This is a genomic window from Ensifer sp. VA4 (assembly GCF_055710065.1).
In genome coordinates this window covers 164,716-248,684 of record NZ_JBVQPO010000013.1, presented here as the reverse complement: position 1 = coordinate 248,684, position 83,969 = coordinate 164,716, and the positions used below count along the sequence as shown (strand labels likewise).

The 83,969-nt window shown below is 64.2% G+C and carries 87 protein-coding genes, 2 tRNA genes and 4 pseudogenes (1 of these 93 running past the window's edge); 51 read left to right on the top strand and 42 right to left on the bottom strand.

Annotation, left to right across the window (positions count from 1 at the left end; all coding sequences use genetic code 11):
• Positions 1–363 precede the first annotated feature (363 nt).
• The 11 genes and pseudogenes from AC0C6X_RS23560 to AC0C6X_RS23510 all read left to right on the top strand — a co-directional run bounded on the left by AC0C6X_RS23560 (position 364) and on the right by AC0C6X_RS23510 (position 11,503).
• A complete protein-coding gene (locus AC0C6X_RS23560) occupies positions 364–1,824 on the top strand; it encodes an MFS transporter (protein ID WP_472955466.1) in 1,461 nt (486 codons plus the stop codon).
• A 519-nt stretch (positions 1,825–2,343) separates the two neighbouring features.
• Positions 2,344–2,532 (top strand): periplasmic nitrate reductase, NapE protein, encoded by a 189-nt coding sequence (napE, locus tag AC0C6X_RS23555; protein WP_173517020.1) that lies wholly within the window; start codon positions 2,344–2,346, stop codon positions 2,530–2,532.
• A gap of 8 nt (positions 2,533–2,540) precedes the next feature.
• Positions 2,541–3,041 carry a ferredoxin-type protein NapF gene (gene napF / locus AC0C6X_RS23550; RefSeq protein ID WP_472955465.1) on the top strand — a complete coding sequence of 167 codons (501 nt, stop codon included), beginning with the start codon at positions 2,541–2,543 and terminating at the stop codon, positions 3,039–3,041.
• Positions 3,034–3,340 (top strand): annotated as a pseudogene (locus tag AC0C6X_RS23545) (chaperone NapD). The gene napF and the pseudogene AC0C6X_RS23545 overlap by 8 nt, the downstream one beginning before the upstream one ends.
• The gene (napA, locus tag AC0C6X_RS23540) at positions 3,315–5,822 is read left to right on the top strand and encodes a periplasmic nitrate reductase subunit alpha (RefSeq protein ID WP_247960235.1); all 2,508 of its coding nucleotides are present in this window, start codon (positions 3,315–3,317) and stop codon (positions 5,820–5,822) included. Before AC0C6X_RS23545 ends, napA begins: the two are co-directional and overlap by 26 nt.
• Before the next feature lie 110 nt (positions 5,823–5,932).
• A complete protein-coding gene (locus AC0C6X_RS23535; RefSeq protein ID WP_173517016.1) occupies positions 5,933–6,388 on the top strand; it encodes a nitrate reductase cytochrome c-type subunit in 456 nt (151 codons plus the stop codon).
• Positions 6,389–6,392: 4 nt separating this feature from the next.
• Positions 6,393–7,091 (top strand): NapC/NirT family cytochrome c, encoded by a 699-nt coding sequence (locus AC0C6X_RS23530; RefSeq protein WP_247960234.1) that lies wholly within the window; start codon positions 6,393–6,395, stop codon positions 7,089–7,091.
• Between the two features lie 292 nt (positions 7,092–7,383).
• The gene (locus AC0C6X_RS23525; protein ID WP_173517014.1) at positions 7,384–7,806 is read left to right on the top strand and encodes a YciI family protein; all 423 of its coding nucleotides are present in this window, start codon (positions 7,384–7,386) and stop codon (positions 7,804–7,806) included.
• A 231-nt stretch (positions 7,807–8,037) separates the two neighbouring features.
• Positions 8,038–8,886, top strand: coding sequence for a hypothetical protein (locus AC0C6X_RS23520; RefSeq protein WP_173517013.1), 849 nt, complete (start codon positions 8,038–8,040; stop codon positions 8,884–8,886).
• Positions 8,887–9,046: 160 nt separating this feature from the next.
• Positions 9,047–10,483 (top strand): DUF1254 domain-containing protein, encoded by a 1,437-nt coding sequence (locus AC0C6X_RS23515; RefSeq protein WP_472955462.1) that lies wholly within the window; start codon positions 9,047–9,049, stop codon positions 10,481–10,483.
• 252 nt (positions 10,484–10,735) lie between these two features.
• On the top strand, positions 10,736–11,503 hold the full coding sequence (locus AC0C6X_RS23510) for an adenylate/guanylate cyclase domain-containing protein (protein WP_472955460.1): 768 nt from the start codon (positions 10,736–10,738) through the stop codon (positions 11,501–11,503).
• Positions 11,504–11,559: 56 nt separating this feature from the next.
• Here the strand turns inward: AC0C6X_RS23510 and AC0C6X_RS23505 are convergent, their stop codons facing one another.
• Positions 11,560–11,961, bottom strand: a complete 402-nt coding sequence (locus AC0C6X_RS23505; RefSeq protein ID WP_173517010.1) for a GFA family protein — start codon at positions 11,959–11,961, stop codon at positions 11,560–11,562.
• 247 nt (positions 11,962–12,208) lie between these two features.
• Here AC0C6X_RS23505 and AC0C6X_RS23500 point away from each other — a divergent pair, with 247 nt between their 5' ends.
• Together AC0C6X_RS23500 and AC0C6X_RS23495 are read left to right on the top strand one after the other, a co-directional pair.
• Entirely contained in the window at positions 12,209–13,768 is a 1,560-nt protein-coding gene (locus AC0C6X_RS23500) for a sensor histidine kinase (RefSeq protein WP_472955458.1), read from the top strand.
• Between the two features lie 318 nt (positions 13,769–14,086).
• On the top strand, positions 14,087–15,277 hold the full coding sequence (locus AC0C6X_RS23495) for a TCR/Tet family MFS transporter (protein WP_472955456.1): 1,191 nt from the start codon (positions 14,087–14,089) through the stop codon (positions 15,275–15,277).
• A gap of 80 nt (positions 15,278–15,357) precedes the next feature.
• Here the strand turns inward: AC0C6X_RS23495 and AC0C6X_RS23490 are convergent, their stop codons facing one another.
• The 6 genes from AC0C6X_RS23490 to AC0C6X_RS23465 form a co-directional block, all read right to left on the bottom strand.
• Positions 15,358–15,804: a GNAT family N-acetyltransferase gene (locus AC0C6X_RS23490; protein ID WP_173517007.1), complete on the bottom strand. Its 447-nt coding sequence runs from the start codon at positions 15,802–15,804 to the stop codon at positions 15,358–15,360.
• Positions 15,737–16,423 carry an RES family NAD+ phosphorylase gene (locus AC0C6X_RS23485; protein WP_472955454.1) on the bottom strand — a complete coding sequence of 229 codons (687 nt, stop codon included), beginning with the start codon at positions 16,421–16,423 and terminating at the stop codon, positions 15,737–15,739. The genes AC0C6X_RS23490 and AC0C6X_RS23485 overlap by 68 nt, the downstream gene beginning before the upstream one ends.
• Entirely contained in the window at positions 16,420–16,824 is a 405-nt protein-coding gene (locus tag AC0C6X_RS23480; protein WP_173517005.1) for an antitoxin Xre-like helix-turn-helix domain-containing protein, read from the bottom strand. Before AC0C6X_RS23480 ends, AC0C6X_RS23485 begins: the two co-directional genes overlap by 4 nt.
• Before the next feature lie 244 nt (positions 16,825–17,068).
• The gene (locus AC0C6X_RS23475; protein ID WP_472955451.1) at positions 17,069–18,826 is read right to left on the bottom strand and encodes an adenylate/guanylate cyclase domain-containing protein; all 1,758 of its coding nucleotides are present in this window, start codon (positions 18,824–18,826) and stop codon (positions 17,069–17,071) included.
• A gap of 248 nt (positions 18,827–19,074) precedes the next feature.
• On the bottom strand, positions 19,075–20,124 hold the full coding sequence (locus tag AC0C6X_RS23470) for an aldo/keto reductase (RefSeq protein WP_472955449.1): 1,050 nt from the start codon (positions 20,122–20,124) through the stop codon (positions 19,075–19,077).
• A 642-nt stretch (positions 20,125–20,766) separates the two neighbouring features.
• Positions 20,767–21,447, bottom strand: a complete 681-nt coding sequence (locus AC0C6X_RS23465; RefSeq protein ID WP_472955447.1) for a glutathione S-transferase family protein — start codon at positions 21,445–21,447, stop codon at positions 20,767–20,769.
• A gap of 359 nt (positions 21,448–21,806) precedes the next feature.
• On the opposite strand from AC0C6X_RS23465, the gene AC0C6X_RS23460 reads away from it, so the two are divergent.
• Positions 21,807–23,765 carry an elongation factor G gene (locus AC0C6X_RS23460; protein WP_472955446.1) on the top strand — a complete coding sequence of 653 codons (1,959 nt, stop codon included), beginning with the start codon at positions 21,807–21,809 and terminating at the stop codon, positions 23,763–23,765.
• A gap of 211 nt (positions 23,766–23,976) precedes the next feature.
• Here AC0C6X_RS23460 and AC0C6X_RS23455 read toward each other — a convergent pair whose 3' ends face one another.
• The 6 genes and pseudogenes from AC0C6X_RS23455 to AC0C6X_RS23430 form a co-directional block, all read right to left on the bottom strand.
• Positions 23,977–25,587, bottom strand: coding sequence for a calcium-binding protein (locus AC0C6X_RS23455; RefSeq protein WP_472955444.1), 1,611 nt, complete (start codon positions 25,585–25,587; stop codon positions 23,977–23,979).
• 439 nt (positions 25,588–26,026) lie between these two features.
• Positions 26,027–26,172 (bottom strand): annotated as a pseudogene (locus AC0C6X_RS23450) (DUF2277 family protein); the annotation flags it as partial.
• 68 nt (positions 26,173–26,240) lie between these two features.
• A complete protein-coding gene (locus tag AC0C6X_RS23445; protein WP_472955442.1) occupies positions 26,241–26,573 on the bottom strand; it encodes a GYD domain-containing protein in 333 nt (110 codons plus the stop codon).
• 172 nt (positions 26,574–26,745) lie between these two features.
• Positions 26,746–27,741, bottom strand: coding sequence for a HupE/UreJ family protein (locus AC0C6X_RS23440; RefSeq protein WP_472955441.1), 996 nt, complete (start codon positions 27,739–27,741; stop codon positions 26,746–26,748).
• Positions 27,738–28,589 (bottom strand): peptidyl-prolyl cis-trans isomerase, encoded by an 852-nt coding sequence (locus AC0C6X_RS23435; RefSeq protein ID WP_472955439.1) that lies wholly within the window; start codon positions 28,587–28,589, stop codon positions 27,738–27,740. Before AC0C6X_RS23435 ends, AC0C6X_RS23440 begins: the two co-directional genes overlap by 4 nt.
• 82 nt (positions 28,590–28,671) lie before the next feature.
• Complete coding sequence (locus AC0C6X_RS23430) at positions 28,672–30,612, bottom strand: DUF3604 domain-containing protein (protein WP_472955437.1); 1,941 nt, start codon at positions 30,610–30,612, stop codon at positions 28,672–28,674.
• A 100-nt stretch (positions 30,613–30,712) separates the two neighbouring features.
• Here AC0C6X_RS23430 and AC0C6X_RS23425 point away from each other — a divergent pair, with 100 nt between their 5' ends.
• Positions 30,713–30,835 (top strand): hypothetical protein, encoded by a 123-nt coding sequence (locus tag AC0C6X_RS23425; RefSeq protein ID WP_282439069.1) that lies wholly within the window; start codon positions 30,713–30,715, stop codon positions 30,833–30,835.
• Between the two features lie 190 nt (positions 30,836–31,025).
• Here the strand turns inward: AC0C6X_RS23425 and AC0C6X_RS23420 are convergent.
• Both AC0C6X_RS23420 and AC0C6X_RS23415 read right to left on the bottom strand, forming a co-directional pair.
• Positions 31,026–31,145, bottom strand: a pseudogene (locus AC0C6X_RS23420) (aldo/keto reductase); the annotation flags it as partial.
• 65 nt (positions 31,146–31,210) lie between these two features.
• Entirely contained in the window at positions 31,211–31,573 is a 363-nt protein-coding gene (locus tag AC0C6X_RS23415) for a hypothetical protein (protein WP_472955435.1), read from the bottom strand.
• Between the two features lie 227 nt (positions 31,574–31,800).
• Here AC0C6X_RS23415 and AC0C6X_RS23410 point away from each other — a divergent pair, with 227 nt between their 5' ends.
• From AC0C6X_RS23410 to AC0C6X_RS23395, 4 genes are all read left to right on the top strand, one after another.
• Positions 31,801–32,439: a glutathione S-transferase family protein gene (locus tag AC0C6X_RS23410; protein ID WP_247960219.1), complete on the top strand. Its 639-nt coding sequence runs from the start codon at positions 31,801–31,803 to the stop codon at positions 32,437–32,439.
• A gap of 261 nt (positions 32,440–32,700) precedes the next feature.
• Positions 32,701–34,173, top strand: a complete 1,473-nt coding sequence (locus AC0C6X_RS23405) for a nucleobase:cation symporter-2 family protein (RefSeq protein WP_472955433.1) — start codon at positions 32,701–32,703, stop codon at positions 34,171–34,173.
• Positions 34,174–34,517: 344 nt separating this feature from the next.
• Positions 34,518–35,123 carry a deaminase gene (locus AC0C6X_RS23400; protein WP_472955431.1) on the top strand — a complete coding sequence of 202 codons (606 nt, stop codon included), beginning with the start codon at positions 34,518–34,520 and terminating at the stop codon, positions 35,121–35,123.
• Between the two features lie 270 nt (positions 35,124–35,393).
• Complete coding sequence (locus AC0C6X_RS23395; RefSeq protein ID WP_472955429.1) at positions 35,394–37,298, top strand: adenylate/guanylate cyclase domain-containing protein; 1,905 nt, start codon at positions 35,394–35,396, stop codon at positions 37,296–37,298.
• Positions 37,299–37,397: 99 nt separating this feature from the next.
• Here the strand turns inward: AC0C6X_RS23395 and AC0C6X_RS23390 are convergent, their stop codons facing one another.
• On the bottom strand, positions 37,398–38,048 hold the full coding sequence (locus AC0C6X_RS23390; RefSeq protein WP_173516989.1) for a pyridoxamine 5'-phosphate oxidase family protein: 651 nt from the start codon (positions 38,046–38,048) through the stop codon (positions 37,398–37,400).
• Positions 38,049–38,359: 311 nt separating this feature from the next.
• Complete coding sequence (locus tag AC0C6X_RS23385; protein ID WP_472955427.1) at positions 38,360–38,950, bottom strand: TetR/AcrR family transcriptional regulator; 591 nt, start codon at positions 38,948–38,950, stop codon at positions 38,360–38,362.
• A gap of 169 nt (positions 38,951–39,119) precedes the next feature.
• On the opposite strand from AC0C6X_RS23385, the gene AC0C6X_RS23380 reads away from it, so the two are divergent.
• The gene (locus tag AC0C6X_RS23380; RefSeq protein WP_472955425.1) at positions 39,120–39,542 is read left to right on the top strand and encodes a RidA family protein; all 423 of its coding nucleotides are present in this window, start codon (positions 39,120–39,122) and stop codon (positions 39,540–39,542) included.
• 299 nt (positions 39,543–39,841) lie between these two features.
• Here the strand turns inward: AC0C6X_RS23380 and AC0C6X_RS23375 are convergent, their stop codons facing one another.
• The 3 genes from AC0C6X_RS23375 to AC0C6X_RS23365 all read right to left on the bottom strand — a co-directional run bounded on the left by AC0C6X_RS23375 (position 39,842) and on the right by AC0C6X_RS23365 (position 41,534).
• Entirely contained in the window at positions 39,842–40,699 is an 858-nt protein-coding gene (locus AC0C6X_RS23375; RefSeq protein WP_247960214.1) for a sigma-70 family RNA polymerase sigma factor, read from the bottom strand.
• Positions 40,699–41,166, bottom strand: a complete 468-nt coding sequence (locus AC0C6X_RS23370; RefSeq protein ID WP_173516985.1) for a carboxymuconolactone decarboxylase family protein — start codon at positions 41,164–41,166, stop codon at positions 40,699–40,701. The genes AC0C6X_RS23375 and AC0C6X_RS23370 overlap by 1 nt, the downstream gene beginning before the upstream one ends.
• Before the next feature lie 104 nt (positions 41,167–41,270).
• A complete protein-coding gene (locus tag AC0C6X_RS23365) occupies positions 41,271–41,534 on the bottom strand; it encodes a hypothetical protein (protein WP_173516984.1) in 264 nt (87 codons plus the stop codon).
• A gap of 174 nt (positions 41,535–41,708) precedes the next feature.
• Here AC0C6X_RS23365 and AC0C6X_RS23360 point away from each other — a divergent pair, with 174 nt between their 5' ends.
• The 7 genes from AC0C6X_RS23360 (at position 41,709) to ftsZ (ending at position 48,551) form a co-directional block, all read left to right on the top strand.
• Entirely contained in the window at positions 41,709–42,689 is a 981-nt protein-coding gene (locus tag AC0C6X_RS23360; protein WP_173516983.1) for an ABC transporter substrate-binding protein, read from the top strand.
• A 78-nt stretch (positions 42,690–42,767) separates the two neighbouring features.
• Positions 42,768–44,474: an ABC transporter permease gene (locus tag AC0C6X_RS23355; protein WP_173518157.1), complete on the top strand. Its 1,707-nt coding sequence runs from the start codon at positions 42,768–42,770 to the stop codon at positions 44,472–44,474.
• Positions 44,462–45,517, top strand: coding sequence for an ABC transporter ATP-binding protein (locus AC0C6X_RS23350; RefSeq protein WP_173516982.1), 1,056 nt, complete (start codon positions 44,462–44,464; stop codon positions 45,515–45,517). The genes AC0C6X_RS23355 and AC0C6X_RS23350 overlap by 13 nt, the downstream gene beginning before the upstream one ends.
• A 103-nt stretch (positions 45,518–45,620) precedes the next feature.
• A complete protein-coding gene (locus AC0C6X_RS23345; RefSeq protein ID WP_173516981.1) occupies positions 45,621–45,872 on the top strand; it encodes a hypothetical protein in 252 nt (83 codons plus the stop codon).
• Between the two features lie 192 nt (positions 45,873–46,064).
• Positions 46,065–46,253, top strand: a complete 189-nt coding sequence (locus AC0C6X_RS23340; RefSeq protein WP_173516980.1) for a hypothetical protein — start codon at positions 46,065–46,067, stop codon at positions 46,251–46,253.
• Positions 46,254–46,444: 191 nt separating this feature from the next.
• Positions 46,445–47,053: a glutathione S-transferase family protein gene (locus tag AC0C6X_RS23335; protein ID WP_173516979.1), complete on the top strand. Its 609-nt coding sequence runs from the start codon at positions 46,445–46,447 to the stop codon at positions 47,051–47,053.
• 463 nt (positions 47,054–47,516) lie between these two features.
• Positions 47,517–48,551, top strand: a complete 1,035-nt coding sequence (ftsZ, locus tag AC0C6X_RS23330; protein WP_173516978.1) for a cell division protein FtsZ — start codon at positions 47,517–47,519, stop codon at positions 48,549–48,551.
• 388 nt (positions 48,552–48,939) lie between these two features.
• On the opposite strand, the gene AC0C6X_RS23325 is transcribed toward ftsZ, so the two are convergent.
• The 4 genes from AC0C6X_RS23325 to AC0C6X_RS23310 all read right to left on the bottom strand — a co-directional run bounded on the left by AC0C6X_RS23325 (position 48,940) and on the right by AC0C6X_RS23310 (position 53,852).
• Positions 48,940–49,977: a hypothetical protein gene (locus AC0C6X_RS23325; RefSeq protein ID WP_173516977.1), complete on the bottom strand. Its 1,038-nt coding sequence runs from the start codon at positions 49,975–49,977 to the stop codon at positions 48,940–48,942.
• A 61-nt stretch (positions 49,978–50,038) separates the two neighbouring features.
• Positions 50,039–50,473: a hypothetical protein gene (locus AC0C6X_RS23320; RefSeq protein WP_173516976.1), complete on the bottom strand. Its 435-nt coding sequence runs from the start codon at positions 50,471–50,473 to the stop codon at positions 50,039–50,041.
• 161 nt (positions 50,474–50,634) lie between these two features.
• Complete coding sequence (locus AC0C6X_RS23315) at positions 50,635–52,905, bottom strand: mechanosensitive ion channel family protein (protein ID WP_472955416.1); 2,271 nt, start codon at positions 52,903–52,905, stop codon at positions 50,635–50,637.
• Between the two features lie 173 nt (positions 52,906–53,078).
• A complete protein-coding gene (locus AC0C6X_RS23310; protein ID WP_472955413.1) occupies positions 53,079–53,852 on the bottom strand; it encodes an SDR family oxidoreductase in 774 nt (257 codons plus the stop codon).
• A 277-nt stretch (positions 53,853–54,129) separates the two neighbouring features.
• Here AC0C6X_RS23310 and AC0C6X_RS23305 point away from each other — a divergent pair, with 277 nt between their 5' ends.
• Positions 54,130–55,032: a LysR family transcriptional regulator gene (locus tag AC0C6X_RS23305; RefSeq protein WP_472955412.1), complete on the top strand. Its 903-nt coding sequence runs from the start codon at positions 54,130–54,132 to the stop codon at positions 55,030–55,032.
• Between the two features lie 301 nt (positions 55,033–55,333).
• Positions 55,334–56,089 (top strand): transporter, encoded by a 756-nt coding sequence (locus tag AC0C6X_RS23300; RefSeq protein WP_472955472.1) that lies wholly within the window; start codon positions 55,334–55,336, stop codon positions 56,087–56,089.
• 76 nt (positions 56,090–56,165) lie between these two features.
• Here AC0C6X_RS23300 and AC0C6X_RS23295 read toward each other — a convergent pair whose 3' ends face one another.
• Positions 56,166–56,873, bottom strand: a complete 708-nt coding sequence (locus AC0C6X_RS23295; protein ID WP_472955410.1) for an SDR family oxidoreductase — start codon at positions 56,871–56,873, stop codon at positions 56,166–56,168.
• Positions 56,874–56,998: 125 nt separating this feature from the next.
• On the opposite strand from AC0C6X_RS23295, the gene gcvA reads away from it, so the two are divergent.
• On the top strand, positions 56,999–57,907 hold the full coding sequence (gene gcvA, locus AC0C6X_RS23290; RefSeq protein ID WP_472955408.1) for a transcriptional regulator GcvA: 909 nt from the start codon (positions 56,999–57,001) through the stop codon (positions 57,905–57,907).
• Between the two features lie 150 nt (positions 57,908–58,057).
• On the opposite strand, the gene AC0C6X_RS23285 is transcribed toward gcvA, so the two are convergent.
• The gene (locus AC0C6X_RS23285; RefSeq protein WP_472955406.1) at positions 58,058–58,465 is read right to left on the bottom strand and encodes a hypothetical protein; all 408 of its coding nucleotides are present in this window, start codon (positions 58,463–58,465) and stop codon (positions 58,058–58,060) included.
• Positions 58,466–58,561: 96 nt separating this feature from the next.
• On the bottom strand, positions 58,562–59,215 hold the full coding sequence (locus AC0C6X_RS23280) for a glutathione S-transferase family protein (RefSeq protein WP_472955404.1): 654 nt from the start codon (positions 59,213–59,215) through the stop codon (positions 58,562–58,564).
• 288 nt (positions 59,216–59,503) lie between these two features.
• Here AC0C6X_RS23280 and greA point away from each other — a divergent pair, with 288 nt between their 5' ends.
• Positions 59,504–59,986: a transcription elongation factor GreA gene (greA, locus tag AC0C6X_RS23275; protein ID WP_173516967.1), complete on the top strand. Its 483-nt coding sequence runs from the start codon at positions 59,504–59,506 to the stop codon at positions 59,984–59,986.
• A 25-nt stretch (positions 59,987–60,011) separates the two neighbouring features.
• Here the strand turns inward: greA and AC0C6X_RS23270 are convergent, their stop codons facing one another.
• On the bottom strand, positions 60,012–60,500 hold the full coding sequence (locus AC0C6X_RS23270; protein WP_173516966.1) for a MarR family winged helix-turn-helix transcriptional regulator: 489 nt from the start codon (positions 60,498–60,500) through the stop codon (positions 60,012–60,014).
• 155 nt (positions 60,501–60,655) lie between these two features.
• On the opposite strand from AC0C6X_RS23270, the gene AC0C6X_RS23265 reads away from it, so the two are divergent.
• From AC0C6X_RS23265 to AC0C6X_RS23245, 5 genes and pseudogenes are all read left to right on the top strand, one after another.
• Entirely contained in the window at positions 60,656–61,051 is a 396-nt protein-coding gene (locus tag AC0C6X_RS23265) for an Ohr family peroxiredoxin (protein WP_173516965.1), read from the top strand.
• Positions 61,052–61,287: 236 nt separating this feature from the next.
• Entirely contained in the window at positions 61,288–61,743 is a 456-nt protein-coding gene (locus AC0C6X_RS23260; protein WP_173516964.1) for a (2Fe-2S)-binding protein, read from the top strand.
• Positions 61,744–61,747: 4 nt separating this feature from the next.
• Positions 61,748–63,901 (top strand): xanthine dehydrogenase family protein molybdopterin-binding subunit, encoded by a 2,154-nt coding sequence (locus tag AC0C6X_RS23255; RefSeq protein WP_472955402.1) that lies wholly within the window; start codon positions 61,748–61,750, stop codon positions 63,899–63,901.
• A 2-nt stretch (positions 63,902–63,903) separates the two neighbouring features.
• Positions 63,904–64,545: an Isoquinoline 1-oxidoreductase subunit gene (locus AC0C6X_RS23250; protein WP_210266439.1), complete on the top strand. Its 642-nt coding sequence runs from the start codon at positions 63,904–63,906 to the stop codon at positions 64,543–64,545.
• A gap of 42 nt (positions 64,546–64,587) precedes the next feature.
• Positions 64,588–64,752, top strand: a pseudogene (locus AC0C6X_RS23245) (4-hydroxy-tetrahydrodipicolinate synthase); the annotation flags it as partial.
• 36 nt (positions 64,753–64,788) lie between these two features.
• Here the strand turns inward: AC0C6X_RS23245 and AC0C6X_RS23240 are convergent.
• A complete protein-coding gene (locus tag AC0C6X_RS23240) occupies positions 64,789–66,240 on the bottom strand; it encodes a CYTH and CHAD domain-containing protein (protein ID WP_472955399.1) in 1,452 nt (483 codons plus the stop codon).
• 262 nt (positions 66,241–66,502) lie between these two features.
• On the opposite strand from AC0C6X_RS23240, the gene AC0C6X_RS23235 reads away from it, so the two are divergent.
• Together AC0C6X_RS23235 and AC0C6X_RS23230 are read left to right on the top strand one after the other, a co-directional pair.
• Positions 66,503–67,609 (top strand): endonuclease/exonuclease/phosphatase family protein, encoded by a 1,107-nt coding sequence (locus AC0C6X_RS23235; protein WP_472955397.1) that lies wholly within the window; start codon positions 66,503–66,505, stop codon positions 67,607–67,609.
• 2 nt (positions 67,610–67,611) lie between these two features.
• Positions 67,612–68,352, top strand: a complete 741-nt coding sequence (locus AC0C6X_RS23230; protein ID WP_247960200.1) for an NUDIX hydrolase — start codon at positions 67,612–67,614, stop codon at positions 68,350–68,352.
• Between the two features lie 51 nt (positions 68,353–68,403).
• Here AC0C6X_RS23230 and AC0C6X_RS23225 read toward each other — a convergent pair whose 3' ends face one another.
• Positions 68,404–69,066: an alpha/beta hydrolase gene (locus AC0C6X_RS23225; RefSeq protein WP_247960199.1), complete on the bottom strand. Its 663-nt coding sequence runs from the start codon at positions 69,064–69,066 to the stop codon at positions 68,404–68,406.
• A gap of 221 nt (positions 69,067–69,287) precedes the next feature.
• Between AC0C6X_RS23225 and AC0C6X_RS23220 the strand changes: the two genes are divergently transcribed.
• Complete coding sequence (locus tag AC0C6X_RS23220) at positions 69,288–70,205, top strand: PhzF family phenazine biosynthesis protein (RefSeq protein ID WP_247960198.1); 918 nt, start codon at positions 69,288–69,290, stop codon at positions 70,203–70,205.
• Positions 70,206–70,283: 78 nt separating this feature from the next.
• On the opposite strand, the gene AC0C6X_RS23215 is transcribed toward AC0C6X_RS23220, so the two are convergent.
• Positions 70,284–70,359, bottom strand: a tRNA-Lys gene (locus AC0C6X_RS23215).
• A 377-nt stretch (positions 70,360–70,736) separates the two neighbouring features.
• Here AC0C6X_RS23215 and AC0C6X_RS23210 point away from each other — a divergent pair.
• Positions 70,737–70,812: transfer RNA gene (locus AC0C6X_RS23210), tRNA-Lys, on the top strand.
• Between the two features lie 48 nt (positions 70,813–70,860).
• Here AC0C6X_RS23210 and AC0C6X_RS23205 read toward each other — a convergent pair.
• Both AC0C6X_RS23205 and AC0C6X_RS23200 read right to left on the bottom strand, forming a co-directional pair.
• Positions 70,861–71,118, bottom strand: coding sequence for a hypothetical protein (locus AC0C6X_RS23205; protein WP_210266438.1), 258 nt, complete (start codon positions 71,116–71,118; stop codon positions 70,861–70,863).
• Positions 71,119–71,165: 47 nt separating this feature from the next.
• Positions 71,166–71,486: a hypothetical protein gene (locus AC0C6X_RS23200; protein ID WP_472955394.1), complete on the bottom strand. Its 321-nt coding sequence runs from the start codon at positions 71,484–71,486 to the stop codon at positions 71,166–71,168.
• 254 nt (positions 71,487–71,740) lie between these two features.
• Here AC0C6X_RS23200 and AC0C6X_RS23195 point away from each other — a divergent pair, with 254 nt between their 5' ends.
• Entirely contained in the window at positions 71,741–72,001 is a 261-nt protein-coding gene (locus AC0C6X_RS23195; protein WP_472955392.1) for a DUF1127 domain-containing protein, read from the top strand.
• Between the two features lie 8 nt (positions 72,002–72,009).
• Here the strand turns inward: AC0C6X_RS23195 and AC0C6X_RS23190 are convergent, their stop codons facing one another.
• The gene (locus tag AC0C6X_RS23190; RefSeq protein ID WP_472955390.1) at positions 72,010–72,264 is read right to left on the bottom strand and encodes a hypothetical protein; all 255 of its coding nucleotides are present in this window, start codon (positions 72,262–72,264) and stop codon (positions 72,010–72,012) included.
• A gap of 61 nt (positions 72,265–72,325) precedes the next feature.
• On the opposite strand from AC0C6X_RS23190, the gene AC0C6X_RS23185 reads away from it, so the two are divergent.
• Positions 72,326–72,544 (top strand): hypothetical protein, encoded by a 219-nt coding sequence (locus tag AC0C6X_RS23185; RefSeq protein WP_247960196.1) that lies wholly within the window; start codon positions 72,326–72,328, stop codon positions 72,542–72,544.
• Between the two features lie 52 nt (positions 72,545–72,596).
• Here the strand turns inward: AC0C6X_RS23185 and AC0C6X_RS23180 are convergent, their stop codons facing one another.
• A complete protein-coding gene (locus AC0C6X_RS23180) occupies positions 72,597–72,848 on the bottom strand; it encodes a dynamin (protein ID WP_173516955.1) in 252 nt (83 codons plus the stop codon).
• A 281-nt stretch (positions 72,849–73,129) separates the two neighbouring features.
• Positions 73,130–74,107, bottom strand: a complete 978-nt coding sequence (locus AC0C6X_RS23175) for a glycosyltransferase family 2 protein (protein WP_173518153.1) — start codon at positions 74,105–74,107, stop codon at positions 73,130–73,132.
• Between the two features lie 269 nt (positions 74,108–74,376).
• On the opposite strand from AC0C6X_RS23175, the gene AC0C6X_RS23170 reads away from it, so the two are divergent.
• From AC0C6X_RS23170 to AC0C6X_RS23160, 3 genes are all read left to right on the top strand, one after another.
• Entirely contained in the window at positions 74,377–75,084 is a 708-nt protein-coding gene (locus AC0C6X_RS23170; RefSeq protein WP_173516954.1) for an FkbM family methyltransferase, read from the top strand.
• Positions 75,085–75,214: 130 nt separating this feature from the next.
• Positions 75,215–75,568, top strand: a complete 354-nt coding sequence (locus AC0C6X_RS23165; RefSeq protein ID WP_173516953.1) for a hypothetical protein — start codon at positions 75,215–75,217, stop codon at positions 75,566–75,568.
• Between the two features lie 244 nt (positions 75,569–75,812).
• Positions 75,813–76,229 (top strand): hypothetical protein, encoded by a 417-nt coding sequence (locus AC0C6X_RS23160; protein WP_173516952.1) that lies wholly within the window; start codon positions 75,813–75,815, stop codon positions 76,227–76,229.
• Positions 76,230–76,681: 452 nt separating this feature from the next.
• On the opposite strand, the gene AC0C6X_RS23155 is transcribed toward AC0C6X_RS23160, so the two are convergent.
• The 3 genes from AC0C6X_RS23155 to AC0C6X_RS23145 form a co-directional block, all read right to left on the bottom strand.
• Positions 76,682–77,086 carry a cbb3-type cytochrome c oxidase subunit I gene (locus AC0C6X_RS23155; RefSeq protein ID WP_247960194.1) on the bottom strand — a complete coding sequence of 135 codons (405 nt, stop codon included), beginning with the start codon at positions 77,084–77,086 and terminating at the stop codon, positions 76,682–76,684.
• Between the two features lie 120 nt (positions 77,087–77,206).
• Positions 77,207–77,416, bottom strand: coding sequence for a hypothetical protein (locus AC0C6X_RS23150; protein ID WP_173516950.1), 210 nt, complete (start codon positions 77,414–77,416; stop codon positions 77,207–77,209).
• Entirely contained in the window at positions 77,413–77,829 is a 417-nt protein-coding gene (locus tag AC0C6X_RS23145; RefSeq protein ID WP_173516949.1) for a hypothetical protein, read from the bottom strand. Before AC0C6X_RS23145 ends, AC0C6X_RS23150 begins: the two co-directional genes overlap by 4 nt.
• A 257-nt stretch (positions 77,830–78,086) precedes the next feature.
• Here AC0C6X_RS23145 and AC0C6X_RS23140 point away from each other — a divergent pair, with 257 nt between their 5' ends.
• Positions 78,087–78,335, top strand: coding sequence for a hypothetical protein (locus AC0C6X_RS23140; protein ID WP_173516948.1), 249 nt, complete (start codon positions 78,087–78,089; stop codon positions 78,333–78,335).
• A 149-nt stretch (positions 78,336–78,484) separates the two neighbouring features.
• The gene (locus AC0C6X_RS23135; protein ID WP_472955386.1) at positions 78,485–79,000 is read left to right on the top strand and encodes an NUDIX hydrolase; all 516 of its coding nucleotides are present in this window, start codon (positions 78,485–78,487) and stop codon (positions 78,998–79,000) included.
• A 218-nt stretch (positions 79,001–79,218) separates the two neighbouring features.
• Here AC0C6X_RS23135 and AC0C6X_RS23130 read toward each other — a convergent pair whose 3' ends face one another.
• A complete protein-coding gene (locus tag AC0C6X_RS23130) occupies positions 79,219–79,869 on the bottom strand; it encodes a S24 family peptidase (protein WP_210266437.1) in 651 nt (216 codons plus the stop codon).
• A gap of 412 nt (positions 79,870–80,281) precedes the next feature.
• Here AC0C6X_RS23130 and AC0C6X_RS23125 point away from each other — a divergent pair, with 412 nt between their 5' ends.
• From AC0C6X_RS23125 to AC0C6X_RS23110, 4 genes are all read left to right on the top strand, one after another.
• The gene (locus AC0C6X_RS23125) at positions 80,282–81,055 is read left to right on the top strand and encodes a hypothetical protein (RefSeq protein ID WP_247960267.1); all 774 of its coding nucleotides are present in this window, start codon (positions 80,282–80,284) and stop codon (positions 81,053–81,055) included.
• A complete protein-coding gene (locus AC0C6X_RS23120) occupies positions 80,976–81,512 on the top strand; it encodes a hypothetical protein (RefSeq protein ID WP_472955382.1) in 537 nt (178 codons plus the stop codon). Before AC0C6X_RS23125 ends, AC0C6X_RS23120 begins: the two co-directional genes overlap by 80 nt.
• A gap of 241 nt (positions 81,513–81,753) precedes the next feature.
• Positions 81,754–82,218 carry a helix-turn-helix domain-containing protein gene (locus AC0C6X_RS23115; RefSeq protein WP_210266553.1) on the top strand — a complete coding sequence of 155 codons (465 nt, stop codon included), beginning with the start codon at positions 81,754–81,756 and terminating at the stop codon, positions 82,216–82,218.
• Positions 82,219–82,295: 77 nt separating this feature from the next.
• On the top strand, positions 82,296–82,901 hold the full coding sequence (locus AC0C6X_RS23110) for a hypothetical protein (RefSeq protein ID WP_173516944.1): 606 nt from the start codon (positions 82,296–82,298) through the stop codon (positions 82,899–82,901).
• 225 nt (positions 82,902–83,126) lie between these two features.
• Here AC0C6X_RS23110 and AC0C6X_RS23105 read toward each other — a convergent pair whose 3' ends face one another.
• The gene (locus AC0C6X_RS23105) at positions 83,127–83,597 is read right to left on the bottom strand and encodes a nucleoside deaminase (RefSeq protein ID WP_173516943.1); all 471 of its coding nucleotides are present in this window, start codon (positions 83,595–83,597) and stop codon (positions 83,127–83,129) included.
• A 323-nt stretch (positions 83,598–83,920) separates the two neighbouring features.
• Positions 83,921–83,969: the final stretch of a cupin domain-containing protein gene (locus AC0C6X_RS23100; protein ID WP_173516942.1), read on the bottom strand. The gene runs 416 nt beyond the window's last position; 49 of the gene's 465 nt are visible here — the last part of the coding sequence; its start codon lies off the right edge, out of view; it ends in the stop codon at positions 83,921–83,923.

Sequence of the window (83,969 nt, the reverse complement as noted above, 5' to 3'; positions counted from 1 at the left end):
TCCGAAAGCAGCACATCGAGGGTCACGAGCAGGTTGAGGTCGGGTCTGGTCATCGCCTCTCATAACACGAGTTCGATCGTGATGTGGCGTCAAACGCACGAATGAAGTGCAAATGCTGCGTCTTCCGCCCCATACGTCGAGACACTAGGTTCGCGGGAAACCGATTTTGGAGGGTTTCCCGATGCTCATACGCCGGCTGGCGCCCGTGGCCTTTGGCCGTTTTTCGATGTCCCTGATCTCCCGGTCCGATGGCAGGAGATTGCCGCACAAACAGAGTCACGAAGTCGCTCTATCCGTTTGTTTTTCCGTGATTTCCTGTGCGGGATTTGCGCGTCGCGACGCCTTGCGCGCGGGAGGTGGCCGATGACCGCGACAGACACGGCGATGGCCCCGGCCACTCCGGCGCCCTCCCTTCGCTGGGTGCTCGCCAGCCTCTCGCTTTCCATGCTGCTTTCCTCGCTCGGCACCAGCAGCGCCAATGTCGCGCTGCCGGCGCTGGCCGACGCCTTCGGTGCGTCCTTTCAGGCGGTGCAGTGGGTGGTGCTTGCCTATCTGCTGGCGATCACCACGTTGATCGTCAGCGTCGGGCGGTTCGGTGACATCGTTGGTCGCCGGCTGCTGCTCGTTGCCGGCATTGCGCTCTTCACCGCCGCCTCGGTCATCTGCGGCCTCACGCCGGGCTTTGCGCTGCTGATCGCGGCGCGGGCGGTGCAGGGCATTGGCGCGGCAATCATGATGGCGCTGACCATGGCCTTTGTCGGCGAGGCGGTGCCGAAGGCGAGGACCGGCAGCGCCATGGGGCTGCTCGGCACCATGTCGGCGGTCGGCACCGCGCTCGGGCCTTCGCTCGGCGGCGCGCTGACTGCCGGCCCGGGCTGGCGGGCGATCTTTCTCGTCAACGTGCCGCTCGGGCTTGCGGCCCTCTTTCTCGCCCATCGGCACCTGCCTGCGGACCGGAAGACCGAGGGCAGGGCGTCCGTCCGGTTCGATGTGCCGGGTACGCTGTTGCTGGCGCTTTCGCTCGGCGCCTATGCGCTGGCGATGACCATGGGGCGCGGCAGTTTCGGCATGCTCAACATCGCGCTGCTGTCGGCCGCCGCCCTCGGGCTTGGGCTCTTCCTGTTGGTCGAGGCAAGGGTAACCTCGCCCCTGATCCGGCTCTCGATGTTTCGCGATCCGGGCTTGAACGCCGGCCTTGCGACCAACGCGCTGGTCTCGACGGTCATGATGGCGACGCTGGTGGTCGGGCCCTTCTATCTCTCCCGCGGGCTCGGGCTCGATGCGGCGCTGGTCGGGCTGGTCATGTCGATAGGCCCGGTCATCTCGGCCTTCGGCGGCGTGGTCGCCGGCCGGATCGTCGATCGGCTGGGGGCGGCCGCAATTGTCGTTGCGGGTCTCGTGGCAATGACGGCTGGCTGCCTTGCGCTGGCCGTTCTGCCTGGCTTGGCCGGCGTCGCCGGCTATATCGCGGCGATCGCGCTGCTGACGCCCGGCTATCAGCTCTTCCAGGCGGCCAACAACACGGCCGTCATGACCGATGTCGCAGCCGACCGGCGCGGCGTCGTTTCGGGCCTGCTGAACCTTTCGCGCAACCTCGGTCTCGTCACCGGCGCCTCGGTGATGGGGGCGGTTTTTGCCTCGGCGACGGCTGCCGCCGATATCGCCACGGCCGCGCCCGCGGCGGTCGCGACGGGCATGCAGGTCACCTTCGCGGTCGCGGGTGTGCTGACCGTCGTCGCGCTTGCGATTGGCGTGGCAGGCGGCAAGCTGGCAAAACGACGAGAGGGCCCCAAGATGGGACGTGATGGCTCATCGCGAGCTTAAATCGGACCAGGCAGGCATCAGTCGACAAACCTGATGCGACGCTGGACCCGTCCCCGAGCTTTGTCGTCTTGCGCCGTTCAGCAGCGTTCCTGCGCTGACGCACCTCAGCGCGTGCGATTTCGCGGCTGATCCATGGAGAGGTGTAAAGCCATAGGTTGCAGGTGAGCAGGGTCTGGTGGTGGCTGGCGGCAAGCGTTGCGGCGCGTCGAAGCCCGCGTTCGGCGATGACTCCCGAGCCTTCGCCGAAATCGCAATCGAGCCCGGATCGCCGGATTTTTGAGCGGAAATTGAACTGGGATCGTAAACTCGACCGATTCTAGCGAGTAAAAAAGGAGCCTGATCCGTAAATCGCCGTCGTTTTTCTTGTTTTTGCGTCTTGTCAATTTGACACAGATCAATGTCCCCGCCTGCCCGGCATTTACGTTGCGGGAAGACGCAGATGTGTCATCCGGAAGTCATGGGATTGATTTTTATTTCGGGTGACGCATCTTACCGCAGATTGTGTTGGGGGACGCTGGAATGTCAGAGATCGTTCAGCAGCAGCCGATTGAAAACCGGCCACGGTCGCGGCGCGCGGAGCTCATCACCTTCCTGGTGCTCGCCTTCGGCATCTGGCCGATCGTCGCCGTCGGCGTGGTCGGCGGCTACGGCTTCCTGGTCTGGATGCTGCAGATCGTCTTCGGCCCACCGGGCCCGCCCGGGCATTGAGACGAGCCATGGGCGCCGAACCTCTCTCACGCCGTGAACTCTTTACCGGCCGCGCTGCGCCGAAGCCGGTGCGCATCCGGCCGCCGGGGGTTTCGGAGGTGAGCCTTCGTGCCTGCACCGGCTGCGGCGCCTGCACTGACCGATGTCCCACCGGCATAATCCGTCTTGCCGACGGCCTTCCTTTCATCGATTTCGCGCGCGGCGAATGCACCTTCTGCGGCGCCTGCGCGGAGGCCTGTCCGGAGCCGGTATTCGCCGAGAAGGACGTGCGGCGCTTCCCCCATGTGGCCGCCATCACCGACACGTGCCTGGCGCGCCGCAATGTCGCCTGCCAGTCCTGCGGCGAAAGCTGTCCCGAGCAGGCCATCCGCTTTCGCCCTGTCATCGGCGGGCCGTTCCTGCCCGAGATCGACGAAGCCAAATGCACCGGCTGCGGCGCCTGCCTCGGCGGCTGTCCGGTCAGCGCGATCGCGGTCAGGGCACCGGAAGCGGAGGTGGCTCATGTCTGAGGCCCCGACGGCACGGGCGGGCACGCCCTATCACATATCGAGCGCCGTCGTCGCGACGATGCCTGACAGCACCGAGGCGGTGATCGCTACGCTTCAGGGAATGGAAAACGTCGAAATCCATGGCCATGGCGGCGGCAAGATCGTCGTCGTCATCGAAGGCGGAAGTACGGGCGCGCTCGGCGAATGCCTGTCGAGGATCTCGCTGCTTGATGGGGTGATCTCGGCCAACATGGTTTTCGAGCATGTCGAAATGGAAGAGGAAAGGCAGGAGCCATGAGCGGAGAACTGACGCGGCGTGACATTCTGAAGGCCCATGCGGCCGGCATCGCCGCCGCTACGGCCGGCATTGCCCTGCCTGCGACCGCCCAGCCGGTGCCGGGCGGTGTTGGCGCGCTGGAGATCAAATGGTCCAAGGCGCCGTGCCGCTTCTGCGGCACGGGCTGCGGCGTGATGGTGGGCGTGAAGGAGGGCCAGGTAGTCGCCACCCATGGCGACATGCAGGCGGAGGTCAACCGCGGCCTCAACTGCATCAAGGGCTATTTCCTCTCCAAGATCATGTATGGCAAGGACCGGCTGACGACGCCGCTTTTGCGCAAGCGCGGAGGCGTCTACGCCAAGGACGGCGAGTTCGAGCCGGTGAGCTGGGACGAGGCCTTCACCGTGATGGCCGAGCAGGCGAAGAAGGTCCTGAAGGAGAAGGGGCCGACGGCTCTCGGCATGTTTGGCTCCGGCCAATGGACGATCTTCGAGGGCTACGCGGCGACCAAGCTGATGCGGGCGGGCTTCCGCTCCAACAACCTCGACCCCAACGCCCGCCACTGCATGGCGTCCGCCGCCGTCGCCTTCATGCGCACCTTCGGCATGGACGAGCCGATGGGCTGCTACGACGATTTCGAGAACGCCGATGCCTTCGTGCTCTGGGGCTCGAACATGGCGGAGATGCACCCGATCCTGTGGACGCGGGTCGCCGACCGGCGCCTCGGCCAGCCGCATGTGCGCGTCGCGGTGCTTTCGACCTTCACCCATCGCAGCATGGACCTCGCCGATATCCCCATCGTCTTCAAGCCGGGCACGGATCTGGCGATCCTCAACTATATTGCCAACCACATCATCGAGAGCGGCAAGGTCAACGAGGACTTCGTCAACAAGCACACCAAGTTTGCCCGCGGCGTGACCGATATCGGCTATGGCCTGAGGCCCGACAATCCGGTCGAGGTCAACGCCGCCAATTCCAAGGATCCGGGCAAGACCGAGCCGATCGACTTCGAGGCGTTCAAGGAATTCGTTTCGGAATACACGCTGGAAAAGACCGTCGAGCTGACCGGCGTCGATCCGGAATTCCTGAAGCAGCTCGCCGAGCTCTATGCCGACCCCAACCGCAAGGTCATGTCGCTCTGGACCATGGGCTTCAACCAGCATGTGCGCGGCGTCTGGGCCAACCAGATGGTCTATAACCTGCATCTGCTGACCGGCAAGATCTCCGAGCCCGGCAACAGCCCGTTCTCGCTGACCGGCCAGCCGTCTGCCTGCGGCACCGCGCGCGAGGTCGGCACCTTCGCGCACCGCCTGCCGGCCGACATGGTGGTCACCAACCCCGAGCACCGCAAGCATGCGGAGGAGATCTGGCGCATTCCGCACGGCATCATCCCGGAAAAGCCCGGCTATCACGCCGTGCAGCAGGACCGGATGCTGAAGGACGGCAAGCTCAATTTCTATTGGGTGCAGGTCAACAACAACGTCCAGGCTGGACCGAACACCTCGAACGAGACCTGGCAGGGCTATCGCAACCCGGACAATTTCATTGTCGTTTCCGATGCCTATCCGACGATCACCGCGATGAGCGCCGACCTGATCCTGCCCGCGGCCATGTGGGTGGAAAAGGAGGGGGCCTACGGCAATGCCGAGCGGCGCACCCATGTCTGGCACCAGCTCGTCCAGGCGCGCGGCGAGGCGCGCTCGGATCTCTGGCAGATGGTGGAGTTCTCCAAGCGCTTCATCACCGACGAGGTGTGGCCGAAGGAAATCCTCGACGCCAATCCTGACTATCGCGGCAAGACGCTGTTCGAGGTTCTGTTCAAGAACGGCGAGGTCGACCGCTTCCCGCTGACCGAGGTCAGCGCCGAATACGACAACAACGAGGCCAAGGAATTCGGCTTCTACATCCAGAAGGGCCTGTTCGAGGAATATGCCACCTTCGGCCGCGGCCACGGCCATGACCTGGCGCCCTACGACACCTATCACGAGGTGCGCGGCCTGCGCTGGCCCGTCGTCAACGGCCAGGAGACGAAGTGGCGCTACCGCGAAGGCTTCGACCCCTATGTGAAGGCGGGCGACGGCGTGAAGTTCTACGGCAACAAGGACGGCAAGGCGGTCATCCTCGCCGTGCCCTACGAGCCGCCGGCCGAGTCCCCGGACGAGGAATACGACACCTGGCTGGTCACCGGCCGCGTGCTCGAACATTGGCATTCGGGCTCGATGACCATGCGGGTGCCGGAGCTCTACAAGGCGTTTCCCGGCGCCCGCGTCTTCATGAATGCGGAGGACGCCCGCAAGCGCGGCATCAACCAGGGCATGGAAGTGCGCATCGTCTCGCGGCGCGGCGAAATTCGCTCGCGCGTCGATATCCGCGGCCGCAACCGCATGCCGCCCGGCGTCGTCTTCGTTCCCTGGTTCGATGCCAGCCAGTTGATCAACAAGGTTACCCTCGACGCCACCGATCCCATCTCCAAACAGACGGATTTCAAAAAATGCGCGGTCAAGATTCTTCCCGTCACCCTCTAGGGTTTTCTCGGCTGAAGCGGATTTGCGGAAACGTCCTGTCTCGTCGTTTCGGGGCCGTTCCAAAACCGCTTCTGACCTCTGCCGGCACCGGCCCGACGCGATCCGTCTGGATGGCGATCGCCGCCGGACTGATGGTGTTCGTCACGACCGCCGCCGTGGCTCAGGTGGCGGAAAAGCTGGTGCCGCAGCTCGAAGGGCCGACGCCGCAGATGGCGACGGAGGCGGCAGCACCGCTGCCGAAATGGGTGGTCGACGACAAGCGCAAGATGCGCGCCTATCCCGACCAGCCGCCGGTCATTCCGCATTCGATCGAGGGCTACGAGCTTTCGGTCAATGCCAACCGCTGCCTTTCCTGCCACAAGCGCGAGTTCACCCAGGACTCCGGCGCGCCGATGATCAGCGTCACCCATTACATGACGCGCGACGGACAGATGATCGCCGACGTTTCGCCGCGGCGCTATTTCTGCACCGCCTGCCACGTGCCGCAGGCGGACACCAGCCCGCTGGTGCCGAGCAACTTCAAGGACATGAGCGAGTTGGGCTTCAAGCCGGCCGGAAGCGAGTGACGACATGATCGCATGGATCAGGAAAGCTATCCTCTGGGCCTGGCGGATCATGGCGACGCCGGCCGGCACGCTGGGCCTGGGCTTCCTCACGCTCGGCGGCTTCATCGGCGGCGTGATGTTCTGGGGCGCGTTCAACACGGCGCTGGAACTCACCAACACCGAGAAGTTCTGCACCTCCTGCCACGAGATGCATGACAACGTCTACCAGGAGTTGACGCGCACCATCCACTTCTCCAACCGCTCCGGCGTGCGCGCCACCTGTCCGGATTGCCACGTGCCGCACCAGTGGACCGACAAGATCGCCCGCAAGATGCAGGCGTCGAAGGAGGTCTGGGGCAAGATCTTCGGCACGATCAACACCAGGCCGAAATTCCTCGAGAAGCGGCTGGAACTGGCGCAGCACGAATGGGCGCGCATGAAGGCCAACGACAGCCTGGAATGCCGCAACTGCCACTCCTCCGTCGCCATGGACCTGCAGAAGCAGACGCAGCGGGCGGCCGAGATCCATACCCGCTACCTGCTTTCCGGCAAGGCCACCTGCATCGACTGCCACAAGGGCATCGCGCACGAACTGCCCAACATGGAAGGCATCGATCCCGGCTGGAAGATGCCGCCGGAACTGGAAGGCAAGAAGATGGCGGGCCAGACGCCGATCGACGATCTCCGGCAGGCACTGGCGGAGGTGCACACACAGACGCAATAGAACGCTGCGGCCGAGGGGTTCGGCGGGCGACAGCGACGAAAGAGGGCCATGCCGGCGCGGCGTGGCCCTACTTCTTCTTTCTTCTGAAAAATTTCGCCACCATTGTCGGCACGGTCATTTGCCGTTCGTCATTTAGCCAGGGAGGCCAATTCGGCTTCCTTCACCGGGGCGGGATAGGAAAAAAGTCCGTGCGGGTCTTTCGCCTGCAACCTGCTCTCACTAGTTGGGTTTCACCACGCCGGCGCCCCAGACCCGCAACGACCGGGACCGGCGTGACAGAGGAGAATGGACGATGCGCGTAGTGGTTTTTGTAAAGGCGACCGAGGACAGCGAAGCGGGCAAGATGCCGACGACCGAGCTTCTCGAAGCCATGGGCAAATACAACGAGGAACTGGTGAATGCCGGCATCATGCAGGCGGGCGAGGGGCTGCAGCCTTCGTCGAAGGGCGCCCGCGTCGCCTTCGACGGGCCGAACCGCGTTGTCATCGACGGTCCCTTCGCCGAGACCAAGGAACTGGTCGCCGGCTTCTGGATCTGGACGGTCAAGGACATGGACGAGGCGATCGCCTGGGTGAAGCGCTGCCCGAACCCGATGCCCGGCCCGAGCGAGATCGAAATCCGTCCGATCTTCGAGGCGGAGGATTTCGGCGAGGCGCTGACGCCGGAACTCGCCGAGCAGGAGGAGCGCCTGCGCGAGAAGATCGCCAAGCAGTGAAAGGCGCCCTTGTTGCGCCGGATTTCGGGTGGGTGGAGCTTGCCCCTCTCCTCAGGTTAAACCCGAGGACTTTGCCCTCTCCCTGCCAAGCGGGGAGAGGGGACTTGTCCGGGCCAGAGGTAACGGAGCAGGCGGATGGCGGTTATCCGCCTGCGCCCTTCAGTCTTCCCGTAGAGATTGTATTAACCATGTTCGCTTACCTATCTCTGGGGTTTCAACCGGAGTGGGGCAATGGTCAGGGCGAGCGGTTTCGTCATTTTTCTTTTTTCGAGTGTTTCGATCGCGGCTGCTGCCGATATCGACGGTCCGCTCGTCGGGACGCAGGACGCCTATGAAGTGCCGGTGGAGCAATCGCTCGGGGGCATTGCCGGCTATATCGAGGGCTCTTATGCGGGCGGCGTCGACACGCCCGGCGACATTGATACCAGCGCCTGGGATTTGCGCGGTGCCGTGAACTTCGACTCCGGCGCCGGCATGAACCTGCAGGTCGATCTCGGCTACACGCGCGCTTCTTATGAGGATGTCGATACGAACAGCTATGACGGCGCGCTGCACGGCTACTACCGCACCGAACTCTATGCGGCCGGCATCTTCGTTCAGGGCGCGCGCCTCGATCCGGGCATCGGTGTCGACCTCAACGATTACATGGGTGGCGTCGAAGGGGCCTATTTCCTCGATACCTGGACGCTGCATGGCGCGTTCGGCTATGGCCAAGCGAGCGTGGAAGACTTCGACGACATCGACGCCGACCACTATATGGGCTCGCTCGGCGCCCGCATTTACGCGACCGACAATCTGCGCTTCGACGTCGACGGCTCGCTCCATCGCCTCAGCGAGGACGACATCGATTACGATCTGCGCAGCCTGAAGCTGACGGCAAACTACCGGCTGGACACCGTCCCGGTCACGCTCTTTGCCGGCTACAAATATACCAACGAGGAGCTTTCGGGCCTGAACGCATCGGTGTCCGGCGACACCAGCACCATCTTCGGCGGCCTGCGCTTCTCCTACGGTTCCGCCACGCTCAAGGAAGAAGAGCGCCTCGGCCCGGTCTGGTCCAGCAACCGCCTGTCGTTCTGACTGGCTGCCACGCAGTCCAAGGCATCCCGGGCTGCCCCGCCATGCGGGGCAGCCGCGCTCGTCCGAAGCCCACGCGAAAGCTGAATCGTACACAATGTCTAGTAGTATTCGCTAGGCCATGCTAACCTCCCTCCGTCATGAGGGTTAAAGGGAGGCAAACATGGATTTGACACGTCGTGCCGTCGCTTTGGGAGGCGCTGGCCTGCTCGCAACGGTTTCACATTTACCCGCAAATGCTCTGGATGCTCCGCTGTTCGATCCGGTCGAAGCGGCCGACGATTTCTGGCTGGCGGTGGACGCCTATATCTACGGCTATCCGCTCGTCACGATGGAAATCACGCGCCGTGTCATCACGAATGTGGAACAGCCCGAAGGCAGCAAGGGGCCGATGGGCCACATCATCAAGCTGCGGGAATATCCCAACGCCTCCTTCAAGGACGTGACGGCGCCGAACGCCGATACGCTCTACACGACCGCCTTCGTCGACGTCGGCAAGGAACCCTGGGTGCTGTCGATCCCGGACATGAAGGATCGCTACTTCCTGTTTCCGATGCTCGACGGCTGGACGACGGTGTTCCAGGTGCCGGGCAGGCGGACGACAGGGGATGGCGCGCAGTCCTATGCGATCACCGGACCCAGCTGGCAGGGCACCCTTCCCGAGGGCGTGACCGAGTACAAGTCGCCGACGAGCATCGTCTGGATCCTCGGGCGCATCTATTGCGACGGGACGCCCGAGGACTATGCGGCGGTCCATGCGCTGCAGGACCAGTGCAAGCTGGTGCCACTCAGCGCCTACGGCAAGGACTGGACGCCGCCGCCCGGCAAGGTCGATCCGGATATCGACATGAAGACGGCGGTGCGCGAACAGGTCAACCGGATGGACGCGGTCGAATATTTCACGCTGCTCTGCGAACAGATGAAGACCAATCCGCCGACGGCTGCGGATGCCGAGGCGGTCGCCAAGTTCGCCGGGATCGGCATCGTGCCCGGCCAGGATTTCGACAAGAGCAAGCTCGATGCCGCTTTCGTCTCGCGCATTCCCGGCATCGCCTTCCATCGCATCATGCTGCATTTCAAGTTCAGCGACGGCGACGTCCAGGATATCAACGGCTGGGGCTTTACCACCAAGACCGGCATCTACGGCACGGGCTATCTCCAGCGCGCGCTGGTCACGGCGATCGGCCTCGGCGCCAATCGCCCCCACGATGCGATCTATCCGACCTCGCTCAAATCGAAAGACGGCCTGTTTGCGCGCGCCTATCACGGGGCGAACAAATACGTCGTCACCTTCCCGAAGGGGCAATTGCCGCCGGTGCGCGGGTTCTGGTCGATCACCATGTATGACGACAAATATTTCTTCGTCGACAATCCGCTCAATCGCTACTCGATCAGCGCCCGGCAGGACCTCAAGACAAACCCGGACGGATCGACGGATATCTACATCCAGAACGAGTCCCCCGGAGCAGACAAGGAGAGCAACTGGCTGCCTGCGCCGAAGGACAAGTTCATCCTGATGATGCGGCTCTATTGGCCCGACGACAGCCCGCCGTCCATTCTCGACGGCTCCTGGGTCATTCCGCCGGTCAAGAAGGCGTGACGACATCTGCGCGCTGCCCGGCGCCTTCGAAGGAAGGCGCCGGGATTACAGCGCCGCGTCTTATCCGACGCGCAAAGGTCGCTGTAACTCGCTGCGGGAGACCATCATCGATGGCCGCGAACCTGTTTTCCGAGTGACGGCGGCGCCGCACGGCGGGCGCCTCGCATTATTCCAGCCGTTGCTAAAGCGCGGCAGATGGCAGAAGCTTCGTCCACGCCCCTCGGGCCATGTGAGCCGGAGCAGATGCAGACCATGACCGAAGCCTCTACCATCCAGTCGGCCCAGCGCGGCGACGCCAGGATCTGCCGGGGATGCTGGGATCAGATGCATGTGCCGATCCCCATTCGCGGGCCGCTGGCGTTGCCGTTTCGCGCCTTCGGCATTACCCGCAGCAAGATGAACCCGAACATCTGTACGATCTGCGAGCGCTCCTTCCGCTACGTCAAGAAGCAGAGCCATGTGGCGGCGAACGCGACAATCCTGTTTGCCGACATCCGCGGCTTCACCCATCTTTCGGGGCAGATCGAGCGGGCCAGGCTGAGCGAGATCGTCAGCCTGTTCCAGGATCGCTGCGCGGAGGCCATCTGGGCGCATGACGGCATCGTCAACAAGCAGATGGGCGATGGCCTGATGGCGATCTTCAACTTTCCGATCGTCAGGAAGGACCACGCGCAAGCCGCGATCCTGGCGGCACGGGAGATCCAGCGTCTGTGCGCGGCAGCACTGGGCAGCCTGCAGCTCGACGCGCTCCAAGGCCAGCCGCTCGGCGTCGGGGTCGGCATCCACAGCGGCGATGTCGAGATCGGCGAATTTTCGAGCTTCCGCAGCGACTTCACCGCAATCGGCGGCACGGTCAACCTGGCCTCCCGGCTCGAATCCCAGGCCGAGGCCGGCGAGATCCTGATTTCGCCCGAGACCGCCGCCGAGGCAGGGGCGCTGACCACGGGCGCGACGACGCGCTTGCTCGTGCTCAAGGGCATCGACCAGCCGGTCGAGGCGAGGGTGCTCGCGACGCATTGATCGGCTGCGCAGTTGGAATCTGGAGTGAGCCTGCTGCCATGGCCGTCGATGGCTCGCTACGCCCAGAGGTCGCGCACGCAGCGGCCGTCGGATGGCAGGTCCTCGAAGGTGTCGAGACCGTCGAAATGGTCGATGGGCAGGTCGGCGACCAGTTCCGGCGGCGCCAGCCTGAGGTTGACGGCCATGCGCCGGCGGCCGCGGTCGTCGAGATGCAGGCTGCGCCAGGCGACGACGCCGGCGCAGGTCGGGCAGAACAGGATTTCCAGCGACGGGTTCTTCGCGTCGGCGCGGACGTAGGAGGTGGTCTTCCCGGCAAGGGTGATCCGTTCGCCTTCGTAGTCATAGGCCCAGAGCGTGCCGTAGCGGCGGCAGAGCGTGCAATTGCAGGCGGTGATCGAGCCGGGGTCGCCTTCCAGTGTCCATTTCGCATTGCCGCAATGACATGTGCCCTCGATCATGGCTGCATCGATCCCGCAATTGACGTGCCGGGATACTGCGCCGATCGGACGGCGCCTGCAATGGTGGCCGGCGCCCGCCGAACAGGGCTTGCCCCTGCACTGACGGCGATCTCCAGGGGGGCGGTCATCCGCGGAGATTCAGGGCGCAACGCTGGAACGATGGCGGCGACAGGACGTTCTCGGTAAGCTGAAACGTCCCGGCACGGCTATCGCCCCGCTCGGGGTGTCGTCGAGAAGGGAGCGCCCGATGACCAGCGCGCACCGTCAAAGCCGGAAACAGATGAAGGCCGAGCTGAAAGACAGCAAACGGCTGCAGGCCATCAGCCTCGAACTGATCAAGGACGGACGACCGCAGGCCATCTACGACACGATATTGGATGGTGCGGCCGCCATCATGCGTTCGCAATTCGCCAGCCTGCAGATGCTGCATGCCGATCGGGGGGACGGCGGAGAGCTGTGCCTGCTTTCCTATCGCGGCTTCAGCGACGAGGCAGCGCAATTCTGGCATTGGGTCAGCGTGGACCAGGCCTCCACCTGTGCGCTCGCGCTTCGCACCGGGCAGCGGGTCGTCGTTTCGGACATCGAGACGGCCGAGTTCCTGCAGGATACGGCGGACCTGGCCTACTACCGGCAGACCGGAATCCGCGCGGTGCAGACCACGCCGCTCCACTCGCGGGTCGGAGCGCTGATCGGAATGTTGTCGACCCATTGGCGACATGTGCACGCCCCGACGCAGCGGGAACTGCGCCTGCTCGACGTGCTGGCACGCCAGGCGGCCGACCTGATCGAGCGCGAGCGGGTGGAGACGGCGCTTCGGACGAGCGAAGAACGGCTGCGGACGGCGGTGGAGGTCGGCGGCCTGGGGCTCTGGGACTGGAACGTTTTGACCGGAGACGTGCATTGGAGCGACGCGCACTTCCGCATGCTGGGTTACGGCGCCGACGAGGTGACGCCCAGCTATGAACGCTGGTCCGCGCGCATTCATCCGGATGACCGCCTGGAGGCGGAGGCCGTGCTGCAGCGCGCGCGGGAGACGCACAGCGAGTTCGTCACGGAGTTTCGCACCCTGCATCCGAACGGAACCGTTCGCTGGCTGCATGGCCGCGGCCGCTTCTTCTACGACGAACAGGGGCAGACTGTGCGAATGGTGGGCGCGATAACCGACACCACCGAGCGGCGGCAATGGGAAGACCGGCAGAAGGTGCTGATCGCCGAACTGCAGCACCGCACGAGAAACCTGATGGCCGTGGTGCGCGCCGTTGCCGAAACCACCGCCCGCAGGAGCAAGGACCTGATGGATTTCAATACGCATTTCGGCAGTCGCCTGTCCGCGCTCGGCAGGGTCCAGGGCCTGTTGTCGCGCCTCACCGACCAGCAGAGGGTCGCCTTCGACGATCTGGTCCGGGCGGAGCTGGCGGCGGTGGATGCGGATATGGGCCGCGTGCGGCTCGACGGCCCCGCCGGCGTGAAGCTGCGTTCGTCGACCGTTCAAACGCTGACGATGGCCCTGCACGAACTGGCGACAAATGCCGTCGAATACGGAGCCTTGGGACAGGCCGGCGCCGCGCTTTCCGTTCGCTGGCATATCGAATCCGGAAAGGATCAGAAACTCTGGCTTCACATCGACTGGCACGAAAACGGAGTGCGCATGCCGCCGTCAGCCGCCGAGAGCGCCGGACATGGGCGCGAACTGATCGAACGGGCGCTGCCCTACCAGCTCGAGGCGAAAACCACGTTCGCCCTCGGGCCGGATGGCCTGCGCTGCACCATCGCCATGCCGGTCTCCGAGCTCAACATGGCACGATGAGGATTGCCTTCCGGGATTGCCGCGGGGACGCGTCCTGACGAACAGCCGTGCAGGCCAGGCAAGGGCAGGTAAGGGCATGGGGCTTGCCGCACCGTGCCGCCTGGTGTTAAGTGCCTGCCATCGCGAAAAGCGACTGCTTCCCTTGATCCGCTGAGTGGCGGACATGCAGTAGGCAGTCAAGCACACGCCATCCCTGCCTCGTTGAGCACGGATCGGCCAGCGTTTCCAGAAAACTCGTCGCCTGCATCGTCAGGTCACCCAATCGCAAGGCATCGGCGCCTGTCGGCGTGCGCGGGCTTGCGTCGATCGGAACGCCTCATGAAGAAATCCCTCATCGTCATTTTCACTGCCATCGTGCTCGATGCCGTGGGCATCGGCCTCATCTTTCCCATCCTGCCTTCGCTGCTGAAGGAGGTGACCCAGGCCGACAACGTGGCGCCCTATATCGGCACGATGACCGCGCTCTACGCGGTCATGCAGTTCCTCTTCGCGCCGGTGCTGGGGGCGCTCAGCGATCGGCTGGGGCGCCGGCCGGTGCTCCTGATTTCGCTGGCAGGTGCGGCCGTCAACTATCTGTTCCTCGCCTTTGCGCCCAATATCTGGATGCTCTTTGCCGGTCGCGCGATCGCCGGGCTGACGAGCGCCAACATGTCGGTCGCAACCGCCTACATCACCGACATCACGCCCGAGGACAGGCGCGCCCGGCGCTTCGGCCTGTTCAATGCGATGTTCGGCATCGGCTTCATCATCGGTCCCGTTCTCGGCGGCGTCGCCGGCGACCACTCTCTGCGGCTGCCCTTTGTCGCCGCGGCGGTGCTGAACGGCTGCAACTTGGCTCTGGCCTATTTCGTGCTGCCGGAGTCGCGCAGGCCGAGCGGCGGAAAGATCGATCTCGCCGCGCTCAACCCGCTCCGGCCGCTGCACTGGGCGTTCTCGGTGAAGCGCGTGCTGCCGATCGTCTTTCTGTTCCTGATCTTCAGCGCCACGGGCGAGGCCTACGGCACCTGCTGGGCGCTCTGGGGCAGCGAGACCTTCCAGTGGAACGGCTTCTGGATCGGCCTTTCGCTCGGCGCCTTCGGCGTCTGCCAGGCACTGGCCCAGGCGCTTCTTCCGGGACCGGCCGTCAGAGTCTTTGGCGAGCGCGGCGCCATCCTGGCAGGTGTCGTCGGGCTGTGCCTTGCCCTGACGGTCATGGCCTTTGCGACCGAGGGCTGGATGATCTTTGCGGTCATGCCGGTCTTTGCGCTCGGCGGCATCGGCGTGCCGGCGCTGCAATCGCTCGCGACTCGGCAGGTCGACGAGAGCCAGCAGGGCCAGTTCCAGGGCGTGCTGGCCTCGGCGGTGAGCCTCGCGTCGATCATCAGTCCGCTCGCCTTTTCGAGCATCTATTTCGCCGTCCGCGAGCAATGGCCGGGCGCGATCTGGCTTTCGGTCGTCGCCGTTCATCTGCTGGGCGGGCTGCTGGTTCTGCGCCTGACGAAGCCGGTGGCGGCCTCCGTCGCGTCGTAGCGCGGCGCGGGGTGGTCACGTGGATGCGGATGGAACCGCAATGGTCCCATCCGCTCCTGAGCGGAACGATGTCCCGCGGGCTATTTCGACGTGCGATCCAGCCGCATCACCTTTTCCTCGCCGAGGATCATGCCGGTCTCGCGGAAGCCGAAGCGGTGATAAAGGGTGTAAGCGCGGGTGTTTTCCGGGTAGACACCGAGATAGATGTCGCCGCATTCGGGGATCGTGGCCATGTGGTCGATGAGGGCCGAAAGCGCCTTGGCGCCATAGCCCTTGCCCTGGTGCCGGGCGTCGATCATCAGGCGGTAGATCCAATGGTTGCCGTCATCCGGATCGAGCGCATACATGGCGAAGCCGACCGGCGCGCCCTCGGCCATCACGGCGAAACCGACGCATTCGGGGCGCTCGGCGAGCTCTTCCAGCGACTCCTCGTTGCTGGCGATGAAATCCATCTGGTTTTCATGCACGTCGAGCTGTCGGATGACATCGGCATCGACGGCGTCGACGGGTAGAAGTGTAATCGTCATTCGTTTCCTCATGTTCGACGTCCGGTGCCCTTGGCGCGGCGCTTGCAGCGCGCCCCGTCATCCACGCGGTGAGGGATTGCCCCTCATCCGCCTGCCGGCACCTTCTCCCCGCCTGCGGGGAGAAGGGACACTGTGGCGCTCGCCCGCATTCATTACCCCAGTTCTCAAGATCCGGCCGTTCGCATCGCAGCCTATGCGGAACGGCGATCAGCTCGCGGTAGCGGCCGATGTCGTGAAAGCTGCCGGCTTCGCGAAGCGCCCGGGTGCGGTGGTAGACGATTTCCGCCTGGCAGGTTTGAAGCGCCCGCGGGCCGAAGGCGCAGTACCAGGCGCCGCGCTCCTCGCCGTTGAAGCGGTTGCCCGGCGGGCGCGCATGGCAGAAGGCGGCATTGATCAGCGACCAGCCATAGCCGAAGGTCTCGTTGAGGAGCTCGGCCGGGTCGACGCCGACGGGAAGCGCAAGCGGGCTCAAGCGTGCCGAGGTCATCGCCTCCAGCCGGTTGAGGATCTCGATCTCGTCGTCATCGTCGGCCAGCGGCTTGACGGCGGGTTCGTCGATATAGGCGGTCGAGATCAGCCGGACGGTCGCCGGCTCGTTGAAATCGATCTCGGCTATCATAGGCCGCCGCGCAGGCCGTCGAGATAACGCCGCACCTTCAGCATCACGGGAATGCCGCCCTCGATCATCAGATCGACGGGCGAGTGGCCATTGAAGAGCGGGCCGGTGTTGACCGCCTTCGGCCATTGATAGGTGAGCGGGCCGTTGAAGTAGAGCCGCAAGCCCTTGAAGATGCCGACGATCAGGCTGGCACGCATGCGCTTGTCCTGGTCGAGCCTGCCCTTGAAGTCACCGGCCTTCATGCGGTTCCAGGTGGCGATCGGCACATCGAAGAGCTGGGCTGCCTCCTTGTTGGTGAGGTTCCAGAGGTCGCAGGCTTTGACCACGGCCTTGACGATCACCGCCTCTTCGTGCCGGGCGGCTTGTCTATCGGGCGCGAATGCCGGTTGTGCGCTGGCCATGTTTGTCTCCTATGGAGTACAAATGCGTATCATATGATATGAAATGGCGATGTTGGGCGGGAAGTCAAGGGGCCTTGCTGGCCGTTGTCCATCCACCATGCCCCTCATCTGCCTGCGGCAAGATGCGGAACCTCAGGTGCCATCTGCGCTGGCGGGGAGGTGAAACACGGACGAGCGCGGCGGGTTTCTTTCTCACCGAAGGCGCGGCGAAGGTGGCCGGCAGGCCGGATGAGGGCGGAACCCATCAATTCAGGCCGGCACGGGCAAGTCCCTCGATCAGGCGCGCCCGATCCTCGGCGCGGACGAAAGAAGATGTTGCTCCGATCGCGTCCCGCGAGATGTCGGGAACGAGCGACTTGAGGCGTCCGAGCAAGTCCGTGGCGGCCTCCCGGTTGTCCAGAAGTCCGGCACAGGCCGTGCCGATGATCAGCGGAACCGCGTGGCCGGACCGCAAACGATGCGCCTCCCGTGCGTACTTCAATCCAAGTTCGTAATCCGCGCCCTGGAAATAGGCCATGGCGTAGTAGAACTGAAAGTCGCCAAGAAAAGCCTCGCGCGGGCTCAGTCTGAGGGCGTAGTCGATGCAAGGAATGGCGTCCGCCGCGCGGCCCCCGTTGGCATGCGCAAGTCCCAACTGGCCGTGCGCAAACGCGGAGTTGGGGTTGATCGCGACCGCCTGGCGGATCGCTGCCATCGCCAGGACATTGTCACGCGTCGCAAAGGCGATCATCGCCTGCGCAAGGTAAGTCCACGGTTCCTTATCGTCGGCGGTAATGGCTTGCTGGACGAGATCCCTGGCAAGGGTCAGGGCGGATCCCATGTCCTCCCACCCCTGGAACGCGCGCCACATGGTAATCCAACCTTTCATGGCGAGCGCCTGGGCATAACCGGGAGCCAGTTCGATTGCCCGATCGAGCAGCGGGAGCATCTTCCCACTGCTCTCCTCAGACAGTTGGGAACACAGGAACACCGACCGCACGACACATTCCCAGGCATCAAGGCCCTGATGCGGCTTGGGGCTTTCGCGGGCATGCTCCGCCGCCAGGAGTTCCGGTCCGATGCGGCCGACGACGCTTGCGGTGATTTCGTCCTGAATGCTGAAGATGTCGCCGAGTTCGCCGTCGTACCTTTCGGCCCAGAGATGGACGTCGGAGGCCGCATCGATGAGCTGCGCGGTGACCCTCATGCGATTGCCGGACTTGCGGACACTCCCCTCGAGAACATAGCGGACCCCGAGTTCGTGCCCGATGGCGCGCACATCCACGGGCTTTCCCTTGTAGGTAAACATCGTGTTGCGGGCGATCACGAAGAAGCCCTTGAGCTTGGATAGCGCGGTGGTGATATCCTCGGTGAGTCCATCGCTGAAGAAGTCCTGCTCCGGGTCGGCGCTCATGGCGCTGAACGGCAGCACGGCAATGGATGGTCGGTCCGGAAGTGCGGGCCTGGGCGATTCCGGTCGTGCGGTCGTCCCTTCCAGAAGGGCGCGGTACAGTCGCACCGGCCTCTCCATGTTCTTGAGCGCGCGTTCGCCGAGGTACTCGTAGTCGCAGTCAAGCTTGCCCTGGAGGTGATCGTAGGCCGTGCCGGAAATGCAAATGCCGCCTGGGTCCGCCAAGGTCTGGAGGCGGGCGGCGATGTTGACGCCATCGCCGTAGAGATCCCCATCAGCTTCGTGGATCACATCACCGAGATTGACGCCGATCCGGAAGATGATGCGCCGCTCCGTCGGGATATCGGCCTGGTTCCCGGCAACCCCCTTCTGGATGGCGACCGCGCATGCGACGGCATCGACGACCGAGCCGAACTCCACGAGCGCACCGTCGCCCATCAGCTTGACAATACGGCCCTGATGCTCGGCCAGCAGCGGATCGATCACCTCCCGGCGCAGAACCTTGAGGGCCGACAACGTCCCAGTCTCGTCATGTTCGACGAGGCGGGAATAGCCGACGACGTCAGCGGCCAGGATCGCGGCCAGCCGCCGCTCTGCTCTTGCAGTTGCCATGGCTGTCTCCCCCTCAGGAGATCCGCCGCATGAAGCCCAGGCGATTGACGCGAGATGCACCATCCGGCTGCCCGACACCGCGATCGTGCGGGTTCATGATACCACTGCGACGGTCACATGGCGACGCTTCACGAGGGGCCGCCACTCTCGATGCACCCTCAGGAGATGGCATCAGCCTTCATCGGAATCGTGTGGCACTTGCTCCATAGGCCGAAGAAGCATTGGCTCGGCGGATGGGGCACCGTCCTCTACAAATGCGGCCCCAGCAGCGACAGGTCGGCCTCGCCGAGCCGGTCCTTGGCGGTCCAGAGCTGGTGCCAATAGGGGTAGATCACCGGCGGCAGGCTGACGGCGTCGAGCAATTCGCGATCCTCGTCGGAGAGCTTCAGTTTGGCGGCGGCGAGGTTATCGCTGAACTGGGCCTCGGTGCGGCCGCCGATGATGACTGAGGTGACGCCCTTGCGGCCGATCAGCCAGGCGAGCGCGACCTGCGCCGGGGAGACGCCGCGTTCGCCTGCAATCGCCACCAGCATGTCGACGATCTTCCACAGCCGCTCCTCGTCGCGGATCGGCGGCTCGTTCCAGCCGGCGAGCTGGCGGGTTCCCTCCGGCGTCTCGCCCCGCCGGTGCTTGCCGGAGAGCAGGCCGCCGGCGAGCGGGCTCCAGACGAGCACCCCGAGCCCCTGGTCGATCGAGATCGGCATCAGTTCGTATTCGGCTTCGCGGGCTTCGAGCGTGTAGTGGATCTGCTGGCTGACGAAGCGCTGCCGGCCTTCGAGCGCGCTGATGCCGAGCGCCTTCATGATGTGCCAGCCGGAATAGTTGGAGCAGCCGATGTAGCGGACCTTGCCGCTGCGAACCAGGCTGTCGAGCGCTTCCATCGTCTCTTCGAGCGGCGTCTCGCCGTCCCATTCGTGCACCTGGTAGAGATCGATGACGTCGGTCTTCAGCCGCTTGAGGCTTGCCTCGCAGGCGGCGATCAGGTGCTGGCGCGAGAGGCCGCCGTCATTCGGTCCCGGGCCCATGGAAAAGCGCGCCTTGGTGGCGATGAGCACGCCGTTCTTGCGCTTGCCGCCGAGGACCTCGCCGATGATCTCCTCGCAATGACCGGTCGAATAGATATCGGCGGTGTCGATCAGGTTGACGCCGACGTCGAGGCAGAGATCGACAAAGCGGCTCGCCTCCTTGAGGCCGACATTGCCGACCTCGGCAAACTTGCCGCGGCCGCCGATCGTCATCGTGCCCATGGTGATAACAGAGATTTTCAGGCCGGAACGGCCGAGCAGCCGGTATTCCATGGTCTCGGGTCCTTTGCTGGTTCGGGCGGAGCGAACGGGGACACAGGCCTCCGTCGTGGATCGAGCCGAAGATGACGGAGCCCGTAAGGTAGCAGCCTGTGGCGGACGGGCAAGGTGTGCAGGGGCCGTCGTGCCTTGCCATCGGGTGTTGCGGCTCTTGAGGCTAATTCGGCGCCAAGAACCGGCGGAGGGTACGGCTGGCCTCGTCTCCGTCGCCTTCCCGATCGGCACGCCGCCGGCGCAGGTGAAGTAGGGCAGGGTCAATTGCTTTGAGGTGGCGCGGCCCCTCATCCGCGCGGTGAGGGGCATGCCTCTCATCCGCGCGGTGAGGATGCCCCTCATCCGCCTGCCGGCACCTTCTCCCCGCAGGCGGGGAGAAGGGAGGCGCGGCGCGCGCTCGCTTCAACAGGAGGCGACCGTCATTTTTCTCCGGCGGCGGCTTCGTTCGACAACGCGGCGGTAGGGTCCGTTCCCTCGCCCCGCCTGCGGGGAGAGGGTTAGTCCTCGGGTTGAACCCGAGGAGAGGGGCAGACGCCACCTGGAGCAAGCGTAATCGACAGCGAACGGAAGGCGGCCGCGTCTTGTCTTTCCGATTCACCAAAGCGATCCATTTCCTTGTAATCGCTTACCTTTCCGCCGTGCCTACATCTCGAAAAACCGTGCCGGCATCAGGTTCTTGTAGGGGAACATGTGGAAATACGGCCGGGCTTCGGCGAGTACGCGGCGCACGGAGGCGCGCTCGAGCAGGCGTTCGAAATAGGCTGCGAGATGCGGATGTTTCTCGTCGAAGGGCTCGACGATGCCGCCGTAGAAGAGCGCAGGCGTGGCGGCGCAATCGGCAAGGCTGAAGGCATCGCCGGCGGCGAAGGTGTTCTCAGTGAAATGCTTGTCGGCCATGCCATAGGCAACGGCAAGGGAGGCGCGGGCGTCGCTGACGCCGCGATGGTCGTTTTCACCGGACGCACGCAGCGTATCGGTGACGATCTTCTGCATCGGCACGTGGATATAGAGATCGAAGAAGCGATCCCAGAGGCGCACCTTCAGCGCCGCGTCGCGATCGTCGGGGATCAGCCGCTGGCGGCCGGGATAGTGGCGATCGAGATACTCGATGATGATGGAGGTCTCGGGCATCACGACGTCACGCGCGCTGTCGGTCAGAACCGGCATCTTGCCGACCGGCCAGAGTGCGGCAAAGCGGGCCGCCTCCTCGGGATCGAGCAGATCGACCAGGCTGCTCGTGAAGGGGGTCTCGTTCTCGTAGAGCGCAATCAGCACCTTGTGGCAGAAGGACGCGAGCGGATGCTGGTAAAGCGTGAGGGACATGCGGACGGTCTCCGGTTCGGACGATTGCAATGGGGCGCTTCGAGAGAACTAGCGCCACGCTATCGGTTGTCTATATACTGATATGAATATTTAACTGGTATAATATTGCAAGCAGACTATGGCGACTGACGGCGTCGCTTGTCAACGCGGTGGGGACAGGAACTGTGCCGAATTTGCGCAGGGCCATTTGAAAGCGCGAAAGCTGCCCTAGAATTAGTAGAGTAAGGGCGTCGCAACGCTCGGCGCCGCTACAGCACCGCGCGTCTTCATCGGACGTGCAAAGGTCGCTGCATGTCTCCTTAAATCGACGTCGATTTAAGGAGACATGCATTGGCAATCGCGACAGGGGAGGATCGCCGATGCGCTGCTTCACGGTACTTGGGCCCTCACAGACCGGAAAAACCACGCTGGTCGAAAAGCTGGCCGGTCTGGAGGGGGCCTCCAGGAAAGCTGTTTCACCCTATGGACTGAATATCACGGAATTCGAGTTTGGCGGCGACCCCTGGTGTGCGCTCGACGCACCCGGCGGAACCGAGGCGCTCGGCCATGCGCAGCATGCGTTGGTCGCCAGCGACGCCTGCGTGCTCTGCGTCTCGCCGGCGCCGGACGAGGCGGTGCTGGCCGCCCCCTATCTCAAGGTGATCGAGGCCTCCGGCACGCCCTGCATTCTCTTCATCAACCGCATGGACGAGCCGCGGGCGCGGCTGCGCGACGTGATCGCGGCCCTCCAGGACTATTCCGGCCACATGCTGCTCCTGCGCCAGGTGCCGATCCGCGAGGGCGACAGGATCGTCGGCACCTGCGACCTGATCTCCGAGCGCGCCTGGCGCTACCGCGAAGGGCAGACCTCGGCGCTGATCGAGATCCCCGATACGGTGATGGAGCGCGAGAAGGAGGCGCGCGCCGAACTGCTGGAACATTTCTCCGAATTCGACGACTGGCTGCTCGAAGAGCTGATCGAGGATCGGGCGCCGGCGAACGACACGATCTACGCGATCTCCACGCGGCTCCTGAAGGAAAACCGGATCATCCCGGTGCTGGTGGGTTCCGCGAGCCATGCCAACGGCATCATGCGGCTGATGAAGGCACTGCGCCACGAGGCGCCTCAGGTCGATGCGCTGCGCACCCGTCTGGCGGCCGCCGGCTCCATCGCCGAGGGCGCGCTTTCGGCCGTCAGCTTCCATGCCTACCACCGCGCCAATGTCGGCAAGACCGTGCTGGTGCGGGCACTGACCTCCGGGATCAAGCAGGGCTCGACGCTCGGCGGCGGCAGCCTCGGCTCGTTGCAGGACCCGGCGACCGGCAAGCCGCTGCCAAACGCCACGCCGGAGGAGGGCGCGATTTTCGCCGCGGTCAAATCCGAGCACCTGCCGGTGCCGGCGCTGCTTGCCGGCAACAGCACGGCCGAGGCCCCGGATTGGACCGTGCCGCCGACGCCGATGCTGGAGCGTATCCTCGTGCCCGACAGCGAGCGCGACGAGACCAAGCTTTCCGGCACGCTCGCAAAACTCGCCGAGACGGACCGCGGGCTCGTGGTCATGCAGGAGGAGGGAACCGGCGCGCAACTGGTCTGCGTGCAGGGGCCGATGCATCTGCGCGATCTCTGCAGGACGCTGGCCGAGGTCTTCCATGTCGGCGTCACCGACAGGCCGCCGAGCCCAACCTATCGCGAGACGGTGCTGAAACCTTCCGACGTGCATTACCGCCACCGCAAGCAGACGGGCGGCGCCGGGCAATTTGCCGACGTCAAGCTCAGCGTGCATCCGAACGAGCGCGGGGCCGGCTTCTCCTTCGCCGAGACGGTGAAGGGCGGTGCGGTGCCGCGCAACTTCATCCCGGCGATCGAGGCCGGCGCGCGCGAAGCGATGGAGAAGGGGCCGCTCGGCTTTCAAGTGATCGATGTCGGCGTGACGCTGACCGACGGCCAGCACCATTCGGTCGACAGCAACGACTTCGCCTTCCGCGCGGCGGCGAAGATGGGCGTGCGCCAGGCGCTGTCGCAGGCGTCCGCCGTGCTGATGCAGCCGGTCATCCGTATCGAGATTCACATCCCCTCGATCTATTCCGGCAGCCTGGTGCCGATCGTCTCCACCTACAAGGGCCAGGTGCTCGGCTTCGACCGGGACGAGACCGCCAAGGGCTGGGACATCTTCCGCGCGCTGGTGCCGGGATCGGCACTCGACGAACTGGCCCGGGCGCTCAGGGCGGCGACCCAAGGGATCGGCTATTTCTCCAAGAGCTTCGACCATTTCGAGGAACTCTACGGCAAGGAGGCCGATGCGGTGATCCACGCGCATGGGGCGCAGCACGCGGGGTGAGAAGCGGTCAACGCAGGCGGGTTGCGTGACAATTGCCGGGCGGCCCCCGTCTGCATGGGCAGCTTCTGCGTCCCCACCGGCAGCACGTGGAAATGTCGCCAACCATCGTGCCAAGGGCAGCATTGCGCCGGGTAGATCGCGGACCCGCCTATCAGTTCGCATGACAGGGCTACCCGCGGCCTGACGTGACCAGATACCCCCGCCCAGCGGGTCAGAACAAAAGGACGTCGTCGGAGCTGAGACTGGAGAGATCCACCCCCTCAAGCAGGATGCCATCCCGGCTCCCGAAGCCATAGGAGACGAAGACGCCACCCTCCGTGTCCGAGGCCAGCGAGAGAAAGCCGTCGAAGTCGCGGATGCCCATCGCCCGCGCGGCGCTTCGGTCGAACCGCAGCACATCGCCGCTCTCCGAATCGAAATCGACCACGTGGTCGATGCCGTTGCCGCTCAAGTCGCCGCGGTTCCAGATGAAGGTATCGGCGTCCACCCCGCCGATTAAATAGTCGGCGCCGCGCCCGCCCCAGATTTGGTCGTTGCCCGCCCCGCCGATCAAACGGTCGGCGCCGCCGCCGCCCCGGATTTCGTCGTCACCAGCCCGACCGTCGATGAGATCGTCGCCGTAATTGCTGGTGAGGACGTCGTTGCCGGCGCCGCCGCGCAGCGTATCGTCATTCTGTTCGTACAAATTCGTGACCACCCGGAAGCTTTCGATCCCGCGGAACACCAGGCTCGGACCCATCATGCCGGCCATCGCGTCGAAGTCGATGGCGCCCATGACATGGTCTGCCGCGATATGCAGCGCGTCGTCGCCGCCGCCGCCTTCGATGACGCCTTCGGGGCGGAAGAGCCGGATCAGATCATTGCCCTCGCCACCGTCGATGAGATCGACACCGCCGCGGCCAATGAGCGTGTCGTCGCCACCGTTGCCGAGCATCACGTCGTCGCCGGAACCGGCATCGAATTGATCCCTGCCGCTGCCGCCGATCAGGACATTGTCACCTTCGCCGGCAAAGACCGAGGCCATCATATGTGACGAGCCGAAGACCACGTCGTCGCCGCTGCCGAGCGTGATGTCGACCTTCTCGAAGCCGCGGAAAACGAGGCCGGTCGAGGCCGTGCCCCGTTCGAGGTCGACGGTGATGTCCTGGGGCTCGCCGTGATGTTGCAAGGAGAGCGTATCGTTGCCGGCGCCGCCGTCGGCCTCCGCTGTGCTGAATGTCGTGATGACGACATCGTTGCCGGTCCCGCCATAGAGGCGGTTGGCGCCGACGCCGTCGCTGATCATGTCGTCGCCGTCGCCGGCATAGACGACGTCGTCACCGAGAGCGATCGGGCCCACGTCGAGCGCCCATGCCGTCCCGATCACATCGTTGCCGGCGCCGGTCGAGATCCAATCGTCGCCCAATGTGCCGGAGATGAAGTCGGCGGCTCTCCCGGTCGTCAGCACCAACCGCTCGATGTTGCTGAAGAAGATATGATCGGTGAACTGAGGCGTGAAGCCGATCATGGCGTGGCCGGAAACACCATTAAACCGCACCGGCTCGGTTCTCGTCGACAGGTCGACGACGAACGTATCGAAGCCCGCGCCGCCCGTCACAGCTCCGCCGACTCCGCGGAGCACGATCGTGTCGTCTCCCTCTCCGCCATCGAGCCTGTCATAGCCGCTTGCACTCGTCAGGAAATCGTCGCCGGCGCCGGCATCGAGGAGGTCGTTGCCTTCACCGCCATCGAGATCGTCATTGCCGACAAGCCCCCACAGCCGGTCGATCTCCGGTCCGCCGCGCAGTCTGTCGTCACCTTTCGTTCCAATGATGTTCGTCATGACCGGCTCCCTCCAATGTCTTGGAGAGAACTTATAGCTTAGTGAGATCACTACAGAACAACTGGCCAAGAGAAAAATCTGATTAATCTTATTAATCTGTAACAGTGTAAAAAGATATATTTCAAAATTACATCTATAATGCAGTAGATATAATTGAATACCCGAATCACCCCTCCATTCAGCCGAGCGTCGAATAGCCTCGACACTGCGCCGATAGACCCGGCTGGCTCGGCTCTCAGGCTTTTTTCTCTGATGCCATCAGGGGGGAGCTACCGGCGCGCGGTCAGTTTTGCGCTGAGCTCCCGCCATGGGCAGAGCCTTGCCGGCGGAGCGTTGTAAAGGAAGGGCAACAACGGGCCGACTGCAGACGATGGCCCAAGGCTGAAATGCGCCAAATTGAGACCTGACCGAGATCTCCTGTGCGTGACGGGCTCTCTTGCGCGAACCGGATCGCCGTTCTCACGCGCGCCTTTGCCGCAACCTCCTCGCGATCGCGAGGAGGTTGAGAGTTCTCCAGCGAATCGAGCTCTCGCGGGCGCATGCCGCGATCGAACCGACCGCGCGCTCGAACGCGGCCTCATTGCGCGCCAACAGATCGTTTCTGGCAGCGGAGGTTCGACCCGCTGCCAGAAACGTTTCAACCGGTGGCCTGCCTATTTTGCCGGTGGCTTGTAGGAAGATGCGATTTTGCTCGCCTTCTCTTGCGCAGCCTTGAATTCCGCGCCCGTGAAGGCTCGCACGGTTTTGACATTCGATACGGCTCCCGATGCGCCAACGACGAGAAGTGCGGGGATCAGGTCAGCACCATCGTCGAATTCCGTGATTGCCATCCAGTCGGTTTCGCCGGTCGTGACGTAGAAAGAATGCAGTTTCCCGCCCGCTGCTTCCATGATGTCACGGGCCGCCATTTCTCGGTTCGATGGATTGTCAACCATTCCCTTCGCTGACGTGGCTGTATAGCACCCTGTGGTTACGAACAGTGGCATAACACATCCTCCCTCGATAATTGGCAGATCAGGTGATCTGCCGAATACTCACTATCTCAAAAAACGTGGCGTTAGACGAGCGTCGGACTGCTCTTGGGCGCGTTGCGTTTCTGGGACAGCCTACGGAAGCGCCCGATGGCTCAAGCCGCCATGCGTGGCGCGAATGCTCGCGTCACGCCGCCAGGCTGGCGATCCTGGGGATGAGCCAAAGCATCGCGCTGGTGCCGATCCCGTAGGCAATTACCCGGCGCGCAAGGGCAGGGCGGAAGCTGACGATTGCGCGCGCCGCCCCGGCAATTGCCAGAGCCGCGGCAACGAAGATGAGCTGCCCTGCCTCGACGCCGAGGTTGAAGGTCAAGAGGCTGAGCGGCACGTCCGATTGCGGCAATCCGATCTCCTTCAGCGCGCCGGAGAAGCCGAAGCCGTGCAGCAGGCCGAAGGCAAAGGCAACGAGCCAGGGATAGGCTTCGGAGAGGCGCAGTTCGTTCGGCTTGGCCTTGAGCAGTTCGCTTGCGACGAAGGCAATGCTGAGGGCGATCGTCGCTTCGACCGGCTTCTGGGGAAGGCTGAAGTAGCCGAGCGATGCGCCGGCGAGCGTGATGCTGTGGGCGACGGTGAAAGCGGTGATCGTCTTGAACAGCATAAGGCGGTCATGGATGAGCAGCATCAGCGCAAGCACGAAGATCAGGTGATCGAAGCCGAGCAGGATGTGCTCGACGCCGAGCAGGAAATAGGTCCGGGCGACTTCGAGGCTGGTCTGCGCGCCGGCCGCCGTGAAGGAGGGCGCCTCGGGCAAGAGACGGCCGACCTCCGTGCCGCCATTCTCGTATTCGATGCGCACCAGCGCTTCGGTCAGTGTCGCCTCGAGCCCGTCGATGACGATCTCGCCCTCCCGCAATCCCCCCGCGCAGTCGACGGTCCAGCGCTCCAGATAGGCACTGCCTTCGAAGGTCCGTGTCGGCGTGGCCCTTTCGACGCATTGTTTCGGCAGATGCGCGTCGAGCGCCAATCGCATCCGGCCCTGTGCCGGCACCTTCCAGAGAACGGTGAAGGCGTCGGGCTCCGTTTCGCGCATGTCGAGATAGGCCGGGCGAACCTCATGGGCCATGGCCGAGGCGCCGACGAGTGGGAGGAGAGGCAGGGCGAGAAGGGCGCCAAGCTTTCTCAAGGGTTGTCTCCCGCGGCCGTGGGGGCTTCGACGCTGACCTCATAGCGCGCCAGCAATTCGCCGAAGCGTTGCTGTTCGAGTTCGCTGCGTCTCGCGTTTTCCCACTCCCTTGCGACCTCGTCGCGGATGTCAGCGAGTTGCGGCACCCGGCCCGGCCTGTGCTCCGTGACCCGGACCAGATGGAGGCCGAAGCTGCTGGTGAGTGGCCCCGTCCACTGGCCGAGCGGCGCCTTTTCGAGCCCGTCGGCGAGCGCGCCGCCAAACATCTGGTCGATCGCCGCCTTGCTCGTGAGCTGGACCGTCGCGGGAAGCAGGGAAGCATCGCCAAGCGAAGCGGGGTCGGCCATGTCGTTACTGCGAAGTTCCGCAAGCAAGGCGACGGCGTCCCTGGCCATCGTGTCGCCGTGCCGGGCCGGATTGAGGAAGACCTGCTCGAATGCCAGCTTCGCATCGGTGGCGAAGGCCGCCGGATTGGCCGCGAGATAAGCCTCCAATTCCGGATCGGTGACCGTTACCGGGACGGCGTCGGCGGCGTTCAGGAACTCGATCTTCTGGCGCAGGCGGCGGCGTACGACCGTGTCGTCCCGGTCGAGCCCGAGTTCCAGCGCCTGGCGCACCAGGACTTCCTCCTTCACATAGTCGTCGATCATGCCCTTCAGCTCGTCCGCCGTCGGCGAGCGCTGCCAGGTCTTGGTGAAGACCGTGGCCATCTGCTCGATCTTCGAGGCGCTGACGACGATTTTATCCGGGTGATCCGCGTCACCGCGCAGAAGCCCGTGCGCGGCGAAAATCAAAAGCGCAAGGGCCAGGAAATGGACCAGCGGCTCTCGTGATAGGCGTTTCAGCATGGCCGTCTCCGCTCGCTCGACGGATGGGGGCGGGCGCACGGTTCTTGTGCGTCCGCCTGCATGCCGTCATCCATCTCCCGGATTATGGCGTGTACCAGATGGGCGAGGTGTAGGCGCGCTCGGTCACGGTCATGCGCGTGCCTTCCAGCGGCTTCGTTCCGAAACGCTTGGCGTCATAGGCCGTCCACCGCGGCGTCGGGATTTCAAGAACGCGGCCGTAGTAGAATGCCTTCTGCTTCGGGTCGAACTGCGGATCCTTCCAGACCGCGATCAGCTCCGGCGCACCGATGGTGTTGGTCCAGGTCGCGTTCGCGACATCGACGGTATCGCCGACGGAAGGCACCTTGCCGTCCGGCCCCGGCTTGCGGTCGCCGCCCCAGGCGACATCATAGACCTGTTCGTGCGTTTCGCCCTTGTCGTCGAGCCAGCCCTTGACGATCTGGTAGCGGTCGAGATTGGCGCCGATCGGGTCGCGGAGCGCGGCGACGAGAAATGTCGGGGTCTTGCCCTCGGGTGCCGCCGTCAGGTCGCCGCCCATCGGCACGCCCTTGGCATAGCCGATGACGCCGGGATTGCGGCCTTCGGCATCGGCCGGTTCGAAGTCCCAGCCGCCGAAGAAGCGCACGAGCATGCGCGGGCCCGTCGTCGCATAGGTCTCCTTGCGCTGCATGGCGTCCCAGATGGATTCGCGGGTATTCTCTTCGGCCCAGACGGCCGCGTAGCCGGAGGCGCCGACTTCCCAGTCCATCACGGTGATATTGGTCTTGGCGTCCTTGACGAAGGTCGCCGTCAGCCGTTCCGGGCTCGGTTCCTGCGGCGTCGTCTTGCCGAAGAAGTTCTCTTCCTCCATGGCCGTCAGGCCGGTATGGGAGTCCGAACTGCCCACCAGCCCGAACTTGTAAGGATTGGTGCCGAGCTGAGCTTCGAGCTTGAGGCCGTTCTTGAAGGCCGAGCGGGCATATTCGAATTCGAGCATGTCAGGCGTCTTGCGCTCGCTGGCATCGAGGTTGCCGAAGTCCCAGATCTCGAAGTTCGCGAACTCGTCATTGGGCGAGAGCGTCGGGTGAGCCTCGCCGGTGCCCTTGGTCTGGGTTGTCTCATAGAGCCTTTCCCAGCGGGCGCGTTGCTCGACATAGTCCTTGTCCACCGGCTTGCCGGTGAAGGATTCGATCATCGGGAACATGCGCCCGTTGGACAGGTTGCCGTTGTGGGCGATCGCCAGCACATTGCCGCCGGTCTTGTCCTCGTAGGCCTGCATCCACTTCCACAGGTCGCGCGGATTGTCGCTGCCGAGCGGCTTCAGCGTCGTATAGGGCACCACTTCGCTCGCCTTGTCGCCATTGTCGCGGAAGATGACGTTGCGGTGCAGGTTGTTGCCCGCCGTGTTCGATGTCCATTCATAGCCGATGAACGCCGTGAAGCGGCCGGGCTCGTTATATTCCTCGGCCGCCTTGATCGTGTCCTGCCAGGCGTTCTTGTAGGGGCGCGTGTCGGGCCCGTAGATCATCGATTTCGGCAAGGTGCCCTTGCCGAAGCTGAAGATGATTTCCAGCGCGGCCTTTCCGCCCTGGCCGGATTTGATCATCTCATACCAGGTCTTGGCCTGCGGGTCGGAGATCACGTCCGGCTTGCCGGCAAAGAGGTCCGGGAACATGCCCATGTTGTCGGAATGGTCGGCGACCACCAGGAAGTCGAGCGGGCGCGACAACTTGGCGGGCTGGCCGCTCGACGCCATGACCTCTTCGCCACGGGCAAAGCGATAGGCATCGCGTGGCGTCAGCCGCGCCCCAAAGGCTCCGGCGTCGAACGAGGCTCCGGTATGAAGATGCGTGTCGCCGAACAGCGGACGGGTCGGAAAATTGCGACCCGCATAGGGCGAATAGAGCGGCTTGGCAGCAAAGGCCTTTTCGGCCTTGGCCGCGTCCAACGTGCCGGTATCGCCGTGGTCCTGCGCGGCTGCCGAAAGCGCCGGACCGAGGCTCAGAATGCTTGCAAGAAGGAATTTCGCAGACTTGTTTCTCATCGCATTCCCCTCCGTGCGGCACGGCCGCTTCGCGAAAGACTGAGCTGCTGCGCGAAGACAATCGCACATTGTAGTCGGGGCATCCTTGACTTAAGTCAAAATGACCAAAGTGATTAGGGCAGCGCAGCCAGCCATCTTCACCGACCGGGTGAAGGCGGCGCATGTGATCCGCCGGGTGCTTCTGCGCCAGATCGCCATCACCAACTATGTCAATCCGTTCTGAACGGGCGAAGCTGCGCAGGTCCCGCCCGCAGGATGACGGACGAGGGGAAGCCGAATGCCTTGCAGCAATGCAATTCCGGGCGGAAAACCGCTTCGCACTTTTCCTGGAATTGCCTGGCTATATGACGCAATTCCGGACGGAAAACCGCTTCACACTTTTCCTGGAATTGCTTAGCCGCCAATCGGTAGGGCGGGCGTCCGGCGAGCGCCTCGCCCATGCGGATCTCGGCAAGGCCGGCGCCGTAAAAAGGGGCGTTGTCGAAATAGCGGATACCGTCGTTCCAGGCGGCTTCGACGGTCGCGAGCGCTTCCTGGGGGCCGCCGGGGCGGGAGCGAAGGTCGCCCCAACCGTCGACGGCAAGCCCCCGAATGCATTTTACCAGTTGTTGTAACCGCGAATCGGGCAACTGGGGTGAAGACCGAAGATGATCGTGCGACGGTGCGACCCTCTAATTTCGATCCATTGATTGGTGGTTCGACCGACTCTGGCGCCCTCCAGGCCCTCGGCCCGCGCTATCGCCAAGGCCCGTTGCCGGGTGCAAATGCGGCGCTGCGCGCGGCGATCGCGATAGTAGCGGTCACGATAGTAGCCGTCGCCGCCATAATCCTCGTCGTAATAGCGTCGGCCATCGTCATATCTCGGCCCATCGCCATCGATATAGAACTCGACGCCCTGAGCCAGTGCTGCGCCCGGTATCAGCGACGCGAGCAGCAGGCTGATCGAAATGATCTTCTTCATGTATGTCACTCCTAAACGGCGGTGCCATTTAGCGCTCGTATTTATGAACGCAGCCAGAACGGAATTGTTCATGCAGCGAAAAATCCGTGCCGATCGCCGGCGTGCTCGCATCGCTATCCGTGAGTCCAGCTCAAATGCGCATGTTTTTTGTGTGATTCACATTTGCCTGTGTCGGCCTCAGCCGCCTTCCTTCGTCCTTGGAACACACGAACAGAGGACCAGGCCGCATGAAGCTCTATTTCAGCCGCAACCCCAATCCTCGGCTCGCAGTCGCCACTGCCCGCTTTCTAAAGGCGGAGGTCGAGCTTGCATTTGCCACGCCGCAGGCTGCGGGTGAGCGGGCGCGCTACGAGGCGCTCAATCCAAATCTGCTTCTGCCGATCCTGGAGCATCCCGGCCGGCCGCTTTGGGAGACGGATGCGATTGCCTGTTACCTTTCCCGCCAGACCGGCTCCAGCTTCTGGCGCAGGGATGACGACGAGCCGGAGATGATCCGTTGGATGAGCTGGGGCAAGGAGAACTTCGTCAGAGCATGCGACATGGTGCATTGGGAGCGGGGCACCAAGCTGCGCTACGGTATCGGCCGTTGCGACGAAGCGATGGTGGAGGAGGGGCTCAAGGCCTTTCACAAGGCGGCCGGGATCCTCGAGGCGGAACTTTCCGGCCGCGCCTGGCTGGTGGGCGACACGGTCTCCTTTGCCGATTTCCGCATGGCGACGTTCCTGCCTTTCAATGATGCCGCGCGGCTGCCGATCGGGGACTATCCGGCGCTCACGCGCTGGGCCGGGCAACTGGACGAGATCGAGGCCTGGCGCGATCCGTTCCGCGGGCTGGTCGCGCCGGAACTGCCGCCGATACCGGGCTGAACGGGCAGTTTGTACATCTTCGAGCCCTGTTGCATGATGGCGCCCACCGGGCGCCAGCCGCGTCCCGTCAAGCGCTGCAATCGGCCGTCCGGCCGGCGTTTGCGGAGAGGAACAGCGGTCAAATGGCGGCTGCACCCATTCCCGGTCGAATCCCGAAAGGTGTTTCGCTTTTTTTAGGAAAGCGGGATTTGCCGTCCTTCAGTACCTTTTTGGTTGTCCCGCGGGAGACGGGGCAATCACAAAGGTATGGAGGAGATACCCTTGGCAAGCATTGCAGAGGAAAACGCACTACCGGAGAATCCCGAAGACGAACGGCTGAGCATCGGCGCCAATCTGGCCTACGGCCTGCAGCACGTCTTGACCATGTATGGCGGCATCGTCGCCGTTCCCCTGATCCTCGGCCAGGCGGCCGGGCTTAATTCCGCCGATGTCGGCCTGCTCGTCACCGCCTCGCTCTTTGCCGGCGGTCTTGCGACCATCCTGCAGACGATCGGCCTGCCGTTCTTCGGCAGCCGCCTGCCGCTGGTGCAGGGCGTCTCGTTCTCGGGTGTGGCGACGATGATCGCGATATCCGGCAATGGCGGCATTCCGGCGGTCCTTGGCGCCGTCATCGCGGCCTCGCTGATCGGCCTCCTGATCACGCCGGTGTTTTCGCGCGTCACGCGCTTCTTTCCGCCGCTGGTGACCGGCATCGTCATCACCACCATCGGCCTCACGCTGATGCCGGTGGCGGCACTCTGGGCCATGGGCGGCAACAAGGCGGCGCCGGACTTCGGCAGCACCGCCAATATCCAGCTTGCGGCGGTAACGCTGATCATCGTGCTGCTCTTGAGCAAGCTCGGCAATGCTGCGATCTCCAGGCTTTCGATCCTGCTGTCGATCGTGATCGGCACCGGCATCGCCTATGTGGCCGGCATGACCGACTTTTCGCAGGTGGCAAACGGCCCGGTCTTCGCGCTGCCGAAGATCTTCCATTTCGGCTATCCGACCTTCGAACTTGCCGCGATCATCTCCATGCTGATCGTCATCATGGTGACGCTGGTCGAAACCTCGGCCGACATTCTTGCCGTCGGTGAGATCGTCGAGACCAAGGTGGATTCGCGCCGGCTCGGCGACGGGCTTCGCGCCGACATGCTGTCGAGCATCCTGGCGCCGATCGTCGGCTCCTTCACCCAGAGCGCCTTTGCCCAGAATGTCGGCCTGGTGGCGGTCACCGGCGTCAAGAGCCGCTATGTGGTGGCAACGGGCGGCCTGTTCCTGGTGACGCTCGGCCTGCTGCCGATCATGGGGCGCGTCGTTGCTTCCGTTCCGACCTCCGTCCTCGGCGGCGCCGGCCTCGTGCTCTTCGGCACGGTTGCGGCCAGCGGCATCCGCACGTTGTCCAAGGTCGAGTATAACAACAACATGAACCTGGTGATCGTCGCCACCTCGATCGGCTTCGGCATGATCCCGATCGCAGCGCCCGGCTTCTACGAGCATTTCCCGGCCTGGGTCGCGACGATTTTCCATTCGGGCATCTCGTCGGCCGCCGTGATGGCGATCCTGCTCAACCTCCTGTTCAACCACCTTACGGCAGGCAATTCCGACCAGCAGTCGGTCTTCGTCGCGGCAACGGAGCGGACGATCCGCTACCAGGACATCGCCCGCCTGCACCACGGCGACTACTTCCTCAACGGCAAGCTCTACGATGCCAAGGGCATCGAGGTGCCGCTGGTTGCCGCGGAGGCGCATTGAACCGGCTCGATCTCTGGAACCCGCAATCCCGGACCGCAAAGCCGGGATTGTTTTTGAAATACGCAATCCCCAGGAAAACCGCTTCGCACTTTTCCTGGGATTGCTTTGAGCCCCGCAATCCCCAGGAAAACCGCTTCGCACTTTTCCTGGGATTGCTCTGAGACCCGCAATCCCCAGGAAAACCGCTTCGCACTTTTCCTGGGATTGCTTTGAGACCCGCAATCCCGGACGGAAAACCGCTTCGCACTTTTCCTGGGATTGCTTTGAAACCCGCCATTCCGGGCAGGAAGCCGCTTCCTGTTTTTCCTGGCGTTGATTGAAAACCCGACAAAAGGACATTGGGAATGACACAAGCAACCGACAACTACCAACTCCTCGACGCGCTGCTCTCCACCATGGAGCGCGGCATCATCCCGGCAACGGAAGCGGGCGTTGCCGCCGGCAACAAGATCTTCGGCGCGGCACTCATGCGCAAATCCGACCTTTCGACCGTGCTCGTCGAGACCAACAACGAGACGGAAAACCCGCTCTGGCACGGCGAAGTGCACACGCTGAAGCGCTTCTACGAGATCGAAGGCAGCGCGCGGCCGGATAGCCGCGACCTCATCTTCCTCTCCACGCACGAGCCCTGCTCGATGTGCCTGTCGGCGATCACCTGGGCGGGCTTCGACAATTTCTATTACTTCTTCAGCCATGAGGATTCCCGCGACTCCTTCTCCATCCCTCACGATCTCAAGATCCTGAAGGAGGTCTTCACGCTGGAGCCCGGCGGCTACAACCGGACGAATGCGTTCTGGAAGGGCCAGTCGATCCACGCCCTGATCGATGGCCTGCCCGAGCCGCAGCGCAACGAACTGAAGTGCCGCGCCGATGCGATCCGCGCCAAATATGACGAACTCTCGGCCGCCTATCAGGCAAGCAAGGACGGCAATGCCATCCCGTTGAACTAGAGCGCCGTGCGTTCTTATGAACGCACTAAGGTCGCTCTAGCACTTTGTTTCTAGAGCATCTTTCCGCTTCCAGTGGTTCCACTTGAGAGCGGATGCTCTAGACCTGAACGGGCGGCGTTTTCCGCTGCGGGTCACCTGCCGAATGCCGGGCCATTTCATTGTCCATGCTATTCAATGAAATGGCCTATTTCTTTGAAAGATTGCGCATTCCTGCCGACGCGGGCAGGTGCTAGGTTCCCCGAAACTCAGTCGCGTTTTTGGGGGAATCGCGTGAACTGGTCCAAACCTCTCAGAGTGCATCTCAGCGTGCTCGTCGTCGCGCTGTTGCTTCTAACGGCGACGCCGATCATCTGGATGGCGTTCAGCCAGGGGCGGCAGGCGGCGATCCTCGCCGGCGAGAAGCACATGCGGGAGATGAGCCTGCGGCTGATCGAAGGATACCGGAACGCGCTGGAGGGCGGCCAGGAGGCGGTTGCGCTTGCGTCCACGGTGCCGCAGCTTGCCGTCGCGCCGCCCGGAGACCTGGAGCCGAAGACACAGTTCTTCCTGGAAGTGCTCAGAAGCGTTTCCAACGCGACGAGCATCTATGCCGGCTATCCCGACGGCTCCTACCTGCAGGTGATCAACACGGAGAGGGACTATGTCCGCCAGAGCCTCCGCGCGCCGGCGGGCACCGCGTTTGCCGTGCGGGTGCTTGCCCATGGGCAGAGCGCTGGCCTCGTGTCGACGCTCCGGTTTCTCGATGGCGAAGCGCGTCCGATCGGCGAGCGCCCGTTCGAGCGGACGAATTTCGATCCGCGGCAGAGCCCCTGGTACCAGGCGGCGCTGCGAAGCGGCGAGCCGGTTTCCGTCGGACCCTATGTCACCGGAACCCTCAAGGTGCCGACCCTGGCTTTGGCAACCCCCTTGAAGGGGGCCAGCAGCATCGTTGTCGGCACCAACATTCACCTGCAGACGGTCAGCCGCCTGCTCGATGCGCGGCAGATTTCGCCGCGGGCAAGGTCCTATGTCATCGGCAGCGATGACAGGCTCGTGGCCCATTCCGACCCGGCGCTCATGAGCACGATTCTCGGCGCCTGGTCGGGCGGCGGTGGGGCCAACATGCTAAGCCTCGATCCGAGCCTCGACGTCGTCGCCCGGCTGCGCAAGGAGGCAGCCTATGCGGGCGGAGGTCTTGCCGAAACCGATCTCGCCGGGGAGCGCTATCTGATCCAGATGGCGCCGGTCAGCGTTTCCGGCCTGTTCAAAGGCAGCTCGGTCGCAATCGTCGTGCCGCTGCAGGACCTTGTGGCCCAGGCGAACCGGCTGCTCATCCGCAACCTCCTGATTGCTGCCAGCCTGCTGGTGGCTGGCGTCGTCGGGTCGGTCCTGCTGTCGCGCGTGATCAGCCGCACGCTCTACCGGCTGGCGGACGAAGCGCGGCGGATCGGCGATCTGAACTTTGCCGGGAAGGGGACGCCGCATTCCTTTATCACCGAGATCAACACGCTGGCTGGCGCACTGGCCGCCAGCCGCCATGCCATTCGCCAGTTTGCGCTCTACGTGCCGCGCGAAGTGGTGCGGCGGATCGTCAATCCACGCGGGGAGGCGGTCGCCAAGGCGGCGCGGCAGGAGGTGACGGTGCTTTTCACCGACATCCGCGACTTTACCACCATATCCGAGCGGCATTCGCCCGAGGACGTGGTGGACATCCTCTCCGCCTATTTCGAGGAGCTGAACGGGATTGCCGAAGCGCATGCCGGAACGGTGGTGCAATATCTCGGCGACTCCCTGTTCGCCATGTGGAACGCACCCGTTGCGGATCCGCGGCATGCGGAAAACGGCTGTCGCTCAGCGCTCGCGATGAAGGCGGCGGTCGAGCGTCTGAACGAGGCCAACCGCCGGAGCGGGCGACCGGAATTGTTCACCCGCTTCGGCCTGCATACCGGCCCGGCCGTCGTCGGCAGCTTCGGCGCGATCTCGCGCCAGCAATACACCGCCATGGGCGACACGATCAACGTCGCCTCGAGGCTCGAAGGATTGAACAAGGAGTTCGGCACAACGATCCTCGTCAGCGGCGCCGTGCGCGACGCCGTTGGCGATGCCTTTGCCTTCCGGGCGATCGGGCTCATACCGGTGAAGGGGCGCCACGAGAAGGTCGACCTCTGGGAGCTCGTGGGTGAGAGGGCCAGCTAGAGCGCGGTGCGTTCATATGAACGCTTTGAGGACACTCTAGAACATTGATTCTAGAGCATCTTTCCGCCTTCAAGTGATTCCACTTGAAAGCAGGACGCTCTAGTAAAGCGTTCTGCGATAATCCTCTTCCAGATCGTCGTCCATTTTGCGCATCTCTTCCTTATCCGTGGGTGCGCCAGTTGTTTCGTCCAGAATGATTTTTACGAGCGACGGCATCTCGGCCCGATCTTGGAAATGATCCGGGCTCCACAAATGAGAGCGCCGGAAGGCCTTGGCGCAGTGCATGAAAACCTCACTCACCCTAACCACGATCGCGAGTTTAGGCGCGCGATCGTTGACAACCATGGTCTTCAGAAGTTCGGGGTCATTTACCAGAGTGGCCTGCCCATTCACGCGTAACGTATCGTCAAACCCCGGGATGATGAACAGCAGCCCGACGCTCGGATTGGCGATGATATTGACCAGGCTGTCGAGGCGGTTGTTGCCCGGACGGTCGGGTATCGCCAGCGTATGCTCATCCAGGATTTTGACAAAACCGACAGGGTCGCCGCGGGGACTGACGTCTGCTTTTCCATCCAGATTTTGTGTGCCGATGCACAAGAAGGGCGAGCGCCTAATAAACTCTTGCGCGTGTTCCCCGAGAGTGTCCTGACATTTCAGTATTGCCAGACCATGTGTCGCATCAAAAAGACTTCTGAGAGATTGTTCATCCGTTATCGTGAATTCTTCATTGAGCTTGAGCCCCTTCATTGTCCTGCCTTTCGAAATTGGCTTGATCAGTCAGTTCCTCGGGATTCCCTAGCCAGCGCCCCAGTTTCTCAACGTTTCCGATGCGCGCTTCATTAATGAGGTACGTACCTCACGAGCAGCAGTATCGTCAAATCTCGATGCGGTCAAGAAGGCCAAGTTTGACCGATTACTGAAGTTGCAGAGCCGATATGGACCGCATTTGTGCAAGCGTCATTCCGGCGCAACGCCGAAAGCCTGTTACGGCTTTCTCGATGAAGGGAGGTCGTGGGGGCGCTGGGTCGAGCGCATCCTGTGCGAGACGCGCGGACGCTTCAGCGTTCGGCCAGAAAGCCGGAAACCATCGACCGGAAGGCGTCGATCGCCTTCGGCAGCACCGCCTTCGGATCGTCGCTGGCAGCCACCCAGAGAGCGGCGTTGAGAGCGGCGCCGCTCAAGAGCCTTGCCGCGGCTTCCGGGTCGACGGGTTTCAGGATGCCCTTTTCGAGCAGGCGCTCGACGGTCTGCCGCGTCGCGAGCAGGCAGCTGTTCTGGCTCGGCCATTTCGAGGGGTCGCCGAGCACCGCCGGTCCATCGAGCAGCACGATCCGCTGGACCTCCGGATCGAGCGCCATCTCGATATAGGCGGTGCCTTCGGCGAGCATCGCCTGCCAGCCGTCTTCCTTGCTGCTGCCGATCTCCTTGGCGCGCGCGGCCATTTCGCTGTCGATCTGGTTGACCACGGCGGCGAGCAGCCCGCGCTTGTCGCCGAAATTGTGGTAGAGCGCGCCGCGCGTCAGGCCGACATCGGCGGTGAGTTCATCCATCGAGGCCGCGGCATAGCCCTTTTCCGCGAAGGCCTTGCGGCCCGCCGCGATCAGCTTGGCGCGGTTTTCTTCCATCGTCTCCTGGCGGCGTCTGGCCATGCGGTCCTCAAATTCATATACGATGCGTATATGAATTTGACATACGCGTCGTATTTGGTTAATTCATATACGCGGCGTATATCAAATGGAGCGGGTTTTGTGAAGTTCTGCCTGATCGGGCGCGCTCGCCCGTTTCTGCGCCCTGGATTTCAAGAAAAGGACCAGACCGATGACTTCACGCGACGCGATCTTTCCCGCAAACCGCCACGCGCTCTACGAGGCGCACGGCTATTCCGCCGCCATCCGCTCCGAGGACCTGCTGTTCGTTTCCGGCCAGGTCGGCAGCCGCGAGGACGGCACGCCCGAGCCGGATTTCGCCCGCCAGGTCGAGCGCGCCTTCGACAATCTCGGGGCAACGCTGCAGGCGGCCGGCTGCAGTTTCGACGACATTGTCGACGTCACGACCTTCCACACCGACCCGGAAAACCAGTTCGAGACGATCATGTCGGTCAAGAACCGGGTCTTCCCCGAAAAACCCTATCCCAACTGGACCGCCATCGGCGTCAACTGGCTCGCCGGCTTCGATTTCGAGATCAAGGTGATCGCGCGGATTCCGGCGAGCGCGGGAATTGAGCGCGAGCGGGCGGCCTAGTTCGCGCGGGATCGCTGGCAGCCTGCTGAGCCGAACATGCCTTCTGGCGAGCGGGAATCCCAATCTCCCTCATCCTCGTCCCTGTGGCGGGGATGTGAGCGACCCGACGTCCGTCGGGTCAAAAGAACCTTTCAGCCCAAAGACTTGGGCTGGTCCGCAGTTCCATCGGAACTGCTAGGGATTCGTGTGACAAGCACAGGAATGATGGAGATCTTGGCTGACGCACCAGCTTCCCTTGCGGGCCTACAAACAATGCTCGCCAGTCTGTCGGCGGCTCAATGCGCCGGCCAATCCCGAACCTAATGCAGATGCGCAAGCTTGTCCGGGTTGCGCACCACGTAGATCGCCACCACCTTGCCGTTCGCGATCTCCAGCGCGGTCGACTGCAGCTCGCCGTCCGCCTCCCTTGTGACGAAGCCGGGCAGGCCGTTGATGAAGCCGGCGCGCACCAGAGTCGAGCCATGCTTGGCGAAGAGGGCGGCGAGTTGTTCGTGCACCTTCATCACCGCGTCGAAGCCGAGGATCGGCCGCATCGCCGCCGGGCGCTTGCCGCCGCCATCGGAATGGATGCTGACATCGGCCGCCAGCATGGCGCCGAGGGTCTTCATGTCGCCGCTGCGGGATGCCGCGAAGAAGGCATTGGCGATTTCGAGGCCGCGCTGCTGCTCGATCCGGAAGCGCGGCCGTTCCTCGCGCACATGGGTGCGGGCCCGGGCCGCAAGCTGGCGGCAGGCGGCCGCGTCGCGCTCGATCGTGGTGGCCACTTCGTCGAAGCTCAGGCCGAAGACGTCGTGCAGCAGGAAGGCGGCGCGCTCCAACGGCGAAAGCCGCTCGAGCGCCAGCATCAGGGGCAGGGTGACATCGTCCTCCGGCTCCTCCTCGACGACGGGATCGGGAAGCCAGGGGCCGACATAGGTCTCGCGCTTCAGGCGGGCGGATTTCAACTGATCGAGGCAGAGCCTGGTCACCGTGCGGCGCAGGAAGGCTTCGGGTTCGCGCACCGCCGTGCGGTCGGCCCCCATCCAGCGGATGAAGGCCTCCTGCACCATGTCCTCCGCATCGGCGACCGAGCCGAGCATGCGGTAGGCGACGCGGATCAGCTTCGGACGCAGCGGGTCGAAAGCCGCCGCTGCGTCCTCGTTGGAACTCGTCGCCATCAGGCGGCGGCCTGCGCGGCCTTGGCTTCCGCCGGCTCGACCCAGAGGCCGAAGCCGACCGCAAGACGGTTCCAGCCATTGATGACGTTGATCATCAGCGTGAGCTTCACCTGTTCCTCCTCGGTGAAATGTTGCTTCAGCGCTTCGTAGGCCTTTTCGTGGGCGTGGCCTTCCGAAAGCCTGGTCAGCGCCTCGGTCCAGCCTAGCGCGGCGCGTTCGCGATCGGAATAGCAGGGGGCCTCGCGCCAGGCCGAAAGCAGATAGAGGCGCTGCTCGGTTTCGCCCTTCTCGCGGGCTTCCTGCGTGTGCATGTTGATGCAGTTGGCGCAGCCGTTGATCTGCGAGGCGCGGATCTTCACGAGCTCGATGATGGTCTGGTCGAGGCTCGCGGCAACGGCGACGGATGTGCCCATCCAGTTCTTCATCAGTGCGGGGGCAGCGGCGAAAAGGTCGATCTTGGCAGTCATGGTTCCGTTTCCTTTCGTTGGTTCCGATACCATGACGAGCGAGCTATGGCCGGTGTGACATCGGCGCGAAATTTTTTACGGAAACCTTTGCGACGGGCTCGCGCCTATTCGGCGGAAGGCTGGCTGCGGTGTTCCAAGATGGACTGAAACAGATCGGCCTGGCGCTCGGTGGCGAGGCGAATTTTCTTGAGCTGTCCGAGCAACGAGCCGAAGGCCGCAAGCGCGATGCCTGCGCCGATGCCAGGCGATGCCGACTGCAGGGCAAGGAGAACGCCCATCCAGCCGAAATACGGCACGGTTGCCTGCAGCGCGAAGGCCAGCGATACGACGACGACCACTGCTCCGGCAATTTTCAGAAAAGTGTCCACGGCAGTCCCTCCACACGCATGCCGTGCAAGCTTTCTCGGCCTGCAAGTTTTGTCAAGGTAGCTTGCGTTTTCCCGGTGAGGGAGCAAGACGGGCCGCATGCGGTTCGGCCTGTCACACCCCTGTAAAAAGGCGGCTCTATCCCTCGGCGCCAGTTTCAACACGAGGGTATATTCATGAAATCGCTCGTTTCCGTCCTTGCCGGCGCGCTTGCCGCAGGTTTGCTTTCGACCGCCGCTTACGCCGAAAACCTGGTGCTCTATACCAGCCAGCCGAACGAGGATGCGCAGGCGACCGTCGACGCATTCCAGGCGGCCAATCCGGGCATCGAGGTGGAATGGGTGCGCGAGGGGACGACGAAGATCATGGCCAAGCTGATGGCCGAGATCGAGGCCGGCAATCCGGTTGCCGACGTGCTCTTGATCGCCGACACGGTGACGATGCAGCGGCTGAAGGAAGCCGGGCATCTGGAAAACTACAAGTCGCCGGAAGCGGCGAGCTACGACGCCTCGCTCTATGATGCCGACGGCGCCTACTACTCCACCAAGATGATCACCACCGGCATCGTCTACAATACGTCCGCCGCGATGAAGCCCGCGGGCTGGCAGGATCTCGCAAAGCCGGAAGCCAAGGGCCTCGTCAGCATGCCGAGCCCGCTGACCTCGGGTGCGGCGCTGATCCATGCGCAGACGCTGACCGGCATCGACGGCCTCGGTTGGGATTACTACAAGGCGCTTGCGGCAAACGGCGCGACGGCCGCCGGCGGCAATGGCGGCGTGCTGAAGGCGGTGGCGACCGGCGAGAAGGCCTATGGCATGCTCGTCGACTTCATGGCGATCCGCGAGAAAGCCAAGGGCGCGCCGGTGGAATTCGTCTTCCCGGCCGAGGGCGTTTCGGCCGTGACCGAGCCGGTCGGCATCCTGAAGACCGCCAAGAATGCCGACGCCGCGAAGAAGTTCGTCGACTTCCTGCTGTCCGAGGAGGGCCAGAAGACGGCGGCGAAGATGGGCTATATTCCGGCCCGCAACGGCGTGGCGCTGCCGGAAGGCTATCCGGCGCGCGAGACGATCAAGGTGCTGCCGGTGAACGCCGCTGAAGCGGTGAAGAATTCCGACGCGGACCTCAAAACCTTCTCCGGCATCTTCGGCACGAACTGATCGGGAATGCTCGAACGCAAAAACCTGCGCAGCCGGTCCCGCTGGCTGCGCTTTCCCTTTCAAGGCCGGGCGACACGCATGCCGCAGGTGCGGGCGAGGGCAGGCGTCAGCCCCGCCGACGAGCCGCGCTGGCTGGCGCCCTTCGTTATCGCCTGCCTGTTTCTGCTCTGCCTGCTGCCGCTGATCAGCCTGGCGAAGGCCGGCTTTGCGGGGCTCGTCTCGGGTCGGTCGATCGGCGTGCTCACCGAGCCTGCAACCTTCGCGGCGATCCGCAATACGCTGATAACGGCGACCGGCGGCATGGTCGTCTCCGTCGTCATCGGCGCGCTCTTTGCCTTCTCGGTGGCGCTGACGGATGTGCGCGGCAAGCTGGCCTTGAGCTTCGCCTTCATGCTGCCGATGATGATCCCGCCGCAGGTGACGGCACTTGCCTGGGTGGAGATGACCGGGCCGGCAAGCCCGCTCTTAAAGACGCTCGGGCTCGCGCCGCCGCTCGGCAGCCCGCAGCCGCTCTATTCGCTGTCAGGTATTTCGTTGCTGCTCGGCGTCCAGCATGCGCCGCTCGTTTTCCTGGCGCTCAAAGCCGGGCTCTCTGCTTCCCCGCGTGACGGGGTGGAGGCGGCGCGGCTTGCGGGCGCCACGCCGTTTCGCGTCTTCCGTGACATCGTTGCGCCGCTCTCGCTGCCGGGGTTGATTGCTGGTGCTGCGATCGCCTTCGTTTCCGGCGTCGGCAATTTCGGCATACCCGCGATCCTCGGCATTCCCGCCGGGATCGAGGTGCTGCCGACCCTGATCTATACGCGGCTTGCGAGCTTCGGCGCCGGCACTTTCGGCGAGATCGCGGTTTTATCCAGCCTGATCGCCGTGATTGCCGCGGCCGGGCTGATCCTGCAGCAGCGGGCGCTTTCCGGCCGGGACTATCGCATCATCGGCCTCTCGGGCGCGAATGCCGCCTTCTCGCTCGGCCGCTTCCGCTCGATCGTCGAGCTGGCGCTGGTGGCGATCCTGTTCTTCGTGCTGGTGGCGCCGCTCGCGGCGCTTGTCGCGAGCTCGCTGGTGCCGGCCTATGGCGTGCCGCTCAATCTTCAGACGGTCTCGCTCAGGGCTTACGAAGAAATCCTCTTCCGCCAGTCGATGACGCTGAAAGCATTCGCCAATTCGATGTTCCTCGCCACCGCTTCGGCGTTCGGCCTGCTCGCCGTTTCGGTGCCTGCGGCCTATCTGATGACCCGGCGCAAGGGGTGGCTTGCCGATGCGCTCGGCATCCTGATCGAAATCCCCTATGCGCTGCCGGGTATCGTGCTGGCCGTCGCCTTCATCCTCACTTTTGCCGCGCCGCTGCCTCTCCTCGACGTCTCGCTCTACGGCACGATCTGGATCATCCTGGTCGCCTATTTCTCCTCGTTCCTGGCCGTCAGCCTCAAGCCCGTGATGAGCGCCTTCCTGCAGATGGACCCTTCGCTCGAAGAGGCCGCACGGCTCTCGGGCGCCGGGTTCCTCAGGCGCATGGGCGACGTGATCCTGCCCCTGGTGGCGCCGGCGGCGGGGGCTGCGATCATCCTCGTCTTCCTGATTGCCGCCAACGAACTGACGGTCTCGGCGCTGCTCTGGTCGGCCGGGACGCAGACGCTCGGTGTCGCCATCTTCAATCTCGACGACAGCGGCTCGTCGGACCTTGCCGCAGCGCTCTCGGTGCTCGTCGTGGTGATGGTCGTTCTCCTGATGGCCGCGCTCGAGGCGCTCGCGAAATATCTTCCGGAGGGCGTGCTGCCGTGGCGCAACTGATCCTCAACCACCTCACCAAGCATTTCGGCGGCGGCCGGCCGGCGGTTTCCGATGTGTCGCTGACGGTGCGGGAAGGCGGCTTCCTGGCGCTGCTCGGGCCATCCGGCTGCGGCAAGACGACGGTGCTCAGGATGATCGCCGGCTTCGAGCGCCCAAGCGACGGCTCGATCGATTTCGGCGAAAGGCGGCTCTCCGACGCGTCGCGGTCGCTTCCGCCGGAGCGGCGCAACATGGCGATGGTGTTCCAGTCCTATGCGCTCTGGCCGCATATGACGGTGGCGGAGAATGTCGGCTATCCCCTGAAGGTGCGCGGTATTTCCGGCGAGACTTGGCGAAAGCGCGTCCGCGAGGCGCTGGCACTGGTGAAACTCACCGATTATGCCGAACGCCGGCCGGCAGCCCTTTCCGGCGGGCAACGGCAGCGCGTGGCGCTCGCCCGCTGCCTGGTGACCTCGCCGGACGTGGTGCTGCTCGACGAGCCGCTCGCCAATCTCGACCAGCATCTGCGCAAGTCGATGGAGGAAACCTTCCGCATCTTCCACGAGCGCTCCGGCGCGACGATGATCTATGTGACGCACGACCAGGCGGAGGCGATGGCGCTCGCGACCGACGTCGCGGTCATGCACGAGGGGCGGCTGATGCAGATGGCGCCACCCGCCGAAATCTACGCAAGGCCCGAAGGCGCCGTCGTCGGCCGCCTGATCGGCCGCGGCTCGGTCCTCAAGCTGGCCGTGCCGGAGGGGGCGCCGAGAGCGCTGGAGTGGTCGATGCTGCGGGCCGCCCTCGGCGGCATCGGCGAGGCGGGTGGGGGCAATGGGGCGCTTCGCGACGTGCCAGTTCGCGACGTGCTCGTGCGGCCGGAACATGTGCGCCGCGACGGCGAGGGGATGGCGTTTCGGGTCATCTCCTGTGTGTTCGAGGGCGAGCGCTTTGCGCTGACGCTGGCGCTGCCCGACGGGCAGGTGCTGAAAGCTTATGGCGACGTGGCGATGAAGCCGGGGGAGACGGCGCGCTTCGTGCTGAGCCGGGGCTGGCGGTTATAGAGGGCGATGGTTGCGCCTCCTTGGAAACGCCACTTCCAAATGCTATATCGTAGCTATGGTCAAGAATGTCAGGAAGACAACGGGAAGAGTTGCTGATGCCGCGATGAAGCGTGAGCTTTACCGCGACAAGGACGGCATTTTTCACGAACGACTAAAGTACAATAGCGAAGTTATTTCTCAATCCGTAGTCGGATCTTCGCGGCCCGCCTCGAACTTGCGGCCACAAACGGTCGTCGTCAAACAGGAACAACCGCGTGTGGCAACGAGCGATGATGAAACCTACGACATCTCGCTGAAAGCGGCCGAAGACGTGTTCGCCCGCTTTGATTGGACGCTCGCCGAACTCGCCGAATGAGGCCAATATCCTTTGATGCCTTGGTGCAGGCGCATGACCTGACCATCAAGCGGCACGGCGGCGTGTCCGGCATCCGAGATGAGGGGGCAATTCGGGGCGCCATCGCTCGTCCGGTCAACATTGCACACTATGAGGACGGGGTCACGGCCGGGAGGCTGGCGGCTGCGGTGTGCGTTGGCATTGCCAAGGCGCATGGCTTTCGACGGCAACAAGCGCGCGGCCCTCTTCGCGCTCGCGATGCAGCTGCTTATTCTTGGCTACAGGCTCGATGCCAGCCAGAAGGACATGCGCGACGTCATTTGGGCCGTCGCCGATGGTCAGATGGGGGAGGCGGAGCTTGCCGATTGGGTGGACGCCCACCTCTTGCCGGCCGGCGACTGATCCCGAACTCTTGAAGCGTTTCGCTTCTACTTTGCCCGCAGCAATGGGAAACTCGACCACAATCAAGATTTCGGCTGTAGCGAAATAAACCATTGAGTTAAATGAAACCGGTTGCTATAAACAATCAGTATTCCGCTTGAAGTGCGGTTGAGGAGAAACGAGGCGGGTGGCCTCATCGACAGGAGGATCAGATGAAGCTCTATCAAGGCATAGGACCGAATTCGTATCGCGTGCGCATCTTCATGGCGGAGAAGGGGATCTCGCTGCCGATGGTGAATGTCGACTTCGCCAAGGGTGAGCACCGGGCGCCGGAGTTCCTGGCGGTCAATTCGCTCGGGCAGATCCCGGTGCTGGAGCTCGACGACGGCACGATCATCACCGAGAGCGTTGCGATCTGCCGCTATCTCGAGGAGACGAAGCGCGAGCCGCAGCTCTTCGGCCATGATGCCGTCAGCCGCGCCAAGGTGGAGATGTGGAACCGGCGCGCCGAGCTGGTGATCCTCGGCACCGTCGGCAATGTGGCGCTGCATTCGGATGCCTTCTTTGCCGAGCGGCTGACGCAGTTTCCGGCCTTTGCCGAGACCGAGCGGCTGGCGGTGCCGAAGAAATGGGGCTGGCTCGACGACGAGCTTTCGGACGGACGGCCGTATCTCGCCGGCGACGACTTCTCGATCGCCGACATCACCGCCGGCGTCACCGCCTGGCTCTGCGATGTCTTCGGCATGGAGATCCCGGCCTCGGCGAAGAATGTCCAGCGCTGGCTGGAGCGGGTGCGCTCGCGACCGAGTTTTGAGGCGTAGATCGCGGCTTGCGGGTGAGGCGGCGCTTTTCGATGTTTGCCATGTCGAGATCCGCCCCTCATCCGGCCTGCCGGCCACCTTCTCCCCGCAGGCGGGGAGAAGGAGATTCGCGGCACCCGCTCGTTCCACGTCGACCGTTCGCAGTCGCTGCGCCTTTGACAAAAGACCGCAGGTCGCGAGACAGCCGTCGTCCTCGTCCCCTCTCCCCGCCTGCGGGGAGAGGGTTAGGGTGAGGGGCAGACGCGGAGACTAAAGCTTTGATTGCTCGGCGGATTTATTCACTCTGCCGCCGAAGTCCGGAGCCTGATTTACCGCCTTTGCGGCCCCGCTAAAATACTTATGTGGATAGGTGTTCCGACCTTTTTTCTTGCCTTCTCCATGGCTTTTTTCAATTCCTAAAATAATAGCTGCCCGATTCGCCCGCCGTCGGCGCCTGCAGGGCGTCGGCTCTAGGAGACAAGCCATGAACGATTTCAAGAAGCCCACGATCACCGAAATGCGCCCGAAGATCACCGTCATCGGGGTCGGCGGCGGTGGCGGCAACGCCATCAACAACATGATCAACGAAGGGCTTCAGGGCGTCGATTTCGTGGTGGCCAACACGGACGCGCAGGCGCTCGCCATGTCGAAGTCGTCGCGCATCATCCAGCTCGGTGCCGCCGTCACCGAGGGCCTCGGCGCCGGTTCGCTGCCGGATGTCGGCCGGGCGGCGGCGGAAGAATCGATCGACGAGATCATGGATCACCTCGGCGGCACGCATATGTGCTTCGTCACCGCCGGCATGGGCGGCGGCACGGGCACGGGTGCGGCCCCGGTGATCGCGGCAGCGGCGCGCAAGGCCGGCATCCTCACCGTCGGCGTCGTCACCAAGCCCTTCAGCTTCGAGGGCAAGCGCCGCATGGAAACGGCCGAGCAGGGCATCGAGCGGCTGCGTGAGGCGGCCGACACCGTGATCGTCATTCCCAACCAGAACCTCTTCCGCATTGCCGACGCCAAGACCACCTTTGCCGATGCCTTCGTGATCGCCGACCGGGTGCTCTATTCCGGCGTCGGCTGCATCACCGACCTGATCGTCAAGGAAGGCCTGATCAACCTCGACTTCGCCGACGTGAAATCGGTGATGAAGGGCATGGGCCGGGCGATGATGGGCACCGGCGAGGCAACCGGCGAGGGCCGGGCGCTGAAGGCGGCGGAAGCGGCGATCGCCAATCCGCTGCTCGACGAAGTGTCGATGCGCGGCGCCAAGGGTGTCTTGATCTCGATCTCCGGCGGCATGGACATGACGCTGTTCGAGGTGGACGAGGCTGCGACCCGCATCCGCGAAGAGGTCTATGACGAGGCCGACATCGTCGTCGGCTCGATCTTCGACCGCACGCTCGACGGCACCTTCCGCGTCTCCGTCGTCGCGACCGGCCTCGACTCCGCCCGTTCGGCCAACAACGCCGCGGGTGCAGCCGCCGGCCAGCCCGCACCGGCCCCGATCCGGACGCTGCAGTAAGGTTCATCGCCTCGAGGGGCGTTGCTTCCAGAACAGGACGCCATGCGCTCATCCGGGTGCATGGCGTTTTTGTTGGGCCCCTCATCCGGCCTGCCGGCCACCTTCTCCCCGTCGTCACGGGGAGAAGGTACACTGTGGCACGCTCACCGGTTCCTTTGCTCGCTTGCAGCCGCAGGATACTTTGAGGGAGCACGCTCGGCGTCTTGTTACCGTTTGCAAGAGGCCGTGGAAAGGAGAGGTGGGAGCTGCGCGCGCCATTCCCTCTCCCCGCAGGCGGGGAGAGGGTCAGGGTGAGGGGCCGCGTTAACCGGGAGCTACCCATCATGGCAGATGCGATATGCCGCGCCGTGCACCAATGCGGGCGGCGGCCGCTCCGCAGTCGGGTCCCTCAATTCGACGCTGCATTCACCCGCGGCGTCAGCCGGTAGATCAGCAGCGTGTCGTCGTCGACGACGCGCTCGGCCGTCCGGTCGAGATGGGCGATCAGGCCCCTGTTGTATTCCAGGAACTTGCGCCGCTGCATGTCGCGGGCGTTTTTGGTGATGCCGAACCAGGTGGCGTTGCGGGCGCGCAGGTCCTCCAGCGCCGCGATCGCCGCGTCGTCCTCCAGCAGCATCGACCATTCGGTCTCGCCGCCGCCGGGCGGGAAGACCCAGCCGCGGTGGCGGCTGTAATAGATCGCGACGGGATCGCCGATCGTCGGCGTTGCGGTGATGACGAGCTCGCCGGGGTGGCTGAGTTCGCTGAGCTTCATGCCGAGCTCTTCGCCGTGGTCGGCATAGGGCGTCTTCATCAGCGTGAGGCCGGGGATGCTGCCGCCGAAGACGACGACGGCGGCGATCGCCGTAAGCCGCAGCGCACGCGTGAGGAACCCGCGTTCGCGGCCAATGCTGACCAGCAGGACCAGCCCGCTGCCGGCAAGGGCCGCGACGGCCACGTTGAAGATATGGAAGTTCCAGGGGTTGGTCTTGATCTCGCGAGCGGCAAGCACATAGACGATGGCCGCACCCAGGAGCCAGACATGGAAGAACCAGGGTGCACGACGGGGCCCCGCCTTCGTCTCCGCATCGCTTGCCGCCGGCGGTGCGGTCAAGAGCGCGATACCTGTCAGCACCACCACCGGCAGGGTGAAGAGCCAGTTGCTGGCGATCTTCCAGGTGGCGGGGATGTAGAAGGCTTCGTCGAGGAACCTCGAAAGCCCGTCGCGCCAGAGGTAGCCGCTGCCGGCGACATGGTAAGGCGGATAGTTGGTGCCGAGATAGTGCGCCCACCAGTAATAGCCGAGGATGAGCGCCCCGGCGGCAAGGGCGACCGGCAGGCTTGCCAGGAGGCGGCCAAGGCCGAGCCTGCCGCGCCGCTGCAGGATGGCGAAGGTCGCGTAGGTCATCGGCACGACAACCGCGATGCCCGGCAGCTTCGCAAGCACGCCTGTCGTGGTGAGGAGCCCGGCCGCGATGAGAAGCGTCAGGCGATCGTTCTGCAGGTCGTTACTGTGTCTGGTAGCGCAACAGCAGCGTGCCGAGCCGCGGGTAGCTGCGCAGCACCAACTCGATTGCGACGCCGCCATAGTCGCGACCCTCGAAGATGTCGACTTCCTCGCAGGGGCCGCAATATGTTCGGCGTTCGCCATAGCCAAGCGAGCAGTCACGCTCGGGGCAGGTGATCTCAATTTCGTTTCTCCGCCTGCTCAGCTTGAAGGTCATCTTGCTTTCGGGGGACGGCGTGAACTCGCACGGTTCCCCGACGACACAGGCGACCTCGCCTGCCACGGGATCCTCACCGTCCAGCATCAGCGCATAGTGCAGCGCGTAGGTGGGCGGTTCGGCGTGGACGGTGGCCAAGGGCAGAAGCGAAAGGGCAAGCGCAGACAGGGCAAAAGCAGATGGGGCAAGAGCAGACGGGGCGAGGCGCATGGATTGCATCAGGCAACATCCTCGGTGGCAGCGGCAACATGGCAGCGTCGGCAGGGTGCTGCAGCGCCTGAGCCTCGTCTGTGCGCTTGAGGTAATCCAACAATGATGTCAAAACTGTAGCGGGTGTTGGCCGTCTGCCGCTCTTTTTACTTGTCGCGCCGGATTGATCGTTACCCTTCCGCGTCTGCTGCTTCCGGTGCCACCGGCTTCTTCGCCAGCGCCAGATTTGCCGCCGCAGCCTCGGCTTCCGCCGCTCCTGCAGCACCGGAGCGCACGGTGACGGCGTTGGAGGCGAGGTCGAGGCCGGCTTCGCGCAACGCCGGGAGCAGTCGCTTCATTGACTCGCGCTGGAGGATGCTGGGGTTGCCGGGGCGCGCGGTGAATTTCAGCCGCACGACGAGTGAGTTTTCGGTGACGTCCTGAATGCCCTGCATCTTCAAGGGCACGAGGAATTCGCCGCCGATCTCCGGATCCTCCAGCATGGTGAGGCCGACCTTCTTGATGGTCTTGCGGATCTTTTCGAGATCGGCGTCGCGCTCGAATTTCAGCTCGAACTTCACCGTGCTCCAGTCGCGGCTGTAATTGGTCACCGCCTGGAGCTGGCCGTAGGGAACCGTGTGGATCTGGCCGTTCTGGTGGCGCAGCCGCAGCGAACGCAGCGAGATGCGCTCGACCGTACCCTTGAGCTTGCCGGTATCGACATATTCGCCGACGCGGAAGGCGTCATCGGCGATGAAGAAGATGCCGGAGACGACGTCCTTCACCAGCGTCTGCGAGCCGAAGGAAAGGGCAAGACCAAGCACGCCGAAACCGGCCAGCAGCGGCGCGATATTGATGCCGAGTGCGGAGAGGATGACGAGGCTGGTGACGGCGAAGATGCCACCGAAGATCAGATTGCGGATCAGCGGCAGGATGGTCGAGAGCCGGCTTGCCTGATGGATCACCGTCTCGTCCTCGCTGTCGCCGGGCAACGCCACGCGGGCTGACGGAGCGAAGGCTTCGAAGCTCCGCCAGAGGAAGCTGCAGATCACCCAGGCAGCCACGACCGCAAGGCTGATGCGCTCGAGAATGACGATCCATCCGACGGCGGCGGACGTGTCGTCCTGGACCATCACCGGGCGCCAGAGCGCGACGATGATGTGCAGGCCGATCAGCCAGGTGGCGCCGGCGAGCGCCGTCTGGATACTGCCTGAGATCGCCGCATGCAGCCTGGAGGAGGCGGGCGTGCGGCGGCGCTCGGCGGCGGCACCGGCGAGCGAATGGATGCCGAAGGCAAGGATCGGCAGCGCAAGCAGGATGATCTGCGTGGTGCCGCCGGCAAAGCTCCAGGCCGCGCTGTTCGGGCTGCCGGCGACGATGACGGTCATCAGCCAGAGCACGATCGCGCTCAGGGCATAAAACTCCGGCACGCCGAAGGCGATGGCGCGGCGCACCGGGCCAGGGTTCTCGCCGGCAAAGAGCGCGCGGATATCACCCGCGCCGCCGATGAACCAGTAGAGCTTGATGAGCGTCAGGATGGTGACGCCGATCAGCAGCCAGCCGTCGGTGGCGGCAAGCTCCAGCCCGCGCTGATGGGCAAAGCGCAGGCTGGCGCCGACGACAGCGCCGAGCGCGCCATAGGCGGCGAGCATGGTGGCGTGGAAGCGTGGATGGGCGATGTCGAGCAGGCGGATCTCGGGTCGCGTCGGCGCAAAGAGGAAGCGGGCGCCGACGGCATAGACGGCCGAGACGACGGCGATGGTGATCAGGGCATGGGCAAGCTCGGCAGAGGCCGTGCCCGGCGTCAGGAACAGGCGAGCAAGGGTATGGGCGACCGTGGCGAAGATCACGAGATAGGCGATATCGAAGCCGAGCCGGATCAAGGAGGCGCGCACGCGATGCAGCAGGTCGACGCATTCGAAAGAGGCGCCGAACAGCCGATGGATGAGAAAGCGGCCGGCGAAGGCGGTGGCAAGCCCGGCGGCGACCGCAAGCACGGCGATAGAAGCAACCGAGACGACCGACCAGCCTTCGGAACGAATGCCTGCCGCAACGTCAGCCATTACGCCGGCGATGCCGGATATGCCCGCAAGGCCCATCTGCAAGCCATTGAGAAACCGGGCGGAAAGGGTGTCGAAGGAATCCTCCGCGTCTGGAGCGGCCCACTCCGGCGTGCCGGCTGCCGGCGTCGCGGCGACAGCCGGTTTCGAGCTGTGGCTGCTGTCAGCGGCGCTGCCCGGCGTTGCGGCCTCATTTGCCGCGTTGCGCCATTCGACCGTGACCGGCCCACCGGCCTTTGCAGCGGCGCGCAGGGTTTCCTCGATCTCGGCGGCGCTTTGGCCGGGCGTGAGAATGACGGTGATCGGCGGTGGCGCCGTCTGGGCAAAAGCGGGCAGGGCGACCGCCAGAAGCAGCGCCAGGCCAATGAGCAGGTGACGGCAGAAAAAGCGGTTATGCGCCATGAACTTCACCCATCGAGACCGTTTACGCGCCATGCGCACATCGGCATCACATTACACAACGGTCTAAAATTCCAATCGTATTTTGAAGGGCGAAGTGGATGAGGCGCGAGCCTCGTTTCCGAAGGCGCGCAGCCTCGGTACCACGTGGACGAGGGGGAAGCGCGCGAGCGGTCCTACTTCGTCGTGTAGCCGCCATTGACCAGGATCGTCTGGCCGGTCATCCACCAGCCGTCGGAGACGAGGAAGCGGATATAGGGGACGATGTCCTCGATGTCGGTAAGGCCGGTCTTGGAGAAGGCCGAGAGCGCGGAAGCGGTCTTGTGGTAGGCGACGGCGTCGGCCCCTTCGGCCGGGTAGAAGAAGGGCGTATCCATCGGGCCGGGGCCGATGGCGGTGACGGAGATGCCGCGTTCGCCGAATTCCTTGGCGGCCGCCCGGGTAAAGTGCTCGACGGGGGCCTTGGTGCCGGCATAGGCCGCGTAGAAGGGCGTGAAGGCGCCGAGCAGCGAGGTGACGAGCGTGCAGATCTTGCCGTTGTCGCTGACGTGCCTGCCGGCCTCGCGCAGGAAGAAGAAGGCGGACTTGGAGTTGACCGCGCTCATCTCGTCGTATTCGGCCTCGGTGATCTCGACGAAGGGCTTCTTCAAGACCTTGCCGACGGTGTTGACGGCGATGTCGATGCCGCCGAGTGCCGCCTTGGCATCGGCGAAGAGCTTTTCGACATTGGCCGCGCTGGTGAGATCGCCCGAGAAGGCGTGGGCTGCGGCCCCGGCCGCCTTGATCGCCGCGACGGTCTCGTCCGCGGAAGATTTGGTGGCGGCGCTGTTGTAATGGATCGCGACGCCGCGCGCACCGTGTTCGGCGAGATCGCGCGCCAAGAGGCCGCCGAGGTTCTTCGCGCCGCCGGCGATGAGAACGGATTTACCTTTGATGCTGTGGTCTGCCATGGGTTTCTCCTGTTGTCGGCCGCCTGCGGGGCCGGTCTTTGAATGGGCGGGATCAGAGCCGAGCGCGGCACTCGCTCACCCTGCTTCTGGTGCCGGCGGCCCATCTCGATGAGGCCGCCCGTGTTTCAGATAGCGCGCGCCTTGTCGCTGCCCATGCGAGAGGGACCGGGGCCGCGACAGGCATCGCAGGGTTGAGAATATCGTCCGTGTCGCTGGTATAAAGGCTCCGTTCGTGACATGACTTGTCAGGATAGGCGAACAATGGGCATGAGCCGGCATGGACAGGATCGAGCTTTTCCGCATCTTCACCCGCGTCGTCGAAAGCGCGAGCTTTACCCGTGCGGCCGACAGACTCGGGCTGCCGCGCTCCTCCGTTTCGGTGGCGGTGCAGACGCTGGAAACCCGGCTCGGCACGAGGCTCTTGCACCGCACGACCCGCAAGGTGGCGCCGACGCAGGATGGTGCCGCCTTCTACGAGCGCTGCCTGCGGCTGATCCAGGACGTGGAGGAGGCGGAGAACCTGTTTCGCAGCGGGACGACCGGTCCGGCGGGGCGGCTGCGCGTCGACCTGCCGAGCCGCATCGGCCGGCTGATCGTGGCGCCGGCGCTGCCGGACTTCCTGGCGCGCTACCCCGGCATCGACATCGACCTCGGCATGACCGACCGGGCGGTGCATCTGATCGAGGAGAGTATCGACTGTGCGCTGCGCGTCGGGCCGCTCGAGGATTCCAGCCTGATCGCCCGGCCGTTCGGCACGCTGCGGCTGATCAATGCCGCAAGCCCGGACTATCTCGCGCGCTATGGCACGCCCAGGACGCCCGCCGATCTCGCCGGTCATTTCGCCGTCAACTACGCCTCGCCCTCAAGCGGCCGGGTGGAGGACTGGGAATGGATCGAAGGCGGCGCGGCGCGCACGGTGAGCGTTGCCGGCCGGGTCAGCGTCAACAGCGCCGAAGGCAGCATCGCCTGCTGCCTCGCCGGCCTCGGCCTGATCCAGATCCCGGCCTTCGACGTGAGCGACCACCTGAGGGAAGGGCGGCTCAAGGAGGTGATGCCCGACCACACCGCCGCGCCGATGCCGATGGCGCTGCTCTACCCGCACCGCCAGCATTTGTCGCGCCGGCTGCAGGTGTTCGCCGACTGGCTGGAGGGGCTGATGCGGGGGGTGATTGCGGCGTGAGCGGTCGCAGCTGTCGACATGACCGGCTTGTGGCTCAACGCAGACCGGAGGCTCGCAAGTCTCTGTGGAATCGAAGTTGGACCGGCAGGCGCTATGCGCTGTTCCAGGTTGGGCCGACGGCTGCCTTAGAGCAAATGCATATTCCCGAATCGGCATTGGTGACGTAGCCTGCGGCCATTCTGCTAAGGCGCTGTCCGATGCAACTCGGACTGGCGGCGGCCGCAGAGGACGTTGCAAGGGGGAATTGCGCGTGGGGCAGGTAGGAGCCAGTATTTGGGTGGCGGTGCTTGTCGCTGCCGCCATGCAGGGGCAGCAGGCGGCGGCCCAGGATGCGGACGAACTCGCAAAGAAGCTCTCGAACCCGGTCGCCGACCTGATCAGCGTGCCGTTCCAGAGCAATTTCGATCTTCGCGCCGGCGCGGAGGAGGATGGCTTCTCCTATACGCTCAACGTCCAGCCGGTCATTCCCATCTCGCTGAACGCGGACTGGAACCTGATCTCGCGCACGATCCTGCCGATCTCCTATCGCGACTACCTGCCGCCGCCCGACGGCAATACGTTCGGGCTCGGCGACATCACCCAGAGCCTTTTCCTGTCGCCGACCAATCCCGGCCCTTCGGGTATCGTCTGGGGTGTCGGTCCGGCCTTTTTGATCCCGACCGCCACCGACGATTTCCTCGGCACCGGCAAGTTCGGCATTGGCCCGACGGCGGTCGTGCTGAAGCAGGAGGGACCGTGGACCGTCGGCGTGCTTGGAAACCACATCTGGAGCGTTGCCGGCGAGGGTGACCGGGCGGATGTGAGTCAGACCTTCCTGCAACCCTTCCTGTCCTACGGCTTCGGCCATGGTGCGACCGTGACACTCAACACGGAGTCGACCTACGACTGGGAGACCGATCAATGGACGGTGCCGATCAACCTCGGCGTCTCGCAGGTCTTCAAGGTGGGCGACCAGATGCTGAGCGCCCAGATCGGCGGGAAATATTATGCCGAGGCGCCGGAGGGCGCGCCGAGCTGGGGCGTGCGCGCGACGCTGACCTTCCTGTTTCCGAAGTAAGCCGCTCGCACCGGCCCTATGTTTCAGTGGCGCCGCGGGCTCACCCACAGCGCCGCCCTGCGACCTCACCAGCCGCTCACACCGAACGCATCAGCCCGCCGTCCACCTTGATGTTCTGGCCGGTGATGTAGCCGGCGCCGTCCGAGGCGAGGAAGGCGATCGTTGCGGCGATTTCGGCGCTGGTGCCGTAGCGCTTCATCGGCACGGCGTCGCGGCGCTCCTCGGTTGCCGGCAGGCTGTCGATCCAGCCGGGCAGCACGTTGTTCATGCGCACGTTGTCGGCGGCGTAGGTGTCGGCGAAGATCTTGGTGTAGGCGGCGAGGCCGGCGCGGAAGACGGCGGAGGTCGGGAACATCGGCGACGGCTCGAAGGCCCAGGCCGTGGAGATGTTGACGATCGAGCCCGCCTTCTGCTTCTGCATGATCGGCGCGACGAGGCGGACCGGGCGGATGACGTTCATCAGGTAGACGTCGAGGCCGGTGTGCCACTGTTCGTCGGTGATTTCGAGGATCTGGGCGCGCGGACCGTGGCCGGCGCTGTTGACCAGCACGTCGATCCGGCCCCACTTTTCCATGGCCGCGTCCACGAGGCGCTTCAGGTCGTCATTCACCTGGTTGGAGCCGGTGACGCCGATGCCGCCGAGCTCGGCGGCGAGCGCCTCGCCCTTGCCGGAGGACGACAGGATCGCGACCTTGAAGCCGTCGGCGGCCAGGCGCCTTGCGCTTTCGGCGCCCATGCCGCTGCCGCCAGCGGTGATAACTGCCACTTTTTCTACTACTGCCATGGTTCCATCCTCTCTCGTCGCATTCAGCCTGGTGCCGATTGTGCTGGTATTGCAATTGAAATACCATCTCTGGGACGTAACGACGAAGCAGTTTCGCTTTCCTTTGCCAGTAGAAAAACTATCGGATGAGTGACGCGCCCGGAAAGCTCCCTTCGCTGAACGGACTGAAAGTGTTCGAGGTGGCCGCGCGCCACCTGAACTTTCGGCTGGCGGCCGAGGAGCTTGGCGTCACGCAAGGGGCGGTCGCGCAGCAGATCCGGGGGCTCGAAGCCGAGATCGGGGTAAAACTCTTCGAACGGCTGCCGCGCATGCTGGCGCTGACGGGCGAGGGGCGCGGCTATATCGCCGATGTCAGGCGCGCGCTCGAGATCATCGCCCGGGCGACGGACGGGCTGAAGCCGCAGCCGGTGCGGCTGACGATCAGCACCACGCCATCCTTCGCCTCGAAATGGCTGATCCCGCGCCTGCCGGATTTCACCGCGCGCCACCCGGATCTCGACCTGCACATTCTCGCGACCGACCGCATGTCGAACTTCCAGGCCGATGGCGTGGACCTGGCGGTGCGTTACGGGCGGCCGCCCTTCGGGCCGGGGCTCGCGGTGGAACTCCTGTTCGAACAGGAGATCGTCGCGGTCTGCAGTCCGATGCTGATGGCCGGGCGCCCGGTACCGGAGACCGCGGACGAGCTTGCCGGCTATACGCTGCTGCACGACGCGCACAACTTCTGGCCGGAATTCATCGAGCGGCATTTCGGCGAGAGCCGCCAGGCCTCGTTCAAGGGCATCAGCTTCAACCAGACCTCGCACGCCATCGAGGCGGCGATCGCCGGCCAGGGGATCGTGCTCGCCAACGGCGATTTCGTGGCGCAGGACATTGCCGAAGGCCGCCTCGTCCGCATTTTCGCGGGGTCGATGTCCGGGCCCTCGGATTTCTATCTCGTCTGGCCGCGCTATCGCAAATCGCCGGCACTCCAGACGGTGATCGCCTGGCTCAGCGAGGAAGCGGGCAAGGGGCGCGCGCGGGCATTGGCGTGATCAACCGCTCCACCGCCGGGGCCGTCATCCCGTGGCGAAGGTCATTTTCGGTGAGCAGGGCAGGGCGATGTCATCGTGCATGATTGAAGATCTTTTGCGGCTGCGGCGGACGGCAACGTCTGGTTCGTGGCGGCGGCACGCGAGGATTTTTTACGAATTGGGAGGCTCCCAGGTGGTTCTCGCCGTGATGACGGTCCTGCCGCAAGGGCCGACAAGCGATGAGAACGACGCGTCGGCAAAGCTGACTTCCACCCGATAAGGGTGCAGGTTGTCGTGCGGATCGGCATCCTTCGGCCGCTGGAAGGACGGCTGCCAGATGGTCCAGAGGCCATCTTCGGCCTTGTATCGGTGCTCGCCGGGGCGAAGGAACCTCTGCAAGTCTTCGACCACGAGGGCCTTGATCTCTTCATCGGGCAGGTCGACATCACAGCCCGGCCCCGGCGGCAGGTAAGGGATCAACGCCATCAAGACGAGTGGGCCGATCGATACCAGCAGGCCATAGAAGGTTAGAAGCACGCAAAGCGCAATCAGCAACCGCCGTTTGATCACTTGTCCCATCGGTTTCCCGGTCCCTGCCGGCGGCTGTTGACGACACCCCGCATCTGGCAACGATGACGAAATCACTTGAAGTCGTACGCCTTTTGCGTCGGAGGTCTAACGTTCCCAGCCCTGCGTGAATGGAAAGCGCTGCGTCCAGAACGTCGCCAGCCGGGGATCGGCGTCGACGCGGCGGACGATGTCCGCGAGCCCCGGGGCGACCTCATAGAAGCGACGCCGCCCGGGCGACCAGCGCGATACGGTCGCCACATAAAGGTCGAGAACCGACAGGTCCTCGCCGAGGAGGTATTTGCCGGGCTGCAACTGTGCCCCCATCTGCTCCCAGCAGCGGGCGATGCGGTCGAACAGGCGCGCCCTGGTGGCCGCGTGGTCCTCTTCCCGTTCGATGACGCGCGCCGGGCTGTCGGCGATCCAATAGAGGGCGTAGATGGCCGAGGACACGAACATCATCCATCGCAGGAACGCCGGCCGTCTTGCGTCGGTCAACGCCGGCGCCAGCCGGGCGTTCGGGTAGGCATCGGCCAGCCAGATCAGGATCGCGGCACTTTCGGTCATCAATTCGCCCGTCGGGAGCGCCAGGGCCGGAACCTGCCGAAGGGGATTGATGTGAGCGAGTCTGTTCGCCGCCTCCTGTCCCTCCCAGGGGGCGGATTCCTCGACGCGATAGGGCAATTCGAGAAGGCTGAGGGCCGCTTCGATCGGAACGGAGCCCGAGCCTGACGCTCCAAAGACAACAAATGGTTCGGCCAAAGATTCTCTCCTCCGCATGTGGCAGCCTGGGCCGAAGCCCGCCCATTCTCGTTCGAGACTCGGGTGAAACTGCTATACCTGTTGCTGTCGCATAGATCTCAGCTTTGGCGATACAATCAAGGGCCTGAGGTGCCAGGGGAGCCTGTTTGCAAATCCCGGTTGCAGGAATTGGGGGCGAGCGGCGGGCGCGCACGGCGGGCGAAAATGCGATAGAGTTGATTGGCTGGCGACGGACCGGTATTGGAGCCGGCGCCGAAAGCGCATTGCAGTCAGACGGAGTTCTTGAGATTGAGCGTTGCCTTCACCAAGGAAGAAAGTGCCGAAACCGCCGCGGAAACGCTGTTGCCGGATCGCCCGATTTCGCCGCATCCGAACCTGGTGACGGAAGCCGGGCTGAAGGCCCTGGAGGCGCAGCTTCGGGAGGCACGCGTGGCCTATGAGGCGGCGGCCGCGGTCGACGACGTCAACGAGAAACGCCGCCAGCAGGCGGGGCCCTTGCGCGATCTGCGCTACCTGAACGAGCGGCTGCGCACCGCCCAGCTCATGCCGGAGCCCAGCTCGGCCGAGATCGTCGCCTTTGGCAGCACGGTTACGTTCAGCCGCGACGATGGCCGGGTGCAGACGTACCGCATTGTCGGCGAGGACGAGGCGGACCCCAAGGCGGGATCGATCTCCTATGTCTCGCCGGTGGCAAGACTCCTCATGGGCAAGGCGGTCGGCGACGTCATGAGCGTCGGCGACCAGGAACTCGAGATCGTCGCGATCGCGTGAACGGAGCCCCGGAATTGGGGCTCGGCTATTCCTTGCGGGGTGCAGGCTGGCCCGAGCGCAGCAGGTTGTCGCGCAGCCTTGCCACCGATTGCTGCACCGTTTCAAACTCGTCTCCGAGGCCGATGGCGTCGATGAGTGCGGAGCCGGGATCCGCATCCACCAGGTCGCGGCCGGCCGGCGTGAGCGTGAGGCGCACCTGCCGCTCGTCGGCGGGATCGCGCCGGCGCTGCAGGTAGCCGTCCGCCTCGAGCTTCTTGAGGATCGGCGTCAGCGTGTTCGATTCCAGGAAGAGCTTTTCGCCGAGCATGCTGACCGTCTGGCCGTCTTCCTCCGAGAGGGCCACCAGGGTCACGTATTGCGTATAGGTCAGGCCCAGCTTGTCGAGCAGGGGCTTGTAGGCACGGCCGAAGGCGAGGTTTGCCGAATAGATCGCAAAGCACAGGAAGGTGGAGAGCTTCTTGCCGCCCTTTGCCGGCGTGGTCTCTGGGGCTTTCGCTGTCTTGGACATAGGCATGGGGTGTCCTCTTTTTTTCTCTTTCCGTCTCTGCACTTAATATAAATCGCATCCGATTAAATCGCAATGGTATTGACGCCGTTTCCGGCTTCATCTATATACATCGCATCCGATTGAAACGGATACGATTAAAAACGAACAGAGAGGAAAACGACATGACCGAGAAGCTCCTTTTCACCGGCACGACCCACAATACCGGCGGCCGCAACGGCGGCACCGTGAGCCGCGACGGCACGCTGGAACTGAAGCTGTCGCAGCCGCATCCGGCCGCGGAAAACCTGTTCGGCGCCGCCTGGTCGGCCTGTTACATCGGCGCGATCGAGCTGGCTGCGCTGCAGCGCAAGGTCAAGCTTCCCGCCGGCCCCGAGGTCGATACCGAGATCGACCTGAACGTCGACGACGGCTCCTACTTCCTGCGCGCCCGGATGAACGTTCGCCTGGAAGGCCTCGACCGCGACGTCGCCCAGGAAATCATCCACGCCGCCCACGAGATCTGCCCTTACTCCAAGGCGACGCGCGGTAACATCGATGTCGAGACCCATCTCGTCTGAGATCGCCTGAAAAATTCTCCTTGATTATCATCGGGATGTGCCGGAGCTGGACCACCAGCCGCGGCGCATCCCGATACCGTTTCAGGGCTCTCGTCCCATGAAACGCGCGACGCGCCGCCGACCGCGGCGGCGGCTTCCCCCCTCGACCTCACAAGAATGTAATTTGGGCGATCGCTGCCCCTGCTGGTACTTTCGCGCCTTCGCATGTACAGGGGACGGCTCCGGCCGATGGACACATGCCTTACAATCTCACGGTCAATGGAAAGAACTATGCCGTCGATGTGGACGGCGACATCCCGCTGCTTTGGGTCCTGCGCGACACGATCGGGCTTACCGGAACCAAGTTCGGCTGCGGCATCGCCATGTGCGGCGCCTGCACGGTGCATGTCGACGGCCAGGCCGTGCGCTCCTGCGTGACGCCGGTTGTCGACGCCGCCGCAAAACAGATCACCACGATCGAGGCCATCGGCGACACGCCCGAGGGCAAGCGGGTGCAGCAGGCCTGGCTCGATATCGACGTCGTCCAGTGCGGCTACTGTCAATCCGGGCAGATCATGTCCGCGGCCGCGCTGCTGGCCGCCAATCCGAAGCCCAGCGACGACGACATCGACGCGGTCATGGCCGGGAACATCTGTCGATGCGGCACCTATCCGCGCATTCGCGCCGCCATCAAGCTGGCAGCACAGGGGTGATGAGATGTCCATTTTCGACAGGGCCAACCTTGCCTTATCGCGCCGCCAGCTTCTGATCGGCGCATCCTTGACGGGGGCCGGACTGGTGATCGGCCTCAGGCCGCAGCCGTCGGCCGCAGCCACGGAACCATTCGCGCCGAACGCCTTCATCCGCATCCCGCTGGAAGGCAAGATCGCCTTCATCATGCCGTCGGTGGAAATGGGGCAGGGCATCTATACCGCTGTCGCCATGATGCTGGCCGAAGAGCTGGAGGTCGGCCTCGACCAGGTGGTGCTGGAGCATGCGCCCGCCGATCCCAAGCAATATGCCAATCCGCTGCTCGGTGACCAGATCACAGGCGGCTCGCTCGCCATTCGCGGCATCTACGAACAGATGCGCAAGGCCGGTGCCACGGCCCGTATCATGCTGGTGAGTGCTGCGGCCACCGACTGGGGGATTTCGCCCGACGCCTGCAAGGCCGAGGCCGGACACGTGATCGAGACCGGCGGCAGCCGGCGGGCCGCCTATGGCAGCCTGATCGCGGCGGCGGCTTCCCAGGCCGTTCCGCAGGAGGTGCCGCTGAAAGCGGCATCGAGCTACCGGGTGATCGGAAAGCCCGTGCGCCGCCTCGACAGCCCGGAAAAGGTCAACGGCACCGCGAAGTTCGGCATCGACGCCCGGCCGCAGGGTGTGTCCTACGCCGCGATCGCGATCTGTCCGCATTTCAACGGCAAGCTGCGCGCGGTCGACGAGGCTCCGGCCATGGCGGTCAAGGGCGTCGCCCAGGTGGTTCGCATCGACGAGGCCCTCGCGGTCGTCGCCAACAATACCGGTGCGGCGCGAAAAGGGCTTGCGGCGCTTTCGATCGAATGGGATCCGGGGCCGAGCGCCACGGTCTCGCAGGCCGAGCTCGAGCGCCGCATGGACGCGGCGATCGACGGCGAGGCCTTGCGGCACATCAACGAGGGCGACGTGGCTAAGGCCGAGGCGGAGCACGGGCCGGTACATGAATTCATCTACCGCATGCCGATCCTCACCCATTCCACCATGGAGCCGATGAACTGTACGGTGCATGTCAGGCCCGATAGTTGCGAGGTCTGGGTGGGAACCCAGGTCATGGGGCGGGCGAGGCAGGTTGCCGCCGACGTCACCGGCCTGCCGGTCGAAAAGGTCGTCGTCCACAACCATCTGCTCGGCGGCGGCTTCGGCCGGCGGCTCGATGTCGATGGCGTCATCCTGGCGACCAAGATCGCCAAGCAGGTCGACGGCCCGGTTAAGGTGACCTGGAGCCGCGAGGAAGATATCCGCCACGACTGTTATCGCTACCTCAACTACAGCAAGGTGACGGCGACGCTTGGTCCCGACGGCATGCCCGTTTCCTGGCGCCACCGGGTCATCGGGCCCTCGGTCATGGCGCGCTGGCTGCCGGCCTTCACCAAGGACGGGATCGACCTCGACCAGATGGCGGGGGCGGAATCGCCCTATCAGATCCCCAACCGCTACACGGACTTCGCCCGCCACGAGGCGCCGGACGGCATGCTGACCGGCAACTGGCGCGGGGTCGGGGCGACGCGCAACATCCCGCCGATCGAAGGCGCCATCGATGAGCTGGCCAATGCTGCGGGCATCGATCCGCTCGACTATCGAAGGCGGCTGCTGCAGCACAAGCCCCGGCTTCTCGCCGTGCTGAACCTCGTCGCCGAAAAGGCCTCCTGGTCGACGGCGCTTCCAGAAGGCAAGGGAAGGGGCATCGCGCTGACGGAGGACTTCGGCAGCTTCGCCGCGACGATCGCCGAGGTCAGCATCGGCGAGGACGGCCGGTTCCGGACGGAGCGGATCGTCTGCGCCATCGATTGCGGCCAGGTGATCAATCCGGACACGGTGGAGGCACAGATCCAGAGCGGCGTCGTCTATGGCCTGAGCGCCGCACTCTACGGCCGCATCACCGTCGAAAACGGCGCGGTGGTCGAGGGCAATTTCGACGATTCCCCCGTCCTGCGCATCCATGAGACGCCGCCGATCGAGGTGCACATCGTGCCGAGCACCGAGGCGCCCGGCGGCATCGGCGAGCTGGGCACGCCGGGTGTGGCGCCGGCGCTCCTCAATGCGATCCATGCCGCGACCGGCAAGCGGCTCCGGACTTTGCCGATCGACCAGACCGATCTCAGGAGGGTGTGACCGTGACCAAGCGAACGCTTACTCTCTCGCTTGTCGCCGCCCTCGCTGCGGCCGGTCTCGTTGCCGCCCTTGCGCCCATCACCGGCTATGCCGAAACATCCGGTGGCGGCGCGTTGAAGGCGGTCTCCGAGTTCTCGTCGATCGCCGATGCCAAGGAACGCTCGAAGGCGATCTTTGCTGAAGCAAGCCGTGTGCTGACTCATCCGCGCTGCATCAACTGCCATCCGGCGACACGCAGCCCGACGCAGGGCGAGGACATGCACCCGCATGTGCCGCTGATGATCGCCGCCGACAGTTCGATGGGACCGGCCGGCCTTGCCTGCAGCAGCTGCCACGGTGCGGAGAACCGCGGGATCGTCGGCAGCCGGCTCAAATCCATTCCCGGCAACGCCCATTGGCAACTGGCGCCCGAAAGCATGGCCTGGCAGGGCCTCACCGTCGGCGAGATCTGCCGGCAGGTGAAGGACACGGAACGCAACGGCAACCGCTCCCATGCCGATCTCGTCAAGCACATGGGCGAGGACCATCTCGTCGGCTGGGCCTGGCATCCGGGCGAGGGCCGCAGCGCGCCGCCCGGGTCTCAGCCGGAGCTGGCCGCGCTGATCGCCGCCTGGGTGCACACGGGCGCGGAATGCCCGGACTGAGCGGCAGCTCATGCCCGGACGCTTTCCGACTGGCAGCGTCTTGCCGATCTGCCCAGGCTGCTGTTTGCCGAGCCGAGCCCGGGACCGATCAAGCACTGGCTCTGGCGTTCAGGACTGATCGACAGCCCGGAAATGCGCCTGCCGATGGTGCCGGTGAGCGACGGGCTGGCAGCACGGCTCGACCAGGCGATGGCGGCGCACCGGTAGGGATAACCACGCCATCGGCCGCGCGCGGGCCGTTCGTCACCGCCAGAAGCGCTTGGCGTCGATCACGTCGTCGAGCGCGTTCTGCGCCTGGTCGATCAGCCTGTCCTTGTCGGCGTGCACGACCAGCGTTCCGGCGTCCGGGTGATCCTTGAGGCCGATCTCGCCGAGCACCCGCGGCCCGGAGACGAGATCGTTCAGCGTGCCGAGCCGGTCCTGCAACCCGGTCATGGCTTCGATGAAGCGCTTGTGGCGCCTCGTGCCCCGCTTGTCGTCAAAGAGCGCGGCAAAGAACTCGGCGGCATAGCGCAGCTTCTTCGCATCCTTGCGGGCCTCGTGCCGCTGCTCGTCGCTCACCTTGGCGAGTGCGCGGCCATGCTTCTTCAGCTTGCGGCGCGCCCGGTCGAGAGCGGCTTCGGCAAAATCGGCCACCGGCCGGTCGCGAAGCTCGGCGGGCGGCGTCGACAGGTAGTCGCCGCAGTGCAGCCATTGCTGGAGATCGAAGAGAAGGGCGCGGCCGCGTGCGCCGTCGAGCGCCTCGAAGACTTCGGCGTAGCGGGCGGCGCGCGCCGACTTCAAATGGTCCCGCAGCTCCGGCTCCGGGTCACGTGTCAGGAGGACGTCGACGTCGCGGGCCTTGCCGAACACGGCGGTCAGCCATCTCAGCTCGTCCTTGATGCGCTGGCTCTCGTCGTCGCCAAGGAGATCCTTGTAGAGCGAGACGGCTGAGCGCAGGCGGCGAAGGGCGACGCGGGCCTGGTGCAGCGCCTCCGGGTTCCGGCGTTCGCGCAGCACATCCTCGTTCAGGCGGTAATGCCTAAGACAGGCAAGCGCAATGGTGCGAAAGCTCTTCGTCACCCGCATCTCGCGGTCGAGCTCGACCGGTTCCGCCTTGAAGACGACCGGCAGGGCGTCGATCAGGCGGAAGCCGCGCTCGGCCTTGGAGAGAACGCCGAAGCGGATGGGAACGATCGCCTCGATGCGGCGGGCGAGGGTGAAAAGCGCCTTCGGGTCGCCGTCCTTCAGCTCGAGTTCGATCTCGCCGACGGCGGTCTGGCGGCTGCCGGCGGTGACCATGCCGCGGTCGAGCACCACTTCGATCCTCGCGCCGTCCTGGTCGACCTCCCAGGTGCTGCGTTCGACCTCGACGGCAAAGTGCGGCTCCAGGTCATCGGGCTCCAGGCCGAACTCGGCGGCAAGCGGGGTGGTGTGATCGACGACCGGCTCGTCGCCGGAAAGCGGCTGCTCCCATTCCGGACGGGCAAAGACCGAGGCGCCGGGGCCGGTCGCCTTGATCGTCTGGATGCGCGCCGTGCCGACCGTGCGGATGCGCAGCGTGAAGCCCGACTGGTAGAGATCGCGGCCGCGGGTATCGAAATAGACGGACCGTTGCTGCTCTATGCGCGCCGGCTCACCGAGGAAGTGGGACTCGGCGAAGCGGGCAAGATCTTCGGCAGAGAGCTCGAGCTTGAGTTCGATTTCCGTTTTCAAACCATCCTCCATGAGCGCAAGGGTATCCAACCCCATTGGAGCACAATGGTTCATGGTTTGAATGACATGGATCATATGGCGCGAATTTTCGGGTCGCCGGGAAATCTCGCTTGCGGAGCCGTGAGCGCGCGGCGAGGGAGTTCGGGCCCACATTTGCGGCCCGACAACTGATTGGAGTGCCGCAATTCCGGACGGAAAACCGCTTCGCACTTTTCCTGAATTTGCTCTAAGCTCCCGGCACTTCATGCCACGGAATCGATAAATGTCGCTTCGCCTTGCCACCTTCAACATCGAAAACCTGTTGAGCCGCTTCGATTTTTCCGGTTTTCGCAACCAGCTCAAGCAGGACCGGGTGCTGAGGCTCTTCGACGTGAAGAGCGAGGCGGAATACCAGCGGCTGGAGGAAGCGCGCACCATCGCGCATACGGATGATACGCGGCAGATGTCGGCCTTGGCGATTGCCGATTGCGATGCGGATATCCTCTGCCTGCAGGAAGCCGACAACATGGCCTCGCTGCAGGCCTTCGAATACAACTATCTGTTCCGCATGGTCGGCAACGGCTACCGGCAGAAATACCTGATCGAGGGCAATGATTCGCGCGGGATCGACGTCGCGGTGCTGATGCGCGAGGAGACGCGCGACGGCCAGCCGATCGAGTGCCTGGACGTGAAGAGCCATGCGGGGCTGACCTATGAGGATCTCGACCTCTTCAACGACCAGATCGCGCTGACCAATCGGCCGGCCGACCGGATCTTCAAGCGCGATTGCCTGGAACTGGATCTCACGATCGGCGGGCGGCCGCTGACGCTCTATGTCGTGCATTTCAAATCGATGGGGCCGGCGCGGGAGGGGCTCGATGGCCGGCAGGCGACGATGCCGCTGCGCGTGGCCGAGGCCAAGGCCGTGCGCCACATCATCGAAAGCCGCTTCGGCCGCGGACGCACCGCCGACAAGATGTTCGCGATCTGCGGCGACATGAACGACTACCAGGAGAAGGTCAACATTCTCGGCGACCGGCGCAACGGCTACGAGTTCGTGCCGCACGAGGAGGAGACGAGCGCGCTCGACATCTTCAGCCATGACGGCTTCGTGGAAAACCCGATGCTGCGCCGGCCGGTGCTCGACCGCTGGACGCTGTTTCACAGCCGCGGGCCGCAGGAGCGCCATCTCTGCCAGCTCGACTATATCTGGCTTTCGCCGGCGCTTGCCAAGCGCAACCACGCCCAGGTGCCCGAGGTCATCCGCGGCGGCCAGCCCTTCCGCACGATCTTTCCGCCGGGACTGGAAGTGGAGCGCTACCCGCGCACCGGCTGGGACCGGCCGAAGGCGTCGGACCATTGCCCCGTGGCCATGACGCTGGATGTGTGACCATGGGCGCTCTTGAAAGCAATACGGCTCACTGGCCGGCCGAAGGCGTCATCATCCCGATCGACGACGTCGAGATCCGCGTCAACGGCGCGGCGCATCCGTTTCATCTCGGCGAGGCCGAGCGCGCGCAGCAGAACTGGCAACGCGAAATCGCGGCCAACCCGCATCTCTTCGATGGCCGCATGGTGCTGCAGCGGGCGCTGAGGATCGAGGACGGGCGCATCCGCGGCGAGGGGCATGTCGTGCCCTATTCGACCTTTCTCTGGTGGCGGAAGACGCGGGCCGAGGGCGCCTTCCATCTCTTCGCCATGCCGGCGATCCTGTCTTCCGACGGTGCCTTGATCCTGGTGCGCATGGGCCCGCACACGGCCAATCCGGCCCGCGTCTACAGCCCTTCCGGTTCGCTGGAGCCCGAGGATATCGTCGAGGGGCGCTGCGACATCGCCGGCAACATCCGCCGCGAGGCGCTGGAAGAAACGGGCATCGATCTCGCGCTTGCGACAGCCGAGCCCGGCTATCACCTCCTGCACATGGACCGCGCCGTGACCGTCATCCGCGTCTACCGCTACCCGGAAACGGCGGCGGCGCTGGTTGCGCGCGTGGCGGCGCACATTGCCGCCGATCCCGAGCCGGAGATCGACGAGGCGATCGCGATTTTCGGTCCGGACCCGGGCGCCTACAACTATCCGCCGTTCATTCCACCCATTCTGGAGTGGCTGTTCGGGCGAGAAGCGTCGCTCTGATTTTGAGTCAACAGAGCGCTTCAACCTATTGACTTTGCGGAGCTGCGGCCTTCATCCGAAACGGTTGAACCATGCCTTGGCGAGCGCCCCGTCGCGCCCGGTCGGATCCCAGCCGTGCCCGGTATTGAGCAGATGCAGTTCGACCTCGGCGCCGGCCGAGCGAAGCTGAAGGGCGAGTGTTTCGGCGGCATCGGGCGTGCGGCGGGTGTCATGCCGCCCGGCCAGAACCAGCACCGGCAGGCCCGAAAGCGCAAGGCACGGCGGATCGAGAAAAGGCGGTTGCGGGCGGAGCAGGACGGCACCGGCAATGGCGGCAGGGTGGCGCTGGAGTACGGCAGCGGCGATCGTCGCGCCGCTCGAATAGCCCATGAGCAGCGGTGGCGCCGGACTGCAGCCTGCTGCATGTCTGCTTGATCGGGCTCGATTTGAGGAGGAAGACATGCGGCAGTTCAAACTGTTGCCGCGGCCAATGTGCGCCTGATCAGACGCGCAGCGCTGCAGCGCCGCGATGTCGGTCACGAGCCGGTCCGCACGGCTCGCCATCTCCTCGGGATCCAGACCACCATCGGCGCGCTTTGCAAAGAAGGTATAGCCGCCGTTCACGGAGATATCGCCTTGCAGGCAGTGGATTTCCATCGTCGGTGCAACGTGCCCCGGAAATCTGCCCCAGTCTGCCGGCGTTCCGCCGCACCCATGCAGGCAAATCAGCATCACCTATGTCGCGCTCCCTGGCACCCGCCGCGTTCTCTCATGGGCGGCCCCGGCGGCAATAGAGATGCCGATCGTTACGAACCTATGACGCCTCCGGCGTGCGGTGGCGCGAAGTGGCCTAAAGAAATCGTGATCCGCGCCGAACTGTGTACCGGTGCTCTTAAGCCTTGCCGCACGCGTCACGACGTTGCAAAGTTTCGAGGTATATTCACAAGGGGACATGAATGGCGCTGAGCTACGCGATCTATGACGTCTTCACCGACAGGCGACTCGAAGGCAATCCACTGGCTGTGGTCTTCGGTGCCGACCGGCTGGACGACGAGGCGATGCAGGCGATCGCGCAGGAATTCAACCTGTCGGAAACGGTGTTCATCCGCAGGCCCGGCGGTGCCGCGCACACGGCGAAGCTCAGGATCTTTACCCCCGGCCAGGAACTGCCCTTTGCCGGACATCCGACGGTTGGCGCGGCGATCGCCATTGCCGAGGCGCAGCACGGCACGATCGAGGAGGGGATCGACCTCGTGCAGGTGCTGGAGGAGAAGGTGGGTCCGGTGCGCTGCGCCGTTCGCCTCAAGCCCGGAGTTGCGAGCTTTGCCGAGTTCGACCTGCCGCGCAAATCGGTGCGGCTCGATGCCCGCTTCGACCGGCAGTCGATCGCCGATGCACTGAGCCTGAAACTCTCGCAGATCGGCTTCGAGAACCACGTACCTTCATTCTGGAGTGCCGGCGCCCCCTTCGTGATGGTGCCGGTGCACGACGTCGCGACGGTTTCCTCGATCGAGTTCGATTCGCTGCGCTGGGAACAACTGACGCCGATGGCCGAGGGGCGGCTGGCATCGGCTTACGTCTATTGCCGCGGCGGCGTGAACCACATGGCGCGCTTCCACGCCCGCAAGTTCGGGCCCGGCGCCGGCAGCCTCGAGGACCCGGCGACCGGATCGGCCGTGGCCGCTCTCTCCGGCGCCATCCATTATTTCGACCAGTTCGTTGACGGCCATCATCCCGTGCTGGTCGAGCAGGGGGTGGAAATGGGACGGCCGTCCTTCATCCACCTGCATCTCGACATCACCGGCGGGGAGATCACCAACGCCCGCATCGGCGGCCAGGCGGTGAAGATCGCCGCGGGCGAACTCTACGTCTGAGGCGTGGAATCGCGCCATCTGAGGCGTGAAGTCGTTCGTCTCGGAAATGTCAGCTTAATCAGCGCTTTAGGAGAAATCTGGTGGGTGATCACGGGCTCGAACCGTGGACCCGCTGATTAAGAGTCAGCTGCTCTACCAACTGAGCTAATCACCCATCCGCGACCGCTTCGGTCAAGTCCCGTCGCTGTCGTGAGGGGGCGTATAAAGGCGTTCGATTGGCTTGTCCAGCGCCTTTGTGAAAATCTTTTGAAAAAAATTCGCCGGGCTGACGTGGCTCTGAGGAGAAGCTGTTATCTACCATCAGCGCGCGCATTCCCTTGGGGATCGGCACCTCTTCTGCCGCTCACGCAGGGAAGACGCAATGCACTGGGACACGCTCCGGAAACCGGGAGCTCAAAGCGCGAGCACTCAAAGAGGGCCGCCGATTTCGACCGCTCCGGGAGTTTTGGAAACGCGCTGTAATTTAAATGGCGATAGACAAGATTACCCCTTGAGAGTCATCGGGCCGTGCGCTAAAGCGACGCCACGGATGGGTGATTAGCTCAGTTGGTAGAGCAGCTGACTCTTAATCAGCGGGTCCACGGTTCGAGCCCGTGATCACCCACCAAAAACTTCTCCTAAAGCGCTGATTAAATTGCCTTCGTTGCGAAGTTCGTCAATTGACGAAGCGCGGGCTGATATTGCTGAGAAGCATCACCACCTTGTCTTCTATCGCCTGGCAGTTGCTTTCATAGACGGCTGTCAAAGGCTCATCCGACATCGCGTGCTCTCTCAGTTCGTCGCGCGTGATCACGGCGACGCCATAGGCCGCCATCAGGCTGTTGAGCGCCAGGAACCTCAGCTCTGAAATCTGTTTCCGATGCCTTGGTAGTCGTACCATGAGCCGTGCCCGGCCTATCTTCTCGAAGTCCATCATTCCACCTCGAATGTCCCGTGAGGTGCAGTGTCCTCCACAATCAGTCAGGTGGCAACAAACTGCGGCCATGTTTCTTCTGCGCCGGGCGCGATGCCCTTTGGTGGCGAGGCTCGTTGCGAACCAGGCTGGGAAGCCGAGGCGCCAGGGCCGCCGAAGCCGTTGCCGGTGGATTTGACGATGTCGAAGATCGAAGCCCGGCTCGACGTGCGGAAGAGCGGCAGCCCGGATAGTCCTGATTTCGGCGCGTGACGCATGGATGGACCGGCAAGCACCACCTGTTGCCTCCGTGCAACAGGCGTTTTGTCATTCCTGCAGTCTGCGATTGTCCTCTTGCCCGGAAAGTAAGCTTGTGTAATTTTCGCCAAATCGGAGCTCAAACCAGAGGAGGCATACGATGATTCATAATTTTGTGCAGATGCTCGCCTCTGGTGGAATGGTCTGCTCGTCACGACGAGTGCGCCATAATTCTACGAGTTACTTCGGCGCCTAAGCGCAACGCGAGCTCCGCCTTTCGTATATTCCATTTTGACTTGATGTGACCGGTTCCCGGAACGCGATTCCGTGTCCGCGCGCATCCATAATCTAGAGGACCCGGCCGCTCGCGGCGGCGGGATCGATCATGCACGAATTGCAACTTACCTCCGCCGGCGGCTTGCCGGCGATCATGGACGACCTGTTTCGAACCTTCGGCTTCCGGCGGACGGTCGGGGCTTTCCTTGGTGCTGCCTGGAGGCGTCGCCGGACGCTCAACCAGCTCAGCCATCTCTCCGATCGCATGCTCCGCGATATCGGCGCGGAGGAAGCGGTGAAGAAGCCCGAGATCGCCGACATTTCGCTTTGGCAAATGCCGGTCGGCTATCCGGTTACCAGGCACAACTGAGACCCGCCCTACAGCGCCGTGCGTCTTGCAGGACGCACGGCGCTGTAGCTCGGCAGGGCCATCGCCGGTTGCCGTTCGGCGGCAAGCTTGGCGGCGCAGTCATGCCTTATCATCGCCGCGGCGAGGTTCGCCCGGCCGGTGCCGGTCGCTTTGGCCTTCGCTGCCGCCATGTCCCTGCACCAGTTTGCGTCGAGAACCTCCTGCGGGATGCGCGGCATGCAGGACGACAGAAGCAGCAGCGAACAGAGGAAGACGGCGCGCATTCGGGGCTCCATTGGCGGGAGCCGGATTCATAACATCGGCAAGCCGGAAGGGAACAGGGCGGTGACGCTGTCGGATATTTTTCGAGCGGCGGGCTCTGTTTCAGCCTGCCAGCGCGACACCTGGGAAGAAAGCCTGAAAGAATTGCGCAAGCGCTTTTTGGGGGAGTACGGACCCCGTCGATCCGATGAGGCACGGAACCTTTGGCGGCTTGCCAACATGCGGCCGGCACATGGCTGCTCGGCCGCGATAACGTCGCAGCGTCTGGCCTGTCTTGTCTGATGCGACCACCCGCTGTCCGCCCGTGCGACAGGGGTGGTCGCGTTTTAGGCCGTTACTGGCTCGTAGACGGCTGCGTTGTTGACGGCTGGGTCGTCGACGGCTGAGTGGTCGAGGGCTGAGTCGTCGACTGGTCAGGCGTTGCCGGCTGTTGCGTCGCTGGCTGCTGCTCGGTCGTCGAGGGCTGTGTCGTCGTCGTTGCCGGCGGGGTCTCGGTCGCTTGCTCGCCCCCCGGTCTCAGGTACACGACGCCAAGAATGATGAGCACGATCACAACCACGATGCCGATGACTGTGTTTCGATTCATGCAGGCTTCTCCTCAGGTTAAGTGCCTCAGAGCTGTAAATGGAGCGGTCGGTCGAATTATCAACGGCCAAGCTCGCGGGTCGGTTGAAAATCCGACGATGCGGTTGCGCGGCGACCGGGGCGCGCCGTTTATCGCGCGGGCAGAGGCATTGCCGGATGCGGCGCGGGCCTCAGCGCTTGCCGCCGGCGGCGCGCTACAGCGCCGCGCGTCTTATGAGACGCGCAAAGGTCGCTGTAGCACTTTGATTTGCTGCATGTCCTCGTCCTTAAATCGAGGTCGATTTAAGGAGACATGCAGTAGGGCACGGGGGTGATGAAACCGAGCCGCAGCAACTGCTTCGAGCCGTCGAACTTCACCGAGGATTGGGAAAAGAGCTGCAGCGCGCCGGTGTCGGCGAGCGCTTGCGTCATCTTTGCGTAAGCCGCCGAGCCATCGAAATATTGTCCGTCGGCAACCGCGTCCTCGAAGACCTTCTCGTAGTCGGCGAAGAACTTGAAATGCAGGAGAGCGCCGAGCACCGAGGCGAAATTGCGCTCATAGGGCAGCGGCTGATGGATGCTGGCGCCGAAGCAACAGTCCTCGTCCCAGAAGATCAGCGGATACTTGATCAGTTCCAGGTCCGCCTCGAACTCGCGGTGGCGCGCGCCGCCCTTGACGGTGATGGCGCGCCGGGTCGTCGCCAGCGAATAGCCGCCGCTGTCGAAATGGTCGGCGATTTCCCAGGGCGCGCGGGTCTGGAGCTGACTGACGTCCGCGGCGTCGAGATCGACCGGATACATGTCCAGCATCGGCGCCGGCAGCCGCGAAATCTGCAGATCCTCCAGCGCATGGATGACCGACCACAGGGTGCGGTTCTCGCAATCGTCGTAGACCAGGAATTCATCGGAATCGACGTTCACATACCAGCGGTCGCCGCCATAGAGGGCAAACAGCGCCTCCCGCCAGAGGCGGCCGCGCCGGGCCTCCTTGTAGCGCAGCGCCGACGCCCACAGGTCGACGTCCGGCTGGTCCAGCAGATATTCGCGCGTGCCGTCGGTCGAGGCATCGTCGACGCCGATGAAGCGGGTAACGCCCAACGACCGGTAATGCGCGAGAAAGCCGGGCATCAATTTGGCGTCATTGCGCGTGAGGAAAACCAGTGGAAGATCATCGGGATAGAGCGACGTCTGCCCGAGCGGGCTGACGCAGCGCAGCTCCACGTCGCGGCCCGCCGACCGTTCGCGACGCTCCACCTTGGCCGATTCATACCAGGTGATCAGACGATCGAAGAGGTTTCGGTCCGCGATCATCTCGGCGTCGGATTGATCCCTGAAAGGATAGGTAATGGCTTTCATTCCGATTCCGATATGTATTCTTCATACATAATATAGCGGGGGCTTAGATCAAAAACGCCGGTGAAGCAAATGCGGAATGCGATCGTTCCGGATGTGGCGGCCGGCGGTGCATCAGATGTCGAGACTATGCAAACCCTCTTACGCAGGGCGCAAAATCGTACTAACTGGCGGGGAGAAAATCCTTGGGACAGAGCATGAAACGCCTTCTTCGTTCGATTCGGAAGAAATTTCGCTATCTCACCAATGCACGCACGGTGACGATCGACGGCATCCGGCTGGTGTCCGACGAGGCGCGTGTTCCGGCCGTCGTGCGCGACCTGATGTACCGCGAGGTCTACGAGGACACGGAGCGCAACATCCTGCTTCGGCTGCTGAAGCCCGGCTCGAAGGTGCTGGAGGTCGGAACCGGCGTCGGCTTCATCGCGCTGCTTGCGGCAAGGATCTGCGGCGCCTCGAACGTGCTGACCTACGAGGCCAACGCGACGCTGGAGCCGCTGATCCGCGAGAACTTCCGGCTGAACGGCCTCGAGCCCGCCTTGCGGCTCAAGGCGATGACGGCCGACGGGCGCAAGATCTCCTTCTTCCGCAGCGAGAACATCATTTCCTCCAGCGCCTATGACCGAGAGCTTCCGGGCGCGAAGGTGGAGATCGAAAGCGACGTCTTTTCCGAGGTTCTTGGAACCTATCGTCCAGACGTGCTGATCATGGACGTGGAAGGCAGCGAGGACGAGTTGCTGCGCGTCGCCGATTTCGGCTCGGTCAGGGATATCCTGGTGGAACTGCACCCGCATATCATCGGCGAGGCGAAGGTCGAGGAATTGAAGGCGATTCTCGCGGCCAAGGGCTTCCGGCAGGGCGAGACCGACCGCAAGACCTTCCATTTCCACCGGAATCGCGCTTGAAACCAGCCGATTTCCCATGCCGCCAAGGCGACCGCGCAACTTTTTGGCGGGTCGTTTGTTACTCCTGCATTCATGTTCACTTCGCTAACCTTGGGGTCCACTCAACGGGTAGCGGGTGGAGGAGAAAGATATGACACACACGATAAGCAAGCTTCTGGCCATGGCCGTGATCGCCGTAGGCGCCGTCACTGCGCTGCCTTCGGTATCGCCGGCGCAGTCGCTGGACCTCTATATCGGCCCGCGCGGCGACGACGGCGATTATCGCGACTACCGCCGCTATGATGACGATGACGACTACTACTATAGACCGCGGCGCGGATGCACCCCCCGCCAGGCCATTCGCCGCGCCTATGGCTACGGCATGCGCGATCCCGAGATCGCCGGCATAAGCCGCAACCGGATCGTCGTCGAAGGCATCGGACGGCGTGGTGAATACGCCAGGATCGATCTCGCCAACCGCCGCGGTTGCCCGCGCATCCGCTAAGGCGCTCCCTCGTCGCGACCGCGCATCCGCCGCGGTCGAGGCGCTGTCGAAATTCCCCGCCGCGCAAGCATGCGCGCGATGCCTTCGTTCGTGATGCTACCGCACGTTTCCCTTGATCGTCTGATCAGGCGCGTGGCGCTGTCGGCGGCGGCGTGATGCCCGCGCCCGGGTCGGCGTGATGCGGGACTGCCGATCGGTTCGCCTGATTCGCCTGAACAGGGCCAATGTGCTACAGCGTCCGCCGATGATCACTCCGGCCTCTTCGACATCCACGCCGCTCGGCGAGCGCGCCTGCGGCACCTGCACCCTTTGCTGCCGGCTGCCCGATATCGACGCATTGGCGAAGCCGGCGAACGACTGGTGCCGGCACTGTGTCGACGGTGAGGGGTGCCGGATCTACGCGCAGCGGCCGCAGCTCTGCCGCGATTTCCTCTGCCTCTGGCGCACGGATGAGGCGCTCTGCGACGCCTGGGACCCGGCGCGCTCACGCATGATGATCTATCGGCAGGGGCCGCAGGTCACCGTGCTCGTCGATCCGGATTTTCCCGAGATCTGGAAAGAGGCACCCTATGCCGAGACGCTGCGGCGCTGGGCGCGCGAGGGCGAAGGCGGGCAATATGTCATCGTCTTTGTCGGCGACGCCGTGTTCAAGGTCGACTGAGGTCAAGATCGGTGGAGTTGCCGTTACATACGCTCGAAAAAGAAGGCCCCGCACGAGGGCGGGGCAAGCAGGCACCCAAAATGGCTCGGGGTGCGGGGAAGCGCAGTCCAGAAAGAACGTACTGCGCGGTACGGAAGCTAACGCGCATCCGGCAGCCGGGGGAAGGCCAGATTCGGCGATTCCGGTACGCTTGCCAAAATAAATCCCGAGAAGCAGCGGGGGGCGGGCAATTTCCGTCGTGCTCGTCTTTCGCCGTTTGTTAGATCATTTCACTGTTTCATGGAAACAGTGAAAGGATCTAACCTTTTGAAATTACGCAATTCCGGACGGAAAACCGTATCACATTTTTCCTGGAATTGCTCGAGGGCGGACGGATGCCGTACAGGAAAGGTTCTCCGGTCTTTCCTGTATTGCCCTGGCCCAGTGGTTGCGCGTTCGGCGCTCGGCGCGCTTTATCGCGGCCGCAATGCGCTCGGCTGGGCAACCGTTTCGCCGCTCGAAAAGATGACGACGGCAAAGAGCAGCACGCCGATGAAGGCGACGATCGAGGCTGCAGCGACGATGGGTTCGATCTCTGGCCTGCCGGTGACCATCAGATAGAGCGAGGGAACGAGCACGGCGACGCCTGACGTGTAGACGTAATACTGGATCATCGCCAGCCGGCGCTCGGCCTTGGCCGGGTTGAGCGCATAGTAGACACCGAAGATCGCCATCGTGACCCAGCCGAGCAGGTTCGTATGGGCGTGCGCCGGCGTGGCGGCATGATCCTGGCTGATCGCCATGTGCAGACCGATCATGAGGCCGATGATCAGGAAAATGATTGCGGTCTTGAAATAGAGATGGGCAAGACGCGGCATCGAATCTCTCCTCTTTGTGCTCCCCGCCCGCTTTATTAGCATTTTTGCAAATTAATGATGATTGCCAAATTTGGGTATTTTTGCTGCGTCGCAATTCCCGCGAGCGTGCGCCGTCATGTCTCATGAGACGCGTGGCGCTCCGGAAGGCCGGGCGGTTGCCGCGGCCAGTTCGGCGCGCTTGCGCGTGGCCATGTCGTTGAAAGCGGTGAGGTTCAGGCGCTGCAGATAGGCCGATATCGCGGCTTCCACGCCATGCTCGTTGCCGCCTTCGGCTTCCCAGAAGGCTTCCATGGCGGCGAAGAGGGCGGATTTGTCGAGCGTCGCGGTCATCCGAGATCGCAACCGAACTGCTGGCGGTGGTTGAGCGTGCCGTGCGCGGCCTGGCTGTAGGGTGGCCGCTGCGCCGCGAAATCGGCGCACCATCGGTCCCAGGCGTCGGAGGTGCGGACAAAGGCCGGCAGCTTGTGTTCCTCCTCGGGGGTCTGGTCGTAGCCGTCGAGCCAGGCGTCGGCGACCGTCTCGGTGACGTCCTCGCCGTGGAGCGCGTCGAGGTCGAAGCGGATCAGCCTTGAGACATGCTCGCCATCATGGGTCCGAAGCCAGTCGGCAGCGGTCCTGTAGGTGGTGCCGACAGTGTCGGTTTCTTCGCAAAACCAGCCGGCGCCGAGCGTCATGACGGCGAGAATGATCTCGCGTCCCTGGAGGAACGGCGCGCTGCCCTTCATGGCGTCCGCGATCAGCACGTCAGGCATCCTTCACCTCGGTCCGTTCGAGGTGCGCACGGGCGGCCCTTTCGGGCTGCCGTCGGTCCCTCCGGTTTCGTCTTTGCAGGAATATAGGAAAATTCCTATTTCGTGGTCAATAGGAAAGGCACCGCCGGCAGGAATTTTCTTCGCGGCTGCCGCGCCGAGCTGTCGATAGGCGATTATTTGTTCTTGTTTTGTTCTGACGATTGCGCCACCTTGGGGCCGCCATTCCAGGTGGCGGAAAGGAACATGGGATGATCACCTATTTCGTCGTTCAGAGCTTCACGCTGGGGAGCCGCGGGGCGCTCCTTGCCGACAATCCGGTGCAGGCAACCGGGGCCGAGCATGCGGTGCGGCTGGCTGAAAGGCTGGCGGCAACCAAGGTGGGCGTCGTCGCCTTCAGCCGTTCGGGCGATCTTGCGACCGGGGAGTTCGAGGATGCAAGGGTGCTCTTCATGGCGGGCGACCTGCCGATGGAGATCGAGGAGGGGATGGCGGCGTGAGGTGCCGCGGCGGTGGGCTCCGTGGTTACGAAGCGAAGCCGCCGTGGCACGGACGGCGCTTCTCTAATCGGCCGGCGAGGACGCAGGAGATCGTCGTCCGCAGTTAGTCCATTGCAAACATGCCTTTGTAGCTGCGATAGCAGGCTAACGTGGAAAATGTGAAAGGCACCAATATGAACGACAGAACCATGATCGTTTTGGATAATGGGCCGTCTCGGTTCCAATTCAGGGCGGCGGCGCTTATCTGGGCTGAAGGGCATATTTTGATCCATCGCTCCGTCAGCGATCCATTTTGGGCGCTTCCTGGCGGTAGGGTAGAGTTTCACGAAGCATCAGCCGAAACTCTGTCGCGAGAAGTCGAAGAGGAACTCGGGAGCACCTCAGTTGTGGGCCCTCTGCGGCTATTGATCGAAAACTTTTTTGAGTTGGGCGGCAAGAAAGCCCACGAGTTAGGCTTTTACTACGATGTGCAGTTGCACTCACCGCCTCCTTTTGTTCAGAACGCCATTGTCCACCGCAGCCGTGACGGGAATGCCGACTTGGAATTCCGTTGGGCTTTACCGGAACAGCTACCAAGCTTTGACCTCAAGCCAACAGCATTAATCCCCCTAATCGCGAGGTTACCATCAGCTTTTAGCCACGTCGTTCACCTGGACAAACAATGATTGCATAGCGACAGCATCTTCACGTGCCTGGCAAACACTGATCGACGGGAACAAGCGTTAGGCACCGTATTTCCCGTCCCTGTCGGCGATAGGGGGTGCCAGCCAGGTCCGGTCGCCTGTCGTTTTTCTCCTATGCGATCATCGAGGTTCGCATCATTTGCTGGTGAATGACATAACGCCTTGAATAGGCAGGAATATTTCCGCCCCGGCCTGGCGGGCTACCGGGCGCTGTATTTGCCGACGACCCGGTGGCAGAAGGACCATTCGACCCGGCTCTCGGTGAACTCCAGGAAGGGGTTGTACTGCCGGAGCGTCCATTCGCGGTCGTTGAAGGAGACCAGCCGCTTGATGATCGCTTCGGCATCGTTGGCGGGCGGCACGTGATAGAGCACCACATCCTTGTCGCGCGCTGGCGGCAGATGCGGGTGGACGAGCGCCATGTCGCCGGGTTCATAGGCCGGGATCATCGAACTGCCGGTGAGGTAGATGCCGTAGGCGCCCCTGACGCCCTCGAGCACCGAGGGGCGCTTGACATATTCGACCGCATCGAAGGTGACGATGACGTGGCCGTCGCCGCCTTGCGCGGCGGCGAAGATCGGCAGGTCACGATGGCCGACGAGCTGTTCGCCTGGCACGATCTGCGGCGCGAAGCCGGGCGCGCGCCTCATGGGCGCTTCGCCGGCGGCCGGTGCGCCCTGGATCAGGTCGACGATCGTGCGGGCGTCGCGCTCGCGCAGTTCCCGCGGCGTCTCGCGCTCGACGAACTGCTGGATATAGGCATGGTTCTTCGCGATCGCGATCGACAGATCCTTGTAGGTCGTCTTCTTCGCTTCGACTGCTTCCCGGATGAGGCGGCGCAATTCGTCCATGGCACTGGCATCCCAGATTCCGTTTCTGACGTCCAATAGGAAATTTCCTCTTGATGAATCTAGGAAATCCTACTACGAATAGGATGTCAACGGAAATGAACGGTGTTCGCCCATCTGCGACGGATACCGGAAGCGGCTCGCCGGCGGCGGCGAGGAAATAGCTGCATTGGCGCGCAGGGAGCGCGATGGAATGGCCGTGCCAGACGGAGCGGCCAAACGCGAACGCATGGGAAGAAGGCATGGTGCAGGACGGTCTCAAAAGGGTTGCAGGGCAGGGCGGACTTGCCCGGGAAGGCGAGGGCGGTGGTGCCCGGCCGGTTTCGCTGCGGCCCCGTTGCGCCGCCGTTTCGGCACGCGGCGGGGCAGTCGCGGCCGCATGCCGACTGACCCGGCCGAGCGGGGAGTAGCGACCATGCGCATCACCGCGATCGTCGAAGCCCTGGTCCAGTCCGGCGCATCGCCGGAGATGATCCTTGGCGCCGTGCGCGCCGCCGAGGCCGCACAGCAGTCGGAGATCGAGCGGCGCCGGGCAAGCGATCGCGAGCGGCAGCAGCGTCATCGGGCGCGCGTGACGTCACGCGATGTCACGGCGACCGGTGCCGCCCCCCTCTCTGATAAAGAAAGCTCCCCCGCACCCCCTAAAGAAATTAACTCTCCCGACACGACTCCGGAAGGCGGCGGCGATCAGCTTGGTCTTCACCGGCAGGAAGCCGATGCGGCGTGGGCTCCGCGGGGCCAGCGCAGGGCCAGCCGGCTGCCCGCGACCTTCGAGCCCGACTGGGACTTCGCCGCCGGGCTCGGTTTCGGATCGGCCGAGGCGGCGATCGAATTCGACAAGTTTCGCGACTACTGGACCGCCAAAGCCGGCCGCAATGCCACCAAGCTCGATTGGGCGGCGACGTGGCGGAACTGGATGCGCAATGCCGGCCGGCCGGCGCTTCCGCCCCGCGCCTCGGGCCCGCCGGGTGCGCGGAACCCGGCCGGGGATGCCGGACCGCCGCGACGCGGCTCTCGCCAGCAGGCGCCGCCGCACGAGACCGCCTTTGCCCGCCACCAGCGGGAATGCAGGCAAGCCATTGAAAACGAACTCAAAGGAAACCGGGACAATGACGCTTTCGGAGATGATGACCTTGCCGGCGGAGGCCCGGCTTTCGACCTTGAGCCGGGAGATTACCGCGCTCACTGAACGGCTGGCGCCGGCAGGCGAGGCAATGGTGCTGCGCAGCCTCGATGCGATGCAGACGGCCGGCATGACCATGCCGCCGGGGATCGAGCCGAAGAAGATCCTCGCCGTCTACCACTACGCGCTCGCCGGCGTGCCGGGCTGTGGGCTGGCGGCTGCGACGCAGAAGCTGATCCGCGGCGACTATGCCGCCGACGTCAACGTGCTGCTCGGCACGATCCCGAAGCCGCCGGTGCTGGCGGCACTGGCAAGGGCGGAGGCGCTGAGCATGCGGGCGGAGCTTGCCCGCAAGCGCGAGACGGTCGCCGCCCTCGACAGCCTGAGTGGCGGCCGGTCCGAGGCGAGCCGCGCCCGTGTTCGCGCGCGGCTCGAAGCGTTTCGCGAGACCCATGCAGCAGCCAAGGCCGCCAGCCAGAACGGAAGCACACCTGCAACCAGGGAGATCCACCATGCAGCCTGAGGCAGCGGAATTGGCAACGGGTGAGGTGGCCGCCGGTTGGGCCGCGGGCGATGTCGCGGCGAGGGTGAGGGCGGTGCCCGGGGCGGATGGTGTCGCCGGCGGTGCCGCTGCCGCCGGCAGGGGGCGCCGGCGGCGCGGTGGAGAGGAGCCCGGCGCCGGCGCTCTCGGAAGGCGTAGGACGTCGGCGGACGACACGACCGGAGACGGGGCGGCGGGGCCGGGCGACGCGCAGGCCACGGGTTTGACCGGGACGGCCGCGGCCGGCGACGGGGAGGCGGCACCCGTCGCGAGCCTGGAGGATCTCGCCGGCATCGTCGCGGTTCAGGTGCGGGCGCAGGCGCGGCGGATCGCGGAGCTGGAACTGGCGCTTGCCGACGCGGAGGCGCGGCTTCTCTCGCAGGCGCGGGTGATCTGCGGGGCGGCGGATGCGGCGGGCGGCGATCTCTTCGGCCGGCGGCCGGTGCGGGAGATCATCAAGGACGTGCTCGGCGCCTATCCCGGCGTCACCTGGGAGGAGATCATCGGCGTCGGCCGCGAGCGGCGCCTGGTCGAGCCGCGCCATCGCTGCATGGCGGCCGTCTACGAGGAGCGCAAGGACCTGTCGCTGCCGGCGCTCGGGCGCATCTTCCGCCGCGACCATACGTCGGTGCTGCATGCGGTCACCAGGCGCGGCGCCAGTCGCCAGCGGCAACCTTCCAATTCTTAACCGATCCTGCATCCACGCCGGGCCGGGCGATGCCGGCCGGCGGCCATGATGAGCGAATGAAACGAGGAAACGACACGATGACATCCAAGGCAGAACGCATCCGCATCAAGCGCGCCAGCCGGGCGGGCCGGCCACGCAAGGCCGGTGTGGCGCGCTATCCCGGCGGGCAGATCAAGCACGGCGAGACCGAGCGGGAGGCGCGCGCGGTGGCGCTCGACGCGCGCAGGCGCCTGCATTTTTCCGGCAGGCGCGACGTCGACGCGGCAAGCCCCTTTGCCGGCTACACGCTCGGCCGCATGTTCCTCGACGGCAAGCTGACGGCGCATGAGCGCGAGGCCGGCGACGAGTACGCCCGGCAGATGGCGCGCTATTACAGCCTCACCGGCATTCCCTTTCCGAGTGTCAGGGCGCAGTCGCTCTTCAGCGTCAAGGGCTTTGCCGGCGAGACCAGCGCCGAGCGCGCCAGGAGCGCCCGCCAGGCGGCGAACCGGATGATGGAACTGGAAGGTGTGCTGCTGAAACTCAAGGACGGACCGCAGGTGAAGACGACGGTCTTCAACGTCTGCATCATGGATTACGAGATGCTGCGCACCATGCCCGAGCCGCAGCTTGCCTGGCTGAAGCGCGGGCTGACCGAGCTGCACTGGCACCTGGGGCTGTCGCGGGAGAAGGAGGGGGCGTGAGGTACGGATCGGCCCGCAAGCCGGACACGGGGCGGCTGCCGGTACGCCCTCGGCCCTCGATGCAGGGTAGCCCGGCAACGACTGCCTGTCTGTCCTTTGGTCGGAGCCGACGAACGGACAAAACATGCGGCAATTCAAGGGACTACAGCACTTTTGCTCGTCCGGTAAGGTGCGGGGGTTTCCGCGGGGGCTCCCGGCCTTCGCATGGCGAGCGGAAGGGGCGCGTCAGCGCCGCCAGAAAGTCCGATGCGGGCTGAGCAGTTCGTCCTCGATCTCGGGGAAGGGGCCGACGACTTCGATCGGCTTCTGGCCGGAGGCAAGCACCGTGCGCGATGAAAGGTTCATGGTCGGGTTCTCGGGGTGGTCGCCGGTCTCGGCCAGCAGCTTTTCCTCCTCGAAGCCATAGACCAGGCGACCGATATTGGCCCAATAGAGCGTGCCGGTGCACATGGCACAGGGCTCGCCGGTCGAAACCAGCGTGCAGGACCAGAGGAATTTCGCCGGATAGGCGGCCGCGGCGCGTCGGGCGAGCTCGGTCTCGGCGTGATGCACGGTGTCGATATTGCCCTGGCGCATCAGGATGCGGTCGTCGGGGCCGACGAGGACCGCGCCGAAAGGATGATGGCCGTGCTCAGCTGCCGCGCGCGCGACGTCATCGGCGGCGCGCAGGTGGGCAATCATCTGATCGCGGGTCATGGTCGGTCGCTCCTGAAATGTCTTCGACGACAGCACCTCCAGCGCCGCGCGCCCTGTCAGACGCGCAAAGGCCGCTGTAGAGCTTTGATTTTCGGCACGTCCTCAAATCGAGGTCGATTTAGGGAGACATGCAGTAGGTCTGGCTCCATTCGGGCGATGATAACCCGAAAATCGAACGGCCGATATCGGCGTGGCGTGGGCTTTTCCTCGGACCACCGCGATGCTCGTTGTTACCAAAACCAAGGCTTCCTGCCCGCCGGCGAGACCGGCGCATCGCCCGGCCTCCCACCAGAAATTGCCTTCGCCGGCGACGGACCGCGGGGTCAATCCTTGGCCGGAAAGGCGGACAACAGGGTGATGCCGAATTTCGGC

Coding starts and splice junctions, on each gene's coding strand:
- AC0C6X_RS23560 (WP_472955466.1), top strand. CDS start 364: ATGACCGCGACAGACACGGCGATGGCCCCGGCCACTCCGGCGCCCTCC.
- napE (WP_173517020.1), top strand. CDS start 2,344: ATGTCAGAGATCGTTCAGCAGCAGCCGATTGAAAACCGGCCACGGTCG.
- napF (WP_472955465.1), top strand. CDS start 2,541: ATGGGCGCCGAACCTCTCTCACGCCGTGAACTCTTTACCGGCCGCGCT.
- napA (WP_247960235.1), top strand. CDS start 3,315: ATGAGCGGAGAACTGACGCGGCGTGACATTCTGAAGGCCCATGCGGCC.
- AC0C6X_RS23535 (WP_173517016.1), top strand. CDS start 5,933: ATGGCGATCGCCGCCGGACTGATGGTGTTCGTCACGACCGCCGCCGTG.
- AC0C6X_RS23530 (WP_247960234.1), top strand. CDS start 6,393: ATGATCGCATGGATCAGGAAAGCTATCCTCTGGGCCTGGCGGATCATG.
- AC0C6X_RS23525 (WP_173517014.1), top strand. CDS start 7,384: ATGCGCGTAGTGGTTTTTGTAAAGGCGACCGAGGACAGCGAAGCGGGC.
- AC0C6X_RS23520 (WP_173517013.1), top strand. CDS start 8,038: ATGGTCAGGGCGAGCGGTTTCGTCATTTTTCTTTTTTCGAGTGTTTCG.
- AC0C6X_RS23515 (WP_472955462.1), top strand. CDS start 9,047: ATGGATTTGACACGTCGTGCCGTCGCTTTGGGAGGCGCTGGCCTGCTC.
- AC0C6X_RS23510 (WP_472955460.1), top strand. CDS start 10,736: ATGACCGAAGCCTCTACCATCCAGTCGGCCCAGCGCGGCGACGCCAGG.
- AC0C6X_RS23505 (WP_173517010.1), bottom strand. CDS start 11,961: ATGATCGAGGGCACATGTCATTGCGGCAATGCGAAATGGACACTGGAA.
- AC0C6X_RS23500 (WP_472955458.1), top strand. CDS start 12,209: ATGACCAGCGCGCACCGTCAAAGCCGGAAACAGATGAAGGCCGAGCTG.
- AC0C6X_RS23495 (WP_472955456.1), top strand. CDS start 14,087: ATGAAGAAATCCCTCATCGTCATTTTCACTGCCATCGTGCTCGATGCC.
- AC0C6X_RS23490 (WP_173517007.1), bottom strand. CDS start 15,804: ATGACGATTACACTTCTACCCGTCGACGCCGTCGATGCCGATGTCATC.
- AC0C6X_RS23485 (WP_472955454.1), bottom strand. CDS start 16,423: ATGATAGCCGAGATCGATTTCAACGAGCCGGCGACCGTCCGGCTGATC.
- AC0C6X_RS23480 (WP_173517005.1), bottom strand. CDS start 16,824: ATGGCCAGCGCACAACCGGCATTCGCGCCCGATAGACAAGCCGCCCGG.
- AC0C6X_RS23475 (WP_472955451.1), bottom strand. CDS start 18,826: ATGGCAACTGCAAGAGCAGAGCGGCGGCTGGCCGCGATCCTGGCCGCT.
- AC0C6X_RS23470 (WP_472955449.1), bottom strand. CDS start 20,124: ATGGAATACCGGCTGCTCGGCCGTTCCGGCCTGAAAATCTCTGTTATC.
- AC0C6X_RS23465 (WP_472955447.1), bottom strand. CDS start 21,447: ATGTCCCTCACGCTTTACCAGCATCCGCTCGCGTCCTTCTGCCACAAG.
- AC0C6X_RS23460 (WP_472955446.1), top strand. CDS start 21,807: ATGCGCTGCTTCACGGTACTTGGGCCCTCACAGACCGGAAAAACCACG.
- AC0C6X_RS23455 (WP_472955444.1), bottom strand. CDS start 25,587: ATGACGAACATCATTGGAACGAAAGGTGACGACAGACTGCGCGGCGGA.
- AC0C6X_RS23445 (WP_472955442.1), bottom strand. CDS start 26,573: ATGCCACTGTTCGTAACCACAGGGTGCTATACAGCCACGTCAGCGAAG.
- AC0C6X_RS23435 (WP_472955439.1), bottom strand. CDS start 28,589: ATGCTGAAACGCCTATCACGAGAGCCGCTGGTCCATTTCCTGGCCCTT.
- AC0C6X_RS23430 (WP_472955437.1), bottom strand. CDS start 30,612: ATGAGAAACAAGTCTGCGAAATTCCTTCTTGCAAGCATTCTGAGCCTC.
- AC0C6X_RS23425 (WP_282439069.1), top strand. CDS start 30,713: ATGACCAAAGTGATTAGGGCAGCGCAGCCAGCCATCTTCACCGACCGG.
- AC0C6X_RS23415 (WP_472955435.1), bottom strand. CDS start 31,573: ATGAAGAAGATCATTTCGATCAGCCTGCTGCTCGCGTCGCTGATACCG.
- AC0C6X_RS23410 (WP_247960219.1), top strand. CDS start 31,801: ATGAAGCTCTATTTCAGCCGCAACCCCAATCCTCGGCTCGCAGTCGCC.
- AC0C6X_RS23400 (WP_472955431.1), top strand. CDS start 34,518: ATGACACAAGCAACCGACAACTACCAACTCCTCGACGCGCTGCTCTCC.
- AC0C6X_RS23390 (WP_173516989.1), bottom strand. CDS start 38,048: ATGAAGGGGCTCAAGCTCAATGAAGAATTCACGATAACGGATGAACAA.
- AC0C6X_RS23385 (WP_472955427.1), bottom strand. CDS start 38,950: ATGGCCAGACGCCGCCAGGAGACGATGGAAGAAAACCGCGCCAAGCTG.
- AC0C6X_RS23380 (WP_472955425.1), top strand. CDS start 39,120: ATGACTTCACGCGACGCGATCTTTCCCGCAAACCGCCACGCGCTCTAC.
- AC0C6X_RS23375 (WP_247960214.1), bottom strand. CDS start 40,699: ATGGCGACGAGTTCCAACGAGGACGCAGCGGCGGCTTTCGACCCGCTG.
- AC0C6X_RS23370 (WP_173516985.1), bottom strand. CDS start 41,166: ATGACTGCCAAGATCGACCTTTTCGCCGCTGCCCCCGCACTGATGAAG.
- AC0C6X_RS23360 (WP_173516983.1), top strand. CDS start 41,709: ATGAAATCGCTCGTTTCCGTCCTTGCCGGCGCGCTTGCCGCAGGTTTG.
- AC0C6X_RS23355 (WP_173518157.1), top strand. CDS start 42,768: ATGCCGCAGGTGCGGGCGAGGGCAGGCGTCAGCCCCGCCGACGAGCCG.
- AC0C6X_RS23345 (WP_173516981.1), top strand. CDS start 45,621: ATGAAGCGTGAGCTTTACCGCGACAAGGACGGCATTTTTCACGAACGA.
- AC0C6X_RS23340 (WP_173516980.1), top strand. CDS start 46,065: ATGGCTTTCGACGGCAACAAGCGCGCGGCCCTCTTCGCGCTCGCGATG.
- AC0C6X_RS23335 (WP_173516979.1), top strand. CDS start 46,445: ATGAAGCTCTATCAAGGCATAGGACCGAATTCGTATCGCGTGCGCATC.
- ftsZ (WP_173516978.1), top strand. CDS start 47,517: ATGAACGATTTCAAGAAGCCCACGATCACCGAAATGCGCCCGAAGATC.
- AC0C6X_RS23320 (WP_173516976.1), bottom strand. CDS start 50,473: ATGCAATCCATGCGCCTCGCCCCGTCTGCTCTTGCCCCATCTGCTTTT.
- AC0C6X_RS23315 (WP_472955416.1), bottom strand. CDS start 52,905: ATGGCGCATAACCGCTTTTTCTGCCGTCACCTGCTCATTGGCCTGGCG.
- AC0C6X_RS23310 (WP_472955413.1), bottom strand. CDS start 53,852: ATGGCAGACCACAGCATCAAAGGTAAATCCGTTCTCATCGCCGGCGGC.
- AC0C6X_RS23305 (WP_472955412.1), top strand. CDS start 54,130: ATGGACAGGATCGAGCTTTTCCGCATCTTCACCCGCGTCGTCGAAAGC.
- AC0C6X_RS23300 (WP_472955472.1), top strand. CDS start 55,334: ATGCAGGGGCAGCAGGCGGCGGCCCAGGATGCGGACGAACTCGCAAAG.
- AC0C6X_RS23295 (WP_472955410.1), bottom strand. CDS start 56,873: ATGGCAGTAGTAGAAAAAGTGGCAGTTATCACCGCTGGCGGCAGCGGC.
- gcvA (WP_472955408.1), top strand. CDS start 56,999: ATGAGTGACGCGCCCGGAAAGCTCCCTTCGCTGAACGGACTGAAAGTG.
- AC0C6X_RS23285 (WP_472955406.1), bottom strand. CDS start 58,465: ATGGGACAAGTGATCAAACGGCGGTTGCTGATTGCGCTTTGCGTGCTT.
- AC0C6X_RS23270 (WP_173516966.1), bottom strand. CDS start 60,500: ATGCCTATGTCCAAGACAGCGAAAGCCCCAGAGACCACGCCGGCAAAG.
- AC0C6X_RS23265 (WP_173516965.1), top strand. CDS start 60,656: ATGACCGAGAAGCTCCTTTTCACCGGCACGACCCACAATACCGGCGGC.
- AC0C6X_RS23260 (WP_173516964.1), top strand. CDS start 61,288: ATGCCTTACAATCTCACGGTCAATGGAAAGAACTATGCCGTCGATGTG.
- AC0C6X_RS23255 (WP_472955402.1), top strand. CDS start 61,748: ATGTCCATTTTCGACAGGGCCAACCTTGCCTTATCGCGCCGCCAGCTT.
- AC0C6X_RS23235 (WP_472955397.1), top strand. CDS start 66,503: ATGTCGCTTCGCCTTGCCACCTTCAACATCGAAAACCTGTTGAGCCGC.
- AC0C6X_RS23230 (WP_247960200.1), top strand. CDS start 67,612: ATGGGCGCTCTTGAAAGCAATACGGCTCACTGGCCGGCCGAAGGCGTC.
- AC0C6X_RS23220 (WP_247960198.1), top strand. CDS start 69,288: ATGGCGCTGAGCTACGCGATCTATGACGTCTTCACCGACAGGCGACTC.
- AC0C6X_RS23205 (WP_210266438.1), bottom strand. CDS start 71,118: ATGGACTTCGAGAAGATAGGCCGGGCACGGCTCATGGTACGACTACCA.
- AC0C6X_RS23195 (WP_472955392.1), top strand. CDS start 71,741: ATGCACGAATTGCAACTTACCTCCGCCGGCGGCTTGCCGGCGATCATG.
- AC0C6X_RS23190 (WP_472955390.1), bottom strand. CDS start 72,264: ATGCGCGCCGTCTTCCTCTGTTCGCTGCTGCTTCTGTCGTCCTGCATG.
- AC0C6X_RS23180 (WP_173516955.1), bottom strand. CDS start 72,848: ATGAATCGAAACACAGTCATCGGCATCGTGGTTGTGATCGTGCTCATC.
- AC0C6X_RS23170 (WP_173516954.1), top strand. CDS start 74,377: ATGAAACGCCTTCTTCGTTCGATTCGGAAGAAATTTCGCTATCTCACC.
- AC0C6X_RS23165 (WP_173516953.1), top strand. CDS start 75,215: ATGACACACACGATAAGCAAGCTTCTGGCCATGGCCGTGATCGCCGTA.
- AC0C6X_RS23160 (WP_173516952.1), top strand. CDS start 75,813: ATGATCACTCCGGCCTCTTCGACATCCACGCCGCTCGGCGAGCGCGCC.
- AC0C6X_RS23155 (WP_247960194.1), bottom strand. CDS start 77,086: ATGCCGCGTCTTGCCCATCTCTATTTCAAGACCGCAATCATTTTCCTG.
- AC0C6X_RS23150 (WP_173516950.1), bottom strand. CDS start 77,416: ATGACCGCGACGCTCGACAAATCCGCCCTCTTCGCCGCCATGGAAGCC.
- AC0C6X_RS23140 (WP_173516948.1), top strand. CDS start 78,087: ATGATCACCTATTTCGTCGTTCAGAGCTTCACGCTGGGGAGCCGCGGG.
- AC0C6X_RS23130 (WP_210266437.1), bottom strand. CDS start 79,869: ATGGACGAATTGCGCCGCCTCATCCGGGAAGCAGTCGAAGCGAAGAAG.
- AC0C6X_RS23125 (WP_247960267.1), top strand. CDS start 80,282: ATGCGCATCACCGCGATCGTCGAAGCCCTGGTCCAGTCCGGCGCATCG.
- AC0C6X_RS23120 (WP_472955382.1), top strand. CDS start 80,976: ATGACGCTTTCGGAGATGATGACCTTGCCGGCGGAGGCCCGGCTTTCG.
- AC0C6X_RS23110 (WP_173516944.1), top strand. CDS start 82,296: ATGACATCCAAGGCAGAACGCATCCGCATCAAGCGCGCCAGCCGGGCG.
- AC0C6X_RS23105 (WP_173516943.1), bottom strand. CDS start 83,597: ATGACCCGCGATCAGATGATTGCCCACCTGCGCGCCGCCGATGACGTC.